This window comes from Tsuneonella rigui (assembly GCF_003958625.1).
In the GTDB taxonomy this organism is placed as follows: domain Bacteria; phylum Pseudomonadota; class Alphaproteobacteria; order Sphingomonadales; family Sphingomonadaceae; genus Tsuneonella; species Tsuneonella rigui.
On record NZ_RSEL01000024.1, the window covers coordinates 1 to 111,371 of the forward strand.

The 111,371-nt window shown below is 67.4% G+C and carries 112 protein-coding genes, 2 tRNA genes and 1 pseudogene (1 of these 115 running past the window's edge); 55 read left to right on the forward strand and 60 right to left on the reverse strand.

The features are described 5' to 3' along the window. Positions 1–1,154, forward strand: a 1,154-nt coding sequence (locus ELY12_RS09945; protein ID WP_479258868.1) for a coiled-coil domain-containing protein, incomplete at its 5' end; no start/stop codon positions are given. A gap of 1 nt (position 1,155) precedes the next feature. On the opposite strand, the gene ELY12_RS09950 is transcribed toward ELY12_RS09945, so the two are convergent. The 7 genes from ELY12_RS09950 to rpmF form a co-directional block, all read right to left on the reverse strand. Next, entirely contained in the window at positions 1,156–2,934 is a 1,779-nt protein-coding gene (locus ELY12_RS09950; protein ID WP_126176556.1) for a chloride channel protein, read from the reverse strand. Positions 2,935–3,010: 76 nt separating this feature from the next. Beyond that, complete coding sequence (locus tag ELY12_RS09955) at positions 3,011–3,658, reverse strand: glutathione S-transferase family protein (protein WP_126176557.1); 648 nt, start codon at positions 3,656–3,658, stop codon at positions 3,011–3,013. 8 nt (positions 3,659–3,666) lie between these two features. After that, positions 3,667–4,074, reverse strand: coding sequence for a MerR family transcriptional regulator (locus ELY12_RS09960; RefSeq protein WP_126176558.1), 408 nt, complete (start codon positions 4,072–4,074; stop codon positions 3,667–3,669). Between the two features lie 11 nt (positions 4,075–4,085). Continuing rightward, the gene (locus ELY12_RS09965) at positions 4,086–4,385 is read right to left on the reverse strand and encodes an integration host factor subunit alpha (RefSeq protein ID WP_126176559.1); all 300 of its coding nucleotides are present in this window, start codon (positions 4,383–4,385) and stop codon (positions 4,086–4,088) included. Positions 4,386–4,486: 101 nt separating this feature from the next. Beyond that, on the reverse strand, positions 4,487–5,452 hold the full coding sequence (locus ELY12_RS09970; RefSeq protein ID WP_126176560.1) for a beta-ketoacyl-ACP synthase III: 966 nt from the start codon (positions 5,450–5,452) through the stop codon (positions 4,487–4,489). Then, positions 5,449–6,525, reverse strand: coding sequence for a phosphate acyltransferase PlsX (gene plsX, locus ELY12_RS09975; RefSeq protein ID WP_126176561.1), 1,077 nt, complete (start codon positions 6,523–6,525; stop codon positions 5,449–5,451). Before plsX ends, ELY12_RS09970 begins: the two co-directional genes overlap by 4 nt. A 25-nt stretch (positions 6,526–6,550) precedes the next feature. Then, the gene (rpmF, locus tag ELY12_RS09980; protein ID WP_126176562.1) at positions 6,551–6,730 is read right to left on the reverse strand and encodes a 50S ribosomal protein L32; all 180 of its coding nucleotides are present in this window, start codon (positions 6,728–6,730) and stop codon (positions 6,551–6,553) included. 206 nt (positions 6,731–6,936) lie between these two features. Here rpmF and ELY12_RS09985 point away from each other — a divergent pair, with 206 nt between their 5' ends. Continuing rightward, complete coding sequence (locus tag ELY12_RS09985; protein ID WP_126176563.1) at positions 6,937–7,329, forward strand: MAPEG family protein; 393 nt, start codon at positions 6,937–6,939, stop codon at positions 7,327–7,329. A 9-nt stretch (positions 7,330–7,338) separates the two neighbouring features. Here the strand turns inward: ELY12_RS09985 and ELY12_RS09990 are convergent, their stop codons facing one another. The 3 genes from ELY12_RS09990 to ELY12_RS10005 all read right to left on the reverse strand — a co-directional run bounded on the left by ELY12_RS09990 (position 7,339) and on the right by ELY12_RS10005 (position 9,894). Next, positions 7,339–7,806 (reverse strand): hypothetical protein, encoded by a 468-nt coding sequence (locus ELY12_RS09990; RefSeq protein ID WP_126176564.1) that lies wholly within the window; start codon positions 7,804–7,806, stop codon positions 7,339–7,341. 71 nt (positions 7,807–7,877) lie between these two features. Beyond that, positions 7,878–8,519 carry an MBL fold metallo-hydrolase gene (locus ELY12_RS09995; protein WP_126176706.1) on the reverse strand — a complete coding sequence of 214 codons (642 nt, stop codon included), beginning with the start codon at positions 8,517–8,519 and terminating at the stop codon, positions 7,878–7,880. A gap of 721 nt (positions 8,520–9,240) precedes the next feature. Next, positions 9,241–9,894: a S24 family peptidase gene (locus ELY12_RS10005; RefSeq protein WP_126176566.1), complete on the reverse strand. Its 654-nt coding sequence runs from the start codon at positions 9,892–9,894 to the stop codon at positions 9,241–9,243. A 101-nt stretch (positions 9,895–9,995) separates the two neighbouring features. On the opposite strand from ELY12_RS10005, the gene ELY12_RS10010 reads away from it, so the two are divergent. Together ELY12_RS10010 and ELY12_RS10015 are read left to right on the forward strand one after the other, a co-directional pair. Beyond that, positions 9,996–10,181, forward strand: coding sequence for a hypothetical protein (locus tag ELY12_RS10010; RefSeq protein ID WP_126176567.1), 186 nt, complete (start codon positions 9,996–9,998; stop codon positions 10,179–10,181). After that, a complete protein-coding gene (locus ELY12_RS10015) occupies positions 10,174–10,521 on the forward strand; it encodes a hypothetical protein (RefSeq protein WP_126176568.1) in 348 nt (115 codons plus the stop codon). Before ELY12_RS10010 ends, ELY12_RS10015 begins: the two co-directional genes overlap by 8 nt. Positions 10,522–10,650: 129 nt before the next feature. On the opposite strand, the gene ELY12_RS10020 is transcribed toward ELY12_RS10015, so the two are convergent. From ELY12_RS10020 to ELY12_RS10065, 10 genes are all read right to left on the reverse strand, one after another. After that, on the reverse strand, positions 10,651–12,087 hold the full coding sequence (locus ELY12_RS10020) for an aldehyde dehydrogenase family protein (RefSeq protein ID WP_126176569.1): 1,437 nt from the start codon (positions 12,085–12,087) through the stop codon (positions 10,651–10,653). Next, the gene (locus ELY12_RS10025) at positions 12,084–13,562 is read right to left on the reverse strand and encodes an MFS transporter (RefSeq protein WP_206435812.1); all 1,479 of its coding nucleotides are present in this window, start codon (positions 13,560–13,562) and stop codon (positions 12,084–12,086) included. Before ELY12_RS10025 ends, ELY12_RS10020 begins: the two co-directional genes overlap by 4 nt. 81 nt (positions 13,563–13,643) lie before the next feature. Further along, positions 13,644–13,886, reverse strand: a complete 243-nt coding sequence (locus tag ELY12_RS10030; RefSeq protein ID WP_126176570.1) for a hypothetical protein — start codon at positions 13,884–13,886, stop codon at positions 13,644–13,646. Positions 13,887–13,986: 100 nt separating this feature from the next. Then, positions 13,987–15,648, reverse strand: coding sequence for an acetolactate synthase large subunit (locus ELY12_RS10035; protein ID WP_126176571.1), 1,662 nt, complete (start codon positions 15,646–15,648; stop codon positions 13,987–13,989). 99 nt (positions 15,649–15,747) lie between these two features. After that, positions 15,748–16,686: a D-2-hydroxyacid dehydrogenase gene (locus tag ELY12_RS10040; RefSeq protein WP_126176572.1), complete on the reverse strand. Its 939-nt coding sequence runs from the start codon at positions 16,684–16,686 to the stop codon at positions 15,748–15,750. Between the two features lie 116 nt (positions 16,687–16,802). Next, positions 16,803–18,218: a cysteine--tRNA ligase gene (gene cysS / locus ELY12_RS10045; protein ID WP_126176573.1), complete on the reverse strand. Its 1,416-nt coding sequence runs from the start codon at positions 18,216–18,218 to the stop codon at positions 16,803–16,805. 32 nt (positions 18,219–18,250) lie between these two features. Continuing rightward, the gene (locus ELY12_RS10050; RefSeq protein WP_126176574.1) at positions 18,251–18,925 is read right to left on the reverse strand and encodes a nitroreductase; all 675 of its coding nucleotides are present in this window, start codon (positions 18,923–18,925) and stop codon (positions 18,251–18,253) included. Continuing rightward, positions 18,925–20,745, reverse strand: coding sequence for a cobaltochelatase subunit CobT (gene cobT, locus ELY12_RS10055; protein WP_126176575.1), 1,821 nt, complete (start codon positions 20,743–20,745; stop codon positions 18,925–18,927). Before cobT ends, ELY12_RS10050 begins: the two co-directional genes overlap by 1 nt. 188 nt (positions 20,746–20,933) lie before the next feature. Then, positions 20,934–21,590: a fructose-6-phosphate aldolase gene (fsa, locus tag ELY12_RS10060; protein WP_126176576.1), complete on the reverse strand. Its 657-nt coding sequence runs from the start codon at positions 21,588–21,590 to the stop codon at positions 20,934–20,936. A 62-nt stretch (positions 21,591–21,652) separates the two neighbouring features. Beyond that, on the reverse strand, positions 21,653–22,357 hold the full coding sequence (locus ELY12_RS10065) for a DUF4197 domain-containing protein (protein ID WP_126176577.1): 705 nt from the start codon (positions 22,355–22,357) through the stop codon (positions 21,653–21,655). Positions 22,358–22,416: 59 nt separating this feature from the next. On the opposite strand from ELY12_RS10065, the gene ELY12_RS10070 reads away from it, so the two are divergent. The 3 genes from ELY12_RS10070 to ELY12_RS10080 all read left to right on the forward strand — a co-directional run bounded on the left by ELY12_RS10070 (position 22,417) and on the right by ELY12_RS10080 (position 26,913). Beyond that, positions 22,417–24,582, forward strand: a complete 2,166-nt coding sequence (locus ELY12_RS10070; RefSeq protein WP_126176578.1) for a primosomal protein N' — start codon at positions 22,417–22,419, stop codon at positions 24,580–24,582. Positions 24,583–24,649: 67 nt separating this feature from the next. Continuing rightward, positions 24,650–26,266: a tetratricopeptide repeat protein gene (locus ELY12_RS10075; RefSeq protein ID WP_126176579.1), complete on the forward strand. Its 1,617-nt coding sequence runs from the start codon at positions 24,650–24,652 to the stop codon at positions 26,264–26,266. Between the two features lie 2 nt (positions 26,267–26,268). Then, entirely contained in the window at positions 26,269–26,913 is a 645-nt protein-coding gene (locus ELY12_RS10080; protein WP_126176580.1) for a glutathione S-transferase family protein, read from the forward strand. Here ELY12_RS10080 and ELY12_RS10085 read toward each other — a convergent pair. The 3 genes from ELY12_RS10085 to ELY12_RS10095 are packed head-to-tail and all read right to left on the reverse strand — an operon-like array spanning position 26,910 to position 29,680. Beyond that, entirely contained in the window at positions 26,910–27,854 is a 945-nt protein-coding gene (locus ELY12_RS10085; RefSeq protein WP_126176581.1) for a CPBP family intramembrane glutamic endopeptidase, read from the reverse strand. The two genes, ELY12_RS10080 and ELY12_RS10085, sit on opposite strands and share 4 nt — an antisense overlap. 27 nt (positions 27,855–27,881) lie before the next feature. Beyond that, positions 27,882–28,643: an isocitrate lyase/PEP mutase family protein gene (locus tag ELY12_RS10090; protein ID WP_126176582.1), complete on the reverse strand. Its 762-nt coding sequence runs from the start codon at positions 28,641–28,643 to the stop codon at positions 27,882–27,884. Beyond that, positions 28,643–29,680, reverse strand: coding sequence for a bifunctional transcriptional activator/DNA repair enzyme AdaA (locus tag ELY12_RS10095; protein ID WP_126176583.1), 1,038 nt, complete (start codon positions 29,678–29,680; stop codon positions 28,643–28,645). Before ELY12_RS10095 ends, ELY12_RS10090 begins: the two co-directional genes overlap by 1 nt. 113 nt (positions 29,681–29,793) lie before the next feature. Here ELY12_RS10095 and ELY12_RS10100 point away from each other — a divergent pair, with 113 nt between their 5' ends. Then, on the forward strand, positions 29,794–31,341 hold the full coding sequence (locus ELY12_RS10100) for a S1 family peptidase (protein ID WP_126176584.1): 1,548 nt from the start codon (positions 29,794–29,796) through the stop codon (positions 31,339–31,341). 122 nt (positions 31,342–31,463) lie between these two features. Here the strand turns inward: ELY12_RS10100 and ELY12_RS10105 are convergent, their stop codons facing one another. Further along, positions 31,464–32,291 carry a TauD/TfdA dioxygenase family protein gene (locus ELY12_RS10105; RefSeq protein ID WP_126176585.1) on the reverse strand — a complete coding sequence of 276 codons (828 nt, stop codon included), beginning with the start codon at positions 32,289–32,291 and terminating at the stop codon, positions 31,464–31,466. Positions 32,292–32,488: 197 nt separating this feature from the next. On the opposite strand from ELY12_RS10105, the gene ELY12_RS10110 reads away from it, so the two are divergent. The 6 genes from ELY12_RS10110 (at position 32,489) to ELY12_RS10135 (ending at position 37,619) form a co-directional block, all read left to right on the forward strand. Then, positions 32,489–33,043, forward strand: coding sequence for a F0F1 ATP synthase subunit delta (locus ELY12_RS10110; protein WP_126176586.1), 555 nt, complete (start codon positions 32,489–32,491; stop codon positions 33,041–33,043). Between the two features lie 36 nt (positions 33,044–33,079). After that, the gene (gene atpA / locus ELY12_RS10115; RefSeq protein WP_126176587.1) at positions 33,080–34,609 is read left to right on the forward strand and encodes a F0F1 ATP synthase subunit alpha; all 1,530 of its coding nucleotides are present in this window, start codon (positions 33,080–33,082) and stop codon (positions 34,607–34,609) included. A 28-nt stretch (positions 34,610–34,637) separates the two neighbouring features. Next, on the forward strand, positions 34,638–35,510 hold the full coding sequence (locus ELY12_RS10120; RefSeq protein WP_126176588.1) for a F0F1 ATP synthase subunit gamma: 873 nt from the start codon (positions 34,638–34,640) through the stop codon (positions 35,508–35,510). An 18-nt stretch (positions 35,511–35,528) separates the two neighbouring features. Next, complete coding sequence (gene atpD / locus ELY12_RS10125) at positions 35,529–36,986, forward strand: F0F1 ATP synthase subunit beta (RefSeq protein ID WP_126176589.1); 1,458 nt, start codon at positions 35,529–35,531, stop codon at positions 36,984–36,986. A 4-nt stretch (positions 36,987–36,990) separates the two neighbouring features. After that, positions 36,991–37,248, forward strand: a complete 258-nt coding sequence (locus ELY12_RS10130) for an ATP synthase F1 subunit epsilon (protein WP_126176590.1) — start codon at positions 36,991–36,993, stop codon at positions 37,246–37,248. Between the two features lie 83 nt (positions 37,249–37,331). Continuing rightward, a complete protein-coding gene (locus ELY12_RS10135) occupies positions 37,332–37,619 on the forward strand; it encodes a VanZ family protein (protein WP_126176591.1) in 288 nt (95 codons plus the stop codon). On the opposite strand, the gene ELY12_RS10140 is transcribed toward ELY12_RS10135, so the two are convergent. Further along, positions 37,601–38,059 carry a DUF6265 family protein gene (locus ELY12_RS10140; protein WP_241229818.1) on the reverse strand — a complete coding sequence of 153 codons (459 nt, stop codon included), beginning with the start codon at positions 38,057–38,059 and terminating at the stop codon, positions 37,601–37,603. The two genes, ELY12_RS10135 and ELY12_RS10140, sit on opposite strands and share 19 nt — an antisense overlap. A gap of 195 nt (positions 38,060–38,254) precedes the next feature. Here ELY12_RS10140 and ELY12_RS10145 point away from each other — a divergent pair, with 195 nt between their 5' ends. Then, positions 38,255–38,482, forward strand: coding sequence for a DUF1153 domain-containing protein (locus tag ELY12_RS10145; RefSeq protein ID WP_126176592.1), 228 nt, complete (start codon positions 38,255–38,257; stop codon positions 38,480–38,482). Positions 38,483–38,531: 49 nt separating this feature from the next. On the opposite strand, the gene rimM is transcribed toward ELY12_RS10145, so the two are convergent. From rimM to ELY12_RS10170, 5 genes and pseudogenes are all read right to left on the reverse strand, one after another. Further along, positions 38,532–39,014 (reverse strand): ribosome maturation factor RimM, encoded by a 483-nt coding sequence (rimM, locus tag ELY12_RS10150; RefSeq protein WP_126176593.1) that lies wholly within the window; start codon positions 39,012–39,014, stop codon positions 38,532–38,534. A gap of 171 nt (positions 39,015–39,185) precedes the next feature. Beyond that, positions 39,186–39,638: pseudogene (gene rpsP, locus ELY12_RS10155) on the reverse strand (30S ribosomal protein S16); the annotation flags it as partial. 33 nt (positions 39,639–39,671) lie between these two features. After that, positions 39,672–41,144: a signal recognition particle protein gene (ffh, locus tag ELY12_RS10160; protein ID WP_126176595.1), complete on the reverse strand. Its 1,473-nt coding sequence runs from the start codon at positions 41,142–41,144 to the stop codon at positions 39,672–39,674. A gap of 254 nt (positions 41,145–41,398) precedes the next feature. Next, positions 41,399–41,474 (reverse strand) — tRNA-Ala (locus ELY12_RS10165). Positions 41,475–41,558: 84 nt separating this feature from the next. Continuing rightward, positions 41,559–41,882: a TIGR02300 family protein gene (locus ELY12_RS10170; protein WP_126176596.1), complete on the reverse strand. Its 324-nt coding sequence runs from the start codon at positions 41,880–41,882 to the stop codon at positions 41,559–41,561. Positions 41,883–42,014: 132 nt separating this feature from the next. Here ELY12_RS10170 and aroA point away from each other — a divergent pair, with 132 nt between their 5' ends. The 7 genes from aroA (at position 42,015) to ELY12_RS10205 (ending at position 48,569) form a co-directional block, all read left to right on the forward strand. Beyond that, complete coding sequence (gene aroA / locus ELY12_RS10175; protein ID WP_126176597.1) at positions 42,015–43,346, forward strand: 3-phosphoshikimate 1-carboxyvinyltransferase; 1,332 nt, start codon at positions 42,015–42,017, stop codon at positions 43,344–43,346. Beyond that, entirely contained in the window at positions 43,343–43,597 is a 255-nt protein-coding gene (locus ELY12_RS10180; RefSeq protein WP_126176598.1) for a CBU_0592 family membrane protein, read from the forward strand. The genes aroA and ELY12_RS10180 overlap by 4 nt, the downstream gene beginning before the upstream one ends. Then, positions 43,594–44,217, forward strand: coding sequence for a (d)CMP kinase (locus ELY12_RS10185; RefSeq protein WP_126176599.1), 624 nt, complete (start codon positions 43,594–43,596; stop codon positions 44,215–44,217). The genes ELY12_RS10180 and ELY12_RS10185 overlap by 4 nt, the downstream gene beginning before the upstream one ends. Before the next feature lie 391 nt (positions 44,218–44,608). Next, positions 44,609–46,336 (forward strand): 30S ribosomal protein S1, encoded by a 1,728-nt coding sequence (rpsA, locus tag ELY12_RS10190; RefSeq protein ID WP_126176600.1) that lies wholly within the window; start codon positions 44,609–44,611, stop codon positions 46,334–46,336. 173 nt (positions 46,337–46,509) lie between these two features. After that, positions 46,510–47,265, forward strand: coding sequence for a hydroxyacylglutathione hydrolase (gloB, locus tag ELY12_RS10195; protein ID WP_126176601.1), 756 nt, complete (start codon positions 46,510–46,512; stop codon positions 47,263–47,265). Between the two features lie 3 nt (positions 47,266–47,268). Then, complete coding sequence (locus tag ELY12_RS10200; protein ID WP_126176602.1) at positions 47,269–47,595, forward strand: DOPA 4,5-dioxygenase family protein; 327 nt, start codon at positions 47,269–47,271, stop codon at positions 47,593–47,595. Continuing rightward, positions 47,595–48,569, forward strand: coding sequence for an NADPH:quinone oxidoreductase family protein (locus tag ELY12_RS10205; RefSeq protein WP_126176603.1), 975 nt, complete (start codon positions 47,595–47,597; stop codon positions 48,567–48,569). The genes ELY12_RS10200 and ELY12_RS10205 overlap by 1 nt, the downstream gene beginning before the upstream one ends. Before the next feature lie 3 nt (positions 48,570–48,572). On the opposite strand, the gene ELY12_RS10210 is transcribed toward ELY12_RS10205, so the two are convergent. The 9 genes from ELY12_RS10210 to ELY12_RS10250 form a co-directional block, all read right to left on the reverse strand. Then, positions 48,573–49,184 (reverse strand): flavodoxin family protein, encoded by a 612-nt coding sequence (locus ELY12_RS10210; protein ID WP_126176604.1) that lies wholly within the window; start codon positions 49,182–49,184, stop codon positions 48,573–48,575. Between the two features lie 60 nt (positions 49,185–49,244). Next, positions 49,245–49,775, reverse strand: coding sequence for a F0F1 ATP synthase subunit B family protein (locus tag ELY12_RS10215; RefSeq protein ID WP_241229819.1), 531 nt, complete (start codon positions 49,773–49,775; stop codon positions 49,245–49,247). Beyond that, on the reverse strand, positions 49,768–50,262 hold the full coding sequence (locus tag ELY12_RS10220) for a F0F1 ATP synthase subunit B family protein (RefSeq protein WP_126176605.1): 495 nt from the start codon (positions 50,260–50,262) through the stop codon (positions 49,768–49,770). The genes ELY12_RS10215 and ELY12_RS10220 overlap by 8 nt, the downstream gene beginning before the upstream one ends. Positions 50,263–50,327: 65 nt before the next feature. Next, the gene (locus ELY12_RS10225; protein ID WP_126176606.1) at positions 50,328–50,555 is read right to left on the reverse strand and encodes an ATP synthase subunit c family protein; all 228 of its coding nucleotides are present in this window, start codon (positions 50,553–50,555) and stop codon (positions 50,328–50,330) included. A 33-nt stretch (positions 50,556–50,588) separates the two neighbouring features. Then, positions 50,589–51,341: a F0F1 ATP synthase subunit A gene (locus ELY12_RS10230; RefSeq protein ID WP_126176710.1), complete on the reverse strand. Its 753-nt coding sequence runs from the start codon at positions 51,339–51,341 to the stop codon at positions 50,589–50,591. Between the two features lie 43 nt (positions 51,342–51,384). Further along, on the reverse strand, positions 51,385–51,693 hold the full coding sequence (locus ELY12_RS10235) for an AtpZ/AtpI family protein (protein ID WP_126176607.1): 309 nt from the start codon (positions 51,691–51,693) through the stop codon (positions 51,385–51,387). Positions 51,694–51,818: 125 nt separating this feature from the next. Beyond that, positions 51,819–52,229: a YdbL family probable chaperone protein gene (locus tag ELY12_RS10240; protein WP_126176608.1), complete on the reverse strand. Its 411-nt coding sequence runs from the start codon at positions 52,227–52,229 to the stop codon at positions 51,819–51,821. Then, complete coding sequence (locus ELY12_RS10245; RefSeq protein ID WP_126176609.1) at positions 52,229–52,435, reverse strand: YnbE family lipoprotein; 207 nt, start codon at positions 52,433–52,435, stop codon at positions 52,229–52,231. The genes ELY12_RS10240 and ELY12_RS10245 overlap by 1 nt, the downstream gene beginning before the upstream one ends. A 47-nt stretch (positions 52,436–52,482) precedes the next feature. Continuing rightward, the gene (locus ELY12_RS10250; RefSeq protein WP_126176610.1) at positions 52,483–55,701 is read right to left on the reverse strand and encodes an intermembrane phospholipid transport YdbH family protein; all 3,219 of its coding nucleotides are present in this window, start codon (positions 55,699–55,701) and stop codon (positions 52,483–52,485) included. A gap of 70 nt (positions 55,702–55,771) precedes the next feature. On the opposite strand from ELY12_RS10250, the gene radC reads away from it, so the two are divergent. Then, the gene (gene radC / locus ELY12_RS10255) at positions 55,772–56,476 is read left to right on the forward strand and encodes a RadC family protein (RefSeq protein ID WP_126176611.1); all 705 of its coding nucleotides are present in this window, start codon (positions 55,772–55,774) and stop codon (positions 56,474–56,476) included. 9 nt (positions 56,477–56,485) lie between these two features. Here radC and ELY12_RS10260 read toward each other — a convergent pair whose 3' ends face one another. Then, a complete protein-coding gene (locus ELY12_RS10260) occupies positions 56,486–56,866 on the reverse strand; it encodes a DUF1801 domain-containing protein (protein WP_126176612.1) in 381 nt (126 codons plus the stop codon). Positions 56,867–56,930: 64 nt separating this feature from the next. Here ELY12_RS10260 and ELY12_RS10265 point away from each other — a divergent pair, with 64 nt between their 5' ends. From ELY12_RS10265 to ELY12_RS10305, 9 genes are all read left to right on the forward strand, one after another. Continuing rightward, positions 56,931–58,847 carry an acyltransferase family protein gene (locus ELY12_RS10265; protein WP_126176613.1) on the forward strand — a complete coding sequence of 639 codons (1,917 nt, stop codon included), beginning with the start codon at positions 56,931–56,933 and terminating at the stop codon, positions 58,845–58,847. Between the two features lie 32 nt (positions 58,848–58,879). Beyond that, a complete protein-coding gene (gene purB, locus ELY12_RS10270; protein ID WP_126176614.1) occupies positions 58,880–60,193 on the forward strand; it encodes an adenylosuccinate lyase in 1,314 nt (437 codons plus the stop codon). Positions 60,194–60,257: 64 nt separating this feature from the next. Then, complete coding sequence (locus ELY12_RS10275; protein ID WP_126176615.1) at positions 60,258–60,608, forward strand: DUF1049 domain-containing protein; 351 nt, start codon at positions 60,258–60,260, stop codon at positions 60,606–60,608. Continuing rightward, entirely contained in the window at positions 60,605–61,279 is a 675-nt protein-coding gene (gene pyrF / locus ELY12_RS10280; RefSeq protein ID WP_126176616.1) for an orotidine-5'-phosphate decarboxylase, read from the forward strand. Before ELY12_RS10275 ends, pyrF begins: the two co-directional genes overlap by 4 nt. A gap of 4 nt (positions 61,280–61,283) precedes the next feature. Continuing rightward, positions 61,284–61,919: a phosphoribosylanthranilate isomerase gene (locus ELY12_RS10285; RefSeq protein WP_126176617.1), complete on the forward strand. Its 636-nt coding sequence runs from the start codon at positions 61,284–61,286 to the stop codon at positions 61,917–61,919. 43 nt (positions 61,920–61,962) lie between these two features. Next, a complete protein-coding gene (gene trpB / locus ELY12_RS10290; RefSeq protein ID WP_126176618.1) occupies positions 61,963–63,174 on the forward strand; it encodes a tryptophan synthase subunit beta in 1,212 nt (403 codons plus the stop codon). Further along, on the forward strand, positions 63,171–63,953 hold the full coding sequence (gene trpA, locus ELY12_RS10295; RefSeq protein ID WP_126176619.1) for a tryptophan synthase subunit alpha: 783 nt from the start codon (positions 63,171–63,173) through the stop codon (positions 63,951–63,953). Before trpB ends, trpA begins: the two co-directional genes overlap by 4 nt. A gap of 121 nt (positions 63,954–64,074) precedes the next feature. Then, positions 64,075–64,923 carry an acetyl-CoA carboxylase, carboxyltransferase subunit beta gene (gene accD, locus ELY12_RS10300; protein WP_126176620.1) on the forward strand — a complete coding sequence of 283 codons (849 nt, stop codon included), beginning with the start codon at positions 64,075–64,077 and terminating at the stop codon, positions 64,921–64,923. 87 nt (positions 64,924–65,010) lie between these two features. Next, on the forward strand, positions 65,011–66,300 hold the full coding sequence (locus tag ELY12_RS10305; protein ID WP_126176621.1) for a bifunctional folylpolyglutamate synthase/dihydrofolate synthase: 1,290 nt from the start codon (positions 65,011–65,013) through the stop codon (positions 66,298–66,300). Here ELY12_RS10305 and ELY12_RS10310 read toward each other — a convergent pair. Beyond that, entirely contained in the window at positions 66,297–68,015 is a 1,719-nt protein-coding gene (locus tag ELY12_RS10310; RefSeq protein WP_126176622.1) for an AmpG family muropeptide MFS transporter, read from the reverse strand. The genes ELY12_RS10305 and ELY12_RS10310 overlap by 4 nt on opposite strands. A 73-nt stretch (positions 68,016–68,088) precedes the next feature. On the opposite strand from ELY12_RS10310, the gene ELY12_RS10315 reads away from it, so the two are divergent. The 3 genes from ELY12_RS10315 to rsmD all read left to right on the forward strand — a co-directional run bounded on the left by ELY12_RS10315 (position 68,089) and on the right by rsmD (position 70,680). Further along, entirely contained in the window at positions 68,089–69,246 is a 1,158-nt protein-coding gene (locus ELY12_RS10315) for an aromatic ring-hydroxylating oxygenase subunit alpha (RefSeq protein ID WP_126176623.1), read from the forward strand. A gap of 142 nt (positions 69,247–69,388) precedes the next feature. Continuing rightward, positions 69,389–70,141 carry a pseudouridine synthase gene (locus ELY12_RS10320; RefSeq protein WP_126176624.1) on the forward strand — a complete coding sequence of 251 codons (753 nt, stop codon included), beginning with the start codon at positions 69,389–69,391 and terminating at the stop codon, positions 70,139–70,141. Further along, on the forward strand, positions 70,138–70,680 hold the full coding sequence (gene rsmD, locus ELY12_RS10325; protein ID WP_126176625.1) for a 16S rRNA (guanine(966)-N(2))-methyltransferase RsmD: 543 nt from the start codon (positions 70,138–70,140) through the stop codon (positions 70,678–70,680). The genes ELY12_RS10320 and rsmD overlap by 4 nt, the downstream gene beginning before the upstream one ends. 47 nt (positions 70,681–70,727) lie before the next feature. Here the strand turns inward: rsmD and ELY12_RS10330 are convergent, their stop codons facing one another. After that, positions 70,728–71,357: a hypothetical protein gene (locus ELY12_RS10330; protein WP_126176626.1), complete on the reverse strand. Its 630-nt coding sequence runs from the start codon at positions 71,355–71,357 to the stop codon at positions 70,728–70,730. 106 nt (positions 71,358–71,463) lie between these two features. Here ELY12_RS10330 and ELY12_RS10335 point away from each other — a divergent pair, with 106 nt between their 5' ends. Both ELY12_RS10335 and ELY12_RS10340 read left to right on the forward strand, forming a co-directional pair. Then, positions 71,464–73,770, forward strand: a complete 2,307-nt coding sequence (locus ELY12_RS10335) for an ATP-dependent helicase (protein WP_126176627.1) — start codon at positions 71,464–71,466, stop codon at positions 73,768–73,770. After that, positions 73,767–75,146 (forward strand): RNB domain-containing ribonuclease, encoded by a 1,380-nt coding sequence (locus ELY12_RS10340; RefSeq protein WP_126176628.1) that lies wholly within the window; start codon positions 73,767–73,769, stop codon positions 75,144–75,146. The genes ELY12_RS10335 and ELY12_RS10340 overlap by 4 nt, the downstream gene beginning before the upstream one ends. Here ELY12_RS10340 and ELY12_RS10345 read toward each other — a convergent pair. Both ELY12_RS10345 and ELY12_RS10350 read right to left on the reverse strand, forming a co-directional pair. Next, entirely contained in the window at positions 75,143–76,552 is a 1,410-nt protein-coding gene (locus ELY12_RS10345; RefSeq protein WP_126176629.1) for a DEAD/DEAH box helicase, read from the reverse strand. The two genes, ELY12_RS10340 and ELY12_RS10345, sit on opposite strands and share 4 nt — an antisense overlap. A gap of 129 nt (positions 76,553–76,681) precedes the next feature. After that, on the reverse strand, positions 76,682–77,218 hold the full coding sequence (locus ELY12_RS10350; protein WP_126176630.1) for a hypothetical protein: 537 nt from the start codon (positions 77,216–77,218) through the stop codon (positions 76,682–76,684). A 112-nt stretch (positions 77,219–77,330) separates the two neighbouring features. On the opposite strand from ELY12_RS10350, the gene ELY12_RS10355 reads away from it, so the two are divergent. Both ELY12_RS10355 and ELY12_RS10360 read left to right on the forward strand, forming a co-directional pair. Next, a complete protein-coding gene (locus ELY12_RS10355) occupies positions 77,331–78,779 on the forward strand; it encodes an FAD-binding oxidoreductase (RefSeq protein ID WP_126176631.1) in 1,449 nt (482 codons plus the stop codon). 69 nt (positions 78,780–78,848) lie between these two features. Next, on the forward strand, positions 78,849–79,631 hold the full coding sequence (locus tag ELY12_RS10360) for a SapC family protein (RefSeq protein WP_126176632.1): 783 nt from the start codon (positions 78,849–78,851) through the stop codon (positions 79,629–79,631). 173 nt (positions 79,632–79,804) lie between these two features. Here the strand turns inward: ELY12_RS10360 and ELY12_RS10365 are convergent, their stop codons facing one another. Continuing rightward, positions 79,805–80,740, reverse strand: a complete 936-nt coding sequence (locus ELY12_RS10365; protein ID WP_126176633.1) for an N-formylglutamate amidohydrolase — start codon at positions 80,738–80,740, stop codon at positions 79,805–79,807. A gap of 96 nt (positions 80,741–80,836) precedes the next feature. Between ELY12_RS10365 and cpdR the strand changes: the two genes are divergently transcribed. The 4 genes from cpdR (at position 80,837) to ELY12_RS10385 (ending at position 83,364) form a co-directional block, all read left to right on the forward strand. Then, the gene (gene cpdR / locus ELY12_RS10370) at positions 80,837–81,226 is read left to right on the forward strand and encodes a cell cycle two-component system response regulator CpdR (protein ID WP_126176634.1); all 390 of its coding nucleotides are present in this window, start codon (positions 80,837–80,839) and stop codon (positions 81,224–81,226) included. Positions 81,227–81,296: 70 nt separating this feature from the next. Beyond that, positions 81,297–81,371: transfer RNA gene (locus tag ELY12_RS10375), tRNA-Val, on the forward strand. A gap of 113 nt (positions 81,372–81,484) precedes the next feature. Continuing rightward, positions 81,485–82,708, forward strand: coding sequence for an NADP-dependent isocitrate dehydrogenase (locus tag ELY12_RS10380; RefSeq protein ID WP_126176635.1), 1,224 nt, complete (start codon positions 81,485–81,487; stop codon positions 82,706–82,708). Between the two features lie 38 nt (positions 82,709–82,746). Continuing rightward, positions 82,747–83,364 carry a hypothetical protein gene (locus tag ELY12_RS10385; protein WP_126176636.1) on the forward strand — a complete coding sequence of 206 codons (618 nt, stop codon included), beginning with the start codon at positions 82,747–82,749 and terminating at the stop codon, positions 83,362–83,364. 3 nt (positions 83,365–83,367) lie between these two features. On the opposite strand, the gene ELY12_RS10390 is transcribed toward ELY12_RS10385, so the two are convergent. Together ELY12_RS10390 and ELY12_RS10395 are read right to left on the reverse strand one after the other, a co-directional pair. Next, entirely contained in the window at positions 83,368–84,078 is a 711-nt protein-coding gene (locus ELY12_RS10390; RefSeq protein WP_126176637.1) for a tetratricopeptide repeat protein, read from the reverse strand. A 23-nt stretch (positions 84,079–84,101) separates the two neighbouring features. Further along, positions 84,102–85,307: an FAD-dependent oxidoreductase gene (locus tag ELY12_RS10395; protein WP_126176638.1), complete on the reverse strand. Its 1,206-nt coding sequence runs from the start codon at positions 85,305–85,307 to the stop codon at positions 84,102–84,104. Positions 85,308–85,597: 290 nt separating this feature from the next. Between ELY12_RS10395 and ELY12_RS10400 the strand changes: the two genes are divergently transcribed. Both ELY12_RS10400 and ELY12_RS14330 read left to right on the forward strand, forming a co-directional pair. Beyond that, positions 85,598–87,358 carry a cation:proton antiporter domain-containing protein gene (locus ELY12_RS10400; RefSeq protein ID WP_126176711.1) on the forward strand — a complete coding sequence of 587 codons (1,761 nt, stop codon included), beginning with the start codon at positions 85,598–85,600 and terminating at the stop codon, positions 87,356–87,358. A 44-nt stretch (positions 87,359–87,402) separates the two neighbouring features. Next, the gene (locus ELY12_RS14330; RefSeq protein WP_164549477.1) at positions 87,403–87,579 is read left to right on the forward strand and encodes a hypothetical protein; all 177 of its coding nucleotides are present in this window, start codon (positions 87,403–87,405) and stop codon (positions 87,577–87,579) included. A 3-nt stretch (positions 87,580–87,582) separates the two neighbouring features. Here ELY12_RS14330 and alaS read toward each other — a convergent pair whose 3' ends face one another. From alaS to ELY12_RS10435, 7 genes are all read right to left on the reverse strand, one after another. Continuing rightward, positions 87,583–90,237, reverse strand: a complete 2,655-nt coding sequence (gene alaS / locus ELY12_RS10405; RefSeq protein WP_126176639.1) for an alanine--tRNA ligase — start codon at positions 90,235–90,237, stop codon at positions 87,583–87,585. 73 nt (positions 90,238–90,310) lie between these two features. Next, positions 90,311–91,198 carry a diacylglycerol/lipid kinase family protein gene (locus ELY12_RS10410; RefSeq protein ID WP_126176640.1) on the reverse strand — a complete coding sequence of 296 codons (888 nt, stop codon included), beginning with the start codon at positions 91,196–91,198 and terminating at the stop codon, positions 90,311–90,313. 21 nt (positions 91,199–91,219) lie between these two features. Further along, entirely contained in the window at positions 91,220–92,041 is an 822-nt protein-coding gene (locus ELY12_RS10415; protein ID WP_126176641.1) for a class I SAM-dependent methyltransferase, read from the reverse strand. A gap of 168 nt (positions 92,042–92,209) precedes the next feature. Then, positions 92,210–93,280 (reverse strand): recombinase RecA, encoded by a 1,071-nt coding sequence (recA, locus tag ELY12_RS10420; protein WP_126176642.1) that lies wholly within the window; start codon positions 93,278–93,280, stop codon positions 92,210–92,212. 124 nt (positions 93,281–93,404) lie between these two features. Continuing rightward, positions 93,405–94,988, reverse strand: a complete 1,584-nt coding sequence (locus ELY12_RS10425; RefSeq protein ID WP_126176643.1) for a DUF4139 domain-containing protein — start codon at positions 94,986–94,988, stop codon at positions 93,405–93,407. An 11-nt stretch (positions 94,989–94,999) separates the two neighbouring features. Then, positions 95,000–96,496: a DUF4139 domain-containing protein gene (locus tag ELY12_RS10430; protein WP_126176644.1), complete on the reverse strand. Its 1,497-nt coding sequence runs from the start codon at positions 96,494–96,496 to the stop codon at positions 95,000–95,002. A gap of 25 nt (positions 96,497–96,521) precedes the next feature. Beyond that, a complete protein-coding gene (locus ELY12_RS10435) occupies positions 96,522–97,052 on the reverse strand; it encodes an acyltransferase (protein WP_164549478.1) in 531 nt (176 codons plus the stop codon). Positions 97,053–97,147: 95 nt separating this feature from the next. Between ELY12_RS10435 and ELY12_RS10440 the strand changes: the two genes are divergently transcribed. Beyond that, positions 97,148–97,543: an acyltransferase gene (locus tag ELY12_RS10440; RefSeq protein WP_126176646.1), complete on the forward strand. Its 396-nt coding sequence runs from the start codon at positions 97,148–97,150 to the stop codon at positions 97,541–97,543. A 7-nt stretch (positions 97,544–97,550) separates the two neighbouring features. Here the strand turns inward: ELY12_RS10440 and ELY12_RS10445 are convergent, their stop codons facing one another. The 3 genes from ELY12_RS10445 to smpB are packed head-to-tail and all read right to left on the reverse strand — an operon-like array spanning position 97,551 to position 101,082. Next, entirely contained in the window at positions 97,551–99,980 is a 2,430-nt protein-coding gene (locus ELY12_RS10445) for a hybrid sensor histidine kinase/response regulator (protein ID WP_126176647.1), read from the reverse strand. Next, complete coding sequence (locus tag ELY12_RS10450) at positions 99,977–100,561, reverse strand: DUF2062 domain-containing protein (protein WP_126176648.1); 585 nt, start codon at positions 100,559–100,561, stop codon at positions 99,977–99,979. The genes ELY12_RS10445 and ELY12_RS10450 overlap by 4 nt, the downstream gene beginning before the upstream one ends. 38 nt (positions 100,562–100,599) lie before the next feature. Then, positions 100,600–101,082: an SsrA-binding protein SmpB gene (gene smpB, locus ELY12_RS10455; protein WP_126176649.1), complete on the reverse strand. Its 483-nt coding sequence runs from the start codon at positions 101,080–101,082 to the stop codon at positions 100,600–100,602. 128 nt (positions 101,083–101,210) lie between these two features. Between smpB and ELY12_RS10460 the strand changes: the two genes are divergently transcribed. Then, positions 101,211–101,507, forward strand: coding sequence for a plasmid stabilization protein (locus ELY12_RS10460; protein ID WP_126176650.1), 297 nt, complete (start codon positions 101,211–101,213; stop codon positions 101,505–101,507). 3 nt (positions 101,508–101,510) lie between these two features. Here ELY12_RS10460 and ELY12_RS10465 read toward each other — a convergent pair whose 3' ends face one another. Next, a complete protein-coding gene (locus ELY12_RS10465) occupies positions 101,511–102,818 on the reverse strand; it encodes a hypothetical protein (RefSeq protein ID WP_420907055.1) in 1,308 nt (435 codons plus the stop codon). 1 nt (position 102,819) lies between these two features. Beyond that, positions 102,820–103,701, reverse strand: a complete 882-nt coding sequence (gene dapA, locus ELY12_RS10470) for a 4-hydroxy-tetrahydrodipicolinate synthase (protein WP_126176651.1) — start codon at positions 103,699–103,701, stop codon at positions 102,820–102,822. Between the two features lie 105 nt (positions 103,702–103,806). Between dapA and ELY12_RS10475 the strand changes: the two genes are divergently transcribed. Genes ELY12_RS10475 through ELY12_RS10485 form a run of 3 tightly spaced genes read left to right on the forward strand, consistent with a single transcriptional unit; the run spans position 103,807 to position 106,769 of the window. Next, positions 103,807–105,777, forward strand: coding sequence for a lytic transglycosylase domain-containing protein (locus ELY12_RS10475; RefSeq protein WP_241229821.1), 1,971 nt, complete (start codon positions 103,807–103,809; stop codon positions 105,775–105,777). A 34-nt stretch (positions 105,778–105,811) separates the two neighbouring features. Continuing rightward, positions 105,812–106,294 carry a transcription elongation factor GreB gene (gene greB, locus ELY12_RS10480; protein WP_126176652.1) on the forward strand — a complete coding sequence of 161 codons (483 nt, stop codon included), beginning with the start codon at positions 105,812–105,814 and terminating at the stop codon, positions 106,292–106,294. Further along, a complete protein-coding gene (locus tag ELY12_RS10485; RefSeq protein WP_126176653.1) occupies positions 106,287–106,769 on the forward strand; it encodes an invasion associated locus B family protein in 483 nt (160 codons plus the stop codon). The genes greB and ELY12_RS10485 overlap by 8 nt, the downstream gene beginning before the upstream one ends. Before the next feature lie 57 nt (positions 106,770–106,826). On the opposite strand, the gene ELY12_RS10490 is transcribed toward ELY12_RS10485, so the two are convergent. Continuing rightward, the gene (locus tag ELY12_RS10490) at positions 106,827–107,498 is read right to left on the reverse strand and encodes an outer membrane protein (protein ID WP_126176654.1); all 672 of its coding nucleotides are present in this window, start codon (positions 107,496–107,498) and stop codon (positions 106,827–106,829) included. A 225-nt stretch (positions 107,499–107,723) separates the two neighbouring features. On the opposite strand from ELY12_RS10490, the gene rlmN reads away from it, so the two are divergent. The 5 genes from rlmN to ELY12_RS10515 form a co-directional block, all read left to right on the forward strand. After that, the gene (gene rlmN, locus ELY12_RS10495; RefSeq protein WP_126176655.1) at positions 107,724–108,959 is read left to right on the forward strand and encodes a dual-specificity RNA methyltransferase RlmN; all 1,236 of its coding nucleotides are present in this window, start codon (positions 107,724–107,726) and stop codon (positions 108,957–108,959) included. An 80-nt stretch (positions 108,960–109,039) separates the two neighbouring features. After that, on the forward strand, positions 109,040–109,393 hold the full coding sequence (locus tag ELY12_RS10500; RefSeq protein ID WP_126176656.1) for a glycine zipper 2TM domain-containing protein: 354 nt from the start codon (positions 109,040–109,042) through the stop codon (positions 109,391–109,393). Between the two features lie 215 nt (positions 109,394–109,608). Beyond that, a complete protein-coding gene (locus ELY12_RS10505) occupies positions 109,609–109,947 on the forward strand; it encodes a glycine zipper 2TM domain-containing protein (protein ID WP_241229822.1) in 339 nt (112 codons plus the stop codon). A 113-nt stretch (positions 109,948–110,060) separates the two neighbouring features. Then, positions 110,061–110,840: an SDR family oxidoreductase gene (locus ELY12_RS10510; protein WP_126176657.1), complete on the forward strand. Its 780-nt coding sequence runs from the start codon at positions 110,061–110,063 to the stop codon at positions 110,838–110,840. Further along, positions 110,837–111,371: the 5' portion of a cytochrome b/b6 domain-containing protein gene (locus tag ELY12_RS10515; RefSeq protein WP_126176658.1), read on the forward strand. Its footprint extends 134 nt past the window's final position; only the first 535 of its 669 coding nucleotides appear in the window; the start codon lies at positions 110,837–110,839; its stop codon lies beyond the right edge, outside the window. The genes ELY12_RS10510 and ELY12_RS10515 overlap by 4 nt, the downstream gene beginning before the upstream one ends.

Sequence of the window (111,371 nt, forward strand, 5' to 3'; positions counted from 1 at the left end):
CCGAGCTCGCCGCGCACGATCAGGCGCTCGCCGTCGCGCGTGAGCGCACCACCGCGCAGCGCGCCGACATGGCAAGCTGGCAGGCGCGCTCGAGCGAAGCCGCGCGCCGGATGAGCGACATGGCGCGGCGGTTCGAGGAGATCGACCAGGAGCGCGCGGTCGTCGCCGCCAAGCCCGAAGGGCTGATGCGCGAGATAGAGCAAGGCGACACAGTCCGCGCCCGTCTCGCCGCTGAACTGGCGGAGGCGGAGGCGGGAGTCGCTGCCGCGCAAGCCACCGCGCAGGCCGCCGACCGCGCACTGTCTGAAACAACCGAAGCGCTCGCCGCCGCACGTGAGAGCCGCGCTGGTCTCGCCGCACGCGCCGAGAATGAGGAGCAGCGCCGCGAGGAGATGAGCCGCATCTCGGGCGAGCGCTTCCAGTGCCCGCCCCCGCTGCTCGCCGGCCGGTTCGAATTCGACGCCGAGGCAGTGCGCAACGCCGGCCTCGAGAGCGAGGAGATGGAGCGCCTCACCGCCAGCCGCGAGCGGATCGGTCCGGTCAACCTCGTCGCCGCCGAAGAATTGGCACGGATCGAGAGCGAGCACGGCACCAACGCCGCCGAGCAGGCCGAGCTGGCCGAAGCGGTCAACCGCCTGCGCGGCTCGATCGGCAACCTCAACCGCGAGGGCCGCGAGCGCCTCCGCGCCGCGTTCGAGCAGGTCGACACCCACTTCCGCCGCCTGTTCACCCGTCTGTTCGAGGGCGGCCAGGCGCACCTCGCCTTGGTCGACAGCGACGATCCGCTCGACGCCGGCCTCGAAATCTATGCCCAGCCACCGGGCAAGCGGCTGCAGTCGCTCACCCTGCTATCGGGCGGCGAGCAGGCGCTGACCGCGATCGCGCTGATCTTCGCGCTGTTCCTCACCAACCCCGCCCCCATCTGCGTGCTCGACGAGGTCGACGCGCCATTGGACGACGCGAATATCGACCGCTTCTGCGACCTGCTCGATTCGATGGTCGCCGAAACCGACACCCGCTACCTCATCGTCACCCATAACGCGGTGACCATGAGCCGCATGCACCGCCTGTTCGGTGTGACGATGGTCGAGCGCGGGGTCAGCCGCCTGGTCAGCGTGGATCTGGGCGAAGCCGAATTGCTCGCCGCCGAATAAGTCAGCGCCGCCGTTTGCCCGGCCCGACGTGGCGCGTGCGCTCGAACTCCGCCTCGATGGTCGAACGACGGGTCTTGAGCAGGTCCTGCCGCGAGAGGATGCCGACCACCGCGCGTGTCTCCGGATCGACGATTGGAATGCGCCCAATGCCCGATTGGACGATCATGTCCGCCACCGCACCGCCCGGGGTATCGGGATAGGCGAACGGCTGGGTGGCGTCCGACACCACGTCGCCAAGCGGGGTATCGTCATCACCGCGCTCGACCTGCCAGCGCAGCGCGTCGGTGCGCGATACGAGGCCCAGCAGCCGGCCTTGCGCATCGGTCACCGGATAGCTGCGATGCTGAGCCTCCTCGCCGAAGAAGCGCACCGCCTGCGCAATCGTCATCGTGCCGGGCACGGTCGCGGGATCGGCGGTCATGATCTGACTCGCCTGCGCCAGGTCGAGCTGGTTAACCGCATATTCCTGCACGATGTGTCGGCCGCGGCGGCCGATCTTCTCGGTCAGGATCGAGCGGCGCATGACCAGCACGCTCACCGCATAGGCCACGCCCGAGGCGGCGATCGTCGCCGGGATTGCGCTGAATTGCCCGGTCAACTCGACCGCGAAGATCGCTCCGGTCAGCGGCGCGCGCATCGCTCCGCTGAGGATGCCGGCCATGCCGATCAGCGCCCAGAGCCCCGTGTCGCCCGGCAGCAGTTGACCGAGCAGGAACCCCGCCGCGCCGCCGAGGATCAGCAGCGGCGCCAAGATGCCGCCAGACGTCCCCGAACCGAGCGCCACAAGCCACACAACCGCCTTCACTACGAGCAGCGAGACGACCACCTTGAGCGGCAGCGGAGCGTCGAGCAGCTCGGCGATGTTGGCATAGCCGGCGCCGAGCACATGGCGGTCGATCAGCCCGCCGACCCCGACCACCACACCGCCGATCGCCGGCCACCACATCCAGTGCACCGGCAGGCGGTGGAACGCGTCCTCGATCCGGTACAGCAGGCTGGACAGCAGCGCGGCCTCCAGCCCGACGACCAGCCCCACCCCCGCGGCGGCCGCGAGCGGCCACAAACCTGCGGGCAGCGCCGCATCGAGAGGAAACATCGGCCCCGCACCGATCAGCAGCGGCCGCCAAGCGAACGCGACCAGCGCGGCGACCACCACCGGCACGAAGCTGCGCGGCTTCCATTCGAACAGCAGGAGCTCGACCGCGAGCAGGATCGCGGCAAGCGGGGTGCCGAAAATCGCGGTCATGCCCGACGCGGCGCCCGCCACCAGCAGTGTCTTGCGCTCCGCCGCGCTCAGGTGAAAGCACTGCGCGAACAGCGATCCGATTGCGCCGCCGGTCATGATGATCGGTCCCTCGGCTCCGAACGGCCCGCCGCTGCCGATCGAGATGGCGGAGGAGACCGGCTTCAACACCGCGACTTTCACCGACAAGCGACTCTGGCCGAACAGGATCGTCTCGATCGCCTCGGGGATGCCGTGGCCGCGGATTTTCTCCGATCCGAAGCGCGCCATCAACCCGACCAGCAACGCGCCAACCGCCGGAATTACCAGCACCAGCCAGCCAACCGAGGCATCGGTAATGGTCGACGGATCGGCCGACAGCCGGCCGTACCAGAACAGATTGGTGGAAAGCGCGATCATCCGCACCAGCAGCCACGCACCGAGCGCGCCGCCCGTGCCGACCACCAGCGCCATGCCCGCGAGCATGAGCATCCGCCAGTCGGCGCTGTGATCGGCGAGGCGGTGCGCTTCGGCGGGGCGCGGCGTGGCGACTGACATGGGCTGTGCTCGAACGGGGAACGGTCCTGCGCGCCCTATGGCCGAACGCCGGTTAGCGCAACGGCACTATCGAAAGTTAGTTAGACGTTGTGCCCCGGACCGCATCGGCCGCGGCGAATTGCGCGATCTGCTCGCCGTACGCCGCCTCGAACGCCGGGCGCGCGGTTATTCGCGCGACATATGCCTCGGTCGCCGGTCGATCGCCGAACGCGCGCACCTTGGGCACCCGCAAAACGTCCGCCATCAGCAAGTCGGCGACGGTGAAGCGGCCTCCGGCTAGCCACTCGCGCTCCGCCAGCACGCGTTCGAGTTGGCCGAGGCGCTTCTCGACCCACGGCTCCAACGGGTTGTCGCCCTGCCCCGACATGCCGACGAACCACCAAGGCACCGCGACCATCTCGATCGAGTTGAGCGCGGCGAACAGCCATTGCAGCGTTTCGGCGCGCCCCACGTCGTCGCGCGGCATCAGCGCGTCGCTCTTGTCCGCCAGGTGCAGCAGGCAGGCGCCGCTTTCGAACAGGTTGACCTCGCCGTCCTGCAAATAGGGCACCTGCCCGAACGGCTGGAGATCGAGGTGATTGGTCTCGCGGCCGTCGAACGGCACGGTCGCGATCGTGTAGTCGAGGCCCGCCTCGCGGCAGGCCCAGCGCAGGCGCAAGTCGCGCACGAACCCGCGCGGTCCTTCGGGCACCCAGTCATAGGTCCAGATCGTGATCTGGCTCATGGGAGAGTCTAGAGTTCGAGCGCCGCGGCGAGCGTCGCGCGCACCGAGCGCAAGCGGGCTATCACCTCGGGCGGGACGGCGCTGGGCGTCTCATCACGCGGCTGGGCCAGCTCGAACGCGGGTTGCTGAGCGGAGTTTGCTGTCTCGCCCTCGCCCGGCTTGAAGTCCTTGAGCGCGGTCTTGGCCCCGCGCAGCGTGTAGCCCTCGCGGTTCACCAGCCGGTCGATCTCGCGCACCAGCGCCACGTCCTCGGGCCGGTAGTAGCGGCGGCCGCCGCTGCGCTTCAGCGGCTTCAGCTGCGGGAACTGGTCTTCCCAGTAGCGCAGCACGTGCGCCTTGATGCCGAGCGCCTCGCCAAGCTCGCCGATCGTGCGCAGCGCGCCCGCATCCTTGCCGTCGTCGAACTCTCCGGCCACGCGCGGCCCTCCTATCCGTTGGCCACCCGCTCCTTGAGCAGCTGGCTGGCGCGGAAGGTCATCACCCGCCGCGGGGTGATCGGCACCTCGACGCCGGTCTTGGGGTTGCGGCCGATCCGTTCGCGCTTCTCGCGCAGCACGAAGGTGCCGAAGCCCGAAATCTTGACATTCTCGCCCTTCGACATGGCTTCGCACATGTGCCGGAGGATCGCCTCGACCAGGTCGAGCGCCTCCGCGCGCGAAAAGCCGAGCTTGCGATTGATCGTGTCTGCGAGATCCGCGCGAGTCAGCGTGCCCACCGAACGCGTCATGCGTTTTCTCCTGCCCGTCCACGCGACCCGGGATTTCCACTAATGTTAGACATTTTTATATGGTGCCGCAACGCTTTAAAGCGCGCGCTAGTGGAAAAGCCCTAGATGCGGACCAGGCTGGCGCCCCAAGTGAAGCCGCCACCCATTGCCTCGAGCATGACGAGGTCGCCCGGCTTGATCCGCCCATCCCTCACCGCCGCGTCGAACGCCAGCGGGACCGAGGCGGCTGAGGTGTTGGCGTGTTGGTCCACCGTAACCACCACCTTCTCCGCTGGCAGCCCTAGCTTGCGCGCGGTCGCGTCGAGGATGCGGGCGTTGGCCTGGTGCGGGACGACCCAGTCGATGTCCTCGGCCGTGAAGCCGGTTTCCTTGAGTACCGTCTCCAGCACCGAGGCGAGATTGGTCACCGCGTGGCGGAACACCTCGCGGCCCTTCATGCGCACCTTGCCGACCGTGCCGGTGGTCGACACGCCGCCATCGACATAGAGCAGTTCGTTGTGCGCGCCGTCGGCGTGGAGCTGCGAGAAGATGACGCCCGGGCCGTCTTCGTCGACCTCGCGCGCCTCCAGCACGATCGCGCCGGCACCGTCGCCGAACAGCACGCAGGTGGTGCGGTCCTCCCAGTCGAGGATGCGGCTGAAGGTCTCCGCGCCGATCACCAGCGCGCGCTTGGCCATGCCCGTGCGCAGCATCGAATCGGCGGTGGCCAGCGCGTAGAGGAAGCCCGAGCAGACCGCGGCGACATCGAACGCGATCCCGCCATGGCAACCCAGCAGGTCCTGCACCTTGGTCGCGGTCGCCGGAAAGGTCTGGTCGGGAGTGGCGGTGGCGAGCACGATCAGGCCGATGTCGGCCGGTGCCAGGCCGGCCGCCTCGATCGCCTTGCGCGCGGCGTCGGCGGCGAGGGTCGCGGTGGTTTCACCCTCGGCGGCGATGTGGCGGTTGCGGATGCCGGTGCGCTCGACGATCCACTCATCGCTCGTATCGACCATCTCCGCCATTTCGGCATTGGAGACGGCGCGCGCGGGCAGCGCCGAGCCGGAACCGACGACGACCGAGCGGATCACGCCGCCTGCCCTTCGTCCGAGGTGGACTTGGCCCGCGCATGGCTGCGCAGCTTCACTTCGCCCAGCTCGGCCAAATCCGCCGAGATGCGGTGCGTGAGATCGTCCTCCAGCAGCCGCGCGGCGACCGCCACCGCGTTCGCCACCCCGGCCGCCGTCGCGCTGCCGTGGCTTTTCACCACCACGCCGTTGAGGCCGAGGAAGACCGCGCCGTTGTGGTTGTTCGGATCGAGGTGGTGCCGCAGCAGCTCGGTCGCCGGGCGCGAGACGAGGAAACCGATCTTCGACCGGGTCGAGCTGGTGAAGGCATTGCGTAGCAGGTCGGTCACGAAGCGCGCCGCGCCCTCGATCGCTTTGAGCGCGATGTTGCCCGAGAAACCGTCGGTCACCACCACGTCGCAGGTGCCGCGGTTGATCTTGTCCGCCTCGATGAACCCGTCGAAGCTCAGCTCCAGCCCGGTCGCACCGCGCAGGCGCTGGGCGGCGTCCTGCAGGACGTCGGTGCCCTTGCCCTCTTCGGTGCCGATGTTGAGCAGGCGCACCCGCGGCGCCTCCAGCCCGGTGACGATGCGCGAATAGGCCGCGCCCATGATCGCGAACTGGACGAGGTTGCGCGCGTCGCACTCGGTATTGGCGCCGAGGTCGAGCATGATGACGTCGTTCTCGCCCAGGGTCGGCAGCAGCGCGGCGAGCGCGGGGCGGTCGATGCCCTTGATCGTGCGCAGCGCCAGCTTCGACATCGCCATCAGCGCGCCGGTGTTGCCGGCGCTCACCGCGGCGCCCGCCTCGCCCGCCTTCACCGCGTTGACGGTGAGGCCCATGCTGGTGGTCTTGGCGCGGCGCAGCGCGGCGGTCGGCTTCTCGTCGCCGCCGACGACATCCTCGCAATGGAGGATTTCAGAGGCGCCGCGCATGTTCGGGTGCGCTTCGAGCGCGGCCTTGATCCGCGGCTCGTCGCCGACCAGCAGGAACTTGAACTTGTCGTGCCGGCGCCGCGCGAGGGCGGCGCCCGAGATCATCGTCTGCACGCCCTCGTCGCCGCCCATCGCATCAACGGCGATCCGCGGCAGACTCATGGCGATGCTAACCCGTTACCGGCCGTCAGAGGCCGACGGCGATGACTTCGCGGCCGTTGTAGTGCCCGCAGTGATTGCAGAGGTTGTGCGGGCGCTTCAGCTCACCGCAGTTGCTGCATTCGTGGTGGGCTTCGACCTTCAACGCGTCGTGCGAGCGGCGCATGCCCCGGCGGGAGGGCGAAGTCTTTCTCTTGGGGACAGCCATTTCGGCACCTGTTCCAGTCGTCTAAATCGTGTGTCGGATCGCCCTAGGCCAAGGCCCTACGGCGCACAACCCATGCGGGCGGGCACGCGCTTAAGGGACCCAGCCTTCGCGGGAAGGCGCGGCCTATAGCGAAATTCTTGTGCGTTGCAAGCACGCGCCTCTGTGCTAGCCCTAGACCTCGGGTTCGATTGGACAGTGGGGCAAAAATGATCCTTCCGGTTACGTTGTGCGCGGCTGCGGCCGCGGCGATCATCAACATCTGGCTGAGCGTGCGCGTTGGCCAGATGCGGGTGAAGCACAAAGTCTCGATCGGCGACGATGCCGGCGGCCCGCTGACCGCGAGGATGCGCGCGCAGCTCAACTTCGTCGAGAACACCGCGTTCGTGCTGATCCTGATCGCCGCGATCGAGCTGGCCGGCAAAGGCGGCCAATGGCTGGCGTGGGTGTCGATGGCCTACATGCTCGGCCGCATCGCGCATGGTGTGGGAATGGACGGCGGCGCGCTCGGCAAGGGGCGCTCGGTCGGGACGCTGATCACTATGCTGACCCAGCTCGGCCTGGCGGTCGTCGCGGTGCTGATCGCGCTGGGTCGGTTCTAGGCCGGTCTGTCAGCGAGCGACGGCCAAGGCGGCGTCGGCCGCGGCCAGCACGTCACCGGTGATCGGGACGAAATATGGCGTGGGTTCCCCGCACGCCACGGCCATGATCTGCCCGACGATCGTGTCTTCTTCGATCGGCGCATAGTCACCGTCAACCGACCCCATGTCCTTTGACGCCCCGGCACGATCGGTCTGCCACGCCTGCAGTACTCTGCCGGTGCCCGCCTTGCAGTCGAACAAGTAGTTCGACCACTCGAGGGGACCTTCGCGCGGAATCGCTGCAGCGACGACATTGCCTTCCACCGATCCGGGTCGTCCGACGACGATGGCGAAAGGCTTGTTGTCGATGGTAAGCGTACCGTCCAATTGCCACCAATTCGGCCCCTGAGTGTGGCGAATCCAATCGCCCGCCGCAACGGCCGGCGCACTCGCCAGCAGCGCCGTCAGACCGACGCCGAGCGTCAATTTGCGTAGCATTGTGTACCCCCCACTCGTCGCGGAAGCCTTGGCGCGAATTGCCGCGTCAGGCAACCCACGCTCGCCGCACCTCAACTCAGCGCGTAGTCGCTCACGAACGCATTGGTCTGCCGCTCGCGCCCAAAGGTGCTGGTCGGCCCGTGGCCGGGGATGAAGGTGACGTCGTTCCCCAGCGGCCACAGCTTCTGGGTGATCGCGTCGATCAGGTCCTGGTGATTGCCCATCGGGAAATCGGTCCGCCCGATCGAGCCCTGGAACAGCACGTCGCCAACGATGGCGAAGTTCGACGGGCGGTGGAAGAACACCACGTGCCCCGGCGTATGGCCCGGGCAGTGGATCACCTCCAGCGTCAGTTCCCCGACGGTGACGGTGTCGCCGTCCTGCAGCCAGCGGTCTGGCTCGAACACCTCCGCCTGCATGCCGTACTTGCCGCCGTCCTCGTCCAGCCGGCTGATCCAGTACCGGTCCGCCTCATGCGGCCCCTCGATCTTGAGACCGAGCTCCTTCGCGAGCATCCCGGTCTGCCCGCAGTGGTCGAGATGGCCGTGGGTGACGAGCAGCTTCTCCAGCGTCACGCCCGCCTTGGCCACGCCCGCCTTGAGCCGGTCGAGATCGCCGCCGGGATCGACCAGCGCCCCGCGCATCGTCTGGGTGCACCAGATCAGCGAGCAGTTCTGCTGCAGCGGCGTCACCGGAATGATCGCGGCGCGCATCGGCGGTTGCGGGGTATCGGTCATGGGGCGAGAGGTGGCCGCGCGACGGCGCGAATGCAAGTTGGGACGGCATGTCCGCAAACGACCCATTGCGGACGATGATGCCCGGGGCCCAGTTCAGCCTTTGTCCACGTAAGTATCGTGGGTATGGCCGCCCAATGGCTCGGGCCCTACTTGTTGTGTGCATGCTGTTAGCATCATGCGAAGGCACGGATGCGAAGTCCGAGATGCAATGGAAGTCATCCTATACGCCCGCTGAGTGTAAAGCGCTGGTGTCGGACGAAGCCGTGATTGCTCGATGTGGCCACGGTGACATAAGCCGCGCTGCGGTATTGCTAAGCGAAGATGCGACTAAGTGCCTGCCGTTCTCAGCTCCGGAGAAAATCGACGGTATCTGGTTCACGGCTTTCGAGCTTTCGAACTTCTATGAAGGCGCTAAGACGCTATCAGACCTGCCTTCAGGTGATTTGACGCAAAACTCGACGTGGTTCTCGAGCACCCCTTCGGCGACCAGGAAGCTCCCTGAACTTCACTTCGAGAGTAAAGCGTTCCGGCTCGAGATAATGGGGCGACGGTCGCTTTGTCGAGGCGCCTATGGTCATCTGGGATACGCCTCGAAGGAGGTCATTGCTACGGACGTGCTTAACGTTACCCCGCTCCGTCGAAAAGAAATCCCTACAGCGCAGCCTTGAACGACCCCTTTCCATCAAAACCCGGACATTCATAACCGCCCGCTCTTCCACACCACGCGGCCGACAATCTCCAGCTCTTCCAGCGCCACCTCGACGGGCGGATAGGCGTAGTTCTGGCTCAGCAGAGTCGCCCTGCCCGGTCCGGCGGCGGCGAGGCGTTTGACCAACAGGGCGTCGCCGACGCGGACGACGTGGATGCCGTCGCGCAAGGCGCGCTGGGCGCGGTCGACGAGGATTTCGTCGCCGTCGTGGAGAAGCGGTTCCATCGAATCGCCCTGGACGCGGATCGCGTGAAGCTCGGCGCCCGCGAGGCCCTGCTCGCGCAGCCAGGTACGCGAGAAGCGGAAGCTGTCGAACGGCGCCTCGCTGCTGGTGAGCGCACCGGGCCCGGCGGCGGCGCCCAGAGGAAGGCGCGGCACCTCGACCCAATCGCTTCGGGTCGCGGAACCGCGCGGGGAATTTCCTTCGGCTGCGCCCAGTTCAGATTCGCTGACGGCGAAGAACTGCGCCAGCTTGCGGCGGTCGTCCTCCTCCAGCTTGCGCGGGCTGCCCTTGCGGATGAACTGCTGCAAGTAGCTGGAATTGCGCCCGATCATCGTCGACAGGCCCGACAGGCTGACCCCGCGCTGGGCGCACAAATCCAGCAAGCGGCGGCGGGGGTCGGTGTCCGGCGGGTTTACCATCCTTCCTTCCTACACGTAGGATTTTTCCTAGACAAGTAGGATTTCAGGCGCAAGCTAGACCCCTCGATCGCCCAACGAGTCGCACGAGATCGAGGAGCCCCATGCTAATCCGCACCATCGAAAAATTCCTGCGCGAGCATCAGATGCCCGCCACTAAGTTCGGCCGCCTGGCCGCCAACGACCCGCGCCTGGTCCTCGACCTGAGGATGGGCCGCGAACCGCGTTCCGCGATGCGGTCGCGGGTGGAACATTTCATGAACAAATATCGGGAGACCATCCATGTTTGACAGCCAGCCGCCCGCCCCACCCCGGGTCCGTAAGGGCGCTAGCGAGCGGCTGCGCGAGGCGCTGATCGCGCTCGCCGGCGGTCATGGGGAGGTGGTTGCTCATCGCGAGAAAAGCTGGGCGAGCATCACTTTCGCCGGGTCGCGGCACACGCTCGAGCTTGCGTTCGCCGGAGCCGAAGCGGTCGCGGCGGGCGAGGCGTTCATCGCCGTTCTACCTGAGCATGAGTTCGCCATCCCGCGGCAGTTGGTCGCGGAGGCGAACGTGGTCGCGGTCGACCATCGGCTCGATCCGCCGCACATGGCGGTTACTTGCGAAGTGTTGCTGCTGGAGGAAGGCTGACGATGCGCAAGGCGTCACCCCGTGCGGCAAGGCGACGTCTCGGCCCCGCAAGGCGACACTTTCGCACCCAAGGCGACATTAAGTCCCTGGACAGTGTGACAAGTGTGACAAGTCGGACGGCGCGCGGCGTTACAGCCGCCGGATCACCAGGTTCCGGATCTCGCTCATGTCCTCCATCGCGAACCGGATGCCTTCGCGCCCCAGCCCCGAGTCCTTGACCCCGCCATAGGGCATGTTGTCGACCCGGTAGCTGGGCACGTCGTTGACCACGATGCCGCCCACGTCGAGCGTGTCCCACGCTTCCAGCACCTGGTGGATATCGCGGGTGAAAACGCCCGCCTGGAGGCCGAACTTGCTGTCGTTGACGATGTCTAGCGCCTCGTCCCAATCGCTGAACCGCATGAGGTTGGCGAGCGGGCCGAACGCCTCTTCCTTGTTGGCCGAGCACGCCTTGGGCACGCCTTCGAGCAGGGTCGCTTCGAGCATCGCACCTTCGAGCTTGCCGCCGCACAGCAGGGTCGCGCCGGCGGAGACGGCCTCGTCGATCCAGCCCTTGAGGCGCTTGGCCTCCTTCTCGGAGATCATCGGCCCGATGAAGGTGTTGCGGTCCTTGGGATCGCCCGCGACCAGCGTCCTGGTCCTGGCGACCAGCATGTCCTTGAAGCGGTCGTAGACGCTGTCGTGGATCAGGATGCGCTGGACGCCGATGCAGCTCTGGCCGGACTGGTAGAACGCGCCGAACACGATCCGCTCCAGCGCGTGGTCGAGGTCGGCGTCCTTGTCGACGATCACCGCCGCGTTACCGCCGAGTTCGAGCACGACCTTCTTCTTGCCCGCCTTCGCCTTGAGGTCCCAGCCTACCCCGGGTGAGCCGGTGAAGGAGAGCAGCTTGAGCCGCTCGTCGACGGTGAACATGTCCGCCCCGTCGCGGTGCGCGGGGAGGATCGAGAACGCGCCTTCGGGCAGCACATCACACTCGGCGAGCACCTCGCCCATGATGATCGCGCCGAGCGGGGTGAGGCTCGCGGGCTTCATCACGAACGGGCAGCCCATCGCGATCGCCGGCGCGATCTTGTGCGCGGCGAGGTTGAGCGGGAAGTTGAACGGCGAGATGAAGCTGCACGGCCCGATCGGCACCCGCTTCCACATCCCCATATAGCCCTTGGCGCGGGCGGAGATGTCGAGCGGCTGGATCTCGCCATAGTTGCGGGTCGCCTCTTCGCTGGCGATGCGAAAGGTATCGATCAGCCGGGTGACCTCACCCTCGCTGTCCTTGATCGGCTTGCCCGCTTCAACGCACAGCGCGTAGGCGAGCTCGTCGAACCGCTCGCGGAAGCGCGCGACGCAGTGGTCGAGCACGCCCTGCTTCTCGTAACTCGCCAGCCGCGCCATCGACTCGGCCGCGCGGACCGCGCCGGCAATCGCCTCGTCGATCACATCCGGAGTCGCGAGCGCGGTGCGGAACGCGACTTCGCCGGTGAACTTGTCGCGCACCTCGAGGTCCGTGTTCGGCTGCGCCGCCTTGTTGTTGAGATAGAGCGGGTAAGTGTCCTTGAGCTTGGTCATGCATTCCCCCCGGTTGCCGCCACCTCTGCCCGACCGCCGCGCACGAACGCAAGCCCCGCAAGGCCCACGGCGAGCAGGAACACGATCGAGGCGAAGCCCCACTGCTGGCTATGCGTCATCCGCGTCACCAGGCTCACCAGCCCCGGCGCGAGCCACGCGGTCGCCACGCCCGACAGGGCGTACACGCCGAAGAACGCGCCGGTCTGGTCGGGCGGGGTCAGGCGGGTCAGCGCGGTGCGCGAGGAAGCGTACTGCGCGGTGATGAAGATGGCGTTGTTGAACCCGATCAGCAGGTACAGCAGGTCCGGCAGCGTGCGGTACACCGGCCCGTCCCACAGCACCCCATGCGCGGCAGGGTCCCAGTGCCAGAAGTAGAGGATCGTATCGGGCCGCATGCCGAGCAGCGCGACGAGGCTCACGATCGTCATGCCGATCTCGATCATCAGCGCGTTGCGCGGTCCGACCGAATGATCGAGCCAGCGGCCAACCTGCCCGCCGACCGCGGCGACCACGCTCAGAATGATGCCGGTGATCAGGAGATCGAGCGGCCCCCAGCCCATCACGCCGGCGGCCAGCACGCCGAAGAAGAACAGTACCCCGTTCATCCCGTCGTAGAAGAACATCCGCGCGGCCAGATAGACCACTGCGTCGCGTTGCTTGCGCACGGCGCCAATCATCCGGGCGATGTCGCCCGCCCCTTCGCGAAACGCGCGCAGCAGCGGCGTGCCGGTGCGCGGCGTGTCGGGAGTGAAGAGGAACAGCGGCAGCGCCCCCAGCGCCAACAACCCCGCGGCGAGCCAGGCAACCACCCGCTCGGGCTCGTGCGCGGCGGCATCGAAGCCGAACAACGGCTGGGCCGGCACCCACCACCAGTCGACTTTCCCCGGCAAGGCGAACGCCCAGGCGGTAAAGCCAAGAGCCGCCACCGAGGCCGCGTTGCCGAGCGAGAGCGCGAGGCCCGACGCGGTGTGGACGTTCTTGAGCCCCGCGGCCCGCACCAGCATCGCGTTGTGGAACACTTCGGACCACGCAAACAGCACGCTGATCATCAGCGTGACGGTCATCGTCATTGCGACGGTCAGGCCGGTCCCGTCCGGCTTGGACCACCACAGCAATGCGGTGAGCGGGACCATCGCGGCAACGATCAGGCCCAGGCCGGGCTTGCGCGGCCCGAGCCGGTCCAGCGCAGCTCCGAGCAGTGGTCCCGTCAGCATCACTATCCAGCCGGCGTACTGCGCGTAACGTGCGATCAGTTCCTGTCCGCGCACCGGATCGCCGACCAGCGTGGCCGAGACGTAGGGCATGAAAATGTAGATGGTGATGAGGATAACGCTCGGATCGCGCCCACCCTCGAAAATCGACCACGCCACCGCACCGCGATTGAGCCGGCCGGACTCCGGAGCGGCCTCCGTCACCACCGGTTCCGCAACGACCGAGGCTGGCCCGAGCATCTCGGGCACGGTGGGTTCGCTCACGCCATTCTCCCGTCACGCCAACCTCTTGTGGGCGGCGGCTCGGGCGCGAAGATGTCCGATGTCGGCGCGGCGCGCCAGCGGCTAATTCACCGCCTCGCTATTGCGATCCGCCTGCCGCTTGAGCCGGGCCTTCTCGTGCTGCTCGATCCGGTGCGAGCGCCAGCGCAGGCCCATGCCGGCGATCGAGGTCAGCGCGCCGAGGATCAAGCACGCCATCAGCACCGCGTCGCCCTTCGCGCCCTTCAGCGCGACGATCGCCAACAGGATCACGCTGACGGTGGAGGTGAGGTAGCCCGCCCCCTTGAAGCGGGACGCGCGGTTCAAAGGCCATCCGGTCAGCACGCGAGGATTGCTTGTCATACGACTATCTAACACGCGTCGCCGAACCGGCGTTCCGAGCCTAATCCTTGTTAGGTGTTGCGCCTCACAGCGCCTTCGACAGCGCCTTGATGTCCTTGTTCAGGATCTGATCGTTCTCGGTGTAATCGACCGGACAGTCGATCAGGTGCACGCCCGGCGTGTCGCGGCAATGCGCCAGCAATTCTCGCAAGTGATCGCTCGATTCCGCCCGGTGTCCACTGGCGCCGTAGCTTTCGGCATACTTGACGAAATCGGGGTTGCCGTAGGTCAGGCCGAAGTCGGCAAACCCCATGTTGGCCTGCTTCCAGCGGATCATCCCGTACGCATCGTCGCGCAGGATCAGCACGGTGAGGTTGAGGCCGAGACGGACCGCGGTCTCCATCTCCTGGCTGTTCATCATGAACCCGCCGTCGCCGCAGATCGCCATCACCTTGCGTTCCGGATAGAGCATCGCGCTCATCATCGCGCTCGGCAAGCCCGCGCCCATCGTCGCCAGCGCGTTGTCGAGCAGCACGGTGTTGGGGAGGAACGCGCAGTACCCGCGCGCGAACCAGATCTTGTACACCCCGTTGTCGAGGCAGATGATCCCGTCACGCGGCATGCACTCGCGCACCTGGTGCACGAGATGCGGCGGGAAGATCGGGAAGCGCGTGTCGCCGGCGAGCTTGCTGGTGTGCTCCAGCTCCGCCTTGCGGTAGCCGAGCATGTGGGCGAAATCCCACGAGCGGTTGGGCGAGATGTCTTCCTTGATCTGCCAGATGGCGTTGGCGATGTCGCCGATCACCTCGATCTGCGGGAAGTAGACCGGATCGACCTCGGCGGTGCGGGTCGAGACGTGGATCACCCGCGCGCCGCCCGCCTTCATGAAGAACGGCGGCTTTTCGATCACGTCGTGCCCGACGTTGATGATGAGATCGGCGTCCTCAACTGCGCGGTGGACGAAGTCGCCCGCCGACAGCGCGGCGCAGCCGAGGAATTTGGGGTGCCGTTCGTCGATCACGCCCTTGCCCATCTGGGTCGTCAGGAACGGGATGCCGGTCTTCTCGACGAACTGTTCGAGCATCCGCCCGCACAGCTTGCGGTTGGCGCCCGCGCCGATGACCAGGATCGGCGCCTTGGCTTGTTCGATTGCCTCGACCGCCTGGCGCACGGCTTTGGGCTCTGCCGAGGGACGCCGCGCGACTGAGCGCTGGATCGGCTGCGAGTCGGTCTTTTCCTCGGCGATGTCCTCGGGGAATTCGAGGTGCACCGCGCCGGGCTTCTCTTCCTCGGCCAGGCGATAGGCTTCGCGCACGCGGCTGGGGATGTTGTCGCCCGCGGCGAGCTGGTGGGTGTACTTGGTGATCGGCTCCATCATCGACACCACGTCGAGGATCTGGAAGCGGCCCTGCTTGGATTTCTTGATCGGCTTCTGCCCGGTGATCATCATCATCGGCATCCCGCCGAGCTGGGCATATGCGGCCGCAGTCACGAAGTTGGTCGCGCCCGGGCCGAGCGTCGCCACGCACACGCCGGTCTTGCCGGTGTGACGGCCGTACGTCGCCGCCATGAAGCCGGCGCCCTGCTCGTGCCGGGTCAGGACAAGCTTGATCTGTTTCGACCGACTGAGCGAATCGAGGAAGTCGAGGTTTTCCTCGCCCGGCACGCCGAAGATGTACTCGCAGCCCTCGGCCTCGAGACACTCGATGAACAGATCCGACGCCTTGCGCTTGCCGTCTTCGGCCATGCCTTAAATCCCCCAATACGCTGCCCACGCGCCCGCGGCCGCTGTTGCCGCGGCCTGCTGGATGCGTGGCGTATCAAAGCATTGCGGCGCTGTCTTGCGTCAATATCCGCGCGCGGGGTCGAAGATCGGCGCCAGGGGCTCGCCCGCCACGTAGCGGCGGCAATTCTCTACGAACTGCTCGGCGGAGCGCACGAACATCTTCGACTGCGCGCGGCCCGACAGGTGCATGGTGATCTGCGCGTTATCGAGGCTCCACAGCGGGTCGTCCGCCGGCAGCGGCTCGGGCGTCGTCACGTCGAGCAACGCGCCACCGATGCTCTTCGCTTGCAGCGCGGCTACCAAAGCGTTCTGATCGACCACCGCGCCGCGCGCGATGTTCACCAGCACCGCGCTGTCGTTCATCGCCGCAAACTCGGCCGCGCCGATCATGCCGTCGGTTTCCGGCGTGGCGGGCACCGCGAGGATCACCCAGTCAAACTCGCCGAGCTTGGCGCGCCAGTCGTCGGGACCAAGCGCGCCCGCGCCGGCCGAGCGGCGTACCGGCACCACTTCGACGTCGAAGGCCTCGAGCCGGGTCTTGATCAGCCCGCCGATCGCGCCGAGGCCGAGCAGCAGCGCGCGCGTGCCCGAAAGCTCCAGCTTGCCCGGCGAGTCCATCAGCCACTCGTGCCGGTCCTGCGCGCGGACGACCTCGCGGTAGCCCTTCGCGTGCGTCAGCATCAGCATGACGACGTACTCGGCAATGGTGATCGCGTTGATCCCGGCGCCGTTGGTGACAGTCACCTTGCGCTCCGCCAGCAGGTCGAGCGGCAGGAAATCGAGCCCGGCGTAGATCGAGTTGAGCCACTTAAGCTTGTCCGCCAGTCGCACCGCCTCCGCCATCGGCTCCTTCTTGTCGAGATCGAACCAACCGATCTCCGCCTCTGGCGCGAGCGCGTGCATCTCCTCGACCGAGGTGTACCAGCGGGCTTCGATCTCGGGCGGCAAGTGCGGCTCGATCAAAGGGCGGACGAGGCCTGACAGCACGGCAATGGCCATTCTCGATCCCCTTTACTCGTCGGCCCGGACTTGATCCGGGCCAGTGCTGTTCTTCATGCGCCCCACTAGAAGTGATGCACCACCCCGGATCAAGTCCGGGGTGACGTAGTGTGTGCCTAAAGCTTCCATTCCCAGCCCAGCGGATCGCCGTCCATCACCTCGACGCCTTGGGCTGCAAGCTCGTCACGGATCGCGTCCGAGGCGGCGAAATCTTTCGCAGCTCGCGCTTGCTTGCGGCGATCGAGGGCTGCCTCGATCTCAGACTCTTCAATCGTCGCAGCGGCAGGGCGCAAACGCAGTTCCTCGCGTGTCACCTCGAGGAGGCGCAGGCCAAGCACCGCATCCATCCGCTCAATCACGGCGCGTTTTGCTCCCGCCTCGACCTTCTTCATTGTCAGCGCCTCATCAAGCGCCGTGAGCGCAACGGCCGTGTTGAGGTCGTCCGAGACCGCAGCGTCGAACCGGTCAATCAGTGGCGCGAATTTCGGGTGCTCGCCGCCCGCTTCGACTTCACGAAGCGGCTCGACCGCCATCACCATCCGCTTCAACCGCACCAGCGCCGCGCCCAGCCCCTCCCAAGTGAACTCCAGCTCGCTGCGATAGTGCGCCTGCAGGCACAGCAGCCGGTAGGCGAGCGGGTGGTACCCGCGATCCACCAGCGCCTGCAGCGTCAGGAAATCGCCCGTCGATTTCGACATCTTGCCCCGCCGGTCGACGAGGAAGTTGTTGTGCATCCAGATCCGCGCGCCGCTGTCCGGGCCGCAGGAATGTGCCTGGTTCTGCGCGATCTCGTTCGGGTGATGGATCTCGCGGTGGTCGATCCCGCCGGTATGGATGTCGAACGGGTGGCCGAGCAGCTCGGCGCTCATTACCGAGCACTCGATGTGCCAGCCCGGCGCGCCGCGGCCCCAGGGCGAATCCCATTCCATCTGCCGGCTCTCTCCCGGCGGGGTGGTGCGCCACAGCGCGAAGTCCGCGGCGTGGCGCTTGCCCTCGACACTCTCGATGCGCCCCTCGCCCTCGTCGGTCGAGGCGCGTGCGAGGCGGCCGTAGTCGGGCACGGTCGAGACGTCGAAGTACAGCCCGCTGTCGAGGCGGTAGGCGTGCTTGCCCTCGATCTCCGCATTCCACGCGACCATCGCTTCGACGTAATCGGTCGCCTTGGGATGCTGGACGGGCCGGATGTTGAGCCGGCGCAGATCCGCCTCGAACACCTCCTGGTAATGCCGCGCGATGTCCCAGGCGGACTTGCCCTGGCTGGCGGCCGCCTTCTCCATCTTGTCGTCGCCCGCATCGGCGTCGCTGGTCAGGTGCCCTACGTCGGTGATGTTGATGACGTGCTTGAGGTCGTAGCCCTTGAAGCTCAACACCCGCCCCAGCGTATCGGCGAACACATAAGCGCGCATGTTGCCGACGTGCTGGTAGTTGTAGACCGTCGGCCCGCACGAATAGACCCGCGCCTCGCCCCGATGGAGCGGCCGAAAAGTCTCCAGGCTGCGGGTCAGCGAGTTGAACAGCTTGAGGTCGGTCATCGCGCGCGGACTTATCCACGCGCCGGGCTAGGTCAATCCCAACCCTCCCACCGCACCGCCTCGTCGAGCGGCGCGCGGGCGACGGGGAACTGGTTGACCGGCGCATCGCGGTCGCCCCAACCGATAGCGAGGCCGCAGAAGAACGTGTGATCCTCCGGAATCGAAACCACCTCCCGGATTTGTTTCGAATAGACCGCCCACGCCTCTTGCGGGCAGCTATCGAGCCCCTCCTCGCGCAGCAAAAGCATGACGGTCTGCAGCCACATGCCGATGTCCGACCACTGCGGCGGGCCCATGTACTTGGGCGTGTGCACCAGCATTAGCACCGGCGCGCCGAACGCCTGGAAGTTGCGCGCGAACCACGCCAGCCGCGCAGGCTTGTCCTTGCGCGGAATGGCGAGCGCGCCGTACATATCCTCTCCCACCCCGCGCCGCCGGTCCTCGTACGCGCCGTCGAGCTCGGGCGGATAGACGTGATACTCGGGCGCGAACGCCGCGCGGCCCTTGGGCAGGTCCTCGGCTATTCGCGCGATCAGGCGGGCGAGCGGATCGCCGGTGAGAACGACGCCGTGCCACGGCTGCGTGTTGCCGCCTGACGGCGCGCGCTGCGCTTTCTCGAGCACGCGCTCGATCGTCCCGCGATCAACAGCCTTGTCGAGGAAAGCGCGGATCGAACGGCGGCTGGCGACCGCTTCGGACACCTTCATCAGTCCACCTCGAAGAGCTCGGCAAGCTGCTCGGTGATCGTCCCGCCGAGCTGCTCGACGTCCATGATCGTCACCGCGCGCCGGTAGTATCGCGTCACGTCGTGACCGATGCCGATCGCCACCAGTTGCACCGGCGATTGCTTCTCGATCCAGTCGATCACCTTGCGCAGGTGCTGCTCGAGATACCCCGCGCTGTTCACGCTCAGCGTGCTGTCGTCGACCGGGGCGCCGTCGGAGATGACCATCAGGATGCGGCGGTCTTCCGGGCGGGCGAGCAGGCGGTCGTGCGCCCACAGCAGCGCCTCGCCGTCAATGTTTTCCTTGAGCAGCCCCTCGCGCATCATCAGGCCGAGGTTGCGGCGGGCGCGGCGCCAGGGTTCGTCGGCGCGCTTGTAGATGATGTGGCGCAGGTCATTGAGGCGCCCCGGCTGCGCGGGCTTGCCGTCGGCGAGCCACGCCTCGCGGCTCTGCCCGCCCTTCCACGCGCGAGTGGTGAAGCCGAGCACCTCGGTCTTCACGCCCACCCGCTCGAGCGTGCGGCCGAGGATGTCTGCGCTGATCGCGGCGATCGAGATCGGCCGCCCGCGCATCGAGCCCGAGTTGTCGATCAGCAAGGTGACCACGGTGTCCTTGAACTCGGTCTCGCGCTCGATCTTGTAGCTCAATGAATGGCCGGGGCTGATCACCACGCGGGCGAGCCGCGCGGCATCGAGCAGGCCTTCCTCCTGGTCGAAGTCCCAGCTGCGGTTCTGCTGGGCCATCAAGCGCCGCTGCAACCGGTTTGCAAGCCGGGTGACGATCCCCTGCAAGCCGGTCAGCTGGCTGTCGAGATAGGCGCGCAGCCGGTCGAGTTCGTCGGCGTCGCACAGTTCGGGCGCCTCGACCACTTCGTCGAAGCGCGTGGTCCAGGCCTTGTAGTCGAAACCCTCCGGGATGTCGGTCCACGGGCGATTCGGGCGGACCGGCATCATACCGTCCTCGCCCTCATCGCCCGGCTCGCCCTCGGCCGTTTCCTGCTCCGACCCCATCTTGGTGTCGGAATCGCCCTCGTCCTCGCCGTCCGACATTTCGCCGGCGAGTTCGGTCGATTGCGGGTTGCCCTCGCCCTGGTTGTCGTCCTCGCCCTCGTCCTGGTCTTCGCCTTCGGGCTCCTCTCCGTCCTCGCCATCGTCGGACGGCTGGTCGAGGTCGTCGGGCAGCGTCAGGTCGAGATGGCGCAGCAGATCGAGCGCAAGGCCCTGGAATGCCTTTTGGTCATCGAGCTGCCCGGCGAGCGCCTCGAAATCCGCGCCGGCCTTGTCCTCGATCCATTCTCGCACCAGCTCGACGCCGGGCGCGGCGCGCTGCGGGATCGCTTCTCCGGTGAGCTTTTCGCGCAGGATCAGTCCGAGCGCGCTTGCCACCGGCACGTCCTCGGCACGGATGGCGCGGGCGATGGGGTCGGAGTTGGTGCGCAGCTCGGTCGCCGCGTCGAGGTTGGCGCGGATGCCGCCGTATTTGTTCGCGCCGAGCGCCTCGTAACGCACCTGCTCGACCATGTCGTAACACGCGCGCGCGGTCGCCTCGGCGGGCATCCCGCGCATGTGCAGCGCCTCGTTATGATGGCGCAGCTTGAGCGAGAAGCTGTCGGCGAAGCCCCGCGCCTCGCGGGCCTGGTCGGCGGGCACCGAACGGCCCGGCAGCGGCACCCGGAAGTGCTTGCCGCGCGCGGTCGGCGCATCGGCGCTCCACGCCACTTCCACCTCGGGCTCGTGCGCGAGCGCACGGCTGGCGCCTGTCAGCGCGAGCTTGAAGCGATCGAGGGGCGTTTCGTCGGCCATGAAAGCGCTCGGCTCAACCTTCCTTCGTCATCCTGAACTTGTTTCAGGATCCATTTCGCCGTTTCAGCCGGCAGTCTGCGAACCGACCGGACGCATGGACATCGCGCCGATCGGACGCACGGTCTGTGGCGCACGATGGACCCTGAAACAAGTTCAGGGTGACGGGAGTGGGTGCGAAAAGGAACTGCCTACTTGAGTATCGTCTGCCCGGTCTTCGCCCAGTCGGCCAGGAAGCCCTCGATACCCTTGTCGGTCAGCACGTGGTTGGCGAGGCTCTTGATGACCGCTGGCGGCGCAGTCATCACGTCGGCGCCGATACGCGCAGCCTCCAGCACGTGGATCACGTGGCGAACACTGGCGACAAGGATTTCGGTACCGAAGCCGTAGTTGTCGTAGATCAGGCGGATATCGCGGATCAGATCCATCCCGTCGAAGCCGTTGTCGTCATGCCGGCCGACGAACGGGCTGACGAATGTCGCCCCCGCCTTGGCCGCAAGCAGCGCCTGGTTGGCCGAAAAGCACAGCGTGACGTTGACCATGGTGCCTTCGCCGGTCAGCGCGCGGCAGGTCTTGAGGCCATCGATAGTCAGCGGCACCTTGATGCAGACGTTATCGGCGATTTTCCGCAGGACTTCGGCCTCGCGCATCATCGTCGCGTGATCGAGCGCGACCACCTCGGCGCTCACCGGCCCATCGACGATCCCGCAGATTTCCCCCGTCACCTCCATGAAGTCGCGGCCCGACTTGTGGATCAGCGAGGGGTTGGTGGTGACGCCATCGAGCAGGCCGGCGTCGGCCAGCTCGCGGATGGCATCGATCTCGGCCGTATCGGCGAAAAACTTCATGGTGGCGCAGGCTCCCGGGAATGCGATTCCCGGGAAGCCTTAGCGGGCCCCTCTCGCCGGGGCTAGAGCCGCGAACCCACCCCGAACGCACCGATGATCAGCGGATCGCGGGTCGCCTGCGGGTTGGCGCGGATGGCCTCTTCCTCGTTGCCGATCTCGTTCCAGATAACGTCGTCGACCCTGGCCGAGAAGGTGCGCGCGACCTGCGGGATGTCGACGCCGGTAAGCGCGGCGAGCGCCTCGCCGACCAGCGGATCATTCGCCACGCGCAGGCCCTGGCCGACCCCCGGCAGCATTGCGTCGATGAGCGCGGTGCCCATCTCCTGGCGCAGGAAGCTCGAGGCGGCGCGCGGGCCGCCGCGGATCAAATCGACCGCGTTGGCGAAGCCGATGGTGCGGACGGTGTCGGCAACCACCGGCGCGGCCCGCTCGGCGGCGTCGAACGCGACCGGCGCCAGCGCGCGGGCCAGGCGGTCCTTGAACAGGGCAGAGGTGAGGATGCGGTTGAGCGTTCCGCCGCGCGCGCCGAGGAACTGGTCGAAGCCGAGCGCGGCGACCTGCTGGTCCCAGAACCCTCCCGGCGCGGTCATCCGGTCGAACGCGCGGCCGGTGGAAAGGTACAGCAGCCGCGCGACCGCATCGGTGAAGCTGAATCCGCCGAACCCGGTGGTGCACGCAGGCAGTGCCAGCACCCCGGCGGACACGCCGAGGCCGGCGAGGAACTTGCGGCGGTGCAGGACAGCCGGGCTGCCAATCAAATCGGTCATTGCAAGGTCTCCTAACCTTGCCGCCCCACCACGGCGGCGCCCATATGGGCTGAACTGTGATGAACCGCGCCCGACTGCTGATCTTCAACGCCGCGCTCGGCCCGCTCGACTACCGCGTTCCGGAGGGGGTGGCCGTCGAGCCGGGCTCGGTCGTGGTCGCGCCACTGGGCCCCCGCCAGATCGTCGGGATCGTCTGGGAGGCTGAACGGCTGCCCGGAAGCGAGGTTCCGGACGCCAAGCTGCGGCCGTTGCTGAGCGTGCTGCCGGTGCCGCCGCTGAAGGCGGAGCTGCGCCGCCTGCTGGAATGGACCGCGGACTATTACTGTGCGCCGCTGTCCTCGGTGGCGCGGATGGTGCTGGCGAGCGGCGGGGCGCTGCGAGGTCCGGCGACGATGACCGAGTATCGCCTGTCGGGCGGAATGCCCGAGCGCATGACCCCGCAACGCCAGGCCGCGATCGAGGCGCTCGAGGGTGAGCAGGCGACCATTCGCGAGCTTGCCGGCATCGCAGGGGTCAGCGAGGGTGTGCTGCGCGGGCTTTGCAACCAAGGGGTTCTGGAGCCGGTGCAGGTCGATTGCGACCGTCCGTACTCCCGAGCACGCGCCGAACACGCTGTTCCGGTGCTTTCAGAGGCCCAAACAGCCGTGACGAAGCGCTTCATTGATGCCGTTCGCGCACGTGCGTTCGCTCCTTTCCTGCTCGATGGGGTGACCGGATCGGGCAAGACCGAGTGCTACCTCGAAGCCGTTGCCACCTCGCTCGAATTGGACCGGCAGACCCTCGTCCTGCTCCCTGAAATCGCGCTGACCGAGGCCTTCCTGCGCCGGTTCGAGGACCGCTTCGGCACCCCGCCGGTGGTGTGGCATTCCAGCCTCAAATCCACCGAACGCCGCCGCGCCTGGCGCGCGATCGCGGCGGGCACCGCGCAAGTCGTGGTGGGCGCGCGCTCGGCGCTATTCCTGCCCTACGCCAACCTCGGGCTGATCGTGGTCGACGAGGCGCACGAGGTCAGCTTCAAGCAGGACGAAGGCGTCCGCTACAACGCCCGCGACGTCGCCGTCATGCGCGCCCGGTTCGAGAGCCTGCCGGTGATCCTCGCCAGCGCCACCCCCGCACTCGAAAGCCTGCAGATGGCTGAGAGCGGAGTCTACGAGCGGCTGGTGCTGGAAGACCGCTACGGCGGCGCGCGCCTGCCGGCGATCGACACGCTCGACCTCACCGTCGAGAAGCCCGAACGCGGCCGCTGGCTGGCCCCTCGGCTGGTCGAGGCGATGGAAGAGCGGCTGGCGCGGGGCGAGCAGTCGCTGCTGTTCCTCAACCGCCGCGGCTACGCCCCCCTGACGCTGTGCCGCAATTGCGGCTTCCGCTTCCAGTGCCCCAACTGCAGCGCCTGGCTTGTCGAGCATCGCCTTAGCCGCCGCCTCGCCTGCCATCACTGCGGGCACGAGACCCCGCCCCCGCCCGCCTGCCCCGAATGCGGCGAGCTCGATTGCCTCGTCGCCTGCGGCCCAGGTGTTGAGCGGATCGCCGACGAGGTCGCCGTGATCATGCCCGATGCGCGGGTCGCCGTGGTCACTTCGGACACCGTCAATTCGCCCGAACGGGCCGCCGAATTCGTCGAACGTGCCGAGAGCGGTGCGATCGACGTCATCGTCGGCACCCAGCTCGTCACCAAGGGCTTCCACTTCCCCGAGCTGACCCTGGTGGGCGTGGTCGACGCCGACCTCGGCCTCGAAGGGGGCGACCTGCGCGCGGCCGAGCGGACTTATCAGCAGGTCGCGCAAGTCGCCGGCCGCGCCGGCCGCGGCGCCAAACCGGGCGAGGTGTTGATCCAGACCCGCCATCCCGATGCGCCGGTCATCGCCGCGCTGGCCGCGGGAGACCGCGATGCGTTCTACGACGCCGAGACCGAAGCCCGCCGCCACGCCGGTGCCCCGCCGTTCGGCCGCTGGGCCGCGATCATCGTCTCGAGCGAAGACGAGGCCGAGGCCAAGGAAGGAGCCCGCCTGATCGGCGGCACCCAGCCCAATGTCCCCGACGTCGCCATCCTCGGCCCCGCCCCCGCCCCGCTCAGCCTGCTGCGCGGCCGCTATCGCTACCGCCTGCTCATCAACGCCCGCCGCAGCGCGCAGGTGCAGGACGTGATCCGCGACTGGCTCGCCCCCTTGCGCTTTCCGCAAGGCGTGCGGGTCAGCATCGACATCGATCCCTACAGCTTCGTTTGAGCTTCGCCTCGCGATGGGTTAGCCACCGGGAGAGACTCGCGCAGGAGTCTTCTGGGGACATACAATCATGCTGAAATTTGCCGCGCTCGCCGCAGCGCTCTCGCTCACCGTATCCGCACCCGCGCTCGCCGCCGAGTGGCAATTCGCCGAAACCGAGCACTTCAAGATCTATTCGGAGGATGCGCCCGAGCGGACCGTCGAATTCGCCCGCGAGCTCGAACGTCTCGACGATGCGCTGCGGATGATCAGCGGCATCGGGCCGTCGAAAGGCGACACACCGGATTCGATCAAGGTCACCGTTTTTCGTTTCGGCGAAACCGACGACATGGCCGCGTTGGCGGGCGCGGCGGGCAGCGGCATCGGCGGCTTCTTCATCCCCCGCGCATCCGGAGCGGTCGCGTTCGTCCCGGTGAAGCGCAACATCCACCGCGAACGCGGCTTCCAGACCGAGCTACCCGAAGGCTTCGATCTCGATCCCAAGTCCACCCTGATGCACGAGTACGTGCACTACTTCATGTTCCAGCACGCCGACGCTCCCTACCCGTTGTGGTACAGCGAGGGCTTCGCCGAGCTGTTCTCCAACGTCCAGTTCAACGCCGACCATTTCGTCATCGGCGAGGTGCCGCCGGCGCGCAGCTTCCCCCTGGCGACGATCAAGGTCGATCTGGAAAAGCTGTTCGACCCGCCGGCCAAGGGCGACCGCGACACAGTAGGGCGTGTGTATGGTCACGGCTGGCTGCTTGCGAGCCATCTGAACCTGAAGCCCGAGCGGCGCGGCCAGATCACCACCTACATGCGCGCCATCGCCGATGGGAAAGCACCGATGGATGCCGCCAAGCTGGCGTTCGGCGACCTTGACAAGCTGACGGCCGAGCTTGAAGCATTTCGCAAGGGCCGCGCCTACCTGCTCAAGGTGCCCTATCGCATGGCGACCGAGCCCGAAGTCGCGATTCGCCAGCTTGCTCCTGACGAGGCAGCGCGGATGCCGGTCATGATCCCGTCCAAGCGCGGCGTCGACGAAGACGAGGCGAAGCGGCTGGTCAATGATGCGCGGGCACTGGTCGCGCGCTATCCCAGCAGCGCCCCGGTGCTTCTCTCCGCCACGGAAGCAGAGATCGACGCGCGCAATTTCGACGCGGCGGACCAGTTGGCGGACCGCGTGCTGGCGATCAATCCCAAGTCGATCGACGCGGCGGTGTACCGCGCACAGGTCGACCTGATGCGCTCGTATGCGGATCCATCGAAGCTGGCCGACGCGCGACGCGAGTTCGTCGCCGCGAACAACCTGTCGAACGATTACGCCTACCCCCTGTTCGGCTATTACCTGACGTACCTGTTCGATCCTACCGTCAAGGAAATGCCGGAAACCGCGAAGGCTGCGTTGCAGGACGCCTTCGGCTTTGCGCCATTCGATTCCGATGTGCGGCGCGCGTTGATCCACATGCTCCTGACCGAAAACCGCGTGGCCGAAGCCCGCGTTCTTGGCGCGAGCTATCTGACCGGCAAGGGCGGTTATGCGTGCATGTTGCGCAAGAAGTTCGAGGCGTTCGACAAGGGCGACAAGGATGCGTTGCTGGAAGAGATCAAGCCCGAGCATCCAGGCCTCTATCGCGATGAGGCCGCGCGCAAGGCCGAGCGGGAAAAGAACCGCGAAGAGATTAAATCTTACGGATGTGAGGTGTGACCATGAGTACTTCCGGGCTGACCGTTCACCACCTGCGCATCTCGCAGTCCGAGCGGATCGTCTGGCTGTGTGAGGAGCTGGGGCTTGATTATGAGCTCAAGCTCTATACCCGCCGTTCGGACAACAATCTCGCGCCGGACGAGTACAAGGCGCTGAGCCCGATGGGCATCGCGCCGGTGATCACCGATGGCGACCTGACGCTCGGCGAAAGCGGGGCGATCTGCGAATACATCGACCGCAAGTACGGCGGCGCGCGGCTATCGCCCGGACCCGAACATCCCGACTTCGCCGACCATCTGTTCTGGTTCCACTTCTCCAACGCCACTTTCATGACCAACGGCATGATGGCGCTGGTGGCCATGCGGTTGGGTGCGACGGAGATGCCCGATTTCGTCGCCTCGCGCGGCGCGGGGGCGTGGCAGCTCGCCGAGGCACGGCTGGGCGAGGCCGAGTTCTTCGGCGGATCACAGCTCACCACCGCCGACATCATGATGGGCTTCAACCTCACCACCTCGCGCATGTTCGGCGGGGCGAGCCTGGAGCCGTTTCCCAACATCGCCGCCTATCTTCAGCGGATCGGGCAGCGGCCGGCCTACATCCGCGCGATGGAAAAGTGCGAGCCGGGGATGACGCCCAAGCTCAACTAGGCGGCAGTCTCGCGCGCGAGGCGCCGACGCACCCACCACGGGCGCACGAGATTGCCCTTCTGCGCGGCGCGATAGACGAACCACAGGCCGAGCGGCGTGGCGAGCGCCAGCGCGATCACCGACGCCTCCAGCCCGAACGGACCGCCCGACAGCAGTTCCGGCCCGGCGCTGTGGGCGTTGAGAAGGCCGTCGACCTGGAAGCCGGAGACCGGCACGTCCCAGATGTAGCCTTGGGTGAAGTTCCAACCGAAATGCAGCCCTATCGCCAGCCACAGGTTGCGGGTGAGCATGTACGCCCCGCCGAGCAGGATCCCCGCCTCCACTGCGATGGCGAGCGCGGAGAACAGCGTAGCGTTCGCATTGCCGAGATGCAGCAAGCCGAATGCGGCCGAGCTGAACGCCAGCGCGAACCAGCTGCCGCCGAACTGCTCGAGGAAGTGAAACAGCACGCCGCGCGCGAGAATTTCCTCGGTGATGCCTGCCTGCAAGCCCGCCGCGAACAGCAGCATCGGCAAGCTGGTGCTGCCGCCCCATCCGGCGACGCCATACGCGCCCGCGAGCGCAGCGATCCCCACGATCGCGCTCATGAGCACAAGGGCTACAACGGCACCGCGGAGCGAGTCGAAAGACCGGCGATCGAAAGGCAGATCATCGCGGGGGTTCTCGCCCAAGCGCACGATCAGCAGCTTATAGACTGCCACGCAAACCGCGACGATCGACAGCGAGATGAGCGGCGTATCGACCCACTTGGGCAGGCGCTCGACCGGCAGCCATTTGAGCACCGGCCCGACCGCCGCGGCCGCCGCCACGATGGCCACGATAGCGATTATCAGTGAGACGATCGGGAAGTCGATCACGCGGCGCCACAGCGGCTTGCTCACGGCTACGGGCGCTTCGGCCGTTTCGGTCGCGTCATCCATATCGGCCTCTTCCTCCAGCATGCAGCACGCACGCGGAGGCGGAGCAAGTCAACCGGCGTAGGGTGGATTTCCGCCAGCGAATACCGCGCGCGCCTGCTCCGTGAACCACCCCATTGTCGCCGCCCACGGACCATGCCCGAAGCTGATCCGTGCCACGCCGAGCGCGGCCAGCTCGGGCGGCGTACCCCGGCCTGGCGCCCACAGGATGTTGACCGGCAGCGGAGAGCGTTCGCAGATTTGCGCGATCGTCGGATGGTCGCCGAGGAAAGGGACGAACAGGCTGCCCGCGCCCGCTTCAGCATAGGCGGCGGCACGCTCGATCACAGCGTCGATCAGGTCGGGCGTGTAGTCTTCGACCGTGCGGCCCAGGTACACATCGGTTCGCGCGTTGACGTGGATGCCGGCCGAGGCGGCCGCTTCGACCCGCCGGGCTGCATCGGCGAGCGGGATCAAGGTGGTGGTGCCGGGCATCCGGTCTTCGAGGTTGATCCCCGCGCCGCCGAGCTCGCGGGCACGGCCGACCGAGCGGGCGACCTCGTCGGGCGTGTCGCCGTAGCCCGCCTCCATGTCGATCGTCACAGGCAGGTCCGTGACCGAGACGATCCGCCGCAGGTTCTCCAGCGCAACCTCGATCGGCAGGGTCTCGCCGTCCTTAAACCCGTTGGTCTCGGCGACCGCGAAGCTGCCCGTGGCGATCGCCCTGGCACCGGCCTCGGCCACCGCCCTTGCGGAGCCTGCGTCCCAGATGTTGAACAAGACCAGCGGATCGCCCGGCACGTGCAACGCGCGGAATTTTTCGACGCGGTCCATCAATTCGCTCCTTCTCGCTTGAGCAGCTCGCGCTTGATCGCGAGACCGTAGGCATAGCCGCCGAGGTCGCCGCCCGTGCGGATCACGCGGTGGCAGGGGATCAGCACGGCGACATTGTTGCGTGCGTTGGCGCTGCCCGCCGCGCGCACCGCCTTCGGATTGCCGGCGGCGGCGGCGATCTCGGCATACGTGCGAGTCTCCCCCGGCGGGATTTCGCGCAGTGCCTTCCAGCACGCTTCCTGGAACGCGGTGCCCTTCACATCGAGCGGGATGTGATCGAACTCGCCTGGAGTCTCCACCGCGGCGATGACCTGGCCGAGCAGCGCTTCGAACTCCGCCCCGCCCTCGACCAGCGCGGCGTTCGGAAAGCGCGCCGCGAGCGCCTCGGGCCCCTCATCGAACGACAGCCGGCACACGCCCTTGTCGGTTGCCGCGACCAGCATCCGGCCGAGCGTGGTCGGCACCACTGCCCAGTGGATCGTCGCCCCTCGCCCGCCATTGGCCCAGGCACTCGGGCTCATGCCCAGTTTCGCGTTGGTATTGTCATAGAACCGGCTCGGGCTCTCGTAACCCGCTTCGTAGATCGCATCGGTGACCTTGCCTTCGCGGGTCAGCGCCGAGCGCGCGCGCTCCTCCCGCAGCGCGCGGGCATAGGCGGCGGGCGAGAGTCCGGTGGCGCGGGTAAACACGCGTTGGAAATGGGTCGGCGAGTAGCCGGTCAGCGCCGCCAGCTCGTCGAGCTTCGGCATCCCCTCGCTTGCCTTGATCTCGTCGATCGCCGCCAGCACCGCGGCCTCGTCGCGGGCCACCGCGTTGGGGAGACACCGCTTGCAGGCGCGCAAGCCGGCCGCTTCGGCCTCGGCGGGTGAGGCGTAGAATTGCACGTTCTCGCGCTTCGGCGGGCGCGCCGGGCAGCTGGGGCGGCAGTAGATGCCGGTCGAATGGACGCCCGTCACGAACTGTCCGTCGTAACGGCGGTCCTTGGCGAGCGCGATCGTCCAGCGCTGTTCGTCGGTCAGGGGATGGCGGTGAGTCATGACGCAGTGGCTCCTCGTGCCAGAATTGGCTGTGGCTGAACAGGTAGCGGCCTCGGACGAGGCGCGCGTCCCGCGGCTTGCGGTCAATGTCGCGGCGCGCCACAAGCCGCCGGATGAACCGGTTTTTCATGGCGCTCGGCGCGCTCCTGCTAATCGCCCTGCCGTCCGCCGCGCGGCCCGAGGCGGCCGATATCGCCGCCGCCGCGCGCGGGGTGGTCCGCGTGGTGATCATGGGCACCGACGGCGAGAAGGTGTTCCCGGTCAGCCACGGCACCGGCTTCGCGGTTGCGGCGAACAAGATCGTCACCAACGCGCACGTCATCCGCGAGGCACTGCAGGACGATACGCTGCGCATCGCGATCGTACCGCCTGACGGCGATTCGGCGGACTATGCGCGGATCGTGACCGTCGCGTCGGGCAAGGATCTCGCGCTGCTCGAGACGACCGGCAAGCTGCGCCTGCCGCGGCTGACGATCGCCGGCACCGCGGCGGGGGACGGCGACGAGGTCGCCGCGGTCGGCTATCCCATGAACGTCGACCGCGCGCAGGGGCTCGACCTGCCCGATCTGTTCCGCCCCCAGCCGCCGGTGAAGAGCCGCGGGTTCATCTCTGGCGCGCGGCCGAGCCGGGACATCGACACAGTGCTCCACACCGCGCCCATCGCCCGCGGTAACTCGGGCGGCCCGCTCCTCGACAACTGTGGGCGGGTGCTCGGCGTCAACAGCTTCGGCACCACCTCGGACGACGGCGCGGATGCGGAGTTCTCGTTCGCGGTTTCCGATAAGGAACTGATCCCGTTCCTGAAATCCGCCGGGGTCGAGGCGGCGGTCAACGCGCTGCCGTGCCGCTCGATGGCCCAGCTCGACGAGGCGGAGCGCGAACGTTTGTCGGCAGAGCAAGCCGCCGCCCGGGCCAAGCTGGCGGACCGCGCGGAGGCGACGCGGGAGGAGCGCGAGCGGGCGCAGCTCGAAGCCGAACTGTCTGTGATGAACGACCGCGAGAACGCGATGGCGATCGCGGGGCTGTTGCTGCTGGTGGCGGCCGGCGCCGGCTTCACCGCGTTCAACCTGCGCACTCGCGATGATGGCGGCAAGGCGATGCGGATCGCGGGCGCGATTGCTGCGGCGGCGACAGTCGGAGCGCTCGCGATCTGGTTCACCCGCCCGGGGCTCGACGCGATCGACCGGCGCGTGAGCGATCTCCTCGCACAAAAGGTTCAACCTGGTGCCGAGAGTGCTGACAAACCGAGCAACAGTGCCGACAACACCCTGACCTGCACCATTCAACCCGATCGAAGCCGGATCGTGAGCGAGCCGCCAACCGACATGGACTTCACCTGGACCGCCAGCGGCTGCGTCAACGGCCGGACCCAGTACGGATTCGCTGATGGCAAATGGACCCGGCTGTTCGTCCCGAACGATGACGATGCGGTATCGGTCAACAGCTTCGATCCGGAGAGCCGCACCTTCCGCACCGACCGCTTCCCGCTGAGCCAATCGACCATGGCCAAGGCCCGGGAGGCTCGCGCTGCCTACAAAGCGCCGGCTTGCGGTGCGCCGGAGGCGGCGAGCAAGCTGGGCGAGATGCAGTCGGGCGTCACCGCGCTTCTGCCGGGGCAGGCGAACGAGCGGTTGGTGTATAGCTGCCACCCGAAGAACTAGCCCTCTCCCCTTGCGGGAGAGGGTTGGGAGAGGGGTCGGCGGCACTCGCCGCCGCTACGCGACGGCCCCCTCTCCCTCAGCCCTTCGGGCTCCTCCCTCTCCCGCAAGGGGAGAGGGCTAGGTCAAGCAGCCAACGCTTCCCCAGTGAGCGTGATGCGGTGCATTTCGCGGGCGTGGCCGTGGTAATCGTTCATCGCGTAGTGCCAGGTGGTGCGGTTGTCCCAGATCGCCACCGTGCCGTCGCGCCACTCGACGCGGCCCTGCAGCTCCTCGCGCATCGCGGCGGCCCACAGGCGCTGGAGCAGCGGCAGGCTCTCCGCACGGGTCTGACCGACGATGTTGAGGGTGAACGAGGGGTTCACATACAGCAGCCGCCGCCCGGTCCGCGGGTGGCGCACCACCAGCGGGTGGACCGCGCCGGTCTTGAGGTCCTGCCCGCGCAGCGTCGCGCCTTGATCGGTCTGCGCGTAGATGCCATCGGGCGAGTAGATGTGATCGGCGGTGTGGAAGGCGGAGAGGCCCTCGATCTCGGCCTTGGTCGCCGCGTCGAGCGAATCGTAGGCCTCGCCCATGTGGATGAACAGCGTGTCCCCGCCCTTGGGCGGGAGGGTGCGCGCGACCAGGATCGAGCCCATCGCCGGCACCTGGTCATACGAATGGTCGGTATGCCACCCGCCGCCGATGTTGGTGGTCTGCTCGGGGGTCTTGCCGACGATCGCGATCTCGGGATGCTCGCCTTCGAGCGGGAAGTAATTGTTGATGTCGATCCCGCCCCAGCGGTTGGCGAGCGCGATGTGATCCTCCGGCGACAGCGACTGGTCGCGCAGCACCGCCACGCCCTTGTCCCACACCAGTTCCTTCAGGGCATCGAGCGCCGCGCCGTCGACCGCCCGAAGATCGACCCCGCGCACTTCGGCGCCCACGCGGTCCGCCAGCGGAAACCATTCCATCGCTTGCTCTCCCATTCGCCCCGCGAGGGATTTATCCTACCTCTCGCGTGTCCGCAAAGCCTTCGCACCTGCACCCGGTTGCGTTGTGGGAGACCCGGTGATAGGGGCGCGCCAGCCATCCCCGGGCAGCCCTTGCGGTCGCCCTCTCGCGGGCGCGGCTGAACCGACCTTTTCCGGACCCAAGAGGACCAACGCGCGTGGATATTTCCGCCGGTATTCAGGCTAGCCTCGCAGGGCGCTACGCCTCGGCGCTGTTCGAACTCGCCAGCGAGGCGGGCACCGTCACCGCGGTCGAATCGGACCTCGAGACGCTGGGCCAGGCGCTGAGCGAATCGGCCGACTTGCGCGCGCTCACCACCAACCCGCGGATCGGCCGCAAGGCGCAGGGCGCCGCGGTCGAAGCCGTCGCCGCTTCGCTCGGTGTGTCGGACCTGACCAAGAAGTTCCTCGGCACCCTCGCCGGCAACGGCCGCCTGTCGCACCTCGGCGACGTCGTTCGTGCATTCCGCACCATCGCCGCCGCCCAGCGCGGTGAGGTCACTGCCGAGGTCACCAGCGCCCACGCGCTGACCGACGCGCAGATCGACCAGCTCAAGCAGAAGCTCACCGCGCGCGAAGGCCGCACCGTGAAGCTTTCGACCAAGGTGGACCCCGACCTGCTCGGCGGCCTCGTGGTCACCATCGGCTCCAAGCGGATCGACGGTTCGATCCGCACCCGTCTCAACTCACTCGAACAGGCCATGAAGGCCTAAGGGCGCAAGCCCGTCTGCCAAAGGTAGCTCTACGTCATGGAAATCCGCGCCGCAGAAATCTCCAAGGTCATCAAGGACCAGATCGCCAACTTCGGCACCGAGGCGGAAGTCTCGGAAGTCGGCTCGGTGCTCTCGGTCGGTGACGGCATCGCCCGCATCCACGGCCTCGACAGCGTCCAGGCGGGCGAGATGGTCGAATTCGCCAACGGCGTGCAGGGCATGGCCCTCAACCTCGAAGCCGACAACGTCGGCGTCGTGATCTTCGGCTCGGACGCCGAGATCAAGGAAGGCGACAGCGTCAAGCGCACCGGCACCATCGTGGACGTGCCGGTCGGCAAGGGCCTGCTCGGCCGCGTGGTCGACGCGCTCGGCAATCCGATCGACGGCAAGGGCCCGATCGTCTCGGACGAGCGGCGCCGCGTCGAAGTGAAGGCGCCCGGCATTATCCCGCGGCAATCGGTCAACGAGCCGGTGCAGACCGGCCTCAAGGCGATCGACGCGCTCGTCCCCGTCGGCCGCGGCCAGCGCGAGCTGATCATCGGCGACCGCCAGACCGGCAAGAGCGCGGTGGCGATCGACACCTTCATCAACCAGAAGCAGCTCAACGCCGGCGGCGATGAGTCGAAGAAGCTCTATTGCATCTACGTCGCGGTCGGCCAGAAGCGCTCGACCGTCGCGCAGCTGGTCCGCACGCTCGAAGAGAACGGCGCGATGGAATATTCCATCATCGTCGCCGCGACCGCTTCGGAGCCCGCGCCGCTGCAGTACCTCGCGCCTTACACCGGCTGCACGATGGGTGAATTCTTCCGCGACAACGGCATGCACGCCGTGATCGTATACGACGACCTTTCGAAGCAGGCAGTGGCCTACCGCCAGATGTCGCTGCTGCTGCGCCGCCCGCCGGGCCGCGAAGCCTACCCGGGCGACGTGTTCTACCTCCACAGCCGCCTGCTCGAGCGCGCGGCGAAGATGAACGACGCCAACGGCGGCGGCAGCCTCACCGCGCTGCCCATCATCGAGACCCAGGCGGGCGACGTGTCGGCCTACATCCCGACCAACGTGATCTCGATCACCGACGGCCAGATCTTCCTCGAGACCAACCTGTTCTTCCAGGGCATCCGCCCGGCGATCAACGTCGGTCTGTCGGTCAGCCGCGTCGGCGGCGCCGCGCAGACCAAGGCGATGAAGAAGGTCTCGGGCTCGATCAAGCTGGAGCTGGCGCAGTACCGCGAGATGGCGGCGTTCGCGCAGTTCGGTTCGGATCTCGACGCCTCGACCCAGAAGCTGCTCAACCGCGGCGCGCGCCTGACCGAGCTGCTCAAGCAGCCGCAGTTCTCGCCGCTGCCGTTCGAAGAGCAGACCGTGTCGATCTTCGCCGGCACCAACGGCTATCTCGACAGCGTGCCGGTCGACAAGGTGACCGACTACGAGGCCAAGATGCTGAGCTTCATGCGGTCGAACCACGCCGACGTCCTCGAAGGCATCCGCACCTCGCAGAAGTTCGAAGGCAAAGTGGCCGACAAGACGGTCGCCGCGCTGGACGCCTTCGCCAAGCAGTACGCCTGAGCCCGAAGAGACGAACTAGGGAGCCGAAATGGCCTCGCTGAAGGAACTCAAGGGTCGGATCAACTCGGTCAAGTCGACCCAGAAGATCACCAAGGCCAAGCAGATGGTCGCCGCCGCGAAGCTGCGCAAGGCGCAGGCCGCGGCCGAGGCCGCGCGTCCCTATGCCGAGCGGCTGGGCGCGGTGATGGCCAGCCTTGCCAGCAAGGTCGCGGGCCATGAAGGCGCGCCAAAGCTGTTCGCCGGCACCGGCAAGGACCAGCGACACCTGCTGGTCGTCGCCAATAGCGACAAGGGCCTGGCGGGCGCGTTCAACTCGAACATCGTCCGCGCCGCCCTCACCCAGGCGCGTGAGCTGAAGGCGCAGGGCAAGGACGTCGATTTCTACCTCGTCGGCCGCAAGGGCCGCGCGCCGATCCGGCGGGCGCACCCTTCGAACGTGGTGCAGATGTTCGACACGACCGACGTGCGCGAGCCCGGCTATGCCGAGGCCGAGCGCATCGTCGCCGAGCTGATGGAGATGTACGACGCCGGCAAGTTCGACGTCGCGCACCTGTTCTTCTCGAAGTTCAAGTCCGCGCTAACGCAGGAGCCGACCCGGCTGCAGATTATCCCCGTCCCCGCCCCGGAAATCGCCACGGCGAGCCAGGCGGCGGTCGAGTACGAGCCCGACGAGGAAGAAATCCTCGCCGAGCTGCTGCCGCGCTATCTCAAGACCCAGGTGTTCGGCGCGCTGCTCGAGAACTCGGCGTCGGAGCAAGGCGCTTCGATGACCGCGATGGACAACGCCACGCGTAACGCGGGCGAGCTGATCAACAAGCTGACCATCCAGTACAACCGCAGCCGCCAGGCCGCGATCACGACCGAACTGATTGAAATTATCGCGGGCGCGGAAGCGCTCTAAGACCCCGAGGAACACGAAATGGCTACCGCCCCCGTTCTGAACCAGACCACCACCGGCACCATCGCGCAGGTGATCGGCGCCGTCGTCGACGTCGCCTTCGAAGGCGAGCTGCCGCCGATCCTCACCGCGCTGGAGACCGACAACAACGGCAACCGGCTCGTGCTCGAGGTCGCTCAGCACCTCGGCGAGAACACCGTGCGCACGATCGCGATGGATGCGACCGAGGGCCTGACCCGCGGCCAGTCGGTCAGCAACACCGGCGCGCAGATCTCGGTGCCGGTCGGCCCAAAGACGCTCGGCCGGATCGTCAACGTCATCGGCGAGCCGATCGACGAGCGCGGCCCGATCGGCAGCGACATGCGCTCGCCGATCCACGCCGAAGCTCCGCTGTTCGTCGACCAGTCGACCGAAGCGGCGATCCTCGTCACCGGCATCAAGGTCATCGACCTGCTCGCGCCCTATGCGCGTGGCGGCAAGATCGGCCTGTTCGGCGGCGCGGGCGTCGGCAAGACGGTGCTCATCCAGGAACTGATCAACAACATCGCCAAGGGCCACGGCGGCGTGTCGGTATTCGCCGGCGTCGGCGAGCGCACCCGCGAGGGTAACGACCTCTACCACGAATTCCTCGACGCCGGCGTCATCGCCAAGGACGCCGAGGGCAACGCGACCTCGGAAGGCTCCAAGGTGGCCCTCGTGTTCGGCCAGATGAACGAGCCCCCGGGCGCCCGCGCCCGCGTCGCGCTGTCCGGCCTGACCATGGCCGAGTACTTCCGCGACCAGGAAGGCCAGGACGTGCTGTTCTTCGTCGACAACATCTTCCGCTTCACCCAGGCCGGGTCGGAAGTGTCGGCGCTGCTCGGTCGTATTCCGTCGGCGGTGGGCTATCAGCCGACCCTGTCGACCGACATGGGCAACCTGCAGGAACGCATCACCTCGACCACCAAGGGCTCGATCACCTCGGTGCAGGCGATCTACGTGCCGGCGGACGACTTGACCGACCCGGCGCCGGCGACCTCGTTCGCCCACTTGGACGCGACCACCACCCTGTCGCGCGCCATCTCGGAGCTCGGCATCTACCCGGCGGTGGACCCGCTCGATTCGACCAGCCGCGTGCTCGAACCGCGCGTCGTCGGCGAGGAGCACTACGCGACCGCCCGCCGCGTCCAGGAAGTGCTGCAGAAGTACAAGTCGCTGCAGGACATCATCGCCATTCTCGGCATGGACGAGCTGTCGGAAGAGGATAAGCTGACCGTCGCCCGCGCGCGCAAGATCCAGCGCTTCCTGTCGCAGCCGTTCCACGTGGCCGAGGTGTTCACCAACATCCCGGGCAAGTTCGTGCAGCTCGAAGACACCGTGAAGTCGTTCAAGGCCGTCGTCGACGGCGAGTACGACCACCTGCCGGAAGCCGCGTTCTACATGGTCGGCGGCATCGAGGAAGCGGTCGAGAAGGCCAAGAAGCTGGCCGAGGACGCCTAAACCCATGCCCTTGCACTTCGAACTCGTCACCCCGGCGAAGCTGGAACGGTCCGAGGACGTCTACATGGTGGTTGTCCCCGGCACCGAGGGCGACTTCGGCGTGCTCGAGGGCCACGCGCCCGTGATGAGCACGATCCGCGACGGCGCGCTCCAGGTCTACCGCGCCGAAGGCGCGGCGCCGGAGAACATCGCCGTGCGCGGCGGGTTTGCCGAAGTTGGCGACAACGGGCTTACGGTCCTCGCCGAGCACGTCGAGGGCTGATCATCCTTCGGATTTTGGAAAGCGCGCGCGCGCAGCTCTGGCTGCGACGCGCGTTTTTCGTCTGCGCCGCCTTCGCGTTCGTGATGGCCCTGATTCCGCCCCCGGACATTCCCGGAGAGCCGGGTGACAAAATCCAGCACATGATGGCGTTCGCGACCCTTGGCGGCCTCGCCGCGGTCGGCTGGCGCGAGCGGCGGTTGGTCGTGCTGTTCGCGTGGCTCGCGGCGTTCGGCGCGGCGATCGAGCTATTCCAGGCGATTCCCGCGCTGCACCGCGATGCCGAGTTGCTCGACTGGCTCGCCGACATGGCGGCAGCGGCGATGGCGTTGGGCGTGGTGCGTGCCGTGTTGAATTACTCGGCCCGGCGATAGCTCCACCGGTTGGCATTGCTGCCGTCGCTCAGCGACGTTTCGGCCAGCAACATGTCCCCTTCCCGCCAGTACCGGATGCGTTGCGGGTAATCGTGCGCGGCGTTGATGAAGGTTACGCCCGGGTCGCTCGATGGCTGCCAGGCGAAGCTGGTCCGCCCTTCCCCGCCCGGCGCGCCCCAGAACGTCATCGCAGCGGCCTGCCCGTCGTGCGCGGGCGTCAGGATGATCTGCATGACCTCGAACGAAGCGAGTTGCTCACCTCGCCCACTGCGGGCGCTGCCGAGAATTACGCCGCCGCGCGGGGTGGTCCAGCACTCCTCGGTCCAGCGTTCGCCTTCTTCCTGCACCCAGCAGCCCGCCATCCACTGGGGCAGCGCTGGTTCGGGAGCCGGCGATGCCGACATCAGCGCCAGGGGGAGCCAGAACAGCATCAGGGACATGCAAAAGCCCTCCCAGTTCGCGCGACACCGGCTTCGACTCTAAGCAAAAAGCAGGCGAACCGCCAGTGAGGCAACAGTTCGTCGCGCCCCGGCCTCCACTGGGGTGCTTAACCCGTCGTAAGCCATTTCCCGCAAGTCCGAATTAACTCTGCCCGCCCAATTCTGCTTCGCGAGGGGGCGGAGGAGTAAAATTCGATGGCCTACGCCTATGACAGCACCGTTTCCGAAGCGATCAAGCGCGCGGGGCTGCCCAAGTCACACAAGGTGCACTGGTCGCAGCAGCGCAAAGCCGAAGTCGTCCGCGCGGTGCGCGACAAGCTGATCACGTTCGACGAGGCGCGCTGGCGCTACCTGCTCAGCCGCAGCGAATTCCGCGAGTGGGAAGAGAAGGTCGACCAGCAGGACGCGCGCGAGATCGCGTGATCCGAACCTAGCACCCGCCGCCTGACTGGCGGCGGGGCTACCCGTCTGCTCAGGCGAGGAACGCCGGATCGACGACCGCGCGTGCGTGGTCCCACTCGGGCACCGCTTCGGCGGTCATCGGCACCATCGCACGACTCCGATCGGGCCGCTCGATCTCGAGAATATCGCCCGCGCCGTAATTCTCGATGGCGACGATCGTGCCGAGCGGCTCGCCGGCGGGGCTTACCGCCGCGAGGTCGATCAGGTCGGCGTGGTAGTATTCGCCCTCTTCCAGCGCGGGCATGGCCGAGCGGGGGACCGTCAGCACGGTGCTGCGCAGCTTCTCGGCCGCGGTGCGGTCGGTGACTTCAGCAAAGCGGGCGATCGCCCCGCCCTTGTGATCGCTGCGGATCTTCTTGAGCGTCAGTGCGCCGTCGTTGAACGCGGTGTAACGCTTCAGCGCATCGACCCCTTCCCCGAACAGCTTCAGGCGGACTTCGCCCGTCACTCCATGCGCGCCGGCGACGGCGGCCAGGGTGACGGGCTTGTCCATTGGAGGTGCTTAGCCCTCGGCCTTCTCGGCGCTGCCTTCGGCCGGCTCTTCCGAGCTCGCCTTCAGCGTGCTGCCTTCCTCGACCTCGACGGCGCCTTCGGCCGGGGCATCGCTGCTCGGCGCGGCTTCGTCGGCGGGCGCTTCGGCCGGAGCCTCGGCAGCGGTTTCTTCGGCGGCCGGAGCCTCTTCAGCGGCCGCTTCCTCAGCAACCGGAGCTTCCTCGGCCACGGTTTCTTCGACCTCGGGCTCGGGAGCAGCGGCCGCAGCGGCAGCGGCTTCCTCGGCCTCGGCAGCCTTGGCGGCGCGCTCTTCAGCGCGTTCCTTGGCGGCTTCGCCCGGCTCACCCTTCTTGGGGTTGTTGCGCGCGGCACGCTCACGGACGCCGGCGGCGTCGAGGAAGCGGGCGACACGGTCCGACGGCTGCGCACCGACCGACAGCCAGTGCTTCGCACGGTCGGCGTCGATCTTCACGCGGTTCTCGTCGTCCTTGGCGAGCAGCGGGTTGTAGGTCCCGATCTGCTCCAGGTACTTGCCATCGCGCGCCGAGCGGCTGTCCGACACGACGATCCGGTAATACGGACGCTTCTTCGCGCCACCGCGCGACAGACGAATTGCAACTGCCATTTCACTTCACCTTTCTGAAATACTGTACTGAAATCACTTCTTTTTCATCAAATCCGCGAGGTTGCCCGGCATTCCGCCGCCAAGGCCGGGCAGCGCAGGCGGAGCTGATCCGCCGCCGCCCATGCCGCCCATGCCGCCAAGCGCACCGCCGAGGCCGCCCTTGCCGAACGCCGCTGCGAGGCCCTTGAACCCGCCCATCTTGCGGATCTGCTTCATCGCGCGGGCCATTTCCTGGTGCATCTTGAGCAGCTTGTTGACGTCCTGCACGTCGAGGCCCGCGCCCGCCGCTACGCGCTTCTTGCGCTTGGCGTTCATCAGCTCGGGCCGCTCGCGCTCCTTCGGCGTCATCGAGCCGATGATCGCATCCATGTGCGTGAGCACTTTGTCGTCGACGCCCGACTGGGCCATCGCCTGCTTGGCCTTCTTCATGCCCGGCATCATCCCGGCGAGCATGCCGAGGCCGCCCATGTTCTGCATTTGCTTCAATTGCATGCGCAGGTCGTTCAGATCGAACTGACCCTTCGCCATGCGCTTGGCGAGCGCCTCGGCGTCTTCCTCCTTGATCGTCTGCGCGGCGCGCTCGACCAGGCTGACGACGTCGCCCATGCCGAGGATGCGGTCGGCGACGCGACCGGGGTGGAAGGCTTCGAGCGCGTCGAGCTTTTCGCCCGTGCCGGCGAACTTGATCGGCTTGCCGGTGACGTGCCGCATCGACAGGGCCGCGCCGCCGCGGGCGTCGCCGTCCATCCGGGTGAGGATCACGCCGGTGAGCGGCACCTCGCCCGAGAACGACTGCGCGACATTGACCGCGTCCTGGCCGGTGAGCGAATCGACCACCAGCAGCACTTCGGTCGGGGACGAGACGCTAGCGACCGCCTTCATCTCGTCCATCAGCGCCTGGTCGACGTGCAGGCGGCCGGCGGTATCGAGCAGCAGCACGTCGATCGCCTGCAGCTTCGCGCTTTCCAGCGCGCGGCGGGCGATGTCGACCGGCTGCTGGCCCTGCACGATCGGCAGCGTCGCCACCTCGACCTGGGTGCCGAGCACCGCGAGCTGTTCCTGCGCCGCGGGCCGCGCGACGTCGAGCGACGCCATCAGGGCCTTCCTGCCGTGCTTTTCGCGCAGATACTTGGCGAGCTTGGCGGTGGTGGTCGTCTTACCCGAGCCCTGCAGGCCGACCATCATCACCACGACCGGCGGGCGGGCGTTGAGGTTCAGGTCTTCGGCAACCGCACCGTCACCGCCGCCGAGCATCTCGACCAGCTCGTCATGGACGATCTTGACGACCTGCTGACCGGGCGTGACCGAACGCAGCACGTCGTGGCCGACGGCCTTCTCGGTCACCGCATCGATGAATCGGCGGGCGACCGGCAGCGCGACGTCGGCCTCGAGCAGCGCGACGCGCACCTCGCGCATCGCCTCGCGCACGTCCGTCTCGCTCAGCGCGCCACGCCCGCGCAGGCGGTCGAACACGTTGCCGAGGCGATCGGACAGATTGTCGAACATGCGCTACCTCAAAACCGGCAGTAACCCTGCCAAATGCGAAAAACGCCGGCGGACGAAACCTCGTCGGCCAGCGTGCGGAGTCCAAGAGGAAACCGACTTGAATATGCTCGGCCATTGCGCCGGATTTTGGCTTGGGCTGCAGGCGAAAATGGTGGAGGCGAGTGACCCGGCGCGCAGCGGACTAAATGTCCGTGAGCACCGGAAGCGCTCGTATCCGCCATTTGCAGCCCAGCCCGGGCCAAAAGACGGTGCAATGGTGGAGCCTAGCGGGATCGAACCGCTGACCTCCTGCATGCCATGCAGGCGCTCTCCCAGCTGAGCTAAGGCCCCGTACCACTGCTATGCTGCCAACCCCTGGGAGGAGCCGGCAGGCCGCGCCCTTTATGGACGAGGCCCGCGCTTGGCAAGCGTCAATTAGCTGTCGTCGGCATCCTCGTCGCCGCCGGTCGCCACGCCGAGATCGTCGTCGCCGCCAAGATCGACGTCGTTGTCCGGCGAATCCTCGTCGTCGTCGACGTCGATGTCTTCCAGATCGTCGCCGCCCAGATCGCTATCGGGCTCGGCTTCGGCCTTCTTGGCTTCTTCGAATGGGATCGGCTGCTTAGACTTCAGCACCGGCTCGGGCGTCCACTGCTCGCCGCACTCGATGCAGCTCACAGGATCTTCCTTGCCCAGATCGTAGAAGCGCTCACCGCACTTGGGGCACTGACGCTTGGTGCCCCACTCAGGCTTGACCATTGCTATTCCTCGATGGGCCCGCCGGGTGCCGACAGGCGAAAATATGGGAGACTTGATGGGTAACCGGCGCACCGGAATCAAGAGCGGGCGCGCCTTGCCACAGGGCATAGGCGCTGTCAAAAGCCGCGCGCTTTGACCGAGACCGGCGCCCCCTCCCCCCGCACGTTCGCACCCGCCGGCCCCTTGCGCGGCACCCTGCGCGTGCCCGGCGACAAGTCGATCAGCCACCGCGCGGTGATGCTCGGCGCGCTCGCGATTGGCGAGACGCGTGTCACCGGCCTGCTCGAGGGCGAGGACGTGATGGCGACCGCCGCGGCGATGCGCGCGATGGGCGCGCAGGTCGAGAAGCGTGGCGACGAATGGCGTATCCACGGCGTCGGGGTCGGCGGGCTGCTGCAACCGCACGCGGCGCTGGAGATGGGCAATTCGGGCACTTCCACCCGCCTGCTGATGGGCCTCCTCGCCAGCCACGCGATCACCGCCGCGTTCACTGGCGACGCCAGCCTGTCGAAGCGGCCGATGGGCCGCGTGATCGAACCGCTGTCGCGCATCGGCGCCAGCTTCACGCCCTCGCCAGGCGGCACGCTGCCTCTCATGATGACCGGCGCGAGCGTGCCGGTGCCGATCGAATACCGCCTCCCCGTCGCCAGCGCGCAGGTTAAGAGCGCGGTGCTGCTGGCGGGGCTTAACACCGCCGGGATCACCACGGTGGTCGAGCCGGTCGCCACCCGCGATCACTCCGAGCGCATGTTGCGCGGCTTCGGCGCCGAGCTGACCGTCGAGGAAGTCGGCGGCGAGCGCGTCATCCGCGTGCGCGGCGAGGCGGACCTGCGCCCTCAGACGATCGAGGTGCCGGGCGATCCGAGTTCGGCCGCGTTCTTCATCGTCGCCGCTACCCTGATCGAGGGCAGCGACCTCACGATCGAGAACGTCGGCCTCAACCCCACGCGCGCCGGCCTGATCGACGTGCTGCGCCGGATGGGCGCGACCATTGAGGAGCTGGACCCGCGCGAGGTGGGCGGCGAGCCGGTCGCCGACCTGCGAGTCCGCCATGCGCCCCTCACCGGGATCGAGGTCGACCCCGCTCTCGCCCCCAGCATGATCGACGAGTTCCCGATCCTGTTCGTCGCCGCCGCCCTGGCGAACGGCCGAACCGTCACCCGCGGGCTCGATGAGCTGCGGGTCAAGGAAAGCGACCGCCTCTCCGCGATGGCCGCCGCGCTCACCGCCGCGGGCGCGCGGGTCGAGGAAACGCCCGACGGCCTGATCATCGACGGCAGTGCCGGCGAACCATTGCGCGGCACCTCGAATGCCCGCGTCAAGACCCACCTCGATCACCGCATCGCGATGAGCATGGCCATCGCCGGGCTCGTTAGCCGCGACGGCATCGACATCGACGACACCCGCCCGATCGCGACCAGCTTTCCGGCATTCACCACCCTCCTCGACCAGGCCACTCAATGACCCTCGACATCTACACGTTGGTCGGCTTCGCCGGCATGGCGTGCATCATTGCCGCGTACGCCTACCTGACCTTCAAGTCGGACCCCAACCCGTTCGTGCTCCACGGCACCAACCTCGCGGGCGCGGCGCTGCTGACCGTGTCGCTGCTGGTGCACACCAACCTGCCGAGCCTGGTGCTCGAAGGCTTTTGGGCGGCGATCGCGCTCTACGGGATCGGCAAGGCGCTGCGCCAGCGGAAGGCCGCGCGATGATCGTCGCTGTCGACGGCCCCACCGCCAGCGGCAAGGGCACGATCGCCCGCGCGCTTGCGGAGCACTTCGGCCTGCCGCACCTCGACACCGGACTGCTGTACCGCGCAGTCGGGCGTCAGGTGTTCCTCGACGGGGGCAATCCCGACGATGCCGCCGATGCCCTTGCCGCGACCAGCTTTCCCGACGGGCTGCTGCTCGATCCGCACCTGCGCAGCGAGGAGACCGGCGGCCTCGCCAGCCGGGTGTCGGTCCATCCCGCGGTGCGCCAGGCGCTCTACCAGCGCCAGCGCGCCTTCGCGACGCAGGCCGGCGGCGCGGTGCTCGACGGGCGCGACATCGCCACCGTCATCGCACCGGACGCCGAGGTGAAGCTGTTCGTCACCGCGACGGTCGACGCGCGCGCCGAGCGCCGGTGGAAGGAGATGGTGGCGAGCGGCAAGGCGGTCACCCTCGCGGATATCGCCGATGACATCCGCCGGCGCGACGAACGCGATTCCAATCGCGCCGATGCCCCGTTGCGCGTGGCCGAGGGGGCGTTCGTGATCGACACCTCCGCCCTCACCCGCGAACAGGCGATCGCCGCGGCAATCGAGGCCGTCGAAACCGCCCGGCGCGGCTGAGCGGGGAAACGATTTTCCTACACCGGGCCGCAGTCGCATAACGTGGCGATGATCTGCCGTGACACTCACCCGCGCCGCCGATTCCGGAAGGTGACAAGGGTTACACCGCGTTGGCGTCCATTTACGGATGCTACACGGCATTCCGCGAGTTTCAAAAAACACCCCCGGTCGGTGTGACACCTCCGCCGCTTCTCCTTGCTTTCGCGGGCGTTCGCGACTAAGTGCGCGCCCGTCCCGAACAGCTCTGCTCGACAGGACCTTCGCACGGCATGGGGCTGCGCGAGGAAACGGCCCTCTTGCCCCGGATGGGCGCGCAATGGTGCGCGGTCGGCGGGAAAGACCCCGGTAAAACCGGTGGCCGGTAGCAAACGTGAACAGGAATCCTGATCCTATGGCATCGACTGCCAATCCCACCCGCGCCGATTTCGAGGCGCTGCTCAACGAACAACTCGGCGGCGCCGGCGAAGAAGGCTTCGAAGGCCGCGTCGTCAAGGGCACCGTGACCGCGATCGAGAACGGCATGGCCGTGATCGACGTCGGCCTGAAGAGCGAAGGGCGCGTCGCGCTCAAGGAATTTGCCCGCGGCGAAGGCGAAGACGGCTCGCACGGCCTTACCGTCGGCAGCGAAGTCGAAGTGTTTGTCGACCGCGTCGAGAACTCCGATGGCGAAGCGATGCTCAGCCGCGACCGCGCCCGCCGCGAAGCCGCGTGGGACAAGCTCGAAAGCGAATTCGGCGAAGGCAAGCGCGTCGACGGCCGCATCTTCGGCCGCGTCAAGGGCGGCTTCACCGTCGACCTCGACGGCGCCGTGGCCTTCCTCCCCGGCAGCCAGGTCGATATCCGCCCGGTGCGCGACGTCGGCCCGCTGATGGACATGCCGCAGCCGTTCCAGATCCTGAAGATGGACCGCCGCCGCGGCAACATCGTCGTCTCGCGCCGCGCGGTCCTCGAAGAGACCCGCGCCGAACAGCGCAGCGAGCTGATCGACAAGCTGACCGAAGGCCAGGTCATGGACGGCGTGGTCAAGAACATCACCGACTACGGTGCGTTCGTCGACCTCGGCGGCATCGACGGCCTGCTCCACGTCACCGACATGAGCTACAAGCGGGTCAACCACCCGTCGGAAGTGATCAACATCGGCGACACGGTGAAGGTGCAGATCGTCCGCATCAATCCCGATACGCAGCGCATCAGCCTCGGCATGAAGCAGCTCGAGAGCGATCCGTGGGACGGCGTCGCCGCCAAGTATCCGGTCGGCATGAAGATGAAGGGCGTGGTGACCAACATCACCGAATACGGCGCCTTCGTCGAGATCGAGCCGGGCATCGAAGGCCTGGTCCACGTTTCGGAAATGAGCTGGACCAAGAAGAATGTCCACCCCGGCAAGATCGTCTCGACCTCGCAGGAAGTCGACGTCGTGGTGCTTGAGGTCGACAGCGACAAGCGCCGCATCAGCCTCGGCCTCAAGCAGGCACAGGGCAACCCGTGGGACGATTTCGCCGAGAAGTATCCGGTCGGCTCGATCGTCGAAGGCGAAGTCAAGAACGCGACCGAGTTCGGCCTGTTCATCGGCCTGCCCGGCGACGTCGACGGCATGGTCCACATGTCGGACATCGCCTGGGGCATCTCGGGCGAGGACGCGCTGGCGCTTCACCGCAAGGGTGAAGAGGTCAAGGCCGTCGTGCTCGACGTCGATGTCGAGAAGGAGCGCATCAGCCTCGGCATGAAGCAGCTCGAGAAGGGCGCGCCCGCCGCTGGCGGCGCGGCTGCCGCGGGCGGCGCGGCCGGCTCGGTCAAGAAGAACGACGTCGTCACCGTCACCGTGCTCGAAGTGCGCGACGGCGGCCTCGAAGTGCAGGTCGGCGACGACGGCGCCACGGGCTTCATCAAGCGCAGCGATCTCGGCCGCGACCGCGACGAGCAGCGCCCCGACCGCTTCCAGGTCGGCGCCAAGCTCGACGCGATGGTGATCGGCTTCGACCGTTCGAAGAAGCCCAACTTCTCGGTCAAGGCGCGCCAGATCGCCGAAGAGAAGCAGGCGGTCGAGCAGTACGGTTCGTCGGATTCGGGTGCGTCGCTGGGCGACATCCTCGGCGAAGCGCTGAAGGCCAAGCAGTAAGCCTTGGCGAAATGAGCGTCGTCCCAGCGTAGGCTGGGACCTCGTGCCGTCTAGCTCGGCGTTAGACCAACGAGATCCCAGCCTCCGCTGGGATGACGACTAGAGAAAGGCCCGCCCGCTCACCCGAGCAGGCGGGCCTTTCCTACTTGGGTAAGAGCGCCTACCTCTCCCCCATGCTCGAAATCCACCAGTTCCCCTGCCTGTCGGACAACTACGGCTTCCTGGTCCACGACCCGGTGAGCAAGGAAACCACCTGCATCGACACCCCCGATGCCGACGCCTACCTGCGCGAAGCGGCGGGCAACGGCTGGCAGATCACCCAGATCTGGAACACCCACTGGCACCCCGACCACGCCGGCGGGAACGCGGCGATCAAGGCGGCGACCGGCTGCACGATCATCGGCCCGCAAGAGGTGGAGCGGATCGGACCGCTCGACCGGGTGATCGCGGACGCCGAGACGGTTACCCTGGGCGATCACGTGGCACGGGTGTTCGACGTCGGCGGACACACCAACGGCCACATCGCTTACCACCTTGCCGAAGACGGCGTGGCGTTCGTCGGCGACAGCGTGTTCGCGCTGGGCTGCGGGCGGATGTTCGAGGGCACGCCCGACCAGTTCTGGGCCAGCCTCGAGCGGATCAAGGCGCTGCCGCCCGAAACGATGCTCTACTGCGCGCACGAATACACCCAGTCGAACGCCGAGTTCGCGCTCCACGCCGATCCCGACAACGCCGAGCTACAGAGCTACGTCGCCGAGATCGACGAGCGCCGCGCGCGCAGCGAACCGACGGTGCCGACCAAGCTCGAACGCGAGCTTGCCACAAACCCCTTCCTGCGCGCCGACAACGATGACCTCCGCGGCCGCTGGGGTGGGTCGGCGCCGCACGAGACGTTCGCGGCCCTGCGCGCCGCCAAGGACAACTTCTAAGCCGTGGCGATCCGCGGCTACCACGCGCACCTCTATTTCGACCCGCACGAGGTCGGGCACGCCCGCGCCGTCGCCGAGGCCGCCCAGGCAGCGTTCGGCTGCCCGGTCGGTCACTTCCACACCGCGCCGGTCGGCCCGCACCCGCGCGGTTCGGTGCAGCTCTCGCTTCGCCCCGAGCAGTTCGCCCAGTTTGCCGCCTGGGCCTCGGAAGGGCGCGAGGGGCTGACGGTGTTCGCCCACGGGCTCAGCGGCGACGATCTTGCCGACCACACCCAGTACGTGATCTGGTTCGGCACCTCCGAACCGCTCGACCTCTCGATCTTCGGCTGATGCAGGCGCTGCGGGTCGAGGCGCTGTCGGACGACCTGTCCGGCGTGCGCCTGATCGAATTGCCCGAGCCCGAGCGTGCGGCCGGCGAGGTGCTGGTGCGCGTGCGCGCCGCCTCGCTCAACTTCCCCGACCTGCTGATGACCAAAGGCGGCTACCAGTTCAAACCCGCGGTACCCTTCACCGCCGGCATGGAGCTGGCCGGTGAGGTGATCGAAGCCGACGCAGACAGTGGCTTCTCACCAGGGGACCGGGTGATGGGCGGCGCCAAGACCGGCGCCTTTGCCGAACTCGCCTCGTGCCCCGCCCGCTCGCTGCGGCGCGTGCCGGAGGGTCTCGACTGGACGGCAGCGGCCTCACTCGGCGCGGCCTACACGACGGCGTACACCGCGCTGGTCGAGCTCGGCGGTCTGCAGGCGGGTCAGAGGGTCCTGGTCCACGGCGCCAGCGGCGGAGTTGGCCTGGCGGCCTGCGATCTCGCCCGAGCCCTCGGTGCGAAGGTGATTGCCGCAACCCACGACGCGGCGAAGACGGACCGCATCCGCGCCGCCGTGTCGCCCGAAGCGGTGATCCTCAACCACGGCCGTTTCCGCGAAGAAGTCGCCGACCTGACCGGGAGCGCACTGTGCGATCTCGTCTACGACCCCATCGGCGGCGACGTGTTCGACGAGAGCACCCGCTGTGTCGCCTTCGGCGGCAAGCTGCTGGTGGTGGGCTTTGTCGCCGGGCGGATACCGGAGATCGCGGCCAACATTCCGCTGATCAAGGGCTTCTCGATCGTCGGCGTCCGCGCGGGCGAATACGCTCGCCGCTTCCCCGATCGCGGCGCGCGCATCGCGGGCGAGGTGGCGCGGCTGGCGAGCGAGGGATCGATCAAGCCGGTCATCGACCGCGTGTTGACGCTTTCCCGCTGGCGGGAAGGCTTCGACGCGATGGCGAACGGGGAGCTGGTCGGAAAGCTGGTCTTCCAGCCCTGAGCACTACGTCCCTGGGTAAGCCTTGCCCTTCAACAACCCCGCCAGGTGTGCTGCGTTGCTGGCAACCATTTTGGCGGTCTCCTCGACCTTCTTCGGCGTCTTGGGCAAGTCCTTGAAATCGGTGTCGCCCATCGCCTCGCCCACCCAATAGCAGGCGGCGGTGGCAGGGATGGTCCAACCCACGTCGTTGAGCATCTGGAACAGCTGCGAGGTCGACCAGTGCGCGCCGTCCTCGTTGCCGACGATCGCCGCGACCGCGACCTTGGAGAAGCTGGGCATTCGCCCCTTGTCGTCGGTCTCGCTGAGGAATGCGTCCATTCGCTCGAGCACGCGCTTGGCGATTGAGCCGATCTGGCCCATCCAGATGGGACCGCCGAGGATCAGGATGTCGTGGGCGAGGATCTTCTCGCGCAGCTTGGGCCAGTCGTCGCCCTCGCCCTCGTCCGAGGTCACGCCCGGCAGCACGTTGTAGTCCGCGATCCGCAGTCGCTCGGCGATCTCCACGCCGGCATCCTTGAAGTGCTTGGCCAGCACATCGAGCATCGCGTCGGTCGAGCTCGGCTCGCCGCTACTCTTCTTGAGGGTGCAATTAATCTCGATGGCAGTGACGGTCACTCGGCTTCTCCGGCAGTTCACCGGACAAGCGCGCGACTTCGCGTCAATGTTCCGAGAAAGTTAAATGCCGGAGATGATCTGGTCGGCGAGCTTGCGGTCGGCGTCCTCGCCGTGCTTGTCGGCGATCAGCTGGCGCGCCGCGGTGGCGGCGGCCGAGGCGGCCTTGGCGCGCAGCTCGGCGACCGCACCGCGCTCGGCGGCGGCGATCTTTTCGGCGGCGGCCGACTGGTGACGCGCGATCATCGCGGCGGCATCGGCCTTGGCTTTCTCGACGATCTCGGCGGCATTGCGTTCGGCAGAGGCGCGCATCGCTTCGATGTCGCCTTCGGCAGCGGCAGCCTTGCGGGCGTACTCGTCGCGCAGCGCTTCGGCTTCGGCGCGCAGCGCCTTGGCTTCGTCGAGCTGCTGGCGGATGCCGGCGATCCGCTGGTCGAGCATGCCCGCGATAATCCGCGGCACGCCGGCCCACAGCATGATCAGGATCACGACGGTCATCGCCAGCGCGACATAGCCGCCCGGAGCGATGCCGAACGCGGTCGGCTCGGCGTGTTCCGCCCCTTCGTGAGCGGCAGCGGCGAGGAACTCAAGCACGACTCATGGCTCCTGCGACGGCCTTGCGCGCGGCCGCGTCGGTGACTTTGGCGCCGGTCAGGCGAGCGACGATGTCCTGCGCGGCCTCGGCGGCCACCGCCTCGATCTCCGCCAGCGCGCTCGTGCGCGCCGCGTCGAGCTCGGCTTCGGATGCCGCGGTCTTGGCGGCCAGCTCGGCGCTCGCTTTGGCGATGCGCTTGTCCGCATCGGCGGTCGCCTTGGCTTTCGCGTCAGCCGCCTGCGCGGCGGCATCGGCGTGGACCGCATTGATCTTGGCCCGCCAGCCTTCCTCGGCCGCGTCGGCCTCGGCCCGCAGGCGCTCGGCTTCGGCGAGGTCCTTGGCGATCTGCGCATCGCGCGCGTCGACGGTCGCCTCCACCTTGGGCACGATGCCGCGCCCGGCGATGAAGTAGATCGCACCAAGGGTCAGCAGCAGCCAGAACCACTGCGACTGATAGACGAGAGCGAGCTGAGCTAGCTGTGGCATTGGTCCGCCTTACACGTGAAGCCGAAAGAGGTGCCCGGCAAGCTCACGCCGCCGGGCGAACCCGATCAGCGCGCGTAGAGGATGATCATCGCCACGGCGAACGCCATCAGGCCGAGCAGCTCGGCGGCGGCGAAGCCGATGTAGAGGGTCGCGGTCTGGCCACCGGCGGCAGCCGGGTTGCGCAGCGCGCCCTGCAGGAACGAACCGAACACGAAGCCCACGCCGGCAGCGGCAGCGCCGACGCCGATGGCCGCGATACCGGCACCGATAACCTGAGCAGAAGCGAGTTCCATTGTCTTAACTCCGATTGGTTTTAGCTTGAAAGATCAGTGAAGATTGACCGCGTCGTTGATGTACAGCGCAGTCAGAAGAGCGAACACGAAAGCCTGGATCGCGCCGACCAGCAGTTCCAGCGCTGAAACGAACGCGACGAACACGAAGCACAGCAGCGCGATCGCGCCGCCACCGAAGGTGCCGGCGTTGAGACCCTGGACGACGAAGTTGCCGAACACCTCGAGCAGGATGTGCCCGGCGAACATCGCCACGAACGGCCGCAAGCCGAGGCTGAACGGACGCACCATGAACGAGATGAACTCGATTGGGGCGATCAGCAGCTTCAGGACGAACGGCGTGCCCTTGGGCACGAACAGGCTGAAGAAGTGCAGGCCGTGCTTCCAGAAGCCCACCCCGAGCACGATCGCGAACGAGATCAGGCTCATCACGCCGGTGACGGTGAACTGGCTGGTGACGGTGAACGGGTGCGCACCGGGGATGATGCCGAATGGCATCGCGCCGATCCAGTTGGCCGCGAGGATGAACACGAATGCGGTAAACACCCACGGCAGGTAGCGGCGCCCTTCGGGGCCGATGTTGGCACGGGTGATGTTGTCGAGGAAGCCGGTCAGCAGCTCGACCGAGGCTTGCCAGCGGCCGGGCACGAGCGCGCGCTTGGTGCCGCCCCACATGAACACCAGGATCACCGCGAGGACGATCAGCATCCACAGCGCGGAATTGGTGAACGCGAACGGCGATGACACCAGTTCGCCCCCGCCCACGGGAGCGATCTGGAACTGGTGCATCGGGTCGATCTTGGCGGGAGCGGCCACTGGTATCCCTGCTGTTCTAGCGGTTCTTGTTGATGCGGACGACGTGCATGCACGCCCCGGCGAAAGCGAGGAACATCAAGCAGATGGTGATCCACGGCAGGGTGTCGAACACCTTGTCGAGCACCCAGCCGATGACGATCCCGCCCAGCGGATAGCCGAGCATGGTCGAGGCAATCTGGATGCCGGCGCTGCGGCCATCGCGCATCGGCGCATGTTCCTGCGCCAGGCGCTGGTCCTCGGCACGGCGCGCGGCACCGATCCGCTGCTCGAGCGAATCGATCTGCGGGTCTTGTCCAACGGGTGCGTTTTCGGGATCGTTCGCCACGAAGAGCGTCAGCCTCGCACAAGGGTCAAAGGGAAGCGCAGCCAGGCAAGCCGGCCGCGGACGCGCCGCCCTTAGGGGTGCCCTAGCCCCGAGTCAACCGCAGCGGGGACGCCGCGAAGGTGCCTTTATTGAGCGATGCGTGCCTCACGCGCGGGGCAGCGGCTGTCGCGCAGCGGAGGCGCGCTCGTGCGGGTCTGCCAGCTGCCGTCGGGCGCCTGATACTTCTCCCCCGGCTGGGTGCGCGCAATCGCGATGCAGCCCGCGGTGAGCGCGTATTCTTCGAGCGTAACCGGCGGGATCGCGGCCAGCGCGCGCTGCGAATAGAGCGCGCGGCGCTTGATGTTCACGTCGGACACGATCGCCTGCAGCGCGCTCCCACCGCCGCTGACGACGCCGAGGTAGCCGTCCATCTTCTCGCCCACCTGCCCGGCGGCGCGCGCAGCTTCGTACGCTGGATCGCGCTCGGCAAACGCGGGCGCCGACACGAGCAGCCCGGCGAGGCCGGCGGCGGCGATAAGCTTCGAAACCCTGTTCATCAGAAGATGTCCTCGTTCTCGTCGATCGTGCTCTCCGCGTCGGCGGCGAGCCGGTAAATCACTTCCTGCCGGATGTTGACGTTAAGCTCGATCACGATCGGCTTGTCGGGTGCGGTCACGCTGATGCACCCGGTCAGCATCGTGACCCCCAACGCCGCCAGCGGCAGCGCCCTTGCCCATCGAAGATTGCGCGCCTTCCCCATCATGACGGGGAGTGTCGCAAGCCCGCGGGCGCGGGTCAATTCGGGAGACATCATGGCTTTTTCTCGCTTTCCGAGGTCTGAACGGGTGGGCTGTCGGGAATGATATCGTCGGGCTTGATCGCGGGCGGTGCCGGATTCACCTCACGGCGGATCACGTTGCCCTCGCGGTCGAGCAGGCCGACTTCGCGCGGGTCGCGGGTCGAAGCGGGGTCGTACATCGCCTTCAGCGACGTGATCAGGCTGTAGAACGGCGCGCGGATGTTGATGTTGAAGCGGATCGGCAGGTTCTCGAACCGCTTGGTGATGAAGTTGCGCTTGGCCCCCGCGCCTTGCTTTACGCCGTCGAAGCGCACGCGGGTGACGATCTCGCCGGTCAGGTTGCCGTCCATCGCGACCGACATCTGCTGGTAGTCCAGCGAACGCAGCGCATCGAAGGCGAAGTTGGCCATCGTGCCGAGGTCCTCGCGGGTCAGCTCGCCGATATACGAGATGTTGCCGCCCGGCGGGCGGGCGATCAGCAGCCCGCCTTCGATCCGGCCGTTTCCGCTGGTGTCGAACACGATCGGCAGCGTGCCGTCGAACGTGCCGGTGGCGGAGATGTTCGGCAGTTCCATCTTCTGTACGAACTCGGCCGCCTGCAGCCCCTCGATCTCGAACACGTAGCGCCGCTCCTCGCTGGTGCCGAGGTTGAGGGTGGTGCCGCGCAAGGTCAGCGTGCCGCCCATGAACGGCCAGGTTGCCCCGCCGACGTCGAGGATCTGCCCGTTGCGGAGCGAGAACGTTACCTCGCCATCGGTCACCTCGATGCCGGGATTGACCGAAGCGATGCGAATGCGCTGGTTGGGCGCGGTGGTGAGTCCGATGAGGTCCACGAATTCGACCGTGCCGCTCGCGCCCTTCACCGGCCCGAAAGCGGCGGCGAAATCGAGGTTGTCGCTGGAGAAGCTGCCGTGGCTGGTGGTGCCGCGCTCGTTCCAGTCGATCCGCCCGGTGCCGCGCACGGTGCCGGCGACATTCGCGACCACACCCTTGGCGCGCGGGGTCAGCGTGTCGGGCTGGAGCTGGTCGTCGAACAGCAGGCCGTCGACGGTCAGGTCGGCATGGCCCACTCCGTTGCCGAGGTTGTGGACGATCGCCACGTCGGTCACCTCGCGGCCGCTGGTCGGCTCGCGCAGGGTTGCGTTGGCGCGGATCAGGTTGTCGCGCAGGGTCAGCGTACCGCCGTTGGCGACCAGCGGATTGAACCGCGGCACCGCCTCGCGGTCGACCAGCCGGAAGTCGCCGTCGCTCACGCTGAGCACGCCTCCGGCGTAGCGCCAGTTGCCCGAGGTGTTCTCGAGGTTCATCGGCACCGCGAACAGCCGGATGTCCGCCCCATCGAACTTGCCCGCGATGTCGCGGCCGAAGGTGGCGGTGAGGTTGGAGATGCGGAAGGTACTCGCTGTCGCCGGCGGGCCAAGGCTGACATCAACCGCGCGCGCGCTCAACGCGCCGGGATACGCGAAGCCCACTGGCCCGCTGCGCAGCCGGATGGGCGTCGATGCGAGGCGGCCCGACAGATCGAGTGACGGTGCGCCCGCCGCAATCCGCAGCCCGCGGCCATCCTGCCGCACGATCGGTTGACCGCGCGCCGGACAGAGCGTGAGCGAGCGACGCTCCAGTGTCAGCGAGGCGACCGCCAGCCGGTCGAAGCCGATCGTCGTGCACCGGGTCCACAGCGACAGGCCACCGCGCGCCGAGTAACTGCCGTTGAGCGGCACCACCAGGTTGCGCGCCGAGCCACCGGGAAGCGCCCCGCTCGCGCGTGCCCGGCCGGAAAAACCAAGCGCGCCGCTCTCGGCCTGCGCCAGCACCAGCTCGGGGATTTCGAGCGCGCTTTCGCCGCTGCGATATTCCGCCATGCGCAAGCGCAACACTGCGTCGCCGCCGGGCCCGCGCTCCATCCGGCCAACGATGCGCGGCAGGCCCGAACCGCCGGTGGCGAGGTTGCCGGAGACGCGCGGCACACCATCGCCGCTGACGTTCACCTGAAACTGGGAGAGCGCGAGCAGTGTGTCACCGGTACCGCCGCGCAGGTTTGCTTGCGGAATGATCAGGCTGGTCGCCCCCTCGGCGCGGCGGGCGGTGAGCTGCGCGGCGAAGGTGCTCGCTCTCCCCTCGCGCGCCAGCGCCGCCCGAGCCTGGGCGATCAGCGGCGCGGCAAAGGTGCCCTGCGCCGACCGCGCGGCCGAGGCGAGCACCCCGTCGAGCCCCGCGCCCATGCGCACGCCATTGCCGGCGATGTCCGACTGCAGTTCCAGCGCGGCGAGCCCATTGCGGCCGCGCACGGTGCCTTCCGCAGTCAGCAGTGCGGCCTGCGCCTGCGGATGGGCCAGCCCCCGTGCCGCCAGCGAGTAGCGCGCGGTCAGCGCATCGTTCCGCCAGGTCGCGCGGAGCGAACCGGTCAGGCCGTTTGCGCGAGCGCCGGCTGCGGAAAGCGCACCGGTCTCGATCCGCCCCTGAACGTCGACGCCCTTGAAGTCGGCGTCGACCGTCGTCTTCATCGCCAGCGCGGCGTTGCTCAGCGCCAAGCCTTGCGTTGGGCACGAGAGCTTTACGAGGCGCAGCGGGCCATCGACGGTCGCCTTGCCGGCGCGCGTGCTGACCTTGCCGTAGAGCGATGCGCCGTTGGCGGTGCAGCCGCCGCCAGCGAGTTGCGGCGCCGCGACCGCGAGGACGCCCGAGAACCCGTCGTTGATCTGCCCCACGCCCTCGGCCTTGACGCCAAGCGGGCCGTAGTCGCTCTCGATCAGCGCGCGGCCATCGATCAGGCGCACATCGAACTCGGGCAGGCCCGGCGGCTTGCCGGTCTTGCGGAACAGCGCCTTGTCGAGCGTGCCGAAGCTGATCTTTCCCCCGCGGAGCGTGCCGAACAGCCGCGGACGGACGAGGGTGACGCGCCCGAGCGTCGGCGTGCCGAAGCGGTACTTGATCGCTACCTCGGCGCGCTCGACCGTCAGATCGGGCGCCCTGGGATCGCCGACGACAATGTCGGTCAGCACCTGCTTGTCAGCGCCGACGTGCGCGATCTTGTAAGTCGCGGGGATGTCGTACTTTTCGAGCTGACCTTCGATCACGTTGCCCGCGATCCGCTCGCGCGAGAGCCACACCGCGGCAAGCGCCACCACCAGAACCAGCAGCGCGCCAAGCAGCACCCGCAGCCAGACGCGGCGGCGTCGGGGCTCGCTGACGATCACTGTCTGGTCAACGTCGCTGTCCGCGCTCGTCATCGACCCCCACTTGCGCGCACGGCCCACCAAAGGCAATGCGTCGGGCAACAACGCGTGCGCGGGGGAAAAGTTGCCATCAGTTGAAGCGCAAGCGCCGGGCGCAGCCGGCCATGCGACGGGGCATCGGGCGCGGTTGCGGCAACGCCTGCTCACCGGCGGGGCCGAGGCACTTGCCGATTACGAGGTGCTCGAATACCTGCTGTTCGCCGCCAACCCTCGCGGTGACACCAAGCCGCTGGCGAAGGCGCTGCTCGCGCGGTTCGGCTCGCTCAACGCCGTGCTGAATGCAGAGTCCGGCGCGCTCCAGCAGGTCGCCGGCATGGGCGAGACCGGCGCGGCCGCGCTGAAGGCGGTCGCCCTGGCGGCCCGCCGAATGGCACGCGGCGAAGTGCAGACCAAACCGGTACTCGGCAGTTGGCAGGCGCTGCTCGATTACCTGACGATCGACATGGCGCACCTGACGGTCGAGCGGGTACGCGTGCTCTATCTCGACACCCGCAACCGCATGATCGTCGACCACCACGTCGGCGACGGTTCGGTCGACGAGGCGGCGATCCACCCGCGCGAAGTGGTGCGGAAGGCGCTGGATGTCGGTGCGACCGCGCTGATCCTGGTGCACAACCACCCGAGCGGCAACCCGGAGCCGAGCCGCGCCGACATCGACATCACCCGCCGCATCGCCGAGGCCGGCCGGCTGCTCGGTATCGTCGTCCACGATCACGTGATCGTCGGTCGCGAAGGCCACGTGAGCCTGAAGGCGAAGGGGCTGATCTAGCCCCCAGTGCTAACCAGCATTCGCTGCGATCGCCTCGCGCACCAGGGCGGTCAGCGCCGCGGCGTTGACGTCATCGCCCTCGAAAAAGTCGATCGCCCGGCGGGTGTTACCCTCTAGGCTGGAGTTGAACAGTTTCTTCGGATCGTCGAGCGCCGCGCCCTTCGCGAAAGTCAGCTTGACCTTGTCCTTGTACACTTCGCCCGTGCACAGCACGCCGCCCTTCTCCCACACGGGCACGCCGGCGGGGTTGCTCGGCTTGCGCCATTTGACCGTCTCGACGATCCCGTCGTCGGCGGCGAGGACGGCCCGGCGCGCGGCGGCCAGCGTCTTACCGCGCCAGCCCTGCAGATCGGCGATGCGGGCTTCGATCTCGTCGGACGCGTCTGACATGGCGTGAACTCCGCTGGCGGCTGGCACCATTGCCAATGCCGCGTGCGCTGCTTAGCCGCAAGCCATGGAGGGCAATCGGGGGACGACCGGGACAATGCCTGCGCCGGGCTACCGGCCGGAGATCGACGGCCTGCGCGCCGTCGCGATCGTCCCGGTGGTGCTGTTCCACGCGGGCGTCCCGGGGTTCGGCGGCGGGTTCGTCGGCGTCGACGTGTTCTTCGTCATCAGCGGCTACCTGATCACCGGAATCCTCACGCGCGACATGGCCGACGGTGGCATTCGCTTCGCCCACTTCTACGAGCGACGCGCCCGGCGGATCGTCCCCGCGCTGCTGGCGGTGCTTGCGGTGTGCGCGGTCGCCGCGTGGAGCGTGATGACGGCCGAGGACTACCGCCACTTTGGCCGCAGCCTTGGCGCCACCGCGCTGTTCGCACCCAACGTGTGGTACGCGCTGCGTTCGAACTACTTCAACACCCCGGCGTCCGCACAGCCTTTACTGCATACGTGGAGCCTGGGAGTGGAGGAGCAGTTCTACCTCCTCTTCCCGCTCATGCTCGCACTGTGCTGGCGCTTTAACCGCCGGTTCGCCTTGGGCGTGATAGTGGCGCTACTGGCGGCGAGCTTCGCGGGCGCCCTGTGGCTCGTGGGGCGGCATCCGGAGTGGGCGTTCTTCCTGCTGCCGACGAGGCTGTGGGAGCTGATGGCGGGAGCGCTGTGTGCACTGGTGCCGCCATTGGTGACGCGCGCCTCCGCTGCGGCGTGGTTGGGCTTGGCGCTGCTCGCAGCAGGGTTCAGCGTTATCGACAGGCACACGCTGGACCCCGGCCCGCTCATGCTGCTGCCGGTCGGCGGCACGATGCTGGTCCTGCTCTCGGGGCGATCGAACGCAGTCGCGCGCGTGCTGGGGATCCCGCCGCTCGTCGGTCTCGGGCTTATTTCCTACGGCACTTACCTGTGGCACGTCCCGCTGCTCGCGTTCGCGCGATATGTCTGGTTCGGCCCGCTCCCGGCGCTGGCGATTGTTACATTGATAGTCACGAGCGCGTTGCTGGGGTGGCTGTCCTACCGGCTGATCGAACGCCCGATCCGGCGGCGCGAATTGCTGAAGGGCCGCAGGGCGCTTTTCGGCTTCTCGGTAGCCGGCTTGGCGCTGTTCGCCGCGCTTGGCACCGCCATCGCAACCGAGCGACTGCGGCCACGCGAGGCTGCTTTCGAGCGCAGCCTAGGGGGCCGCTTCGCCGGGGACGATATCGACCAGGTTGTCATTCCGCCGGGCTCCGGCGCTCTCCCGTTCGTGCTCTACGGCGACAGCCACGCGCGGCAGTACTACCGCGCGTTCTCCGAACGCTTCGGAGACGGTGCGCTGGTCAGCGGCGATGCGTGCCTGTCGCTGCCCGGTATCAGCGACATACCGCTCGACGACCCCGACCCCGCCCGCTGCCGCACTCTGATCGACCGCTTCACCAAGATGGCCGATCACCGTCCGGTCCGCGTCGTGGTGTTCGCGCACATATGGGATCGCATGCTGTGGGACACGGCTGGCACTCTCGACGGCGACTTACCCAGCGAAGGTGCGCGGAGCCGCTTCGAGGCTGGCCTCGAGCAAGCGATCGCCCGCATCCCCGACGACATCCGCATCGTCATCATCGGCCACGTTCCAGGCGCCCGTCCCGGCAGCGCGCCGGCGATGAAGGATGGCTGGCTCCGTTGCCAAACGTATCTCAACGCCGCCTGTCCCACCGAGATCGAGCGCGCGGACGGCGAAGGCAACGCGGTCAATCGCGTGCTGGCCGAGTTCGCCGCCCGCCACCCGCGCGTCGTCTTCCTCGATCCCGCCGACGTGCTGTGCGGCCCTCAGGTCTGCCCGATCGTGGCCCATGGCAAGCTGGTCTACAGCGACGAGACCCACGTCGCGCTGTCCCCAGGCCGGCGCATCGCGGCACGGGTCGCCTCCCTTGCCTTCGCGCCGCCCCGCCCCTAGCCGCACCCGCACCGCCCACCCGGAGTCGAACAATGGTCCCCCGCTACGCCCGCCCCGCCATGACCGCGATCTGGGAGGCGGAGGCGCGCTATCGCATCTGGTTCGAGATCGAGGCGCACGCGACCGAGAAGCTCGGCGAGCTGGGCGTGGTGCCCGAAAGCGCGGCCAAGGCGCTGTGGGCCTGGTGGGACACGAACCCGGCGATCGACGTCGCCGCGATCGATGCGATCGAAGCGGTGACTAAGCACGACGTGATCGCCTTCCTCACCTGGGTGGCCGAGCAGGTGGGTGACGAGGCGCGCTTCATGCACCAGGGCATGACCAGCTCGGACGTGCTCGATACCACGCTGTCGGTGCAGCTCGCCCGGGCGAGCGACATCCTGCTCGAAGACCTCGACCAGCTGCTCGCCGCGCTCAAGCGCCGGGCGGAGGAGCACAAGTACACGCCCACCATCGGCCGCAGCCACGGCATCCATGCCGAACCGGTGACCTTCGGGCTCAAGCTAGCGCAGGCTTATGCCGAGTTCGCTCGCTGCCGCGATCGGCTGGTGGCGGCACGGGCGGAAATTGCCACCGCGGCGATCAGCGGCGCGGTCGGCACCTTCGCCAATGTCGATCCGGCGGTCGAGGCGCATGTGGCCGAGAAGCTCGGCCTGGCGATCGAGCCGATCAGCACGCAAGTGATCCCGCGCGACCGGCACGCGATGTTCTTCGCGGTGCTCGGGGTGATCGCCAGTTCGATCGAGCGGCTGGCAATAGAGGTTCGCCACCTCCAGCGGACCGAGGTGCTGGAAGCGGAGGAATACTTCTCGCCCGGGCAAAAGGGCAGCTCGGCCATGCCGCACAAGCGCAATCCGGTTCTCACCGAAAACCTCACCGGCCTCGCCCGAATGGTGCGCAGCGCGGTGGTGCCGGCAATGGAGAACGTCGCGCTGTGGCACGAGCGGGACATCAGCCACTCCTCGGTCGAACGCTTCATAGGCCCCGACGCGACGATCACGCTCGACTTCGCGCTCGCGCGGCTGACCGGGGTGATCGACAAGCTGCTCGTCTACCCCGAGCGGATGCAAAAGAACCTCGATCGGATGGGCGGGCTGGTTCACTCGCAGCGGGTGTTGCTGGCGCTGACCCAGGCCGGAGTGAGCCGCGAGGATGCCTATCGCCTCGTCCAGCGCAACGCGATGAAGGTGTGGGAATCCGACGGCGCGCTATCGCTGCTCGACCTGCTCAAGGCCGATCCCGAAGTCACCGCCGCACTCTCGCCCGTACAGATCGAGGACAAGTTCGACCTCGATTATCACTTCGCCCAAGTCGACACGATTTTCGCCCGCGTGTTCGGCGGTTAGGCCCGCCCTTCCCTTCGCCGGGCATCTTGCCTAAGCGAAATCAGCACAACAGGAGAGCAAGCCGATGCAGATCGTCCGCACCATCGTCTGGGTCGCGCTGCTCGTGCTCCTGCTCGCGTTCAGCTTCTTCAACTGGCGCCCGGTCGAGGTGCAGATCTGGGACAACCTCGTGCTGGAAACCAAGATTCCGGCGCTGGTGCTGATCGCCTTCCTGCTCGGCCTGGTGCCGATGTGGCTGGTCCATCGCGGCAGCAAGTGGCGGCTGCAGCGGCGCATCACCACGCTCGAGAACGCGGCGCGGACGCAGGCGGTCACGCCGGTCCCGGTACCAGTTACCACCCCCGCGCCCGCCGAGCCGCTCGCGCCCGAGCCGGTCGATGGCGCTCCGGTGGCGCGCGACGACATCCTGCGATGACCAACCCGGTTTACCTCGCGCTCGACTTGCCGCGGCTGGAGGATGCCAAGGCGCTGGCGAGCAAAGTCAAGGCGCACGTCGGCGGCCTCAAGCTCGGACTCGAATTCTTCTGCGCGCACGGCCACCACGGGGTGCATGAAATCGCGCGGGTCGGCCTGCCGATTTTCCTCGACCTGAAGCTGCACGACATTCCCAACACCGTTGCCGGCGCGATGCAGGCGATCCACGTGCTCGAACCGACGATCGTCACCGTCCACGCCTCGGGTGGTCGCGCGATGATGGAAGACGCGAAAGCGGCCGCCGCCAACGGCACCAAGGTGGTCGCGGTCACCATGCTCACCAGCCTCGACGAGCGCGATCTCCAGCGCACCGGCGTGACCGGCGGCGCGCACGACCAGGTGCTGCGCCTCGCCGAACTGGCGCACACCGCGGGCCTCGACGGCATCGTCTGCTCGGGCCGCGAGGTGAAGGCGGTGCACGACCAGTGGAAGGACGGTTTTTTCGTCGTCCCCGGCCTGCGCCTGCCCGACCAGACCACCGGCGACCAAAAGCGCGTCGTTTCTCCGCGCCAGGCGCGGGACGACGGCGCGAGCGTGCTTGTGGTGGGCCGCCCGATCAGCCGTGCCGAAGACCCGGTCGCCGCCGCCCGCACGGTCGAGGCGACGCTCTAGCGCCATGGCCCGCACGCTGGTGAAAGTATGCGGCTGCAACACGCCGGAAGCGGTCGACGCCGCGGTAGATGCGGGCGCCGATTACATCGGCCTCGTCCACTATGCCCCGTCACCGCGTCACGTCACGCTCGACCAGGCAGCGAAGCTGCGCGCGCGGGTGCCGGTGCGGACCAAGGTGGTGCTGCTGCTGGTCAACGAACAGCCGCTGCCGACCGCACAGGCGGTCGACGCAGTGAAGCCCGATGTAGTGCAGTTCCACGGCGGCGAGACGCCCGAATGGCTCGGCCTGCTCAAACGCGCGGTACCGCACGAGCTGTGGAAGGCGGTGGGCGTGCGCAGCGCGGCGACACTGACCGATACGCTGCGCTATCGCGGCGCGGCCGACCGCGTGCTCTACGATGCCGCGCCCGGCGTGCTGCCGGGCGGCAACGGCCTCGCGCTCGACTGGAACCTGCTGGTCAATTTCAAGCACGAGCTGCCGTGGGGCCTTGCCGGGGGCCTGGCCCCCGACAACGTCGCCGAGGCGATCCGGGTCACCGGCGCGCAGCTGGTCGATGCCTCCAGCGGCCTCGAAAGCGCGCCGGGGGTGAAGGACGCGGGCCGCATCCGCGCGTTCATCGAGGCGGCGAGGGCGGCGTAATCGAGTCTCGACTTAGCGCGAGGGCGAGGCCAAGGGACAAACGATGGCCAGTTCCCCCAATTCCTACCGCAACATGCCCGACGAGCGCGGGCACTTCGGCGACTACGGCGGCCGCTACGTCGCCGAGACGCTGATGCCACTGATTCTGGAGCTGGAAACCGCCTACCGCGCGGCGCAGGCGGACCCGGCGTTCCAGGCGCAGTTCGACGACCTGATGGCGCACTACGTCGGCCGCCCCAGCCCGCTTTATTTCGCCGAGCGGCTGACCGAGGCGCTCGGCGGCGCGCAGGTTTGGTTCAAGCGCGACGAGCTCAACCACACCGGCGCGCACAAGATCAACAACTGCATCGGCCAGATCCTGCTCGCGATCCGGATGGGCAAGCGGAAGATCATCGCGGAGACCGGCGCGGGCCAGCACGGCGTCGCCACCGCAACCGTCTGCGCGCGGTTCGGCCTGCCCTGCACGATCTTCATGGGCGCCACCGATGTGGCTCGCCAGCAGCCCAACGTGTTCCGCATGAAGCTGCTGGGCGCCGAGGTGGTCCCGGTCACCAGCGGCGCGGCGACGCTCAAGGACGCGATGAACGAGGCGCTGCGCCACTGGGTCGCGCACGTCGAGGACACGTTCTACATCATCGGCACCGCCGCTGGCCCGCACCCTTATCCGGAGCTGGTGCGCGATTTCCAGTCGGTGATCGGCAAAGAAGCGCGCGCTCAGCTGATGGAGCGCACCGGCCGCCTGCCTGACCTGTTGGTCGCCGCGATCGGCGGTGGCAGCAACGCGATCGGGCTGTTCCATCCGTTCCTCGACGATGCCAGCGTCAAGATGCTCGGCGTCGAGGCGGCGGGGCACGGGCTCGACAAGCAGCACGCCGCGTCGCTGGCAGGCGGCTTCCCCGGCGTGCTCCACGGCAACAAGACCTACCTGCTGCAGGACGAGGACGGCCAGATCGCCGAGGCGCACTCGATCAGCGCCGGCCTCGACTACCCCGGCATCGGCCCCGAGCACGCCTGGCTCAAGGACACCGGCCGTGTCGAATACACCTCGGTCACCGACGACGAGGCGCTGGACGCCTTCCAGCTCCTCTGCCGCACCGAGGGCATCATCGCCGCCCTCGAACCCAGCCACGCCATCGCCGCAGTCGCCAAGCGCGCAAAGGAGATGGAACGTGACGCGATCATCCTAGCCAACCTGTGCGGACGCGGGGACAAGGACATCTTCACGGTGGCCGAGCATCTCGGGGTGGCGATGTGAGTCGCCTGTCGACCGCCTTTTCCAAGGGCCGCCCTGCGCTCGTATGCTTTATCACCGCAGGTGACGGCGACACTGCCGCCAATCTCGACGCGTTGGTCGCGGGCGGCGCGGATGTCATCGAGCTCGGCATGCCGTTCACCGATCCGATGGCCGACGGGCCTGCGATCCAGGCGGCGAATTTGCGCAGCCTCGGCGCGGGCACGACCACGCGCGACGTGCTGCTGATTGCCAATGAATTTCGCGATCGGCACCCCGACGTACCGCTGGTGCTTATGGGCTATGCCAATCCGATGATTCGCCGCGGGCCCGAGTGGTTCGCGGCCGAGGCCGCCGCCTGCGGGGTCGACGGGGTGATCTGCGTCGACATCCCGCCCGAGGAGGACGACGCGCTCGGCCCCGCGCTGCGCGAGAATGGCATCGACCTCATCCGCCTCGCCACGCCGACCACCGATACCGCGCGGCTGCCGGCGGTGCTCGAAGGCTCGTCTGGCTTCGTCTACTACGTCTCGGTCGCCGGAATCACCGGGCTGCAGCAGGCCGCCACCGCCTCGATCGAGAGCGCGGTCGCCCGCCTCAAGGGCGCAACCGAGCTACCTGTCGCGGTCGGCTTCGGAGTGCGCACCCCCAAGCAGGCCGGCGCGATCGCCAAGGTGGCGGACGGCGTGGTGGTCGGCTCGGCGCTCGTCGAGCTGTGCGACAAACTCGACGCGCCGGAACACTTGGCAAAGCTGACCGCTTCGCTAGCCGAGGCGGTGCATAACGCCCGCCAGCTTGCTTAACCCCTTCATTCCCGCGAAAGCGGGAACCCATCTCCGGTCTTCGCATCGTCCGCAACGGCACGAGATGGGTCCCCGCGTTCGCGGGGATGACGAACAGATTTTGGAAGTTTAGGAGCGCCCCATGTCCTGGCTCAGCCGCGTCCGCAATTCGCTCCCGTTTGTCGCCAAGCGCGAGACGCCCGACAACCTGTGGGTCAAGTGCCCGAGCTGCCAGGAAATGCTCTTCGTCAAGGAGTACGAGGAGAACCTCCACGTCTGCCCGCGCTGTAATCATCACGGACGCATCAACGCCGACACGCGGCTCGGCATCCTGCTCGATGCGGGCTACGACCTGCTGCCGCAGCCGAGCGTCAAGGAAGACCCGCTCAAGTTCCGCGACACCTCGAAGTACACCGACCGCCTGAAGAAGGCGCGCGCGAACAACGCGCACAGCGATGCGTTCAGCGTCGGGTCGGGCATGATCGACGGGCGGCCCGCGGTGGTCGGTGTGCAGGACTTCAGCTTCATGGGCGGCAGCATGGGCATGGCGGTGGGCAGCGCGTTCGTCGCCGGGGCCGAGCAGGCGCTCAAGCGGCATTGCCCCTACATCGTCGTCACCGCCGCAGGCGGCGCGCGGATGCAGGAGGGCATCCTCAGCCTCATGCAGATGCCCAAGGCGACCGTGATGACCCGGCGGCTGAAGGAAGCCGGCCTGCCTTACATTGTAGTGCTGACCGACCCCACCACCGGCGGCGTCACCGCGAGCTACGCGATGCTCGGCGACGTCCACATCGCCGAGCCCGGCGCGCTGATCGGGTTCGCCGGCCAACGGGTGATCCAGGACACCATTCGCGAACAGCTCCCCGAGGGATTCCAGCGCGCCGAGTACCTGCTCAAGCACGGCATGGTCGACATGGTGGTTGAGCGGAAGGACCTGAAGGGCACGCTGGCGACGCTGATCGACTACCTCGCGCCGAAGAAGGCGGCTTGACCGTCATCCCAGCGAAAGCTGGGATCGCTTGCCGTCGGCGCCGCGTTTGAGGGACGAGATCCCAGCTTCCGCTGGGATGACGGGATCATGAAAGACTTCGCAACTTCCTCCGACCCCGCTGTCCAAGCCCAACTCGACCGGCTGGCGCAGCTCTCCCTGCCGCAGGGGCGGTTCGGGCTCGAGACGATCCGCGCGCTGCTCGGACGGCTGGGAAATCCGCAGGACCGCCTGCCGCCGGTGTTCCACGTCGCAGGGACCAACGGCAAGGGCTCGACCTGCGCGTACCTGCGCGCGATGCTGGAGGCGGGCGGGCTAACCGTCCACACCGCGACCAAGCCGCATCTGGTGCGCTACAACGAGCGCATTCGCATCGGCGGCACGCTGATCTCCGACGCAGAGCTGGCCGAGCGGCTCAGGGACGTGCTCGACGCGGGCGAGGATCTGTCGCCGAGCTTCTTCGAAGTCACCACCGCCGCCACCTTCCTCGCCTTTGCCGAAGCGCCCGCGGATGCGTGCGTGATCGAAGTCGGCCTCGGCGGGCGGTTCGATGCGACGAATGTAATCGAGCATCCGGCGGCGTGCGGCATCGCCAGCCTCGGCATCGATCACGAGGCGTTCCTGCTCGCCCCCGAGGATGGCACGCCCGACGACCCGATCGCGCGGATCGCGTTCGAGAAGGCCGGCATCGTCCGCCCCGGCCGGCCGCTGGTGACGCAAGCCTATGCCGAGAGCGCCGAACTCGAGATCGAGCGTGCCGCGCTCGCCGCGGGTGCGCCGCTGCACATGCGCGGGCGCGACTGGACGGCGCATGTCGGCGAGCAGATCGAGTACGAGGACCGCCACGGCCGCCTCGCCCTTCCCCTCCCCGCGCTCGCCGGCGCGCACCAGGCGGATAACGCGGCGCTGGCGGTGGCGATGTTGCGGCACCAGGATTTCGTCACCGTCGACGCGCTGGCAATCAACGAAGGCATCCGCACCGCGCGCTGGCCGGCACGGTTGCAGCGACTGAGCGATGGGCCACTGACCGCGTTGGCCGCAGGGCGCGAGGTGTGGCTGGACGGCGGGCACAATCCCGATGCGGGCGCGGCGATTGCGAGGCACTTCGAAGGGCCGGTCCACCTCGTGATCGGCATGCTCGCCAACAAGAACCCGCTGGCGATCATCGAGCCGCTGGGCGACCGCATCGCCAGCCTGTCAGTCGTGCCGGTGCCGGGCAGCGATTGCCACGACGCCCCGGCGTTCGGCCCGCGGGCCAAGGCATCCGGCTCGGTCGAGGAAGCGCTGCAAGCGATCGATGCCGACGGCCCGATCCTGATCGCCGGCTCGCTTTACCTCGCGGGCGATGTCCTGCGCGACAACGGCGAGATACCTGACTAATCCTTCGCGGAGGCCGCCTCCGGCGCGATCACGCCGGCGTTGCCGGTCCTGGTCTGCCGCCACCATTCAAGGCACACCAGCACCATCGCGCCGAGGCCGATCCAGGTGGTCAGGATGAAGATCGAGTAGTACCCTTGGTCCTCGATCATCTGCCCCAGCGCGCCGCGACCGAGCGTGCCGATCAGCAGCGTCAGCGAGGAGAGCAGCGCATACTGCACCGCGCTGAACTTCTTCGACACGATCGACGACAGCCACGCGATATACGCCGCGCCTGCGATGCCGGTAGCGAGGTTCTCGCCGCCGATGGTCACCATCAATCGCGCCAGCTTCTCGCTGCCGCCAGGGAAGCTCTCGATCAGCGCCGCGAAGCCGGTGCTGTGGGCCACCGCGCCCATTACTCGCCCGCCGCTGGCCATGTCGGCGTAGAGCAGGTTGGTGAGCGAGGCGAGCAGTCCGCCGATCAGCAGCGTCGGCATCCGCCCCAATGCGGTCAGCAGCCAGCCGCCGAGCGCCAGCCCGAGCACGATCGCCCCGACCCCGAAGAACTTGGAGGCCACCGCCACCTCGTCTTTCGAATAACCCAGTTCGGTGAGATAGAACGGATAGGCGAAGGTGCCCCAGATGGCGTCGCAAATGCGGTAGGTCAGCACCACGGCGAGAATCAGCACCAGCGCCCAACCGAGCCGCCCGACGAACTCCTCCAGCGGCAACACCAGCGCACGGTAGAGGTTGTCCGCCACGTAGCTGGCCCCGCTCGCTGGCGGCGCATCCTCGGTGAGCAGGTTCTGCCCCTTCTTGCGCTGGCTCGCCAGCCACCCGGCGATCAGCGCCGGCAGCACGATGGTTGCGACGATGATCCACGGGCCCCAGGTCGAGGTGAACTCGGTCGGATCGGGCCGCGCGTCCGGCGCAGCGGTCAGCGACTGGATCATGAAGTTGAGCACCAGCGCGATCGTACCCGCCCACAGCAGGCCCACCAGCGCCAGCGCCTTGTAGCGGACCGACGGGACGATCCCGCCCGCCTGGCGCAGCGCGCGCACCTGTTCGTCGCTCTCGCTGCCGGTCTGCGAGCGGTCGCTGTCGGCGTTAGGCGCGAACAGCGCTGCCGCGCCGATTGCCAGCAGGATCACGCCGAGCACGAGGTAGGTCTGCGGCCAGCCGATTCGGCTCGCGATAATCAGCGCCAGCGCGCCGCCGACCAGCGAGGAGAGCCGGTACCCCATCTGATAGACGGTCGAGAGCACGTCGAGCGTCGCCTTCTCGTCCGCTACGTCGATCCGCCAGGCGTTGATCGCGATGTCCTGGGTGGCGCTGGCGAAGGCGCCGATGCCCGCGAGCAGGCTGAACAGTCCGATCGAGCTCTTGGGATCGGACAGGCTCATAATCAACAGGATCGCGCCGAGCAAAAGCTGCATCGGCATGATCCACTGCTTGCGCTTGCCGAGCCGGCGCAGGCCCGGAAGGTCGACCTTGTCGATCAGCGGGGACCACAGGAACTGGAACGCGTAGGCGAGCCCGATCAGGCTGAACACGCCCATCGTTTCGAGGTCTACGCCCGCCTCGGTCAGCCAGGCAAACAGCGTGCCGAGGAACAGCGCAAACGGCAGCCCGCTGGCGAACCCGAACAGCAGCATGAAGCCCGTCTTGCGGTTTCGCAGAGCCTGGCCAAGCACGCGCCAGCTCGACGGTTTCTTCGCGGCTGCTGCCTCGGCCATTCCCTAGCGTCCTTCCCGAATGCGCTCTTTCGTGCGACACTTAGCGCTGGAGAAGGAATAGGGAAGCGTCGCCATGAACGAGGCCGTAACGCTCCGGGGAAAACGCCCCACCGACGGCCAGCTCGCGCTCGCCGAGGCGCTCGCGCGCGGCGAGGCGCGGCCCGCGGGCGGCATCACCACCGTGCCCGCCTCGGTCTATACCGACCCCGATCACTTCGCGCGCGAGAAGGCCGCGTTGTTCGACCGCCTGCCGCAGGTTCTGATGCCGAGCGCGCTGATCCCTGATCCGGGGATGACGGTGCCGCACGATCTTACCGGCCGCCCGTTGCTGGTGACGCGCGACAAGCAGGGCGCGGTCCACGTCTTCCTCAACGTTTGCCGCCACCGCGGGACGAGGCTGGTCGAGGGCAACGAGGCCGAATGCACCGCGCGGCTGGTGTGCCCCTATCACGCGTGGACCTACCGCCTCGACGGCGCGCTGCTCGCCCTGCCCCGGCCCGACAGCTTCCCCGGCCTCGACAAGGGGGACTACCATCTGGTCGAGCTGCCGAGCTGCGAGGCGGGCGGCCTCATCTGGTATTCCCCGCGCGAGGACGCGGATTTCACGCTCGCCCGCCAGCTCGGCGAGGACATGGACGCATTCGGCGCGCGCGAGCACTTCCTGTTCCGCCGGAAAACGCATGAGGTGCGCGGCAACTGGAAGCTGATCATGGACGCGTTCCTGGAGAGCTACCACGTCACCCGCCTGCACGCGAAGACGATCGGCCCGTTCTTCAAGGACGGGGTGACCAGCGGTGACATGATCGGGCCGCACGCCCGCAGCGCGGTTGGCCGGGTGGACGAGCTCGATGGCGTGGACCTCACCGACATGGCCGCGCTGCGCCGCCGGGTGACCTTCGCCTACCAGCTGCTGCCCGCGACGGTGATCATCCCCAGCCCCGACTACATCAATGTGATGGCGCTGTGGCCGACTGGGCACGATCGCACGCTGGTCGAGGACTTCATGCTCATCCCCGAGCCGCCCGCGACCGACAAGGCACGCGATCACTGGGAGCGCAGCTGGGCGCTGCTCGACGGCGGAGTGTTCGCGAGCGAGGACTTTCGCGCGGCCGAGCTCGGCCAGCAGGGCCTGTCCACGGGCGTGGTGCCGGAGTTGACCATCGGGACGTTGGAAGGCGGCATCCGGCGGTTTCATGAGACGGTGACAGAGGCACTCAGGGCGGCGAACTAAACCATCCACTTCGTCGCCCCGGACTTGATCCGGGGCCGGTGCTTTTCTTCCGCGCGAATCTCCAAAAGAAGCACCACCCCGGATCAAGTCCGGGGTGACGGTAAGAGTTGATGCGCCCCGGTGTGCGCCGTAAGGCCCGCGCATGCCCTCTCCCGACCGTCCCGCCGGCGAACGCATCGCCAAGCTGCTCGCGCGCGCGGGCGTTGCCAGCCGGCGCGAGGTGGAGCGGATGATTGCCGAGGGGCGCGTGGCGATCGGCGGCAAGGTGCTCGATACCCCCGCCACCATTATTCCCAATCTCAAGGACGTGACGGTCGACGGCAAGCCTGTCGAGCAAGCCGAGCAGGCCCGCGTGTTCGCGTTCCACAAACCGTCGGGGCTGATCACCGCCGAGCGCGACCCGAAGGGCCGTCCGACGATCTACACCGCGCTGCGCAATGCCCTCCCGCGCAATGCGCCGCGGCTGATGCCGGTCGGCCGGCTCGACATGAACACCGAGGGCCTGCTGTTGCTCACCAACGACGGTGAGCTCAAGCGCGCGCTCGAACTGCCCGCCTCTAATGTCCCGCGCACCTACCGCGTGCGCGCCTTCGGCGACATCACGCAGAGCCAGCTCGACGACTTGATCGAAGGCGTCGAGATCGACGGCGTGCGTTATGGCAAGATCGAGGCCGACCTCGAACGCGGGAGCGGGCGCAACCGCTGGATCATCATGACGCTGACTGAGGGCAAGAACCGCGAGGTGCGGCGTGTGCTCGAGCATCTCGGCCTGCAGGTCAGCCGCCTGCTGCGCATCGGCTACGGCCCGTTCAACCTCGGCGACTTGCCGCGCGGCGCAACCGCCGAGATCCCGCAGGTGCAGGTCGAGCGGCTGCGGCGTAGCCTGAAGAAATGAGAATTGTCGCCGGCGAATGGCGTGGCCGCAAGCTCGCCGCGCCGAAGGGCGACGCCACCCGCCCCACCGCCGACCGCACTCGGGAAACGCTGTTCAACATGCTCGCCAGCCGAGTACGCAGCTTCGATGGTTTGACAGTCGCCGACCTGTTCGCGGGCTCAGGCGCGCTGGGGCTGGAAGCGCTGTCGCGTGGAGCCGCCTCGTGCCTGTTCGCCGAACATGACCCCGCCGCGCTCGACGCCATCCGCGCGAACATCGCCACCCTCGGCGCGCGTGATCGCACCGACGTGCGGCGCGGCTCGGTGATGGAGCTTGGTCCTGCCAGCGCCCCGTACGACCTCCTGCTCCTCGATCCGCCCTACGGCACTGGCGCGGTCGGAGTCGCGCTCGACCGGCTGCAGCGCCTCGGCTGGATCGGCCCGGCGACGTGGATCGCGGGCGAGACCGGCGCGGATGAGGAGGTCACGGTGAAGGGACTGGAAGTCGACGCCGAGCGCAAGGTCGGCAAGGCCAAGCTCTGGCTGCTGCGCGCCGCGTAGCAAAAGGGGCGCCCTCGCGGACGCCCCTCGCATGAACCAATGAAGCCTTAGTTCTGCTTCTTCGGTCCGGGGATTTCGCTCGCCGGCTTACCCGGCCAGCGATTGAGCGGACGGTTGCCGTAGTTGAGCCCCGCTTCGCGCGGATTGACGCAGTGGTCCTGCACCGCGCCCTTGCACGGCGGGTAGTCGGTGTTGGTGGCGGCGGGCGTGGTCTGGGTGACCGCGTTGCTCACGAAGTTCGGGTTACCCGCGGTATTCATCGCTGCGGCGGTCGTCGCCACCTGCGCGGTCGTCGAGGCGTTGGCCGACGGCATGTTCGCCATCTGCGACGCAATCGAGGTCCACGCGGCCGTCCGCGCTTCCGGGGTCATCGCATAGAGCTTGGCGCGCTGGTCGTCGGTCAGCACCCACCAGCCGGTCTGCTGCTGGGGCGTGAGCGTCCAGAAATAGGTCTGGTAGGTGTCCGGCCAGGTCCAATACGTGGTTTGGTAGGTGTTCGGCCAGCCAGTGTAGATCGTCTGCTGCGCGGCCGGCCAGGCGTCATAAACCGCCTGCTGGGCATCGGTCATGACATAGACATTGCCGTTGGCATCGACCGCCATGTCCTGCGAGATCGCGGGGACGGCCGGAACGGCGAAAGCCAGCGCGGCGGCGCCGGCAAGGATCAGCTTGTTCATCGGGGCTCTCCTTAACATTTATCGCCCTGACTACGCCCGCTCCCCGCTTGGGTTCCGCCATCGCCCTTGCGCCCCACGCGCGTGTTCCCTAGCTGTTCGCCTATCCATGAGCGCCGACCCCGCCCTCCCGACCGTGGCCGACGAGGCCGAGGTTCCCGCGTACGCGCAGGGACTTAACGCCCCGCAGCGCGACGCAGTGCTGACGACCGAGGGCCCGGTGCTGATGCTGGCGGGCGCGGGGACCGGCAAGACCGCGGCGCTCACCGCGCGATTGGCACACCTCGTCGCAACCCGCCGAGCATGGCCGAGCGAGATCCTCTGCGTCACCTTCACCAACAAGGCCGCGCGCGAGATGCGCGAGCGTGTCGGGCGGCATATCGGGCCAGCGGTCGAAGGGATGCCGTGGCTCGGCACGTTCCATTCGATCGGCGCCAAGATGCTGCGCCGCCATGCCGAGCTGGTCGGGCTGCAGTCGAACTACACGATCATCGACACCGACGACCAGATCCGGCTCCTGAAGGCGCTGATCACCGACAACGGGCTGGACGAGAAACGCTGGCCCGCGCGGCAGCTCGCCGGACTGATCGATCGGTGGAAGAACCGCGGGCTCAATCCCGCCGACCTCGATGCGGTGGAGAACGAGGCGTACGCCAACGGCCGTGGGCAGCAGATGTACGGCCTCTACCAGGCCCGATTGAAGTCGCTAAATGCGTGCGATTTCGGCGATCTGCTGTTGCACATCCTCAACGTGTTCCGCAGCCACCGCGAGGTGCTCGAGCAGTACCAGCAGCGCTTCAAGTACATTCTGGTCGACGAGTATCAGGACACGAACCAGGTCCAGTACCTTTGGCTCCGCCTGCTGGCGCAGGAGCGCAAAAACATCTGCGTGGTGGGGGACGACGACCAGTCGATCTACTCGTGGCGCGGGGCCGAAGTTGCCAATATCCTCAAGTTCGAGAAGGATTTTCCCGGCGCCGCGGTGATCAAGCTCGAACAGAACTACCGCTCGACCCCGCATATCCTTGCCGCCGCATCGGGACTGATCAACGCCAACAGCGCGCGGCTAGGCAAGACGCTGTGGACCGAGATTCCGGCCGGCGAGAAGGTCCGCGTGATCGGGGTGTGGGACGGGCCCGAGGAAGCGCGCCGCGTGGGCGAGGAGATCGAACGGCTCGAGCGCGAGGGCGCCGGGCTCGACCAGGTCGCGATCCTGGTGCGCGCGCAATACCAGACGCGCGAGTTCGAGGATCGGTTCATCCAGATCGGGATGAACTACCGCATCATCGGCGGCTTCCGGTTCTATGAGCGGGCAGAGATCCGCGATGCGCTGGCCTACCTGCGGGTCATCGCCAGCCCCGCCGACGATCTGGCGTTCGAGCGGATCTACAACCAGCCCAAGCGCGGGCTCGGCGCCAAGACCTTGGAGTCGATGCACCGCCACGCGCGCGCGACCGGGCTTCCGCTCGCCGCAGCCTCGCTCCAGCTCGCCGACACTGACGAACTGCCCGCCCGCGCGCGCGGCACGATCGCGCAGCTCATGGGCCAGTTCCTGCGCTGGCGAGATCTCGCCGAGACCACCGCGCCAGCCGAACTCATTCGCATCGTCCTCGCTGAGAGCGGCTACGATGCGATGCTGCAGGCCGAAAAAAGCGCCGAGAGCGCGGGGCGCGCAGAGAACCTCAGCGAGCTCGCGCGCGCCATGGAGGAATACGACACACTCGGCGACTTCCTCGAGCACGTCGCGCTGGTGATGGACAACGACCGCGCCGACGACGGCGAGAAGGTCACCATCATGACCATCCACGCCGCCAAGGGGCTCGAATTCGACCACGTGTTCCTGCCCGGCTGGGAGGAAGGGGTGTTCCCCAGCCAGCGCGCGCTCGACGAAGGGGGGCTCGCCAGCCTCGAGGAAGAGCGCCGCCTCGCCTACGTCGCGATCACCCGCGCGCGGCGGCGCTGCACAATCCTGCACGCCGCCAACCGGCGCATCTATGGCCAGTGGACGAGCTCGATCCCCAGCCGCTTCGTCGGCGAACTGCCCGCCGACCAGATCACCGAGGAAACCACGATGACCGGCGGCGCCAGCCTGTGGCGCGCGCAGATGAGCGAGCACGACGATCCCTTCGCCCACCTCGCCCGCGCCCAGCCCGCGCGCACGCTGACCCGAGGCCCCGGCTGGCAGCGCGCGCTCACCACCGGTTACGACCCGACCCCCGCGCGCGTGAAGGAGAACACCCGCAGTGCCGCCAGCTTCGCCGCCAAGCCGCGCGCCGACATCGCGATCGGCCAGCGTGTGTTCCACGACAAGTTCGGCTATGGCGAAGTGGTCGACCAGGAGGGCAACAAGCTCGAGATCGAATTCGAGCAGGCCGGCCGCAAGCGGGTGATCGACAGCTTTGTGAGCCTGGCTTGAAGGCCATCGCCGATCCCGACGGTCTGCTGACCGCCGGCCTCGCCACGATCCGCACGCAGTTTTCGGTCCCCGACGACTTTCCGCCCGAAGTGCTCGCGGAAGCGGAGCGCACCAAGGACCGCCCACCCACCGAGCATGCCGACTGGACCGACCGGCACTTCGTCACGCTCGATCCGGCGACCTCGACCGATCTCGACCAAGCCTTCGCGCTCGAGGCTTCTGGTAGCGACATCCTGCTCCACTACGCGCTCGCCGATATCGGCTGGTTCGTCCCCACCGGCGGCGCGATGGAGGCGGAGGCGTGTAAGCGCGGGGTCACGCTGTACCTCCCCGACGGCCGCGCGCGGCTGTACCCGGCGGTGCTGAGTGAGGGCGCGGCGAGCCTGCTGCCCGATGGTCCGCGCCCGGCGATCGTCGCGACCGTGCGCTGCTCGCCTGCAGGCGAAGTCGCGCTCGAAGGCATGACCCGCGCGCTGGTGCACAGCCGCGCCAAGCTCGCTTACGAGACTACCGCGCCGGCCGACATCCCCATGCTCGCCGACTTTGCTGCCCGCATCGAACGCGCCGGCGAAGCACGCGGCGCGGCGACCGCCAGCCCGCCCGACCAGGAACTCGAGCGCGGCGCGGATGGCACCTATTCGCTCCACGTGCGCGCGTGGCTGCCGTCGGAGACTGCCAACTCCGCGCTGTCACTAGCCGCCAACATCGCCATCGCCGAGGCGCTGTTCGCGGCCGGCACCGGCATGTTCCGCGAAATGCCCCCGCCCGACGACCGCGCCATCGCCCGGCTGCGCCTGACCGCCCGCGCGCTCGGCCTCGAATGGCCGGAGAACGCCACCTTCGCGCAGTTTAACCGCACGGTCGATACCGGCACCCGCGCCGGCGCCGCGTTTGCGCTCGCGGTCCGCCGCGCGACCGGCCACGCGAGCTACACGCCGTTCGTGTCGGGCCACGTGCCGTGGCACGCCGCGCTTGGCGCAACCTACACCCACGCCACCGCGCCGATGCGGCGGCTGGCCGACCGCTATGTGCTGGAAGCGGCGCTGGCGCTCGCCCAAGGCAAGCCGTCCCCGAGCGATGCCGATCAATTCGCGCGTCTGTGCAAGGCGATGGACGCCGCCGACACGCGCGAGGGCGCGATCGAGCGCGCGGTGCTTGATCTCGCCGAAACGGTCATGTTGCAGGGCCGCGAGGGCGAAATCTTCGCTGCCACCGTAACCGAACGCGACGATCGCGGGGCACGCATCCAGCTGAGCGATCTGCCGATCCTCGCCCGGGTCGATGCGCACCGCGTTGCGACGGGCGAGGAAATCCGGGTCCGGCTGATCGAAGCCGACACCAAGCGCAGAACGCTGCGCTTCGAGCGGGTCAACTAGCCGCCGAAGCCCACTTCGAGGAAGCTCGGCACCGGGCCGTTCCATTCGCCCGGCTGCATCGGCTCATCCTCATGCTGGTCGCGGCGCGGGCGATCGTCACGGCGCGGGCGCCCAGCGCGTTCATCGCGCTGCGGACGCTCGGTGCGCGGCTCGCGCTCGCGGCGGGGGCGTTCGTCGCGCTCTTCGCGCGAACGGCGCGGACGCTCGTCGCGCTCCTCGCGGTCGCGTCGGGGCGATTCTTCGCGCGGCTCTTCCTGCGGCACGACCGGCGCGGTCAGTTCGACCCGCACGTCCTTCTTGCCGAACACCGGAATCGCCGACTGAGTCAGCTTCTCGACATTGTCGATCGCCTCGGCGTCTTCTTCCGCAACGAAGGTGAACGCCCGCCCCTTGGCGCCCGCCCGGCCGGTGCGGCCGATGCGGTGGACGTAGTCGTCGGGATGCCACGGCGTGTCGAAGTTGAACACGTGGCTGACGCCCTTGATGTCGAGCCCGCGCGCGGCAACGTCGCTGGCGACGAGGATCGTCACCTCGCCCTTCTTGAACCGGTCGAGCTCCTTGATCCGGCTCGCCTGGTCCATGTCGCCGTGGATTTCGGCACTGGCAAAGCCGTGGCTCTGCAGGCTCTTGTTGATCTCGCGCACCGTGGTCTTGCGGTTGGCGAAGATGATCGCGGTCTCGACCAGGTCGTTGCGCAGCAGCCAGCGCAGCGTGTCGCGCTTGTCGCGGCTCTTTACGGGCACTTTGAACGCGGTGATGTTCTCGTTGGTCGAAGCCGCGCGGCTGACCTCGATCCGCTTGGGATTGTTGAGGAACTTCTTCGCCAGCTTCTCGATCGGCGGCGGCATCGTCGCGGAGAACAGCATCGTCTGCCGTGTTTCGGGCAGCTTGGAGCAGATGAACTCGATGTCGGGGATGAACCCCATGTCGAGCATGCGGTCAGCCTCGTCGATAACCAGCAGCTCGCAGCCGTTGAGCATGATCTTGCCGCGCTCGAACAGGTCCATCAGTCGGCCGGGCGTGGCGATCAGCACGTCGACGCCTTCGCTCAATGCCTTGAGCTGGTCGCCCATCTGCACGCCGCCGATCAGCAGCGCCATCTTGAGGTCGTGATTGGTGCCGTACTTCTCGAAGTTCTCGGCCACCTGCGCGGCGAGCTCGCGGGTCGGCTCGAGGATGAGGCTGCGCGGCATCAGGGCGCGGCGGCGGCCGTGGCTGAGGATGTCGATCATCGGCAGCACGAAGCTGGCCGTTTTGCCGGTGCCGGTCTGGGCGATGCCGATGATGTCCTTCATCATCAGCACCGGCGGGATCGCCTGGGCCTGGATCGGCGTGGGTTCGCTATAGCCCGCGGTCTCGACCGCTTTGAGCAATTCAGGGGAAAGGCCGAGTTCGGCGAAGGTCATGCAGTCTCGATATATGAAAGGTTCGGCAGGCGACGGGCGCCGTTCGTTGACGAAGGCTCACCGCCGCCCGCCACGATCCGCGCGCGCCCTGCGCGTTGCGCGCGCGAAAGTCAAGGTTTCGGAAGGGCTCTAGTCGTCCTTCGCGACCAGCTGGCGGATGCGGCTGATCTCGCAATTCGCGCCCGAACGCGAGTGCAGCTTGTCGCGGTCGGAGCAGAGCATCCCGTCGCTCGCGCGCTCGAGATAGAAGCCCGAATAGAAATCGCGCGCGCTGCAGGCCTTTTCCAGGGTCGCGGAAACCAGCCGCCGGTCGCGCATGAACAGCAGCAGCTTGCCGCCGTCCGGCTGGACCGCGGCGATGCCGGCCACCGGCACGCACTTGCCGATCTTGCGCTCGCTGAAGCGCGGCGCGGCGGCGGGAGCCATCTCGGCGACGAAGCCCTGCCGCATTACCGGCCCCGGGGGAGCGATGCGGATGGTGATCCGCCGCTCGATGCGCACTTGCGCGGCGATCGGATCCTCCGACGCGCGCGCGGCGTCGTACGCCTCGCTCGACACGACGGCCGTGGTCTCGGTCTGTCCATCAGCGCTCGGCGCGAGGGGCGCGGCCGCCAGCGTCGGGACGAGCACCGCCAGCGGCGCGAGAAGGATGGCGTACGGATTCATGACCTGCGTTGGCCGCCCCCCTTAAGACGCCCGGTTGAATAGCGGCTTAATCCCTCCTGCCCGCGGCGCAAGCGCTGGCATTGCCGCGCGGCGCTGTGCCATAGCGGCGCGGATGAGCGATCGTGCGGGTTTCCTGGCTGCAGCGGCCGAACTTCTCGGCCCGCGCGGCCTGACGCGCGACGCCGACCTGATGGCCTCCTGGCTGACCGACTGGCGCGGTCGCTTCACCGGTCGGGCGCTGGCGATGGCCTCGCCTGCGTCGACCGCGGAAGTGGCGGCACTGGTGAAGCTTTGTGCAGAGCACCGGGTCCCGATCGTGCCCCAGGGCGGCAACAGCGGGATGTCGGGCGGGGCGACCCCAGACGACAGCGGGAGCGCGCTGCTCCTGTCGCTCCGCCGGATGAATGCCATCCGCAGCCTCGATGTCGCCGCGCGGCAAGTCGTGTGCGAGGCGGGCGTGATCCTCCAGACCTTGCATGAAGCCGCCGAAGCCGAAGGTCTGCGCTTCCCCCTCACGCTGGGCGGCAAGGGTTCAGCGACCGTCGGCGGGCTCGTCTCCACGAACGCCGGCGGCACCCAGGTCCTTCGCCACGGGTCGATGCGTACGCAGGTCCTCGGGCTCGAGGCCGTGCTCGCCGACGGCAGCGTGTTCGACAGCCTGACCGCCCTGAAAAAGGACAACCGGGGGTTCGACCTCAAGCAGTTGCTGATCGGATCCGAGGGGACGCTCGGGATCGTCACCGCCGCTACGCTCAAACTGGAACCACAGTTCGCCGCGCGGTCGGTCATTTGGGCCGGCGTGCCTTCGCTCGAAGCGGCGCGCGAACTGCTCCTGCATTGCGAGCGAGCGGCGGGCGGCGCGTTGGAGGGATTCGAAGTGCTCGACCAAGGCACTCTGGACGACGTGATCGCGCACGTCCCCGGCGCTCGCCAGCCGCTCGGTGGCCGCCACGCGTGGCATGCGCTGATCGAGTTAGTGGCCGACGCTGCCGGTGCGGGACAGCTCTCAAGTCTCGCCGAGGGCATGCTTGCCGATGCGCTCGAACGGGGCCTGCTCGAAGACGCCGCCATCGCCGCGAACGAAGCGCAGGCAGCGGCATTCTGGACGCTGCGGGACTCGGTCGCTCCGGCCGAGCGCGCCAAGGGGCCCGCCGTGCAGCACGACATCTCGGTGCCGGTCGAGCGTATGCCCGCCTTTGTCGCGGAAGCGGTGCCCCAGATCGAGGCCGACTGGCCGGGGACCGAGGCGATCGCCTTCGGCCACTTGGGCGATGGCAACGTCCACTTCCACGTCATCGCTCCGGGCGGCATCGACCCGGCGGAGTGGTACGCGGGCGACGGCAAGGCGATCAGCAATCAGGTCTATGAATTGGTCACTCGCTGGGGCGGATCGATCAGCGCGGAGCATGGCATCGGCCAGCTCAAACGCGACGTGTTCGGCCGGCTGGGAGACCCCGTGGCGCTGAGCATGCAGCGAGCGGTCAAGCAGGCGCTCGACCCGCTCGGACTGCTCAATCCGGGCAAGCTCGTGCCGCTTGCGCCTCAGGGCGACAGTCCTTAAAGCGCGCGCTTCGCGCCGCCGGGCATGGGAGTGCCTTGCCGCTGCATCTAACGACTTCGGAGATCGACCATGGCCAGCGCGCCGCAGCCTACCCTGCCCCTGTTCTACAATGACCTGATGCCGCTCAACAGCCGGGATCACGCCAACTACAAGCTCAATCCTCCCTCGGGCATGACCTGGCTGGTCAATCAGCACGCGGTGCCGGTGACCACCGATGAGTTCATCCAGGCGCAGCGCCACTTCCCGATCGTGTTCAGCGCCGGGGAAGGCAGCGTTCCCCTCGCGCTCATGGGCCTCAATGAAGGCGTGAACACCTTCTTCAACGAGGAAGGCAAGCTGGAGGAGGATATCTACATCCCCGCTTACGCGCGCCGCTATCCCTACTTGCTCGCGCGCCTGACGCCGGACGCGCAGGAAATGTCGCTCTGCTTCGATCCCTCGGCCGGCATGCTCGGCGAGTCCGGTGAAGGCGAACCGCTGTTCGACGCCGAGGGCAAGCCCGCCGCGCCGATCCAGGGCGCGCTCGATTTCTGCGAGAAGTTCGAGGAGGCCGGCGCCCGTACCCAGGCGTTCGTCAAGGAGCTGGAAGACAAGGGCCTGCTGATGGACGGCGAAGTCGCGATTACGCGCAACGACGATCCGGAAAAGCCCTACATCTACCGCGGCTTCAAGATGGTGGACCAGGACAAGCTGCGCGATCTCGACGCCGAGACCGCCAAGCTGTGGACCGGCAACGGCATCATGGCGCTGATCTTCGCGCACCTGTTCTCGATGGACATGATGCGGATCATTTTCGGGCGCCAGGTCGGCAAGGGCATGATGCCTGAAGCTACCGAGCAACCCGCCGCCTGACGCGACGAACCGTGGCTTGAGCGCGACCGGACGGAACTTGAAACCCGTCCGGCCAGCGCCTATTTCGCCTCTGCCCGGTTCGCGCTTCCCTCATGGCCGGATCGGGTCGGTGCACTGCGGTGCACCTCCTCCCTGAACCTTGGCCACCTCGTGCGCTTGCACGAGGTGGTTTTTTATTCGGCCGCCTGCGGCATGCGTCCCGCGCCGCCGAGAGCGGCAACTTCGCTGGCGAGAGCGCGCACCAGACCGGCGAGCAGACGCGCGACGCCGGCAGCCCGGACGCTCGGCTCAGCCAATCGCGCGTCGAGGTAGCTGGTGCGGCAAACCTCCAGTTGTATCGCATGGATGTCGCGCGCCGGCGCGGCGTGGCGGTCGAGCACGTACCCGCCCGCATAGGGCCGGTTGTGCGCCACCGGCCTGCCGTTCGCCTTGAAATAGCCAAACGCCGCCGCCACTAGGGCGCGGCTGCAGCTTGCGCCGAAGCGGTCGCCGATGACCAACTCGGGTGACGGTTGCCCTTGCCGCGACGGCAGGGGCGGCATCGAGTGCAAGTCGATCAACAGCGCCGCACCCCAGCGGTCGCGCAGTGTCTCCAGGGCCCTGCCCAGCGCCGCGTGATAGGGCGAATGGATCGACGCGATCCGCTCATCGAACGTGGCGCGGTCGATCTGCTGCTTCCAGATTTCGCCCAATCCCGGCAATCGGCGCGGGATCACCCCCAGTCCATTGCGCGCCCGACGGTTGGCGAGCGAATGGCGTGCGCTGGCGCCGGCCGGCGCGCCCTCAACCACCATCGACCAATCCATATCATCGGCCGAACGGTTAAGATCGAGCATCGCGCGCGGCGCGTGCGCCACCAGCAGCGCGGCGCCGGTGGCTTGGGCGACCGCCTCCGCGAGGCCGTCGACGTGGCGGTCCTCTAGCCGGTGCGCCGCGTAAGCTGGGTCGCGCATGCGTGCGGTGAGGTCCGGCGGGTAGGTCCGCCCGCCATGCGGCGCGGCGATCAGGATCGGGACCGGCGCATCGGCCGGCAGGTGCAAGGTAAACGCCGCAAGGTCGGTTCCGGGGATCGCCCCGCCGTCTCGCCCTGCGTAATCCTGTGCACTCATCGCGGTAGAAATGGACCGCGCCTACGTATGTGTCAAAGCAGGTCGCCACCTAACGGCGCGAAAGATTTCTTAAGTGCCGTGCGGTAAGGAAGGGGGATGAATGAATTGCCTCCGATCCGCATCCTCCTCGCCGAGGACGAAGATGCCATGCGCACCTACCTTGCACGGGCGCTGGAAAACGCCGGCTACCAGGTGGTCGCGGTCGATCGCGGAACCGAAGCGCTGCCGCTGCTCGAGGCCGAGCACTTCGACCTGTTGCTGTCGGACATCGTCATGCCCGAGATGGACGGGATCGAGCTCGCCCAGCGCTGCAACGAGGTGAGCCCGGCGACGAAGGTCATGTTCATCACGGGATTCGCCGCGGTTACGCTCAAGGCCAGCCGCGAGCAGCCGCGCGCCAAGGTTCTGTCGAAACCCTTCCATCTCAAGGACCTGGTGATGGAAGTCGACCGCGTGTTTCGGACCGAGGAAGCCGCGCGGCTCTAGCCCTCTTGCGAAGCGTTCAGGTGGCCGCTACATGGCCGCCTCGCCGGGCAGCCGGCCGACCGGATAGTGCGGGCGTATAGCTCAGTGGTAGAGCACTATGTTGACATCGTAGGGGTCGCAAGTTCAATCCTTGCTACGCCCACCATCCGGACTTGAGAGGCGTCGCGAAAGCGGCGCCTTTCGCGTTTCGGAGCCGCCCTTGCACCCCCGCCTCGCCCTGCTAAAGCGCCGCCAACTCTTTCACGCAGCAGGACCGTCATGGCAAAGATCAAGGTAGTGAACCCCGTCGTCGAGATGGACGGCGATGAGATGACCCGCATCATCTGGCAGTGGATCCGCGAGCGGCTGATCCTCCCCTACCTCGACATCGATTTGAAGTACTACGACCTCTCCGTCGAGAAGCGCGACGAGACCGACGACCAGATCACCATCGATTCGGCGGAAGCAACGAAGAAGTACGGCGTCGCCGTGAAGTGCGCGACGATCACGCCCGACGAGGCGCGGGTCGAGGAATTCAAGCTCAAGTCGATGTGGAAGAGCCCCAACGGGACCATCCGCAACATCCTCGGCGGCACGATCTTCCGCGAGCCGATCGTGATCCAGAACGTCCCCCGCCTGATCCCCGGCTGGACCGACCCGATCGTGGTCGGCCGCCACGCGTTCGGCGACCAGTACCGCGCGACCGACATGGTCGTCCCCGGCCCCGGCAAGCTGCGGCTCGTGTTCGAAGGCGCCGACGGCCAAGTGATCGACCGCGAGGTGTTCAACTTCCCCGGCGGTGGCGTCGCGATGGCGATGTACAACCTCGACGATTCGATCCGGGACTTTGCCCGCTCGAGCTTCAACTACGGCCTCAACCTCGGCTGGCCGGTCTACCTCAGCACCAAAAACACTATCCTCAAGGCCTATGATGGGCGGTTCAAGGACCTGTTCCAGGAAGTGTTCGACACCGAAGGCTTCGCCGAGAAGTTCAAGGCGGCGGGCATCGTCTACGAGCACCGCCTGATCGACGACATGGTCGCTTCGGCGCTCAAGTGGTCGGGCAAGTTCGTGTGGGCGTGCAAGAACTACGACGGCGACGTGCAGTCGGACCAGGTCGCGCAGGGCTTCGGCAGCCTCGGCCTGATGACCTCGGTCCTGCTGACCCCAGATGGCAAGACGGTCGAGGCGGAAGCCGCCCACGGCACCGTCACCCGCCACTACCGCCAGCACCAGCAGGGCAAGGCGACCAGCACCAACCCGATCGCCAGCATCTTCGCCTGGACCCGCGGCCTCTACTACCGCGGCAAGTTCGACGGGACGCCCGAAGTGCAGAAGTTCGCCGAGACGCTCGAGCGCGTGTGCATCGAGACGGTCGAGAGCGGCAAGATGACCAAGGACCTCGCGCTCCTCATCGGCCCCGAACAGGCGTGGATGACCACCGAGCAGTTCTTCGAGGCGATCGTGCAGAACCTCGAAAAGGAAATGGCCGCCTGGGCCTGACCCGGCTTTTCGGCGGCAAGTGGGGCGTCGCGCTCAGCGTGATCGCCCTGCTGCTCGCCTCCCCGCTGTTCGCGCCGCAACTGCTGGCGTTTCCCTATCGCGCCGAGAGCGCGATCGGGCCGGTATGGTCGGAACGGCCGATCGACCAAGCCGCGCTGGACAGGGTGGCCGCACGCTCTCGCGCGCTGCTCGCGCAAAGCCCAATCGCCGGCCCGAATGAGCAACGGCCGATCTTCCTCACCGAAGGCGGCTGGCGTTGGCTGTGGCTCGCCAACAGCAGCGCGGGCGGGTTCGCGCTGACCCGGCCGATAACCCGGGCCGTGGTAGTCAACGACGTCGACCTTGCCGCCGACCGCATAACGAACGGCGCCGCAATGGGCCGACAGCGCTCGCTCTCGGCGGTGCTGGCGCACGAGTTCACCCACGGCGTGATCCGCCGCCGCTACGGCCTGGTGAAATCGATCCTCGCGCCGCAGTGGCTGGTCGAGGGCTACGCCGACCACGTCGCGCAAGAAAGCAGCCTTAGCGCCGCCGATGTCGCCAAGCTCGAAGCGACCGGTGCGAGCCACCCTGCGCTGGTGTATTATCGCGGCCGAAAGCGCGTGGAGGCTCTGCTCGCCGCCAACGGCAACGATGTGGACGCGCTATTCGACTAGAGCTCAGTCGGTCCGGTTTTTCTTGATAAAGTCGAGTTCGTTCCGCGCGATCTCGCTATCGGGGTCGAACTTCTGGCTATCGCGGTAAGCCTGCTCGCCTTCGGTCCACTTGCGCTGCTCGATCAGAATATAGCCAATGCCCCGCAGGGCGACCGCATTCCACCGCTTCTCGAGCGCGTCTGTCGCCGCAAGCGCCGCCTTACCCGGGACGGAGCGATAGAGCGTCAGCGCTTCGTCGAGCCGCCCCCTCATTTTGAGGACGTGCGCCAATTCCACGATGTACTGAGCATTTTCCGGCGCGAGCTCGCGCAAACGCGCCAACGTCGCCAGCGCTTCGTCCCCGTCGTTCGCTTCGGTCTGCAGATAAGCGCGCAGGAACAGCGCGTCACAATACGGAGCGCCAATGTCGATCGAATTGGCATCGGCGACGGCGCCGCTCGTCATGTACAGCAGCGTCTCGGGCGCTGAATGCCCGCAATAGACACGCTGGTCCTTGGGCCAGTTCTCACTCTCGTAGCGCGCAATGATCGGCTCGATCTTCTGACTGGCCTGCTCGAACAGCCCGGCATCCAAGAGCTTGAACGCGGCGTTCACCACGACCTCAACGTCATCGTTCGTCAGGCTAGCGCCGGCTGTGGTGGGTATGGCCAGCAGTGCGAGTGAGAGAAGAACATTTCGCATGCTGAACCGCCCCGTGAATCGTCCGAAGATCATACACTTGCACCCAGGGCAAGCAATCAGCTCATGCGTTGCGGGGATCGCACATGTTCTTGCCGCACACCGTGGCCGATGAACCAGCCGGGGATCCGGCGCAGCAGAGGGAAGCGATTGAGCAGACGCATGGGGAGCGGCGGCTCATCCGGCAGGCCGCCGGCGCCCGAAATCAGCGGATGCAGGACATTCTCATGGACCGTACGCTGCGCCGACTGAATGACCTTGGTCGGCCATAGCCGGCGCTGCTGCAGGTAAGACAGGAGTGGATCGACGGTCGCCCCGCGCGCGAGCGGCGCGGCGAGCAGGTTGGCGCTGGCGACGGCATCCTGGATCGCGAGGTTGATGCCGATCCCGCCCACCGGGCTCATCGCGTGCGCCGCATCACCGATCGCGAGCAGGCCGGGCCGGCTCCATTCAGTGAGGCGATCGAGCGAGACCGACAGCAGGCTGACACTGTCCCAATCCGGCAACGCGGCGGTGAGATCGGGAAGATCGGGTGACGCCGCGCGCACGTCGGCGCGGAACGCCTCGATCCCGCGCTCCTTGATCGTCTGCGCCCCGCCCTTGGCGATGACAAACGCGCATTGCCAGTAGTCGCCGCGGTCGATCATCACGATCAGCTTGTTGCCCGCCACGCTGCCGCGCAGCGTCGTGCCGCTGGTCTCCTTAGGAACGGCGAACCAGAACACGTCGATCGGCGCACCCAGCGTTTCGAGCGGGAGCACGCGGCGCGCGATCGAATCCCGTCCATCGCATGCGATCACCAATCGGCGCGCGCGCAGCTCCTCACCGCTGCGGAGGCGGACGCCGACCGTGCGACCATCTTCCTCGATGAATTCCTCGACCGGCGCTTCCATGCGCAGCGCGAAGCCGGGATAGCGCGAAGCCTCGTCGCGCACGAAATCGAGAAATTCCCACTGCGGCATCATCGCGATGAACGGCGCCGGCATCGCCAGATGCGACAGGTCGCCGATCACCATGTCCCGCCCGTTCCAGGTGATCTCGGCGCGATCAATCCGGTTGTGCGGCCGCTGCAGGAAGCGCTCGAGCAAGCCGAGCTCGCTCAGGATCTCCATCGTCGAAGGGTGGACGGTATCGCCGCGGAAATCGCGAAAGAAGTCCGCGTGCTTTTCCAGCACCAGCACCGATACCCCCGCCCGCGCGAGCAACAGCGCCGCCATCATGCCCGCCGGCCCGCCGCCGACGACGATCACATCGGGTGCTTTCATGACGCCAGCCTACACCCTGAAGGCCAGAGCAGCGAGCGCCGTTCGCGAAAGGGGTGTCCTACAGGCGCATGGTTCGTCTAGCAGTCAGGCATGATGGCCACCTCCTACCCCGACACCATTCGCGCTGCCCGACTCATCAAACCCACGGCGCGTGTGGCTTTTGCCAATGGCGAAAGTCACACGAGCTTTGCAGATAATCGTTCGAATACAGGATCTTCCCCCGCAAAGTCACAGAGTTTCGCTCCCCAATTTGCGTGCCAAGTCCAACACTCGAAGTGGACAGCGCGCTGATGGCCGCCGAGCTGACCACCACCAATACGCTCTCCGATGCGCTGGTGATCCTAGGCGCCGCGGGGATCGTCATCCCGGTCTTCCACCGCTTCCGCATCACCCCGGTCATCGGGTTCATTCTGATCGGCATCCTCGTCGGCCCGTTCGGCCTGGGCCGGCTGGTTCCCGACAACCCGTGGCTCTTCCACTTCACCATCACCGAACCCGAGGCGCTCGAACCGTTTGCCGAGTTCGGCATCGTCCTGCTGCTGTTCACCATCGGGCTGGAGCTGTCGTTCAACCGATTGTGGTCGATGCGGAAGCTGGTGTTCGGCCTCGGAGCGCTGGAGCTGCTGCTGATCGGTGCGCTGCTGGCCATCGCGCTGGCGGTGATCGGCGAAGGCTGGACCGGCGCCGCCGCGCTCGGCTTTGCGCTGGCGCTCAGTTCGACCGCAATCGTGCTGCCAATTTCCGGCACGACCAGCCCGGTGGGCCGCGCGGCGCTGTCGATGCTATTGTTCGAAGACATCGCGATCGTGCCGATCATCTTCGTGCTCGGCGCGCTGGCTCCCTATGCGCAGGCTGATGGCCTCGATGGACTGGTGCGCACCTTGTGGCAGGGCGCGTTGGTGGTCGCCGCGCTGCTTATCGCCGGACGCATCGCCTTGCCGCGCCTGTTCGGTCAGGCGGCGCGCACCAAGAGCCCCGAATTGTTCCTTGCGGCGAGCCTGCTGGTCGTGATCGGCGCCAGCCTGGCAACTTCAGCGGTGGGCCTGTCGCCGATCGTCGGCGCGCTGATCGCGGGCTTGCTCATCGCTGAGACCGAATACCATGGCGAGGTCGAGAGCATCATCGAGCCGTTCAAGGGCCTCGCGCTCGGCATTTTCCTGATCACCGTCGGCATGAGCGTCGACCTCGCGCGCATCTGGGCGGAGTTCGGCTCGATCGCTCTGGCGGTGGTGGGTGTGCTTGCGCTGAAGGCGGTGGTTACGGGCCTTCTGCTACGCATGATGGGCGCGCGGCGCGGCACCGCCGCCGAGACAGGCCTCCTTATGTCGAGCCCGAGCGAGACGACGCTGATCGTCCTCACCGCGGCGACTGTGGCGCAAGTGATCGACCGCGAGACGGCGCAGTTCTGGCAGATCGTCACCGCCATCGGGCTCACCATCACCCCGCTGCTCGCCCGCCTCGGCAACCTGGTCGCGCGCCAGGTCGAGCCGCTGCCGGAGGTGCAGGACGACCTCGGCGAAGGGCGTGCGATCATCGTCGGCGCGGGCCGCGTCGGGCGGCTGGTGGCGGACATGCTCACCGTCCACGGCATTCCCTACATCGCGGTCGACAGCGACTCCGATCTCGTCCTGCGCGGGCGGCGGCGGGGCTACCGCGCAACCTTCGGCGATGCCGGGCGCGGGCCGACGCTCGACCGCCTCGGGGTGGACCGCGCGCCCGCGGTGATCCTCACGATGGACGAGCCGGTCCTGGCGCAGCGGCTGACCGCCAAGCTGCGCAAGGCCTATCCCGACCTGCCGATCATCGCCCGCGCCCGCGACCTGACGCACGCCGCGGCGCTCTATCGGGCCGGGGCGAGCACCGCGGTGCCGGAGACTCTAGAAAGCTCGCTCCAGCTATCGGAAGCGGTGCTGGTCGATCTGGGCGTCGCGATGGGCCCGGTGATCGCCTCGATCCACGAAAAGCGCGACTCCTTCCGCGAGCGGATTCGCGAGGAAGCGGACCTGCAATACAAGCCCAAGCTGCGCACCAGCATCGCCGATCCCGGATAGAAGCCGCCGCCCGTTCGTTGGTTCAGCGTAAAAAGGAGATTTCCATGCGCAACGACAACCAGAACGCCCAGTCGCCGGAAGCCATGAAGCCCTCGCACCAGACCGGCGAGGAAAACGGAGTGATCAAAGGTCAGCAGCGTGAAGGCAACCGCTCGCCCCTCACCGACACGCCGCGCGGCAGCGAGCCGGAGACACGCGGGACCAGCGGCCGCCGCGGCTAACCGTCAGGCGGTTGCGGGTGCGCTCTCGAGCGCGCGCCGCACCGCCGCGATGGCCTCGTCCGCTTTGCTCGCATCGGGTCCGCCGCCCTGCGCCATGTCGGGCCGGCCGCCGCCGCCCTTGCCGCCGAGCGCCTCGACGCCCGCGCGCACCAGCGCAACGGCATCGTACCGGCTGGTAAGATCATCAGTCACCGCCGCCGCAATCGCCGCGCGGCCGTCGTTGACCGCGACGATCGCCGCCACGCCCGAGCCCATCCGCGCCTTCGCTTCGTCGAGCAGGCCGCGCAGTTCCTTGGCCTCGAGTCCTTCGATCACCTGGCCGGAGAACTTCACGCCGCCGACATCCTCGTCCGCCGGCCCGGCCTTCGCCCCGCCGCCGCCGAGCGCCAGCGCCTTGCGCGCATCGGCGAGCTCGCGTTCGAGCCGCTTGCGGTCGTCGAGCAGCGCAGCGATCCGGTTCGGCACCTCCTCGGGTGCCACCCGGATTGCCGCAGCGGCGTTCTTCAGTGCTTCCTCGCGCGCCACCAGCCATTCGCGCGCCGCCTCGCCGGTCAGCGCCTCGATCCGGCGCACGCCCGAGCTGACCGCGCTTTCGGAGACGATGCGGAAGAGCCCGATATCGCCCGTCGCCCGCACGTGGGTGCCGCCGCACAACTCCACCGAATACGTCCGCTCCTCGCCGGCACGGCCCATGCTCAGCACGCGCACTTCGTCGCCGTACTTCTCGCCGAACAGCGCCATCGCGCCCGCCGCGATCGCGTCGTCGGGGCTCATCAATCGGGTCGAGACGGTCTCGTTGGCGCGAATTTCCGCGTTCACCTCGGCCTCGACCGCGGCGATGTCCTCGGGCGTCAGCGGCTTGGGATGCGAGAAGTCGAACCGCAGCCGATCTTCCGCCACCAGCGAACCCTTCTGCGTCACGTGCTCGCCGAGCCGGCGCCGCAGTGCTTCGTGCATCAGGTGCGTAGCCGAGTGATTGGCGCGAATGCGGTCGCGCCGTTCGGCATCGACCCACAGGTGCACCGTGTCGCCGGCCTTGAGCGTCCCCGCCTCGACCGTGGCGTGATGCGCGTGCAGACGCCCGAGCGGCTTGCTCGTGTCGGTCACCGCGATCCGTAGACCTTCTGGAGTGGTGATCGTGCCCGCATCACCGGTCTGCCCGCCGCTTTCACCGTAGAACGGGGTCTGGTTGGTGAGCACCAGCACGCTATCGCCCGCGCCAGCGCTGCTCACCTCGGCGCCGTCCTTGATCAGCGCCACCACCCGGCCCTCGCCCTCGGTCGCGCTGTAGCCGGTGAACTCGGTCGCACCCTCGCGCTCGGCAATGTCGAACCACAGCTCGCCGTCGGCAGCCTGACCGGAGCCCTTCCACGCCGCGCGCGCCGCGGCCTTCTGCCGCGCCATCGCCGCATCGAAGCCTTCGCGGTCTACCGTCAGCCCGCGGCTGCGCAGCGCGTCTTCGGTGAGGTCGTACGGAAAGCCGTAAGTGTCATAGAGCTTGAACGCGGTCTCGCCGTCGAGGCTGGCGCCCTCGCCCATGCCGCCGGTCGCCTCGTCGAGCAGGCGCAGGCCGTTCGCCAGCGTCCGGCGAAACTGAGTCTCCTCGCGTTCGAGCGTCTCCTCGATCAGCGGCTGCGCGCGGCCGAGCTCGGGATAGGCCTGGCCCATCTCGGTCACCAGCGCAGGTACAAGGCGATGCATCAGCGGCTCGCTCGCGCCCAGTAGGTGCGCATGGCGCATCGCCCGCCGCATGATCCGCCGCAGCACATAGCCGCGCCCCTCATTCGACGGCAGCACGCCGTCGGCAAGAAGGAAACTGGTCGAGCGCAAATGATCGGCGATGACTTTGTGGCTCGGGCTCGCCGGATCGGCGCTGGTGAGATCGGCCGACGCCTCGATCAGCGCGCGCATCGTGGTCGTTTCGAACACCGTGTGCACGCCCTGCAGCACGGTCGAGACGCGCTCCAGCCCCATGCCCGTGTCGATCGACGGCTTGGGCAGGTCGCGCACGATCGTGCCCGCTTCCTGCTCGAACTGCATGAACACGAGGTTCCAGATCTCGACGTAGCGGTCGCCGTCCTCGTCCGGACTGCCCGGGGGGCCGCCGGCGATGCTGGCCCCATGATCGAAGAAGATTTCCGAGCAGGGACCGCACGGACCATCGTCGCCCATCGACCAGAAGTTGTCCTTGGTCGCGATGCGGATCAGCCGCTCATCGGGCAGCCCGGCGATCTTCTTCCAGAGGTCGTAGGCCTCGTCGTCGGTGTGATAGACGGTCGCGGTCAGCTTTTCGGCCGGGAGGCCCCAGTCCTTGGTCAGCAGGGTCCATGCATGATGGATCGCCTGTTCCTTGAAGTAATCGCCGAACGAGAAGTTGCCCATCATCTCGAAGAACGTGAGGTGCCGCGCGGTGTAGCCGACGTTGTCGAGATCGTTGTGCTTGCCGCCCGCGCGCACGCACTTCTGACTGCTCGCCGCGGTCGGGCTCGGCGGGGTTTCGAGGCCGGTGAACACGTTCTTGAACGGCACCATTCCCGCGTTGACGAACATCAGCGTCGGATCGTTGTACGGCACCAGCGGTGCACTCGGCACGACGCGGTGCCCTTCGCGCGCGAAGAAGTCGAGGAAGCTGCGGCGGATCTCGTTGGTCGAGGACATAATGCCGTGCAGGTAAATGCTGCAGCGCGGCACGACAAGCGGATTAAGGCGGCGGCACGTGCAAGCCGCGCGATCAAGCGTCAGGTGCGACCACCTTCAATGCGCGGGGCCGCGCCTTGAGGACGAGCGGCAATGGCAGCCGTAGCCGCTCGCCATCCAGTGCGATCTCGGTCTCGCCGAGTCCCTCGATACGTATCTCACGGGCGGTGGTAACGAGCGCGAAATCGCGCGCCCGGTCAGGCCGGCCCAGCATCACGCGCATCGCCGCACGGACCACACCGCCGCGCGTGAGCGGTGCGAGAGCGAATAGCGACAGCACGCCATCGTCGAGCGCGGCCCGTTCGTTCGGGCGGCCCTCCAGCACTTCGTAGAGATTATTGCCGATGAACAGCATCGCCGATCTTAGACGCTGCGGCTTGCCATCGATCTCCAGATCGAACGATTGCGGCCGGAGTTTGCGAAGCACACGCCAGCCCGCGACGATCGAGGCCGGTAGCTTCGACAGCGCGGACCTTTCCCGCTCGCGCACGAGCTGGGCATAGGCGCCCAGTGAAGCGTTATTTATGAACGTGCGGTCCCCAGCTTCGCCGAGGTCAACCGCGGTCGCGCGGCCCTGCGCGGCAAGCTTGGCTGCCTCCGCGAGATCGAGGGGAATACCGAGCTGGCGCGCGAAGTGATTGCGGGTGCCGAGCGGAAGGACCGCCAGTTCGCTTCCTGAGGCCGCCAGGATGCCGGCCGCGCTGCCGAGGGTGCCGTCGCCCCCGCCCACCACAAGGCGCGGGGCGCCTCGATGCCGCTCCACAGCGGCCGCGATGTCCTTGCCCTCGACAAGCTCAAGCGCAATGGACTGGCCCGCGTCGGCGAAGGCCTGCTCTATCGCATCGCCGAGCGCATCGCCCTTCGCGCTCGCGGTGCCGCCCGAGCGGTTGACGATAATTGGGAGCGGCGTGCCGACGGCCATGCTGGGCTGGAGTCCGTCGCCTCAACGGGTACGCGCAGAGACGATCCACGCCGCGCCCTGCATCGCCACAAGCTGTCCCTGGTCGTTGGCAGCGAGATAGCGGCGCAGCTTGTCTGTGAACTCGGCGCGAGCATGCTCATCGAGGCTCGCCGCCGCGCGCGCGGCCGGGCCGATGGCGAGAAAGTACGACAGCGCGTCCTCAACGGCATACTCACCGGTGCCCGCGATGTAGGCGAAATCGACCGGCTCGAACGCAATCTCCTTCCAGCCTGCCTGATCCAGAATCGATTCGACCCGGTCGCGGTCCGCGAAAGCAAAGGGACCTGGAGTCTCGGGCGCTTCCACCGGGATCGTTCCCTCCGGCAATAGCGCAGCCACCTGCTCGGCCCATGGGTTCTCGCTCCGGTCGCGGAAGCAGGAGAAGACCAGTCTCGCGTTGGGAGCTGCGCCCTTCGCGAGATTGGTGAACGCTCCCACCGGGTCGCCGAAGAACATGACGCCATGGCGCGAGACGACCAGGTCCGGCGAAAATTGCGAGCCGCGCCAAGTCGCCGCGTCGGCGACGAAGAACGTCACGTTGTCGAGGTGCGCCGCGCGTTCTCGGGCCGCTTCGACCAGGTCTTCGCTAATGTCGAGACCGATGATTTCCGCTTCGGAATGGCCTCGGCCCAGCGCGAGCGAGAGTTCACCGGCACCGCAACCCACATCGAGCGCTCGCGAGATCGGGCGAGCGCTGGCGCGAGCGAGGAGCCGGTCGGTGAGGCCGGCGAAGCTGCGGTCGGTGCGGCGCCACTCGTCGGCCCACTTGCGGCCTACTCGGCCCTCCCAATCGCTGCGATCCATGGTGACCCTCGTAATCGGTTGCGCCGACTACGGATTCGCGTGCTTGCCCGGCAAAAGCAAGCGATGCCTTCGGACCGCCTCGAGAAACGGAAAAGCCGGCGCGGCCCCAAAGGTGCTCACGCCGGCTTTCCAGGTGCTAGGGCGGCGAAAATGCGCACCCGTTGAGTGTCAGATGTCGTCGTCCGCGTCCGGGCCCGTCATCATCTCCTCGGCGACGGCGTCGGTCCGGCCGCGGATCGCGGCTTCCAACTTGTCGCAAACTTCGGGATTGTCCTTAAGGTACTGCTTGGCGTTCTCGCGGCCCTGGCCGATGCGGATGCTGTCGTAGCTGAACCAGCTGCCCGACTTCTCCACCAGCCCTGCCTTGACGCCAAGATCGAGGATCTCGCCGATCTTCGAGATGCCTTCGCCGTACATGATGTCGAATTCGACCTGCTTGAACGGCGGGGCGACCTTGTTCTTGACCACCTTCACCCGGGTCGAGTTGCCGACGATATCGTCGCGGTCCTTGATCTGTCCGGTGCGGCGGATGTCGAGACGCACCGAGGCGTAGAACTTGAGCGCGTTGCCGCCCGTGGTCGTCTCCGGATTGCCGTACATCACACCGATCTTCATGCGGAGCTGATTGATGAAGATCACCATGCACTTCGAACGGTTGATCGAGCCGGTCAGCTTGCGGAGCGACTGGCTCATCAGGCGGGCCTGGAGGCCGACGTGGCTATCGCCCATCTCGCCCTCGATCTCGGCCCGCGGGACCAGTGCCGCAACCGAATCGACCACCAGCACGTCGATCGCGTTCGAGCGCACCAGCGTGTCGGTGATCTCGAGCGCCTGCTCGCCCGTATCGGGCTGCGAGACGATCAGTTCATCGATGTTGACGCCGAGCTTCTTGGCATAAACCGGGTCGAGCGCGTGCTCGGCATCGACGAACGCGGCGGTGCCGCCGTTCTTCTGCGCTTCGGCGATCACATGCAGCGCGAGCGTGGTCTTGCCCGAACTTTCGGGGCCGTAGACCTCGATCACGCGGCCCTTGGGCAACCCGCCCACGCCGAGCGCGATGTCGAGGCCGAGGCTTCCGGTCGAAATCGTTTCGACCTGCATCGTTTCCTTCTGGCCCAGCTTCATCGCCGAGCCCTTGCCGAATGCGCGGTCGATCTGCGCAAGCGCGGCGTCGAGCGCCTTCTGACGGTCCGTGTCCAAATCCTTGCCTTCCACCAGCTTCAAGTTCGCTGCCGCCATGACACACCCTTTCGCGCTTTGCCTAGACCCGCAGGCCGACTGTCAACGAAAGGCGATGTATCTGCTTTGTTCCACCGGAACAAGAGGGGAACGCAAATTTGTTTCCCACAGCGGCAACGGCTTGTCAGTCGGAGTAGGTCCAGTCGAGATCGCGGGTGCCATTCCCCGGCACGGTCACCTCTACGATCCGAGCACCATCCTTGACCCGGACATTGCGCAGCCCGGAGAACTGACCTTCGCCGGCGCTTCCAACCGTCAATCGGACGGTAACCGGTGTGGGCAATGCGTTCGTAAGGACCGCGAGCATGCGCGCCTTGATCCGCTCGTTCCCGAGTTCCTCCATCCCGACCATCGTGCAGGACGCGAACACCTGTGTGCTTTGGCCGATACCGATCTCGACGTCTTGTCCGGACGCATAGTCGCGCAAGGTATGCCGGCCGACGAGTTGATCCCCACGCGGAGATCCTTCGAATACCGTAAGACCGCCCGTCGGCAGAGCGACCCCCAAGCCGTGCTCATCGTCATTCACTGTCGAGAGCAGGATCGATGCCGCTCGACTCTCGCCATCCGAACCGGCCCACGGTCCGCATTCCGAAGTGTAGAGCAGGCGCCCCTTCACCCCTTCGCGATCGAGGAAGGCAATCTGCTTTTGCCCCTTGGCGGCAACGGTAACCGGCTCGGGCACGCGATAGAGCTTCAAATCGGCGAGATCCTCCTGGCGCGCGACCATCGCGGGCGCGCGAGCTGCCCGGGCGCCGGTTACCATGATCGCCTCCATGGCCACCGGAGGGGGAGGCGGAGGAGGCGGAGGCGCCATGGGATAGGGTGGCGGCTCGGGATAGTCCTCCGGCGTGCCCTCGGCGGTGCTGCCGAGCGGGTAGCACAGCAGTTGCAGCGGCTTCGCGTCGGGCGGATCGGCCAGCGACTGATAATTGCTGACGACCTTCAACTTGCCCGCGACGGCCATCAGCTCGGCATCGGGGAAGCTCTGGCCGTTGTCGTTGACCAGCGTCAGCCAGCTGGTGAGGTGCATCCCGAGGTCATGCGCCGAGGATCCTTCAGTGAGCGTGGCGACATAGTTTGCCTGCCAGTCGAAGCCCCACGAGAGATAGGTCAGCGTGATCGTGTACGTGCCGCCCGCATCGGTGCGCGTGTCGATCGAATAGACCGGCTTGGCGGAAAGCCCCGCGGGTGCCCGGTCGAAGGTCACGTTCTCCGCCAGCCCGGAGCAGCGCACCGCTTCGAACCCATTGGCCGTTTGTAGCACGAGCCCGCCATCGCCGCGCGTGCGGACGATCGCGTCCTCGCTCGTTTCCGTACCGGTTCCCGGATTGGTGCGGGTGATGGTGACCCGGTTGCCGAGCGAGCCGTCAACCAGCGCGCCGGGACTCAGGAGGTCGGCGTTGCGATTCTTCTCGATCGTGCCGCCGGGCAAGCCGGTGACGATCGCGCTCACCGCGACCATTCCTTCGGCAACACCGTCGAAGCGGATGGTGGATTCGCCTGGCGGCAGCGTGACCTGGCGGGTCTCGCTGATCATCGCGAAGCCACGCGGCCAGTTGCGGTTGAGCTGCTGGTCCGGCGCGCGATAGGGGTCGCGGTAAATCGTCACCGACAGCGCGCTCGGCGGCGAAGCGTCGACCGCCTCGCGCGCCATCGTCTGCGAGGCGACACCCGCCAACAGCAGGGACAAGAATGCGCGCCGCATCGGCCGCGTCCTCAGTACCGCGTCTCGTAGGTTACCCGCACCTCCCGCTTGCCGTTCGCCGGCACGGTCACGAGGTACTTGCGGCGGTCGGTATTGATCTGCTCGCCGGGCACGTCCTCGCTGGTCACACGGAAGTCGCGGCTCCACCAGCTCCGGTCGAGCCCGCCCTGGGTGAGCTCGACCTCGACCGGAACCGGCTTTGCGTTGGTCAGCGTGTAGCGCATGGTCGTGCGCCAGAATTCGACCGGGCGTTCGGAGGTGACCGTGGTGGTGGTGCCGTCGTCGGCGATCGCGCGATAGCGGCCGCTTTGCTCCCACTGGTCAGAGGTGATCTTCTCGCGGCTGACAACGTCGGACTGGACGAACACGTCGAACGCATCGCCGGTCACCAGAGTCAGCGCGCTACCCATCGGGGTGTGGCCGATGTTGCTCTCGCCGATGAACTGCGGCGTGCCTTGCGCGTCGCGCTGATAGAAGCGGACGGTGCCGGCGGGAAGCGCATCGCCCAGGCCCTGCTCCCGCGCGGTGGAAAAGCCGATCGCGGTGGTCGCGTTGACCGGCGCACTGTCGTTGGCGAGCCAACCGATCGTGCGCGCGTAGACCTTCTTTGCGGGCACGCTCTGCACGTCGAGGAAGCTGACCTGCTTGGTCTGCGCGTTGGCGATCGTGGTCCGGCCGGGGAGCGGATAGAGGTAATAGTCGCCGAGCCGCTCGCGCCCCGCGGTCTCGGTCCCGGGCGTGAAGCCGCGCGGCGGCGGAGGCGAACTGCGGTAACCTCCGCTCGAGGGGCTGCCCGCGACCAGCACGGTGTCCGCGTTATGGAACGTGGTGCCGGAGTTGTTGGAGAGCGTGACCCAGCCCTGCATATCGGTTGTCGCCTTCGCCTCGTCGTACAGCGCGACGTAATCGGCCGACCAACCCAGACCGCTGGTGAGATAACGCAGGGCCGCGGGGCGTCGGCCCGGACGGTCGCTCTCGACCGTGACCGAGAGGGTCGGCCGGGCGCGCAAGTTGGGCGGCACCCCGTCGAACACTACGCGCGTGGGCAAGCCATCGTCGCGCAGGACCTCGATGCGGTCGCCGATCCGGACCACCACGCCGCCGGCGGTCGACAGCACGGTCGCGCTTTCGCGGGTCTCCTTGCCAGTGGCGGGATTGGTGCGGACCAGCGTGACCGTCTGGCCAATTGCCTTTTCCATCAACTTGCTGGGCGTGAGCAGGTCGTAGTCGAAGTTCTGCTCGACGATCCCCGCGCCATCGGCGTTGAAGCTCAGCGTCTCGGGCTGGATCTGCGCGGAGACATCGGGAAATTCGATCCGGCTGCGGCCATTGGCGATCGCGAGCTGGCGCACGTCCTGCACCAGCGCCCGGTTGTCGTTGTAGATCGTGACCGCGAGATCGCCCTGCGCGCTAGGCGAAGTCTCTGCGGTTTGCGCCGACGCGCCGCTCGCCAGTGCGAGCACCAGGGCCGATCCCAGGCCCAATCCCAAACCGTTCTTCGTCCGCATCGGATTCCCCATGTTCCCAGTTAGGCTACGCGTACCGTCTCAGCCGCGCTTGAATGGCAGTTATTGGATGTAACGGTGTATCATTGATGAACGAGGCGCAATCCCGCGCAGCGTTCGGGTCATGCCAGACCCAGGTGCGCGCGCTGGGTCGCGTCGGCTTCCGGCAACCGCCCGAAACGTCCGGCCCCACGCGATTGCGGATAACCCGGGCCGGATTGCCGGCCACCACGCAGTCATCGGGGACGCTGCGAAGCACCACCGCGCCGCCCGCGATTACCACCCCGCTGCCGATCGTCACACCGGGACCGATCATGGCGTTGCCGCCGATAAAGCACCGCTCACCGATGCGAATCGGCGCGATCGCGCCACCGGGCAGGCGGGCGGTGAGCACCGCGAGCGGGCCGATAGTGGTTTGATCGCCCACCGAAATTCCCCCGCGCATGCCGGGAATGAACCGTGCGCTGAGCGAAATGTCTACCTCGCCCGTGAGATGGAGCCCGGTAAACTTGCGCAGCCACCACGCGCGCGGGCGGGCGATCCAGTCGCGCAGCCACAAGAAGCGGTTGAGCGACCGTCCCCGTCCCATTGTCAGCCAGCCCCCTAACTTTGGATGTCTTGCGGTAAACATTACCGAAAATTAAAGGCTTGTCGATGGATCGCTCGATCGCAAACCGGCCTTCCAAATCGCTAAGGCAAATATACCAGTACCTCGTGCGGAGGTATTTCTGGGGCTCCACGGTCGCGTGGTCGGCGTGGATCGCGGCGACGGCACTGATCGACCGGACTTTTCCCGCTGGAATCGAAATATCCGACCGCGTGTGGATCGGGCCCTTCGCTCTGGTCCTGACGCACGACATGAGCCGCGGCATGTACCTCCCGACGCGGATCGGGGCCCGCAGCGTGATCGGCGCGCGCGCCGTCATCATGCCAGGCGTGACGATCGGCGAGGATTGCGTGGTCGATCCCGGCGCGGTGGTCTCGCGCGACATTCCATCGGGGCAGCGCGTGGCTGGCAATCCAGCGCGACCGTGGCGCGAGATCGCCTGACCCGGCGTTAGGCGACGCGCACCGATCCGAGCACACCGCCGACCTTGTCCGAGATCTGCTGAACGCTGAACGGCTTGGCGATGAAATGCATGTCGGCGATATCGATATCGCGGCGGAGTTGCTCCTCGGCATAGCCCGACATGAACAGGATCGGCAGTCCCGGCTTCACCTTGCGGATCGCGCGCGCCATCGCCGGGCCGTCCATCCCCGGCATCACCACGTCGCTCACGACCATGTCGAACACCCCGCCGTTGGCGACCGCCGCCAGTCCGGCCTCGCCTTCGGCACAGGCGGTGACCTGGTAGCCGGCGCGGGTCAGCGCCCGCTCGGCGACCGCGCGAACCATGTCCTCATCCTCGACCAGCAGGATCCTACCCCCACCCGACCATTGCGCGGCGGGCTTGGCCTCGACGATCCGCGCCTTGGGCACCTCGCCCTGATGGACCGGGAAATAGACGCTGAAGCGGGCGCCGGCGCGGCCGGTCGCGGTTGCTGGCACGTTGTCTGCGAAAATGAATCCGCCCGATTGCTTGACGATACCGTAGACGGTCGAGAGGCCGAGGCCGGTGCCCTTCCCCTGTTCCTTGGTGGTAAAGAAGGGTTCGAAGATCTTGGCGAGGTGCTCGGCCGGAATGCCGCCTCCAGTGTCCTGCACCACCAGCACCGTGTAGTCGCCTTCGGGCAGGATTTCGCTGCCCATTTGCCTCACGTCGCGCGCGGATATGCGCCGGGTCGACAGCGATAGCTTGCCGCCGCCCTCGCCTTTCGCCTGCATCGCATCGCGCGCGTTGACCGCGAGATTGACAATCACCTGTTCGAGCTGCTGCGGATCGGCGCGCACCGCGCCCAGATCACGGTCGTGATTGACCTTGAGCTCGATCTTTTCGCCGAGCAGGCGCTTGAGCAGAAGGCTGACCTCGCTGATGACGTCGGGCAGCTGCAGTACCTCGGGCCGCAGCGTCTGCTGACGGCTGAATGCGAGCAATTGCCGCGTCAATGCCGCGGCGCGGTTCGAATTGGCGCGGATCTGCTGGATATCGTCGTAGTCGCTGTCGCCCGGCGTGTGGCGCAGCAGCATGAGATCGCAGGTGCCGATCACCGCGGTCAGCACGTTGTTGAAATCATGCGCCACTCCGCCCGCGAGCTGGCCGACTGCCTGCATCTTGGTCGCCTGCGCGACCTGGCGCTTGAGCTTGGTCTCCTCGGTCGAATCGACCAGGCTCAGCAGCACCGCCGCTTCGCCGAGCCCGCGAACACCGGCGATGCCGAGCGAGACCGGGTCGTCCGCAGCGCCGCGCAAGCGCACAGCCATGTCGGTCGCGCTTGCCGCGCCCTTGCCGAACCGGCGCACCGCATCGACCAGCGCGCCCTTGTCCTCTGCGACGACGAGGTCCGAAGGGAACGGCGGAAGAAGTTCGTTTTCGATCCCCGCGGCGCGCCGGAATGGGGTGTTGGCGAACAGGAAGCGGCCATCTCGGTCGGTCATAGCAAGTCCGAGCGGGAGGGCCCCAAGCAAGGCTTCGAGCTGTGGGGTTGCCCCGGTGCCAGAAACCTCGACGCCGCCGCCAAGGCCGACCGCGACATCGACCAACAGCATCAGCGATGGGCCTTGATCAGCATCGGGCGCACGCGGATCGCGCGCGTCGCCGAGCGGGATGTGGATCAGGTTCTGCGGATTGCCTCGACGGCCCTCGCGGGCGAAGAAAATCCGTTCACGCTCGTCGGCGCGCAGCAGGGTTGCGAATTCCTGGCCCGCGAGCGTCGCGGCGGGGTCGCCAGTGGCGCGCTGCGCGAAGCCCGGCGCTGCGGCTCGGACCAGCCCGTCGGCTCCCACCAGCACCGCCTCGATCCCGCCGCGCGAGAGCAGACGGCCTAGCGCGCCGGCGATGCGAGCGCCCAGGTCCTCCGCGAAGTCTTCCTCGGCCAGTCCGACGAAACGCCAGACAAGATAGTCTTCGCCGCGTCCCGCCCGCTCTGCACGGGCGCTCCAGCTCGCGGTGCCGTCTGCTGACTCGACACTCTCAGCCGCGCCTTTTCCGTCCCGCCACGCTTCGCGCGCGGCCCGCGCCAAGGTTTCGAGCCCGGCCCGGTCGAGCGGGAGGTTGGGCGGCGCGCTGGCAGCGCCGAACCAATCGCTGAACGCCGTGTTGGCGCACACCAGCCGGTTGGCGCGATCGACGATCGCGACCGCTTCGCCCGGCCGCTCGATCGCGGCGACCGTCACCGACCAGTCGGGTGTGGCGACTTCCTCGGCCTTCCCGACCGGCCGCATACGCGCAATCGCGAGGCCTGCCGCGAGGAACACCGCGATCCCGCCAACGAACGCGATCATCGCGATCGCTTCGCCGCTCGCGAGCCAGATCAGCGCGGCGCTTATCACCAGCGCTCCGGCAAGCGCGCCTAGCAGTGGCAATGGCCGCGCGGCGGCGGCGTTCATGCCTCGCCCGTCCCTGCCGTCAGTTGTTCGCGCCGCACTCGCCGCTCGTGCAGTTTGCGCGCGCGCTTGTTGGCAACGACGAAGCGCCAGATGAAGCCGCTGACGAGATAGCTTACCGCCGAAGCGACCACCGCGAGCACGACCAGCCCGAACCCGGTCACCAGGGTCGCGCCGGTAAGCCACTGCAGCATGTCGCCGAACTCGCTGTGCTCCATCGCACTGTTGACCGGCGCCACCACGGTCATCGCATCGACCCGCAGCATCCACGCGCCGATGTTGTAGCCGAGCACCCAGATGAACGGCGTGGTGAAGGGATTGGTGACGAAGGTGGTCAGCGCGGCGACCGGTACGTTCGCCCGAACTGGCAGGCACAGCAGCGCCGAGAACAGGATCTGCGCGAAGGGTACGATGATCCCCACCAGCATGCCTAGCGCGACGCCGCGCGGCACTGAGCGGCGCGTAAAACGCCACAGCTCCGACCGCAGCACCCGGCTCGCGAACGGCCGCATGACGCGGCTCTGCTCCATCTGCGCGCGGGTGGGCAGGTTGCGCTGGATCCAGGCAGAGGTGCGTTCGAACATCGGTCGGGATAGCTCTTAGGAAATGACGCGCATGGCCGCTAGCCGCGCTCGCGCATCAGGCGGGCCTTGTCGCGCTGCCAATCGCGATCCTTGGTCGTTTGACGCTTGTCGGCCGAGTTCTTGCCCTTGGCCAGCGCCAGCTCGACTTTCGCCCGCCCGCGTCCATTGAAGTAAATCGACAGCGGCACCAGCGTCATGCCCTTTCGCTCGACCGCACCGGTCAGCTTGTCGATCTCGCGCGCGTTGAGCAGCAACTTGCGCGGCCGGCGCGGCTCGTGGTTGAAGCGGTTGCCGTGGCTGAACTCGGGCACGTTGGCGTTAACCAGCCAGACCGCGCCGTCGCGCACTTCGGCATAGCTTTCCGCGATCGTCGCCTCGCCCGCGCGCAGGGCCTTCACCTCGGTGCCGGTGAGCATCAGGCCGGCTTCGAACTTGTCCTCGATGAAATAGTCGTAGCGCGCGCGCCGATTCTCGGCGACGGTCTTCTGCTTGTCGAAAGTCTCGGGTTTCGGGCGGGCCATGGGCCGCGGCATGTAGGCGGTCTGCGGTGAATGCGAAAGGCGCCAATCGCCGCGTTGGGCATGCTAACATATGACAGCCGCGGAACCTCTTATCGTGCTCTGCCTTCATTCGTCGAAGGAGAGCGATTATGCCCCAAGGTGACAAGGACAAGTACACCGACAAACAGAAGCGCAAAGCGGAGCACATTGAAGAGGGATACGAAGACCGCGGTGTCTCCAAGAAGGAGGCCGAACGGCGCGCCTGGGCGACCGTCAACAAGGAAAGCGGCGGCGGCAACAAGTCCGGCTCGGGCCGCGGCAAGAAGGACACCCACGAGAGTAGCCGCAAGGGCGGCCGTAAATCTCAGTCCAATCGCAGCGCCGCCGATCGCTCGGCCGCGGCGAAGAAGGGTTGGGAGACGCGCCGCAAGAAGGGCAACGGCTAGGCGTCAGCTCCCGAGCAGCTCGGCCGGCAATGTCGGCTCGCTGAGGATCTTCTCCATCCGCTGCCAGCGGGCTTCGGTGGAGGAGCCGCGTTCGACGTAGCCGCGGACCATGTCCTGCCCCAGGCCGTAGTTGATGATGTAGCTGCGGTAGCCCTTGATGAAGCGCAGCGACTGGGCGGCGCGCTCGGGCGACACGAGCTGGTACTTCTGGAGCAGCCGCGTCGCCTCGGCCTCATCGATCTGGCCCGCAAGGAACTGCGCCGCGATTGTGTAGCGAGCGGAGGTCAGCCCCTTCATCTCCTTGTTCAGCGCGACATAGCGCGCGATCTCGCCGGTTGGTAGGCCCGCGAGCGGTGCGAGCACTTGGGTATCGAAGGCCACCGCTTCGCCTCCCGGAAACGCCAGATCGATTCCGTAGTTGGCCGATCCTTCCGCCAGCAGCGATTGCGGCGAGTACAGCGGATAGACGGTGAATTCCCGCCAGCCGCGGCCGTTGACCAGCTCCCGCTCGAGCAGAGCGTTGTACACGTGATGGCCCGGATACCCCTCATGGCAGCCGAGATCGATCGCCCGGTCGAGCCGCACCGGCAGGTCAGTATTGACCTCGATCTTCGAATGATAGCCGCCCTGATAGTAGTTGTAGCCGCTCCACGGCTTGTCGGTCACCAGGGCGAGTTCGAAGCGCTCTTTCGCCGGCAGCGCGATGTGCGCGAGCGTGCGCTTGCGGCATTCGGCAATGGCTGCGTCCATCACCGGACGCAGCCGGTCTGCGGGCACGTCGAAGCGTTTCTGGAATTCGTCGATGCGCTTCCACAGTGGGCCTTCGCCCGGCACCAGCCTCTCGATCTGCGCGATGACCGGATCGAAGCTGCTGAGCGCGGGCGTCTCCGGACGCACCCCGAACAGCCCTTGCGCTTCGTCCTGAAAACTCAGCTTCTCGCCCTGCAGCATCTGCAGGCGCGTGATGGCTGCGGTCAGCTGCGCCACAAGGAAGCGTGCGCGGCGCTGCTCGAGCGACGGTGTGGTGTCGGCGGCATCAGCGAACGCGGTCGCACGGTCTCGTAGGGCAAGCGCGCGGCTGGAGAGTTGGGCGAGCGACTGGTCCGGCGCTTCGGCTTTTGCCTGCGCCTGGACGGCCTCGGGACCGTAATAGGCGTCGATGTAACCGGCTTCCTTTTCACCGATCGTCAGTTGCAGCAGGACATAGTCGTCGGCGATCGCATTCAGCCCGGCAGGCTCGCCGCCCGAAGTAGTCGCACAAGCCGCGAGTGCAGCCGAAGCCAGCATCACCAGGACCTTCCGCACCACCATCCTAGATCAACCCTGCATGAGCCAGCGCGGCGTCGACCGCGTTGCGTGCCGCTTCGTTGCATTCGACCAGCGGGAGCCGGACGCCGGGCTCAATCCAGTCGTGGACCCTGCTCAGCGCATACTTGACCGGGCCGGGGCTGGCATCTTCGAACATCGCGTAGTGCAGCGGGTAGAGCCTGTCGTTGAGCTCGCGCGCCTTTGCGAGGTCGTTGGCAGCGATCGCGGCCTGGAATTCGGCGCACAGCGCAGGCGCCACGTTGGCGGTGACCGAGATGCACCCGACCCCACCCGCGGCGGAGTGCGGCAGCCACAGCTCGTCATCACCGGACAGTTGGCAGAAGTCCTTCCCGATTCCCATTCGGTGATCGGTCACCCGGCTGAGGTCGCCGCTAGCGTCCTTGATGCCGATGATCTTGCCCGGAAAGCGCGTGGCGAGTTCGCACACCGTTTCGGGCATGATGTCGGTCACCGTGCGGCCGGGCACGTTGTAAAGAACGATCGGCAAGCTGCTGCTTTCAGCCAGGAAACTGAAGTGCGCGATCAACCCTTCCTGGCTTGGCCGGTTGTAGTACGGCGCGACACAGAGCCCTGCCGCCGCGCCGGTCTTGCGACTGAAGTTCATATGCAGCCGCGCGTTCATTGTATCGTTCGAGCCGCACCCGGCGATGACCGGCACGCGCCCGGCGGCTTGCTCGACGCAGACCTCGATCACCCGGTGATGCTCGGCGTTGGAGAGGGTCGAGGCCTCGCCCGTGGTACCGCACGGGACCAGCGCGCTCGAGCCATTATCGATCTGCCAGTCGACCAGGCGGCGGAAAGCTTTCTCGTCGAACGATCCGTCGCGAAAAGGAGTCACCAGAGCGGGAATCGAGCCGGAGAACATTGCGGTTGCGCCTTCGTTGGGGTGATACCGTCCGGGCGGAGAGGGGTGGGTTCCGCATGCCCGGCTTCATCGCATTCATCGCCTGATAAGGAGCGGCGCACCAGAATGTCCAGCATGGTCGGCAATCGTTTGAGTTCGCTTCGTTTTCTTCCCCTCATCGCGCTCGCGTGCGGCGCTGCTCCGCTCGCGGCGCAGGCACAAAGCCCGGCGCGTGCGCCGATGGTGTCGATGCAGCCGGGTCAGGCGGCGTCGGCGGTATCACGCTGGCAGCAACTAACCGCGAGCGACCGTCTGGGCTTCTCGGACTACGCCGGCTTCGCGCTCTCCTATCCCGATTTCCCTCGGATGGAGGTCATCCGCAGCAACGCGGAGAGCGCGCTGGAGCGCGATCTCGCGAACACCCCGCAGCAAGTCGCCGCCTACTTCGACCGCTTCCCGCCGCAGTCGAACCCCGCTCGGGCGCGCTATGCGCTGGCGCTGTCCACGCTCGGCCGGCCCGAAGCGCGCCAGGTGGCGCAGGCGGCGTGGCGCGGCGGCGAGATGAGCAGCGGGTCCGAGGCCTACCTTATGGGCCTGTTCGGCCCGTCCTTCACCACAGAGGACTACGACGAACGCATGCGGGCGTTGCTGTGGCAGGGCCAGGCCGAGTCTGCGGCACGCACAATTGGTTCAACCTCGCCCCAAAACCGTCCGCTGTTCATGGCGCGGCTGTCTTTGCTGCAGGGTAGTGAGCCGACCGCGATCGGGTTGCCCCTGCCGGCCAATGCCAGCGCCGATCCGGGCTATGTCTACAACCTCGCCCGCTACTATCGGAAGAGCGGCCAGGGTTCGCGCGGGCAGACGTTGCTCGCAACCCGCGCCGCTTTCGTCCGGCCGCCGCACGATGCGCAGGACATGGTCACCGAAATGCTGACTCAGGCCAAGGGTGCCTCGGCCAGCACCGCGGCGGCGATCGCCAGCAAGGTCGACGACCTGTTCGTCCCCGGCTACAACATTGCCGACCAGGGCTCGTTCAAGCTCCGCGACGATTACACCTCGCTGATGTGGCTCGGCGGGACCAAGGCGCTGTGGTCGCTGGGTGACGGCAATCAGGCCGCGCCGCTGTTCTACCGCTACGGCAATGCCGCGCGGACCCCGCAGACGCGGTCGAAGGGCTTCTACTGGGCGGGCAATGCGTCGGCGCAGGCCGGCAATGCGGCGGAGGCCAATCGCTATTTCGAAATGGCGGCGAAGTATCCCGAGTACTTCTACGGCCAGCTCGCGCTCGAGCGGCTGGGCCGTCCGCTGCCGAAGTTCCAGCAGGTCGCCCTCGCCCAGCCGACGCCGGCCGAGACCGCAGCGTTCAACGCTCGTCCGCTGGTGCAAGCGATCCGCCAGACCGCCCGCGTGACCGACTGGCGGACCGAGCGCTATTTCTTCACCGCCCTGGCCGATCAGGCGAACACGGCGGGGCAGATGCAACTCGTCGCCAACCTCGCCAACGAACTGGGCCTGCCCGAGCTCGCGGTGGTCGTCGGACGCGCCGCGCCGGAGAAGGACCTCAGCGGCTTCACCGGCGTCGGTTTCCCCGTAGTCGCGACCCCAATGGGCGCGGATTACACGATGGTCCACGCGATCGCCCGGCAGGAGAGCGAGTTCGATATCGACCGCGTCAGCCACGCCGGCGCGCGCGGATTGATGCAGCTGATGCCCGCGACCGCCAACGAGCAGGCGGGCAAGTCCGGCGTCGCCTACATGAGCGCCAGCCTGACGACCGATCCGCAGTACAACATCCGCCTTGGCGATGCCTATTTCGCGCGCCAGATGGATTACTACGGCGGCAGCTATCCGCTGGCAGTGGCGGCGTACAACGCGGGCGCCGGCAACGTGAACAAGTGGCTGCGCGCCAACGGCGATCCGCGCACGGGCAGTATCGACTGGCTGCGCTGGATCGAGCAGATTCCGATCTTCGAGACCAAGAACTACGTCCAGCGCGTGCTCGAAAACGCAGTGGTCTACGAGGCGCTTCACCCGGAGCGCACTCGCTACGGCAACGCGCGGGGGATCAGCCAGCTCATCGGCAAGCGCCCGGGTTGATGCAGGGTCCCCGTCGCGGATAGACGGGCAGGCGATGCCCGCGCCCGCTTCCAACCCGATCACCGCCGAGGGTCTCGCCGCGCTTAAGGCGCGCTACGATCATCTTCTCGGTACAGAGCGGCCGGCAATTTGCGAGATCGTCAGCTGGGCCGCGGGCAACGGCGACCGCAGCGAGAACGGCGATTATCTCTACGGCCGCAAGCGGATGCGCGAGATCGACCGCGAACTGGCGCACCTCGCGCGCCGGATGAAGGCGGCGCGGGTGGTCGATCCCTCCGCCCGGCCCGATCGCTCGCGGGTGTTCTTCGGCGCGACGGTCACGCTCGCGGACGAGGACGACGTTCAGCGCACCCTGACCCTCGTCGGCGACGATGAGCAGGACGCCGGCGCGAGCCGGATCGGCTGGAGCTCGCCCTTAGCGCGCGCTCTTCGTGGGGCTGCGGTCGGCGATCTCAGGACCGTGCGCTTGCCCGGCGGCGAGAAGGAATGGGAAGTGATCGGCATCGCCTATGCGTAAGGCGCTCTTGCTGGGTCTGGCGCTGATTGCTGCCCCGCTCGCCGCGAAGGACAGCCTTGGCGTGTTTGGCGAGTGGGCTGCGTTCCGCGATCCCTCGGCGCCGCGCTGCTACGCCATCGCGATGCCGCGGCCGAGCCGCGCGGCGCGCGATTATCAGGCCTTCGCGACCATCGGCACCTGGCCCAAGCGGGCGGTGCGGGGCCAAGTCCATTTCCGGCTGTCGCGCAAGATCGCGCAGAACGCGGCCATCTCGCTCAGTCTCGGCGGCACGCGGTTCGCGCTGACCGGGGGAGGCGGGGATGCCTGGGCGCAGGACAAGGCGATCGACGCGGCGATCGTCGCTGGCATGCGCTCGGCCCGCTCGATGACCGTGTCGTCGCGCGATGCGCGGGGCAGACGGTTTTCCGACACCTACACGCTCGAAGGCGCGGCCACCGCAATGGACGCGGCCACGGTAGGCTGCGCACGCCATTGATGCGAAAAGGGCGGAGCCGAAGCCCCGCCCTCCCCTGGTTAACCGGGTAGCGCCCGATCAGAAGCGAATGCCGGCGGTCGCGACCACCTGGTGGCGGTCGGTGTCGAGGTTGAAGCGGCTGCTGTCGGGGGTCTGGCCTTCGAAGTCCACTTCGCCCTCACCGTACTTCGAGTAGCGGTACTCGGCGCCGATATAGGCATTGCGGCCCACCGCGAACTCGGCACCCGCGCCCAGACGCCAGCCGTCGGTATCGAGCTTCTGGCTCAGGTCCACCGTGCCGTCGCTGCCCGTGACCGAGAAGCGCTGGTTGGTGTAGCCGGCCTTCGCATAGACCATCGTGCTGGGGCTGGTGACGAAGCCAACGCGGCCGCCGACGTAGATCTCGCGATCCGCCTTCACGTTGCCGAGGTTGAACACCAGCGGCTGGTCGTTGTTGAAGTCGCTGCCCGCGGTGCTGCCCGAATACGACGCTTCGGCGCCGATGCGCAGGTTGTCGCCGGCCGGGAAGTCGTAGCCGACCACGCCGCCGTAGGTCACGCCGTCGATCGACTGCTTGAGGTCGCGCGTAGTATCGACGTCCTCGGTGCTGCCCGACCGGATGTGATCGTAGCCCACTTCACCGCCGACACGCAGGCCGCTGAACGGCGCTTCGCTGGCGGTCTGGGCCATCGCCGGGGTCGCCAGCGCCACAAGCGAGGCGGCGGCGAGCGATGCGATCTTGTACTTCATTAGTAACTCCATTCCACTTTTCCGTCCGGCGTTGTGCCGTGACCATGGACCCGCTGAACGGGGCGGAGGGGCGCCAGTTTCATGAACCTAAAACAACAAGAATGTTGTGGCTTTCGCGCAACATTGTTTTCGGCGACTGGTTGAATGTTATCGGCGACCGGCGGAACTCCGCGCCTCTTGCCGAGTTTGCGCGCGCGCCCGGGTGCACCTATATGGGCGCGCTCGATGACCGATACCGCTCTCATGTCCATCCCGGGTCCTGTCGATCCGGTGCCCGTCGCGCGCGACATCACGCCGCGCGCCGATGGACGCGTGGACCTGATGGGCGTGTCAATGAAGCGCTTGATCGAGCTGTTCGGCAATGCCGGACTCGATCCGAAACAGGCCAAGCTGCGCGCGAAGCAGGTCTATCATTGGATCTACCACCGCGGAGTCACCGATTTCGACGCGATGACCGACATCGCCAAGACGATGCGTCCGTGGCTCGCCGAGCGGTTTGTGATTGGCCGGCCCGAGGTGGTCGAGGCGCAGCATTCGACCGACGGGACCCGCAAGTGGCTGCTACGCACCGCCGACGGCCACGATTTCGAAATGGTGTTCATCCCCGACGCCGATCGGGGAACGCTATGCGTGTCGAGCCAGGTGGGCTGCACGCTCAATTGCCGGTTCTGTCACACCGGCACGATGAAGCTGGTGCGTAATCTGACCGCGGGCGAGATCGTCGGCCAGGTCATGCTCGCGCGCGACGCGCTGGGCGAATGGCCTAAGGGATCGATGGCGGGGTTGGACGACGCCGAAGACGCGGGCCACTACTCGTCCGACGGCCGCCTGCTGACCAACATCGTGATGATGGGCATGGGCGAGCCGCTGTATAACTTCGACAACGTGAAGGCCGCGCTGCGCATCGTCATGGACGGCGACGGTCTCGCACTCTCGAAGCGGCGGATCACCCTCTCCACCAGCGGCGTGGTGCCGATGATGGCACGCGCGGGCGAGGAGATCGGGGTCAATCTCGCGGTCTCGCTACACGCGGTGACCAAGGAGATCCGCGACGAGATCGTCCCACTCAACAAGAAGTACGGCATCGACGAACTGCTGACCGCCTGCGCCGCCTACCCCGGTGCGTCGAACGCGCGGCGGATCACGTTCGAGTACGTGATGCTGAAAGACAAGAACGACAGCGACGAGGACGCGCGCGAGCTTGTCCGCCTGATCAAGCAGTACGGCCTGCCGGCCAAGGTCAATCTGATCCCGTTCAATCCCTGGCCCGGAGCGGCCTACGAGACCTCGACGCCCGAACGCGTGCGCCGCTTCTCGGAGATCGTGTTCGAAGCCGGCATCAGCGCGCCGGTGCGCACCCCGCGCGGGCGCGATATCGATGCCGCCTGCGGCCAACTGCGCACCGCGGCCGAAAAGAAGAGCCGCGCCGAGCGCGACCGCGAGGCTGCCGCGGCGGCGTAAGGCTATCCGGTCGTTCAGCTTCTGTTGCGGCAAGCCGGCCGATGCAGACCCGGCATAAACAGCCCAGGGACAGTCGAACCATGAAGAAAACCATTCTCGCCGTTGCCGCGCTCGGCCTCGCCATTCCCGCCGCACCGGTGCTCGCCGATCCGCCGCCCTGGGCGCCGGCCCACGGCAAGCGCGCCAAGCAGGCCTATCAGCCGCGCTATTACACCAGCGATCGCGGCACGCGGTACTGGCAGGGCGAGGACGGCCGCTATTACTGCCGTCGCTCGAACGGTACGACCGGGCTGATCATCGGCGCCGCTGCCGGCGCCCTGGCCGGACGCGCGGTCGATACGCGTGGTGAACGCACCACCGGCACCGTGCTCGGCGCCGCTGCTGGTGCGCTGCTCGGTCGCCAGATCGATCGCGGCCAGGCGCGCTGCCGCTAATCTCACGGTAAACAAAAGAGGGCGCGTTGCGAGGCCAGCGACGCGCCCTTTTTGTTGTCTGCGATCAGCAAGATGGTACTCGTTTCATCGACGTAGAGGCGCGACTTATCGCGAAAACCCAATCCCAACGAAGCGTTCATCTGAGGTTGTGGACCCCCTCGGCAGTTCAAGCGTCGACAGTTCAAGTCGCTCAACTCGAGGGAAAGGAAGACCCCGTGAAGAAGATTGCTCTCGCCCTTGCCGCCACCAGCTTGATGGTCCCCGCCGTTCCGGCGATGGCCGATCATCATCGCGGCCGGCATTATCAGTCGCAGCAGCGCTACTACACCACCGACAACGGCATCCGTTACTGGCGTGGTGACGACGGCCGCCGCTATTGCAAGCGCTCGAACGGCACCGTCGGCCTGATCGTCGGCGGCGCTGCCGGTGCCCTCGTGGGCCGCGCGGTCGATACCCGCGGCGAACGCGCCACCGGCACGATCCTCGGCGCGGCTGCCGGCGCTCTCCTCGGCCGCGAGGTCCAGAGGAGCCGGTCGTCCTACCGCTGCCGCTAACACGCTTCCCGTCGGGTCGCATCGACGGAACCAAGAGCGCGCCGCTTCTGAGGGAAGCGGCGCGCTTCTTGTTTGTCTTTAAGAAACCCGCGCGCTGTGCTTGAACGGGCTGCATGAGCGCACCCCCCTCTTCCCCGCTGCCCGCGGTCCTGGTGACCGGCGGCGCGCGGCGGATCGGGGCGGGGATTGCGCGGGCGTTCGGCCGCGCGGGCTGGCACGTGGTCATCCACTACGGCCACTCGGCGGACGAGGCCGATGCGCTCGCGGCCGAATTGCCGAGCGCGCTTGCCATTCATTGCGACCTTGCCGACGGCGACGCGGCGGAGGACATGATCGAGCGACTGGCGCGGCACCTGCCCGACTGGCGGTGCCTAGTGAACTGCGCCTCGGTATTCGATCCCGACGATGTCACGAAGCTCGACGCCGACACCTTCCGCCGCGCGATCCGGGTCAATGCGGAGGCACCGGCGCGGATGGCCCAGGCCTTTCTGGCGCACGCCAGGGCGAACGGGGGCCGGCGGGTGATCCAGGTCACCGATCAAAAGCTCGCCAATCCCAACCCCGACTTCTTCAGCTACACCCTCAGCAAGCACGCGATCGCGGCAGCAGTTCCGATGCTGGCAATGGGGGCCGCGCGCCCCGAAGACCGGGTCTATGCTCTCGCTCCCGGCGCGATCCTCGCCAGCCACGACCAGTCCGAGGACGAAGCGGCGGTCAGCCACCGGCTCAACCTCCTGAGCAGGCGCACCGAAGCGAGCGAGATCGCCGATGCCTGCCTGTGGCTATCGCAAGGCTGGCTGGCGAGCGGCGAGACGCTGTTCGTCGACAGCGGCCAGCACCTGCTCAGCCAGCCGCGCGACGTCATCTACCTCGCCCGGGAAGGTGCGGCATGAAGCGGCACGCCGTCTCAACTCGCCTGTGGCACTGGCTCAACTTCGCCTGTCTGGTGATCCTGTTCATGAGCGGGCTCAACATCTCGAATGCGCACAAGCGCCTTTACTGGGGCGAATGGGGTTTCGAGCCGGGTCAGGCCTGGCTGATCGTGCCGAAGTTCCCGGGCTGGACGACGATCCCCGGTCACTACAGCCTCGCCGATGCGCGGCTGTGGCATCTTGCGGTGGCCTGGCCATTCGCGCTGCTGCTGCTTTTCATGTGGATCGCGATCCTGGTGAACGGCCACTTCCGGCGCGACCTGATGACGCGGCGGCGCGAGTGGCGCTGGTCGGCGATCCGCTCCGATGTCGCGGCACACCTCCGGTTCGAATTCGACCACGGCGATGCGAAGTTCAACTTCCTGCAAAAGCTCACCTATGGCCTCGTCCTCGGCGTGCTGCTGCCGGGGATGATCGTCACGGGGCTCGGCATCAGCCCCGGCATGGAACCGCTGATGCGGCCGGTGAGCGAGCTCGTCGGCGGGCGGCAAT

Coding starts and splice junctions, on each gene's coding strand:
- ELY12_RS10330 (WP_126176626.1), bottom strand. CDS start 71,357: ATGAACAAGCTGATCCTTGCCGGCGCCGCCGCGCTGGCTTTCGCCGTT.
- ELY12_RS10080 (WP_126176580.1), top strand. CDS start 26,269: ATGAGTACTTCCGGGCTGACCGTTCACCACCTGCGCATCTCGCAGTCC.
- ELY12_RS10285 (WP_126176617.1), top strand. CDS start 61,284: ATGGCCCGCACGCTGGTGAAAGTATGCGGCTGCAACACGCCGGAAGCG.
- ELY12_RS10170 (WP_126176596.1), bottom strand. CDS start 41,882: ATGGTCAAGCCTGAGTGGGGCACCAAGCGTCAGTGCCCCAAGTGCGGT.
- ELY12_RS10390 (WP_126176637.1), bottom strand. CDS start 84,078: ATGATCTTCGGACGATTCACGGGGCGGTTCAGCATGCGAAATGTTCTT.
- ELY12_RS10485 (WP_126176653.1), top strand. CDS start 106,287: ATGCGTAAGGCGCTCTTGCTGGGTCTGGCGCTGATTGCTGCCCCGCTC.
- ELY12_RS10400 (WP_126176711.1), top strand. CDS start 85,598: ATGGCCGCCGAGCTGACCACCACCAATACGCTCTCCGATGCGCTGGTG.
- ELY12_RS10015 (WP_126176568.1), top strand. CDS start 10,174: ATGTTTGACAGCCAGCCGCCCGCCCCACCCCGGGTCCGTAAGGGCGCT.
- ELY12_RS10120 (WP_126176588.1), top strand. CDS start 34,638: ATGGCCTCGCTGAAGGAACTCAAGGGTCGGATCAACTCGGTCAAGTCG.
- ELY12_RS10335 (WP_126176627.1), top strand. CDS start 71,464: ATGAGCGCCGACCCCGCCCTCCCGACCGTGGCCGACGAGGCCGAGGTT.
- ELY12_RS10230 (WP_126176710.1), bottom strand. CDS start 51,341: ATGCACCAGTTCCAGATCGCTCCCGTGGGCGGGGGCGAACTGGTGTCA.
- ELY12_RS10145 (WP_126176592.1), top strand. CDS start 38,255: ATGGCCTACGCCTATGACAGCACCGTTTCCGAAGCGATCAAGCGCGCG.
- ELY12_RS10475 (WP_241229821.1), top strand. CDS start 103,807: ATGTCCAGCATGGTCGGCAATCGTTTGAGTTCGCTTCGTTTTCTTCCC.
- ELY12_RS10510 (WP_126176657.1), top strand. CDS start 110,061: ATGAGCGCACCCCCCTCTTCCCCGCTGCCCGCGGTCCTGGTGACCGGC.
- cobT (WP_126176575.1), bottom strand. CDS start 20,745: ATGGCCGACGAAACGCCCCTCGATCGCTTCAAGCTCGCGCTGACAGGC.
- ELY12_RS10490 (WP_126176654.1), bottom strand. CDS start 107,498: ATGAAGTACAAGATCGCATCGCTCGCCGCCGCCTCGCTTGTGGCGCTG.
- atpD (WP_126176589.1), top strand. CDS start 35,529: ATGGCTACCGCCCCCGTTCTGAACCAGACCACCACCGGCACCATCGCG.
- ELY12_RS10350 (WP_126176630.1), bottom strand. CDS start 77,218: ATGAATCCGTACGCCATCCTTCTCGCGCCGCTGGCGGTGCTCGTCCCG.
- pyrF (WP_126176616.1), top strand. CDS start 60,605: ATGACCAACCCGGTTTACCTCGCGCTCGACTTGCCGCGGCTGGAGGAT.
- ELY12_RS10090 (WP_126176582.1), bottom strand. CDS start 28,643: ATGGACCGCGTCGAAAAATTCCGCGCGTTGCACGTGCCGGGCGATCCG.
- ELY12_RS10305 (WP_126176621.1), top strand. CDS start 65,011: ATGAAAGACTTCGCAACTTCCTCCGACCCCGCTGTCCAAGCCCAACTC.
- ELY12_RS10095 (WP_126176583.1), bottom strand. CDS start 29,680: ATGACTCACCGCCATCCCCTGACCGACGAACAGCGCTGGACGATCGCG.
- ELY12_RS10085 (WP_126176581.1), bottom strand. CDS start 27,854: ATGCTGGAGGAAGAGGCCGATATGGATGACGCGACCGAAACGGCCGAA.
- ELY12_RS10075 (WP_126176579.1), top strand. CDS start 24,650: ATGCTGAAATTTGCCGCGCTCGCCGCAGCGCTCTCGCTCACCGTATCC.
- ELY12_RS09990 (WP_126176564.1), bottom strand. CDS start 7,806: ATGCTACGCAAATTGACGCTCGGCGTCGGTCTGACGGCGCTGCTGGCG.
- ELY12_RS10445 (WP_126176647.1), bottom strand. CDS start 99,980: ATGAACGCCGCCGCCGCGCGGCCATTGCCACTGCTAGGCGCGCTTGCC.
- ELY12_RS10005 (WP_126176566.1), bottom strand. CDS start 9,894: ATGGTAAACCCGCCGGACACCGACCCCCGCCGCCGCTTGCTGGATTTG.
- ELY12_RS10245 (WP_126176609.1), bottom strand. CDS start 52,435: ATGATGGGGAAGGCGCGCAATCTTCGATGGGCAAGGGCGCTGCCGCTG.
- ELY12_RS10130 (WP_126176590.1), top strand. CDS start 36,991: ATGCCCTTGCACTTCGAACTCGTCACCCCGGCGAAGCTGGAACGGTCC.
- ELY12_RS10140 (WP_241229818.1), bottom strand. CDS start 38,059: ATGTCCCTGATGCTGTTCTGGCTCCCCCTGGCGCTGATGTCGGCATCG.
- ELY12_RS10440 (WP_126176646.1), top strand. CDS start 97,148: ATGGATCGCTCGATCGCAAACCGGCCTTCCAAATCGCTAAGGCAAATA.
- ELY12_RS10380 (WP_126176635.1), top strand. CDS start 81,485: ATGGCAAAGATCAAGGTAGTGAACCCCGTCGTCGAGATGGACGGCGAT.
- ELY12_RS10065 (WP_126176577.1), bottom strand. CDS start 22,357: ATGACCGATTTGATTGGCAGCCCGGCTGTCCTGCACCGCCGCAAGTTC.
- ELY12_RS10460 (WP_126176650.1), top strand. CDS start 101,211: ATGCCCCAAGGTGACAAGGACAAGTACACCGACAAACAGAAGCGCAAA.
- ELY12_RS10365 (WP_126176633.1), bottom strand. CDS start 80,740: ATGAGTGCACAGGATTACGCAGGGCGAGACGGCGGGGCGATCCCCGGA.
- gloB (WP_126176601.1), top strand. CDS start 46,510: ATGCTCGAAATCCACCAGTTCCCCTGCCTGTCGGACAACTACGGCTTC.
- ELY12_RS10450 (WP_126176648.1), bottom strand. CDS start 100,561: ATGTTCGAACGCACCTCTGCCTGGATCCAGCGCAACCTGCCCACCCGC.
- greB (WP_126176652.1), top strand. CDS start 105,812: ATGCCCGCGCCCGCTTCCAACCCGATCACCGCCGAGGGTCTCGCCGCG.
- ELY12_RS10315 (WP_126176623.1), top strand. CDS start 68,089: ATGAACGAGGCCGTAACGCTCCGGGGAAAACGCCCCACCGACGGCCAG.
- ELY12_RS09955 (WP_126176557.1), bottom strand. CDS start 3,658: ATGAGCCAGATCACGATCTGGACCTATGACTGGGTGCCCGAAGGACCG.
- rpmF (WP_126176562.1), bottom strand. CDS start 6,730: ATGGCTGTCCCCAAGAGAAAGACTTCGCCCTCCCGCCGGGGCATGCGC.
- ELY12_RS10465 (WP_420907055.1), bottom strand. CDS start 102,818: ATGGTGGTGCGGAAGGTCCTGGTGATGCTGGCTTCGGCTGCACTCGCG.
- rimM (WP_126176593.1), bottom strand. CDS start 39,014: ATGGACAAGCCCGTCACCCTGGCCGCCGTCGCCGGCGCGCATGGAGTG.
- ELY12_RS10320 (WP_126176624.1), top strand. CDS start 69,389: ATGCCCTCTCCCGACCGTCCCGCCGGCGAACGCATCGCCAAGCTGCTC.
- atpA (WP_126176587.1), top strand. CDS start 33,080: ATGGAAATCCGCGCCGCAGAAATCTCCAAGGTCATCAAGGACCAGATC.
- ELY12_RS10410 (WP_126176640.1), bottom strand. CDS start 91,198: ATGGCCGTCGGCACGCCGCTCCCAATTATCGTCAACCGCTCGGGCGGC.
- cysS (WP_126176573.1), bottom strand. CDS start 18,218: ATGACCGACCTCAAGCTGTTCAACTCGCTGACCCGCAGCCTGGAGACT.
- ELY12_RS10010 (WP_126176567.1), top strand. CDS start 9,996: ATGCTAATCCGCACCATCGAAAAATTCCTGCGCGAGCATCAGATGCCC.
- ELY12_RS10250 (WP_126176610.1), bottom strand. CDS start 55,701: ATGACGAGCGCGGACAGCGACGTTGACCAGACAGTGATCGTCAGCGAG.
- ELY12_RS10240 (WP_126176608.1), bottom strand. CDS start 52,229: ATGAACAGGGTTTCGAAGCTTATCGCCGCCGCCGGCCTCGCCGGGCTG.
- ELY12_RS10050 (WP_126176574.1), bottom strand. CDS start 18,925: ATGAAGGTGTCCGAAGCGGTCGCCAGCCGCCGTTCGATCCGCGCTTTC.
- recA (WP_126176642.1), bottom strand. CDS start 93,280: ATGGCGGCAGCGAACTTGAAGCTGGTGGAAGGCAAGGATTTGGACACG.
- ELY12_RS14330 (WP_164549477.1), top strand. CDS start 87,403: ATGCGCAACGACAACCAGAACGCCCAGTCGCCGGAAGCCATGAAGCCC.
- ELY12_RS10355 (WP_126176631.1), top strand. CDS start 77,331: ATGAGCGATCGTGCGGGTTTCCTGGCTGCAGCGGCCGAACTTCTCGGC.
- ELY12_RS10020 (WP_126176569.1), bottom strand. CDS start 12,087: ATGACCAAGCTCAAGGACACTTACCCGCTCTATCTCAACAACAAGGCG.
- ELY12_RS10040 (WP_126176572.1), bottom strand. CDS start 16,686: ATGGCCATTGCCGTGCTGTCAGGCCTCGTCCGCCCTTTGATCGAGCCG.
- ELY12_RS10220 (WP_126176605.1), bottom strand. CDS start 50,262: ATGCCACAGCTAGCTCAGCTCGCTCTCGTCTATCAGTCGCAGTGGTTC.
- ELY12_RS10035 (WP_126176571.1), bottom strand. CDS start 15,648: ATGGCCGAAGACGGCAAGCGCAAGGCGTCGGATCTGTTCATCGAGTGT.
- ELY12_RS10430 (WP_126176644.1), bottom strand. CDS start 96,496: ATGCGGACGAAGAACGGTTTGGGATTGGGCCTGGGATCGGCCCTGGTG.
- ELY12_RS09995 (WP_126176706.1), bottom strand. CDS start 8,519: ATGCGCGCCGCGATCATTCCGGTGACGCCGCTGCAGCAGAACTGCTCG.
- ELY12_RS10135 (WP_126176591.1), top strand. CDS start 37,332: ATGGCCCTGATTCCGCCCCCGGACATTCCCGGAGAGCCGGGTGACAAA.
- ELY12_RS10205 (WP_126176603.1), top strand. CDS start 47,595: ATGCAGGCGCTGCGGGTCGAGGCGCTGTCGGACGACCTGTCCGGCGTG.
- cpdR (WP_126176634.1), top strand. CDS start 80,837: ATGAATGAATTGCCTCCGATCCGCATCCTCCTCGCCGAGGACGAAGAT.
- rpsA (WP_126176600.1), top strand. CDS start 44,609: ATGGCATCGACTGCCAATCCCACCCGCGCCGATTTCGAGGCGCTGCTC.
- ELY12_RS10275 (WP_126176615.1), top strand. CDS start 60,258: ATGCAGATCGTCCGCACCATCGTCTGGGTCGCGCTGCTCGTGCTCCTG.
- trpB (WP_126176618.1), top strand. CDS start 61,963: ATGGCCAGTTCCCCCAATTCCTACCGCAACATGCCCGACGAGCGCGGG.
- ELY12_RS10070 (WP_126176578.1), top strand. CDS start 22,417: ATGAACCGCGCCCGACTGCTGATCTTCAACGCCGCGCTCGGCCCGCTC.
- ffh (WP_126176595.1), bottom strand. CDS start 41,144: ATGTTCGACAATCTGTCCGATCGCCTCGGCAACGTGTTCGACCGCCTG.
- rsmD (WP_126176625.1), top strand. CDS start 70,138: ATGAGAATTGTCGCCGGCGAATGGCGTGGCCGCAAGCTCGCCGCGCCG.
- alaS (WP_126176639.1), bottom strand. CDS start 90,237: ATGTCCTCGACCAACGAGATCCGCCGCAGCTTCCTCGACTTCTTCGCG.
- ELY12_RS10425 (WP_126176643.1), bottom strand. CDS start 94,988: ATGCGGCGCGCATTCTTGTCCCTGCTGTTGGCGGGTGTCGCCTCGCAG.
- ELY12_RS09950 (WP_126176556.1), bottom strand. CDS start 2,934: ATGTCAGTCGCCACGCCGCGCCCCGCCGAAGCGCACCGCCTCGCCGAT.
- ELY12_RS10395 (WP_126176638.1), bottom strand. CDS start 85,307: ATGAAAGCACCCGATGTGATCGTCGTCGGCGGCGGGCCGGCGGGCATG.
- ELY12_RS10265 (WP_126176613.1), top strand. CDS start 56,931: ATGGAGGGCAATCGGGGGACGACCGGGACAATGCCTGCGCCGGGCTAC.
- ELY12_RS10100 (WP_126176584.1), top strand. CDS start 29,794: ATGAACCGGTTTTTCATGGCGCTCGGCGCGCTCCTGCTAATCGCCCTG.
- ELY12_RS10180 (WP_126176598.1), top strand. CDS start 43,343: ATGACCCTCGACATCTACACGTTGGTCGGCTTCGCCGGCATGGCGTGC.
- ELY12_RS10360 (WP_126176632.1), top strand. CDS start 78,849: ATGGCCAGCGCGCCGCAGCCTACCCTGCCCCTGTTCTACAATGACCTG.
- ELY12_RS10105 (WP_126176585.1), bottom strand. CDS start 32,291: ATGGAATGGTTTCCGCTGGCGGACCGCGTGGGCGCCGAAGTGCGCGGG.
- ELY12_RS10185 (WP_126176599.1), top strand. CDS start 43,594: ATGATCGTCGCTGTCGACGGCCCCACCGCCAGCGGCAAGGGCACGATC.
- ELY12_RS10310 (WP_126176622.1), bottom strand. CDS start 68,015: ATGGCCGAGGCAGCAGCCGCGAAGAAACCGTCGAGCTGGCGCGTGCTT.
- ELY12_RS09965 (WP_126176559.1), bottom strand. CDS start 4,385: ATGACGCGTTCGGTGGGCACGCTGACTCGCGCGGATCTCGCAGACACG.
- plsX (WP_126176561.1), bottom strand. CDS start 6,525: ATGAGTCTGCCGCGGATCGCCGTTGATGCGATGGGCGGCGACGAGGGC.
- ELY12_RS10260 (WP_126176612.1), bottom strand. CDS start 56,866: ATGTCAGACGCGTCCGACGAGATCGAAGCCCGCATCGCCGATCTGCAG.
- rlmN (WP_126176655.1), top strand. CDS start 107,724: ATGACCGATACCGCTCTCATGTCCATCCCGGGTCCTGTCGATCCGGTG.
- purB (WP_126176614.1), top strand. CDS start 58,880: ATGGTCCCCCGCTACGCCCGCCCCGCCATGACCGCGATCTGGGAGGCG.
- ELY12_RS10345 (WP_126176629.1), bottom strand. CDS start 76,552: ATGACCTTCGCCGAACTCGGCCTTTCCCCTGAATTGCTCAAAGCGGTC.
- ELY12_RS10225 (WP_126176606.1), bottom strand. CDS start 50,555: ATGGAACTCGCTTCTGCTCAGGTTATCGGTGCCGGTATCGCGGCCATC.
- ELY12_RS10500 (WP_126176656.1), top strand. CDS start 109,040: ATGAAGAAAACCATTCTCGCCGTTGCCGCGCTCGGCCTCGCCATTCCC.
- dapA (WP_126176651.1), bottom strand. CDS start 103,701: ATGTTCTCCGGCTCGATTCCCGCTCTGGTGACTCCTTTTCGCGACGGA.
- fsa (WP_126176576.1), bottom strand. CDS start 21,590: ATGAAGTTTTTCGCCGATACGGCCGAGATCGATGCCATCCGCGAGCTG.
- ELY12_RS09985 (WP_126176563.1), top strand. CDS start 6,937: ATGATCCTTCCGGTTACGTTGTGCGCGGCTGCGGCCGCGGCGATCATC.
- ELY12_RS10415 (WP_126176641.1), bottom strand. CDS start 92,041: ATGGATCGCAGCGATTGGGAGGGCCGAGTAGGCCGCAAGTGGGCCGAC.
- smpB (WP_126176649.1), bottom strand. CDS start 101,082: ATGGCCCGCCCGAAACCCGAGACTTTCGACAAGCAGAAGACCGTCGCC.
- accD (WP_126176620.1), top strand. CDS start 64,075: ATGTCCTGGCTCAGCCGCGTCCGCAATTCGCTCCCGTTTGTCGCCAAG.